Origin of the sequence: Arthrobacter sp. FW306-06-A (genome assembly GCF_021870055.1) — a bacterium.
Taxonomy (GTDB): Bacteria; Actinomycetota; Actinomycetes; order Actinomycetales; family Micrococcaceae; genus Arthrobacter.
This window is the reverse complement of record NZ_CP084552.1, coordinates 4,147,652-4,262,994: the sequence shown is the minus strand read 5'-3', so window position 1 is coordinate 4,262,994 and position 115,343 is coordinate 4,147,652. Positions and strand designations below refer to the sequence as shown.

The following is a 115,343-nucleotide window of genomic DNA, read 5'->3' as shown; positions in this document are numbered from 1 at the left end:
CGGCCTGGTGGCCACGCAGAACACCACCTACAACGATCCCGCGGACCTGGCGCACCGGCTCGCGTCGCTGGACCTGATCTCCGGCGGCCGCGCGGCGTGGAACATCGTGACCACGGACAACGCGTGGACCGGCGCGAACTTCCGCCGCGGCGGCTACCTGGACCACGCCGACCGGTACAAGCACGCCGAAGCGTTCGTGGAGACCGCCAAACGGATCTGGGACTCGTGGCAAACTCCGGAAGGGCCCGCCCGGCGTGTGCTGCACGAGGGCCAGCACTACACGGTGGATGTGACGCCGCGGCTGCCGCGCAGCGCCCAGTACCGGCCGGTGCTCTTCCAGGCCGGCGATTCGCCCGAGGGACGCAACTTCGCCGCCCGGCAGGCGGACGTGATCTTCTCGGCCCATCCCAAGTTCGACGCAGCCGTGGAGTTCCGGAAGGACCTCGTGGAGCGGTCCATCGCCGCAGGCCGTGGGGCGAACGCAGTGCAGATCATGCCCGCGAGTGAATTCATCCTCGCCGCCACTGCCGAGGAAGCGTTGGAGAAGAAGGACTGGGTGCGCAGCCTGCAGATCGGACCGCAGCAGGCGGTCGCCTACCTTGAGCAGTTCTGGGGACGCGAGCTGTCCGAATACGATCCGGACGGGCCGCTGCCGGAGATCGATCCCGTGGTGGAGGAAACCTCGGAGACCCGCGGCAGCGGCTTCCACGGAGCCAAGGCCCGGCAGCTGGCCGACCAGTGGCGGGCCGAAGCCAAGGACAAGGGGCTGTCCATCCGGCAGTTCGTCACCTCCAAGACGGCCCGCATCGACTCCACCTTTACCGGCTCCTACACGGCGGTGGCGGACCAGTTGGCCGAGTACGCGCGCGTTGGCGCGGTGGACGGGTTCAACATCTCCCCGTGGCTGATTCCCACCGGCCTGGACGACATCGTGAACCACCTGGTGCCGGAACTGCAGGAACGCGGCGTGTACCCCACCGAGTACCGCGGCAGCACGCTCCGCGAGCACCTGGGGCTGGAGACGCCGGAGCGCGCAGCGGCTGGGGCTGCCGAGGCGGTTCGAGCCTGATGCGCTGGGCCGGTCTTGCTGAAAGGGACGACGACGGTGGCGAGGTGGGCGCCGCCGTCGACCCTTCCGTGGGTGCGTCCTCCCACACCGTCAGGCTGCAGCTGACGGTGTGGGAGCAGTGGCTGTAGGGCTCTGGGTAGTCAGGGGTGTGGCCGGCTACAGGATGCCTGTGGGCACAAGGAGCGCCCATGCCATGGCCGGGGCAGCCAGGACAACCGCCCCGGCATAGAACATGAGCTGGCGGTAGACCCGCTGCCGGTCGTCCTCCCGGGCGTTGGCCACCACCAGGGCGCCATCGGTGGAGAAGGGCGAAACGTCCACAACCGTCGCCGCGACGGCCAGGGACGCGACGGTTCCGGAGGCGCTGAGGCTGCTGGCGGCCAGGAGCGGGCCCGCCATCGGGATGAACGCGGTGAGCAGAGCAGTGGACGACGCGAAAGCCGAGCCGACTCCGATGACGTAGCACAGGACAAGTGCGATGAGCAGGGGTGCGCCGAGTGCCAGCGCCTGCTGGGCCAGCGTGTCGATGACGCCGACGCGCTGGAGCAGCGAGACGTAGGTGATCATCCCTGCCACCAGCAGGACCGTGGACCAGGAAATGCCGCCAATAAACGTGCGGTGCTCCTTGATGTTGACCAGCGCCAGCAGGAGGCCGGCGGAGAGGGCCACGAACCCAATCGGCAGGTGAAAACCCAAGGTGCACACCAGCAGCCCCAATATCAGTACCAGGGTGAGGACCTGCTGGCCGTGGGGCCGGATGGCCGTGGCGGGGCCTTGCAGCGTGGCGGCGCCGCTGAGGGAATCATGCAGCCGCCGCATGAGGACGAACGCGATGATGGTCAGCACGGACAGGATGAGGTTGAGCGCGAAGCTGGCGGCGAACAGCGCCATCGGGGAAACGGGGAAGCCGTTTTTCACCGAAATGTTGTGGACCAGCACGCCGGCCACGGACAGCGGGGAAAAGCCGCCTGCGTGCGCGCCATTGATGATGAACGCCCCCATGAGCACGGGGTGGAGGCGCGACTCGTAGGCGAAGCCCATGGCCGCCGGGGCGAGGAGCGCGACGGCGGCGGGAGAGAACGTGCCAAGGGACGTCAACACGGCGGCCACGAGGAAGAAGACCCACGGCAGCAGCATCGTCCGCCCCCTGACCAGCCGCACGCATGCCTGGACAATGATGTCGATGGTGCCGTTCCGTTGGGCCATGCTGAAGAAGTAGGTGACGCCGATGATCGTCAGGACGATGGCGGCCGGAAACTCGGCAAGGATCTCAACGTCGGTCATGCCAAGCATGAAGTAGCCGACGCCGAACGAGGCCACCAGTCCCATCACGCCAATGTTCAGCGGCCACTTGGTGGCAACGATGAACATCACCACCAGGATGACGAGCGGGATGATTTGGGTGGCTGTCATGGCCTGCTCCGATGTCGTGGTGACCGCTGGTTTGGCGACGACGTTACCCCACAACGGCGGTTCGCCCGGGGCGTGGCGCCCCGGGCGAACCGCGGTGGTATTCATTTTGCACAGGCGGTCAGTGTGCCAGGGCAGGCTCGGCGAGCTGCACCTTTTCTGCTTCGGTGGGCACGAAGCCGGCCTGGAGTTCGGAACGGAGCTTGGCCATGTCCAGCTCGCCCTGCCATTTGGCGATTGCCACGCAGGAGACGATGTTGCAGACCGTGCTGGTGAGGGCTCGGGCCTCGCTCATGAAGCGGTCGATGCCAACGATGAGGGCGACGCCGGCCACGGGGAGGGTGGGCATGACGGTCAGGGTCGCCACCAGGGCCACGAATCCGCTGCCGGTGACACCGGCCGCACCCTTGGAGGTCAGCAGCATCATGCCGAGCATCAGCAGGATCTGGCCCCAGTTGAGGTGGATGTCGCAGGCCTGGGCGATGAACATGGAGGCGAGGGTGAGGTAGATGGCCGTTCCGGTGAGGTTGAAGGAGTAACCGGTGGGAACCACCAGTCCCACAACGCTGCGGTCGCAGCCGATCCGTTCGAGCTTGGAGAGCAGGCGCGGCAGGACGGGTTCGCTGGAGGACGTGGCAAGGACGATCAGGAACTCGTCCTTGAAGTAGCGCAGGATCTGCCACAGGCTGAAACCGGTCATCTTGGCCAGGACACCCAGGCCCACCACCACGAAGACGATGCAGGCGGCGTAGAAGGCAAGGATCAGCATGCCGAGGTTTCCAATGGAGTGCGCGCCGTACTTGCCAACCGTGAATGCCATGGCCCCGAAGGCTCCCAGCGGGGCTACCTTCATGATGTAGCCGAACATGATGAAGAGCAGCTTGTTGAAGCTGTTGACCACGTCCAGGGCCAGCTTCCCGGGTGCACCGAGCTTGCTGAAGGCAAAGCCGCACAGCAGCGCAATGACCAGCACGGGCAGGACCTCACCGTCGGCGAAGGCGCCAACGAAGGTGGTGGGGATGATGCTCAGGATGAAGTCCACCGGGTTGCTGCTGGGCAGCTGCGTGGTGTACTTCTGGGCCACCGAAGAGTCCAGGTGCGTGGGATCAATATGCATGCCGGCGCCGGGCTGGAACAGCGTCACCGCGGCCAGGCCCAGGGCCAGGGCGAGTGCCGTCAGTGCGTAGAAAAGGCCCAGCGAACGGATCAGGGTGGGGCCCACCTTTTTGGTGTCCCGCAGGGAGGTGATGCCTCCCACGATGGTGCAGAACACGATGGGGGCGATCATGAACTTCACGAGTTTCACGAAGCCGTCACCGATGGGCTTGAGCGATGCGCCGAGATCCGGCCACAGTGCGCCTACAACGACGCCGAGGGCGACTCCGATGAGTACCTGGACATACAGGTGTCCGAGGATGGATTTGATCTTCATTGAACAACTTCCTGGTTGTTGCGGCCCCATTAATAATGGGGCAAAGAGATAAGGGTTTTAGGCGGACAGCTCAGCGGGCTGGGCCACGTCGATGTCTGCAGTAGCGATGTGCCGGGCCGCCCGGTGGAGGGCCACTTCGGTGACGGCGCCTGTGTCATCGGAAATGATGTCGGCGGTGATTACGCCGGCAGGCGTCCCTATCCGCAGCACACGAAGACTTCCGGTGCTGGTGGAGGGTGATAGTCCCGCTGCATTGGCCACCACCGATGACTCCAGCGAGGCTGCAAGGGCAACTGCCACGGCTGAGGTCAGGCCGATGGCAGGGTGCGGCGCGAGCATGGACAGCATCCGCACCCGCACGTCGTGGCTGTCGGCAGGAATGGTTGTTCCGTCGGCTGCGATGTAGTCGCCGGCAGGCGCTACAACACCCACTTTCGGTACAGCGTTCTGCGGCGGGTCCTCCGGCTTCCGGAGACCCATAATGAGGCCAGCCGACGCGCGGGCTGCAATGAGCGTGGGCAGCTGCGCGCTGAGGTTGTCCGTCATCGAGGACAGATCGACGACGGCTTCCTCAGCGGGGAGGAACACAGCCGGGGCGCCTGCGTCCACCATGGTGGCACTGAGCGTCCTGCCATCTACCTGGAGCTGGTCCACCGTGTTGCCGGTAGGCAGCACAGACCCCGTGCTCTTGCCCCAGGGGCTGTGGAAGGAGAGATTGACGGGGACACCCGCTGCGCTGCTGCCGGGAACCCGCGCCAAACCTGACTTGGGGATGCGCCCTCCCGGGGTGGGTACGCTTCCGGTGAGCACCGCCCCGGAGGTGAGGTGGCGCATGCGGACCTTGGTCATGCCGTCCTGGGCGGCAACGATGCCCGACTGGACCGCGAACAGCGCAATGGCCGTGGCGCAGTTGCCGCAGTTGGAACCCAGCTCAACGGTAGGGTCACCGATCCCCACCTGGGCGAAAAGGTAGTCAAGGTCTGCCTCGGTGTCAGGAGTTGCCCAGATGACTGCAGCCTTTGACGTGGTGGACGTGCCGCCCCCGACGCCGTCCAGCTGCCGCGCATCCGCTGCGCCGAAAGCTGCTGAGAGCAGTGCGGGGATTTCCTCGCGGGTGGGGGCATGGAGGGCCACGTCCCTGGCATCGAAGAGCCAGCACTTGCTGGTGCCGCCCCGGTACCAATGTCCTTTGAGTCCCACTGTATTTCTCCCTTGTAACGTGCAGGGTGCTCTACTTCACAGCACCTCGTACTTCTACGATCCGGGATAAGAGGCTTCAGCACAATCACAAGAAAATCGACAACCATCTACTTTTGCTAAACTCAACCTATGGCAATCCTCGACCTTCACCGGCTTCATGTGCTTCGTGAAGTGGGCCGCTCCGGCTCGCTGACATCCGCTGCTGCGGCCCTTTCGTTCACGACCTCGGCGGTCTCGCAGCAGATAGCCAAACTTGAGCAGGAGATGGGCGTGGTCCTCATCGAACGCCACCCCCGGGGTGTAGTCCTGACCGAAGCGGGACACGCCCTCCTGCATTACGCGGATGAGATCGACAGGACCGTTGAAGCTGCCCGCGCCGAAATGGGGGAGTTCGCGGGCCTTCGACGGGGGCAATTGCGACTGGGGACTTTCCCCACCGTGGGAGCATCGCTGATGCCGGACGTTGTGCTGGCGTTCCGGGCCCGGCACCCTGAGGTGGCGGTAACGGTTGTCAGTGCCAGGCGGGACGGCCTGCTGGAACGGCTTCGGCGACGGGAAATCGAACTCACGCTGCTGTGGGACTATCCGTGGCAGCAGATCGACGATCCCGATTTGACCCTGGTCAGGCTGATGAATGATCCAACGGTGCTGCTGGTACCGCGTGACCACCCCATCGCGAAACTGGCCTCGGTCCGCATCGGCGCACTGAGCGACCAAGAATGGGTGGTGCGCGACGAGCACCCCGTTGCCGACGTCCTCAGCCGGGTGTGCCGCGACGCAGGGTTCGAGCCGCGGATCGCGTTCGCAGCCAACGATTACCAAGAGACGCAAGGCATGGTGGCTGCAGGCATCGGAATCGCCCTGGCGCCCAAGCTGGCGCTGACCGCCCTCCGCCCCGACGTCGTCGCGGTCCCCTTGGCTGGATCCCCAAAGCGCCGGATCCTCCTTGCCCACCTGGCAAACCGGCGGCTCAGCCCTGCCGCGCAGCAGGCAACCAAGGTGTTCAGATCCATCGCCAAAGGCGGGGTTTCCTAACAAAGGCGCGGACCGGCGTCGTGCGGCGTCCTTTCCGTTGCCACCTGACTGGCCAGGGGCCCGTCGACGAGTGCGCGGGCAAGGTCCATGAACTCTCCGTGGGTCACCGGAGCGGGAGCCGTCAAGGCGGCCGCCGGGCGGGTGTTGCGGGCGATGGCAAAGTTGTCGCTGACGAAGCGCCGATGCACGATGACGCTGTTGATTGCCGGTAGCACCAGCAGGAACTGCCCGTAGTTACCTGCTGCCAGGAAGGCCCCGTCCCACCGCGGGTTGCGTTCCCGGGGCAGCCACCAAAGGTAGCCGTAGTCGCAGTTGCCAAAACCGGTACCTGCCGCCATGTCTTCGCGCATCACGTGGGAGGCCACGCTTGCCTGGATCCACTCCTGCGGCACTCGTTGCCGGCCCTCCCACTGCCCACCGGCCGCCATGAGCAGCCCGATCTTTGCCAGATCCCGGGCGGAAAGAAAGAAATGGTAGGCCGGGAAGGCGGACTTGGATGCGTCCCCGAGCATGAGCTGGCGTGTGGGCTCATAGTCCTCGAATCCCAGCGGACCGGCCAGGTGTTTTTCGAACGCTTCGAAGACGGTCACACCGCTGACCTTCTCGAAGATGGCGCCGGCGGCGTTGAAATCCCAGTTGTTGTAGAGGAAATGCTGCCCCGGTGCTTTTGTGCCGCGCGGGGGGAACGCATGCTCGTCACTGCCCGGGCTGGAGGGCGGATGGTAGACCCCCGAACGCGAGGTCAGGAGGTCACGGAGCCGCGCCGTCCTCTCGAGGGGCAGCAGGCCGCCCACATCATCAACACCGAGCTCCTCGAGGGTCGCGTCGAGGCTGACCATGCCGGCCTCCACCTGGATGCCGAAAAGGATCGAGAGCAGGCTCTTGCGGACAGAGGCGACGTAGCTGGCCCGGGTGGTATCGCCGAGTTCCAGGACGGTTGCCCCGTTCCGGAGGACCAGCAGGGAGGAGGTGTTCCGGGGCACCGGAAGTGCGGGGTCGTGGGCGGCGGTCACGGGGCTCCTGGCGGTGGGTGAAACCAAAAAGCCTGGGGACCCGGCGAGGCCGGGTCCCCAGGCACGGTTCAGGGCTTACTTGGTGTAGCCGAACACCTGGTTCCACTTGGTCAGGTCGTCCTTGCCGTAGGTCACGGCGTCCGTGTTCTGCATCCGGTAAACCTTGCCGGAATCGACGGCCGGGAGGGTCACACCCATGATGGTGGGCGGTGCAACGTCGGTGCGGACCGGGTATTCGCCGATCTGCGCGAAGACCTGCTGGCCCTGCTTGGAAAGGTTGTAGTTCATGAACACCTTCGCGGCTTCCACGTTCGTGGCCGTGCCCGTCATTCCCAGGTAGTAGTCGTAGGAGACGAGCCCTTCCTCCGGGACGATGAACTTCACGGGAGCCTTATCCTGCACGGCCGAGATGTTGGTGCCGCTGATGGTGACCGTGCCCACGGCTACTTCGCCGCGGGCCAGGGCGGTGGCTTCGGCGCCGAGCGAATCGTAGATCTTGGGCTTCTGCGCAGCATACTTGGCGAAGTAGTCGCCGCCCATCTTGGTTTCCATGAACCTGTTCAGGGCGGCGGTGCTGCCGCCCGAGCCGCCCTGGACGATGCCCAGCTTGCCCTGCCACTTACCGCCCACAGCGTCAGCCCAGGACTTGGGGGCATCGGCTTCCTTCACCAGCTGCGTGTTGTAGCCCAAGGTGTACACCGAGTTGAACATGCGGGTGAACTGTCCCCCGTCCACGGAAACGTCCTTGAGCGCGGAGGCGCCGGGGACGTCATAGGCCTTCCAGACTTTCGCGTCCTCCATGGACTTGGCGATCCGGTAGTCGGAAGTGCGGATGACGTCGGCGCTGAGCTTGCCGGCACCCTGCTCGGACAACACACGCTCTGAGAGCTTGTTGGGGGTGAGCCGTACCACGTTGACCTTGATGCCGGTGTCCTTGGTGAAGGCATCCACCAGGGCGCTCTCAGAGGAATCGGTGTATCCGGAGTACAGCGAGAGGGTCTGTGTTTTCGCCTTCTCGTAGGTTGCCTTGTCAGCGATGGACTCGCCGTTGATGGCCAGCCCGTCGTCGGTCTTTACAGCCGCGCTGGCAGTGACGACGCCGGCGCTCTGGGCGGCGCTTCCACAGCCGGTCAGGCTGAGGGCCAGGAGCACTCCGGCTGCGGTGAAGGCGGGGAGCTTGGACGCTAACTTCATTGTGGGTGTCCCTTTCGAGGTGGGGGTGAGGTTCAGTTCTTGGTCTTGCGTTCGCCGCCGACTTTTTGGGCGATGACGGCGAGGATTCCGATGACGAGGCAGTACAGGACGCTGACGGCGGCAGCCGCCTGGCTTTGGCCGTTGTCGAAGTTGTCGAACACGAGGATGGAAAGGATCCGGGTGTTCGAGGTGAACAGGAAGATGGAGGCGCTGAGCTCCCGCATGGACAGCATGAGGAACAGCAGGAATGAGGACATGATGCCGACGCGCATCAGGGGCAGGGTGACGTCCAGGACGGACCTGGTGCGTCCCGCACCGAGCATGACGGCGCTGTCCTCGAGGTCCTGGTCCATCTGGAGCATCGAGGCGGATACGCCGCGGTAGCCCTGCGGCATGAACACAGCAACGCAGGCGACGGCGAGGATCGCCAGCGTCCCGTAAATGGGCAGCGGCAGCAGCAGCCAGGTCCAGAGCAGTCCGATGCCCATGACGATGGCGGGGACGGCCAGAGGGGTCATCGCCACCAGTTCGATCAGGCGTCCCACCTTGGACTTGGTGCGGTACCGGATGTAGGAGGCGATGAAGCTGAGGGTGGTGCCGGCGAACGCTGCGATCAGGGCCACCAGCACGCTGTTCTTGAGCGCGAGCTGGAAATCGTTGGAGCCGAGGACCTCGATCAGTTTGGCAAAGCTGAGGGAATTCGCCTCGAGCAGCTGGGACATCGAAGACACGAAGGGGGTGGCCTGCATCGAAGCGGCCAGCAGCGCGAGCATGGGCAGGACCACGGAAACCGCGAAGTAGGCCAGGGCGATGATCGTAAAAGGCCAGCGCATCTTGCGCAGCGGCACCTGGCGGGGACGGTTGCCCTTGCCGGTCATGGTGGTGAACTTGCGCTTGTTGATGATGCGCTGCTGGATGAGGGTCACGGCCATCAGCGCAACGGTCAGGATCACTGCAACGCTGGCCGCCTGGTTGCTCTTCGCCGGTGTTGCGCTCATGAGGCGGTAGATGTAGGTGGGCAGCGTGTCCACGCCGGCGGGGTTGCCGATGACCTGGGCCACCGGGAAGTTTTCCATGGTCAGCGCGAAGACCAGTACCGCGGATCCCAGGATGGCCGGCAGGGCCAGGGGCAGGGTGACGGTCCGCAGCATGGTGCGCAGCGGAGCCCCGTGAACCGTTGCCGCTTCTTCGAGGTCGGCGTTCATCATCGACAGCGAGCTGTGCAGCAGCAGGAAGGCGTACGGGGCGTAGAAGATTCCCAGCACGAACACCAGGCCCGGCAGGCTGTAGATGTTGATGGCGGCGTCAATGCCCAGGTCGCGGAGGAAGATGTTGATGTACCCGGCGCTGGGCGAGCACAGCAGTGACCAGGCCAGGGCGCCGACCAGGGCGGGAATGAACATCGGTGCCATGCCGATAAAGAAGATGAACTTCCGCCACGGTGCATCGGAACGGGCGCATACGAAGGCCAGGAATGCGCCAATCAGCAAAGCGATGATTGCCGAGCCCGCCCCCACCATGAGCGAGTTGACCAGGGCGCCAAGCGCTTCCGGAGTGGCCAGCAGCGCCAGGTTGGACAACGTCAGGCCGCCCAGGGAGATGCTGCCCGGCCGCGGAACACTGTCGGAGAATGCTGCGAGCAGGACCAGGGCAAGGGGCAGGACAATGAGGACGCCGAGGATGACCAGGACGATCAGGCCAGGAGTGTTCTTCCGGAGGCCCGCGATGGTCCGGGCAGAGCGGTAGTCCCGGGGTTCGGGCTTCAGTGCAGGGAGGGCCGCGGCACGGCGGGTCGCCTGGCTGGTCTTGAGGCTCATGCGAGGACCTCAGCCGGCAGGATCTGGACTTCGCGGGGGTTGACAGTCACCCAAACCCGGTCGCCCACCTTGTGCTGTTCGCCGCGCCTCAGCCCGCCGAGTGCGTCCAGTTCGGGCCCGGATTCCAGCTGGATCGCATACCGGATGTCGTTCCCCTGGAATCCCGCTACCCGGACCGTTCCGGGCCAGGAGTTGGGGTGTTCCGTTGGCAGGGCGGTGATCTGCAGGTCCTCCGCCCGGATGCAGACCTTGGGGGATGTGCCTGCATCGGTGGCCTGCTGCGCCGACTGGACGGTGAGCTCACTGTTGGTGATGCGTGCGGTGGTAGATCCCGCGGCCGTGCCTTCGGGGGTGCAGTCCATGATGTTGGAGACGCCCAGGAAGTGTGCGATCGAGGCGCTGGCGGGCGCCTCGTACATGTGCTGCGGGGCTCCCATCTGCACAATCCGTCCGCCCTGGAGCAGTGCGATCCGGTCTGCCAGCGCGAAGGCTTCGTGCTGGTCGTGGGTGACGTACACGCAGGTGAGTCCCAGCTGGAGCTGGATTTCACGCAGCTCCACCCGAAGCCGGTCACGCAGGCGGGCGTCAAGGTTGGAGAGCGGTTCGTCGAGCATGAGCACGCTGGGCCGCATCACCAGGCTGCGCGCCAGGGCGACACGCTGCATCTGGCCGCCGCTGAGCAGGCTGGCGCCGCGGTCTGCGTACGGCTCCAGCCCCACAAGCGTGAGCGCCTCCATGACGCGCTCATCGATTTCGTTCTTGGGAAGCTTCTTCTGCTTGAGGGAGTAGGCGACGTTCTGGGCCACTGTCATGTGGGGCCATACGGCGTAGGACTGGAAGACCATGCCGACGTTGCGCTTGTTCGGGGGCAGGTTGATGCCCTTCTCGGAGTCGAAGACCACAACGTCGTCGATGATGATCCGCCCCGAGGTGGGCTCCTCCAGGCCGGCAATGCAGCGCATGGTGCTGGTCTTGCCGCATCCCGACTGGCCCAGGAGGACCAGTGCTTCGCCGTCTTCAACGTCGAGGTTAAGGTTTTCGATGGCAGTGAAGCTTCCGTACTTCAGCTGCAGGTTTTGAATGCTGATCTTCATGGCTGATTCCTTGGGCTGGTTATTTCCGGTAGGGGTTTGTTCAGTCACTTGGCACCAGGATGGTGCTTTCGCTGATGACGCGGGCGGAGCGTTGGAAGGAGACTTCAACGGGATCGGCTGCGTCCAGTGCCAGGGCGGTCTTGCCTTTCAGCAAGTGGATAGAGAGTCCGGGCTCCGCCGCCGGAACCATGCTGCGATGCACCACGCTGCCTGCAGTGCCTGAGGCGGCAGCGACGGCGACTGCACTGGTGAGGCCGATGGCGGGATGCAGCGCGGTCATGGAGATCATCCGTGCCGAGACGCCGGTTGCTCCTTCCGGGGGCGGCCCCACGATGCCAACCTTTGGAATGGAGCTGAGGTTCTGCGGCAGGTTCATCTTGACCGCCGCCGCGGCGCGAAGCTGCGGGGCAATCCGGACCAGCGACTCCAACGCTTCCTCACTGCCTGTCGCATCCAGTCCCAGGTCTTGTGCATCGAAGAGCGCTGCCGGAGCACCCGCGTCGATCAGCGTCGCCCGGTACCGCCGTCCGTCCAGGTCGATGTCGTCGACCGCATTGCCCGTGGGGAACTGTGTGCCGTAGCTGGACCACGAGGCTTTCTGGAAGATGACGTCGATGGGGACTCCGGGGTAATGCTGGCCATCGAGGCGCCGGCCACCGTAGGCAGGTACTTGCGCCCCCGGCGTCGGGATCTCGCAGACGAGGCGCAGCCCTGTCACTGTGTTCAGGATGGGGACCCGGGTGACGTCCGCGGTGGGCGCGACGAGCCCGGCATGCAGCGCGTACAGGCCCAGGGCGGTTGCGCAGTTGCCGCAGTTGCTGGCCCACTCAACGGCGGGCTTGTCGATGGCCACCTGCGCGAACCGGTAGCGGACGGTTCCGTCCGGGTCCGTGCCGGCAACGGTGATCGCCTTGCTGGTGGTGGATGAGGCCCCGCCTACTCCGTCGATTTGGCGGAGGTCCGGCGAGCCAAAAGTGCGGATAAGGAGGCGTTCGGTCTCCAAAGGACCGGACGGAAGGTCCTCGTCCCGGAATATCCAGCACTTGCTGGTGCCGCCACGGACGAGCGTGGCCGGGACCGGGGTCACCGGGAGGGAGCCGCCCTGCGGTTCGTCCCTGAATAGAAGCGTCATTGGTTCTCCTGGAGTACCCGCGCCACCGTGTGCAGCCGCCGGGCAAATGTTCAAAGTCAGGCAATCCGGAGTTCGGTAGATGCCCGTTTGTATGGCGTTGGTCACAAACGGTATACCGTTGCTACTGCTTAAGCAACAGCAAGGGGAATGTGAATACAGCGAAGGAGATGGAGGAGTGTCTGCGGGGCGCTGAAAGCGCGTCAAACCGACGCACTGTTCACAGGGGGCTAGAACGGTATGCAGTGCGTTAGAATTGCGGCTAAAGGTATGGCGCCGCGCGCCCTGCCGCTTGTTCCGTGAAGACCGGAGGCCGCCCGTGGCGTCGCAACCAGAAACAAGCCCCTACCTGATGATCAGGAACGCCATCATCTCGCAGGAGCTGCCTCCCCGTGCCCAGCTTGTTGAAAGTGGCCTGGCCAAGAAGTACAACGTCTCCCGCACTCCCATCCGGGAAGCGCTCCGGCGCCTCGAAACCGAGGGGCTCGTGGAGCGCAGCGGCTCACGCATGCAGGTGCGGGAGTACCGCCCGGAGGAAATGCTGGACCTGTACGAAGTCCGGACCTTCCTGGAGGAGGCGGCCGCAAAAACCGCGGCCCTCCGGCACACGGACATGGACCTGATGCTCATAGACCGCGCGCACCAGGCCATGGTCACCTTGGACTTTGACGCTGCCACTCCGGCCGAACTGGCCGCCACCAACCGCACGTTCCATGAGCGCATCTGGGCTGCGAGCCACAGTGCGGCTCTCCTTGATCTGCTGGACCGGATCCTGGTGCACTTCATCCGGTACCCCGGAACCACGCTGTCCACCAGGGAACGCTGGGAGCGCGTGCTGAAGGAGCACGAGGAACTGCTGGTGGCCATCCGCGCGCGGAACGCCGAGGAGGCCGGCCGCATAGCCAGCGCCCACATGGATGAGGCCAAGAACATCCGCATCCAGATGTACATCGATGCTCAGGAGCTCAACCAACCGCGCCTGGGGTAACCGCCGTTCCTGCGCCCTGCCGCTCCTGCCTTCCGCACCACTGCCGGGATAAGAGCTATTGCAGACGACGGCATACATATGTATACAATCGTGTACAGCGATGGAGCTGAGGAGACTGATGATGAGCAAAAGCGACGTTTTGGTAGTTGGCGGCGGCAACGCCGGATTTGCGGCAGCACTTGCAGCGGCCGAGCGTGGACGCAAAGTGGTCCTGTTGGAAAAGGCCCAGGAAGCCGCATCGGGCGGCAACAGCTTTTACACCGCCGGTGCCACCCGCATCTCCCATGACGGGCTCCAGGAACTCATCGAATTTGTGGAACCCGACGACCGGCACGCCGCCAGCGAAGTCCCCGCCTACACCACAGCCGAATACCTTGCCGATCTGTCCAAGGTCTCCGAAGGGCGCAACGACCCCGAACTGTCCGCGGTCCTGGTCAGCGAAAGCAACCCGACCCTGCGCTGGCTGCAGGGCATGGGACTCAAATACCGCCTGATGTATGAGCGCCAGGCGTACCGGACCCAGGACGGAGGGTATCTGTTTTGGGGCGGACTGCACGTGGGCAACGTGGGCGGTGGCAAGGGACTCATGGCGGACCACCGGGCTGCCGCGGAGCGCATGGGCGTGGAAGTCATCTATGACTGCGCGGCCACCGGACTTATCCAGGAGGACGGCCGCGTCTGCGGCGTCCGCTACCGCACTTCGTCCCAAGAAGGGGAGTTCCGGGCTGAGTCGGTCATCCTTGCTTCCGGAGGTTTCGAAGCTTCACCGGAACTGCGCCGCCAGCACCTGGGCGAGGGCTGGCAGAACGCGAAAGTCCGCGGCACGCCGGGCAACACGGGGGAGATGATCCTCGCCGCATTGGACGCCGGCGCGGCCAGGGGCGGCGATTGGTCCACCTGCCACAGCGTGGCCTGGGACGCCTGGCACCCGGAAAACGAGAGCAACCTGGAGCTCACCAACCAGCTCACCCGCGGCGGGTACCCGCTGGGCATCGTGGTGAACATCGAGGGCCGGCGGTTCGTGGACGAAGGCGCCGACTACCGCAACTACACCTACGCGAAGTACGGCCGGGACATCCTGGCCCAGCCGGGATCGGCCGCTTTCCAGATCTTCGACTCGGCCTCCCGCCCCATGCTGCGGGCCGAGGAATACGACATGCCGGGCGTTTCGGTGGTTTCCGCGCCGACCCTGGCCGAGCTGGCCCAGAAAGCCGGCATCAGCCCCGAGGGCTTGGAGGAAACGGTGCAGGGCTTCAATGAATCGATCACTGAGAATGCGCCGTTCGACCCCAACGTCAAGGACGGACGCCGCGCAGACACACAGCCGCCCAAGAGCAACTGGGCCCGCAGCATCACCACCGGCCCGTTCTACGCCTTCCCGGTGACCTGCGGCATCACCTTCACATTCGGAGGCCTCAAGACGGACACCTGGGGACGCGTGCTGACCGAAGACGCTGAGCCGCTCGAAGGGCTCTATGCCTGCGGTGAAGCACTGGGTGGACTGTTCAGCGGGAACTACCCCGGCGGCTCCGGGCTTGCGGCAGGCGCCGTCTTCGGCCGCCGCGCCGGCTCCATCGCCTAGGCAACCCAGCAGTCCCCACAAGCAACGGAAAAGAGGAAAAGTGGCCAGTCCCATCCACCAGCGGCTCCGCGAGGATGTTCTCGCCAGTGTCTTCGCGCCTGACGAGCCGCTCACGGAGGCCAAGCTCACCGAGCGGTACGGGGCATCCCGGACGCCCGTGCGGGAAGCGCTCCAGCGGCTGGAACAGGATGGGCTCGTCGAACGTCGCGGCAAGGCAGTGGTGGTCCGCACGCATTCGGCTGAGGAGATCATCGATATCTACGAGTCGAGGATCATTCTGGAGCAGGCCGCCGCCGCCAAGGCCGCCGTCAAGGCAACAGCCCTGGACCGTCAACTGCTCACGGGGCTGCTGACGCAGATGCAGCAGCTGGATGCCGGCGACGGCCGGGCCCTCGCGGAAACCAACCGCGCCTTCCACGCCCAGCTGTGGCACGCCACCCACAGCCCGTCGCTCATCAGCCTGCTGGAGCGCTTGGACCAGCAGGTGCGCCGGTACACCCTCACTACACTGACCTATCCCGGAAGGTGGCCGGTGGTGCTGGCAGACTACGCCGACCTGCTGGCCGCCATCGGGGACGGCGACCCCGGACGCGCGGGGGAGATCGCGGCCCGCCACATGTCGGACGCTTTGGCCATCAGGTTGAAGATGTACGCCGAGGATCCCAGGACGCTCTAGGCCGCACCCGCGGCCTGGCAGTGTCCCCTACAAGACCCGCCGGCCGATGTTCCTGCATACTCCATCGCAACAGGAAACCCGAAAGTCGGGCGCAGGACGTCAGCCGGCGCAAGAGGTGGGGCAGGCTCCAATGAGCCTGCCCCACCTTGCTTTTCAGCTGCCTGCTGCACGTGGCCACCCTGCTGGAACGTACGACGGCGGCGGCCAGGCGAGTGCCGCCGTCGAACCCTCCAGGGGTGCTTCCCTTTGGAAGCGTCCGGCTGTGGGCTCTGGCGGGGCAAAGCCGGGCGGATTAAGCTCTCCCGCATCAACCCGCGCATTGTGAAGGGACCAATGATGAAACTGAGCCACATTCCCCTCCGCCTGGCCACCGGAGCGTTCATCTTCAACGCCGGCTACAGCAAGCGGAACCTGGACAAGGACAGCGCCGCCCGACTGCAGGGCATGGGCGCCAAGGTGTATCCGCAGCTGAACCGGATGGAGCCGGAAAACTTTGGGAAGCTGCTCAGCTATGCCGAGATGACCCTGGGCGCAACACTCCTGGCACCGTTCGTGCCGAGCCGGCTGGCGGGGCTGGGCCTTGGCCTCTTCTCCGGCTCCCTCCTCACCATGTACCGACGAATCCCGGAGATGACCCTGGAGGACGGGATCCGGCCAAGCCAGCAAGGCACTGCGCTGGCAAAGGATGTGTGGATGTTCGGAATTGCCCTGGCGCTGATCCTGGACCGGAAAGGTTCTCCGACGCGAGGTGGCAGCCGGCCCCTGGCTCGCATGGCCTCCTAGGCCAGCCGCGTGACCTGAAGGCTATTGATCGTGGCTGTACCGCCCACGGCGAAGACCGCGAGGTCGGTGCTGCCCTCGGCCGGGAAAATCAGCTCGGTCATGGTGACCTGGCCGCCTTGGGCGAAGACTTCAACGGAGCAGCGGTCAACGACGATGCTGAGGTCGTAGGAACCGGACGTTGTCCGTACGGGCGCGGTGTCGAGGGAGGGGAAGGATTCGTGGAAATCAGTCTGTCCGGACTCCCGCCGGTCGACGAACAGTTGGCCTTCGTCCGGGCGGATGCCCACGCGGGTCCCTTTGGCACCGTCGCCACGCAGGACAAGTCCGAATTCCTTCGCGCTTCCGGGAGCAAGGCTGACATCAATGCGCTGAACCGTGCCTGCCGCACCCTGCAGCATCCTCACGCCGTCGTCAATCGTGGTGTCCGCAAGTGAGAACGGCTCCAGGGCGGCCAACGCCGTCCAGTCGCCTGCTGGTTGCTGGACCAGTGCCAGATCTCCGTCGATGGATTGGAGGGAGACTTCGCGGGCGAGGCTCATGGGGCTGCGCCAGGGTGTGGTGGGGATGTGGTTGGCGTATTCCCAGTTGTTCATCCACCCGATCATGAGGCGGCGGTTGTCCGGGGCGTCGTTGAAGGAGACAGCTGCGTAGTAGTCCCGGCCCCAGTCCAGCCATTGGTAGTCGCCCCGTAGGTCACCCCCGTTGAGGCCTGAGGTCACCGTACTCGTGGAAATGAAGGAGGTTCCGTCGAAGTCGCCAACGAAGTATTGGCCGGCCGAGCCGCGGTTAGGGCCGCCAGGGTTGAGGTTGACGGTCAGCACCCATTTGAGGTTTTCCGGGTCGCCATCAACTGGCAGCGGGAAAAGATCCGGGCATTCCCAGATACCCCCGGTGGCGTTCGCGGGACCGAAGGTACTCAGGGGTTCCCAGTTTTTCAGGTCTTCGGACTTGTAGAAGACCACCTTGAAGTCTTGGGCTTCGACGGCGACCATCACCCAGTAACTGCCCTCGCCGCCGTCGTACCGTATGACTTTTGGGTCGCGAAAGTTGGCTGACCGGCGGTCCAGTACAGGGTTGTCGGCGTGCTTTGTCCAGGTGTAGCCCCCGTCGAGGCTGTAGGCCAAGGACTGGGCCTGGATTCCCTCGTGCTGGGAGCCTGGTTTGTAGGCGCTGGTGTAGATGGCTACGAGCGGGGCAACAGAACCGGCGCCGAAGCCGCTGGTGTTGTCCCGGTCATAGACCATGCTGCCGGAGAAGATCTCTTCGTTTTCGTCGCAGGGAATGGCGACAGGGTGTTCTGTCCAGGTCAACAGGTCTGTGGACGTGGCGTGTCCCCAGGACATGTTTCCCCAGACGTTGCCCAGCGGGTTGTTCTGGTAATAGAGGTGGTAGGCGCCCTCATGGAAAATCAGGCCGTTGGGGTCATTGAGCCAAGTATTTCGTGCTGCGTAATGCAGGGCAGGCCTGTAAACGTCGGCGGTGGCTGCTGCATTGTTCGTAGTGAGGGTTTCCATGGGTTCCTTTTGGAAGTCTGGGTTATTTGCTGGCGCCGGCCGTCAGGCCTTCTCGCAGGGTTCGTTGGCCGAAGATGAAGACGACCAGTGCCGGCAGCATGGACAGGATCACGCCGGCGAGGACCACGGAGATGCTGCCGGTTCCGAGGTTGCCTTGGAGCGTGACCAGGCCGAGGGGAAGGGTGAAGTTCTGTTCGCTGATGGTGAGGATCAGTGGCCGGAAGAACTCGTTCCAGTGGAAGTTGAAGGCAAGGATCCCGACGATGGCCATGCCGGGGACCGCCAGGGGAACGTAGACCGAACGGAAAATCCGCCACGGCCCGGCTCCATCCAGGGCGGCTGCTTCGGCGAAGTCGTTTGGCAGGCCAAGGAAGTACTGGCGCATCAGGAAGGTTCCGAATGCTGTGGGAATGGCAGGCAGGATCAGGGCCAGCAGGGTGTCGGACAGACCCATTCCCCGGATCAGCATGAACACCGGGACGATGGTGACCTGCACCGGGACCATCATGGTGGCCAGCACCAGTGAGAAGATGGCGTTTTTGCCGCGGAAGTCCAGGCGGGCGAAGGCATAGCCGGCCAGGGTCGCCGACGCCATCTGCCCAAGTGCAATCAACCCGGTCACCAGGGCGCTGTTCAGGACCAGGAGGCCGACATTGATCTGCTTGAACACTTCCTGGTAGGCGGTGAAGTCAGGGTTGATGGGAAGGAAGGACGGCGGCAGGTTGAAGGATTCCGACGGCGTCCGCAGCGAGGTGGACAAGGTCCACAGGACAGGGCCGAGGGTCAGCGCCGCTGCCACGGCCAACGCCGCGTATCTGCCGACGGTGCCCGCTGCGGGCAGGCGGCGGCTGCGGGAGGGCTTAGGGGTGATCGGCGTTTCGGTGATGGAACCGGAATGCTTGCCGGTCCCGGTCTGCAAAGTCTGGCTGGACATGGGGGACCTCACTGGTAGAAGACGAAGCGGCGGCTAAGGCGGAATTGCAGGGCTGTGACGGCAAGGATCAGCACGGTGAGTACCAGGCCGATGGCAGAGGCTTTGCCGAACTCCAGTTGCTGGAAGGCGGATTCAAAGATGACCATGACGGCGGTACGGGTGGAATCGCCGGGACCGCCGTTGGTCAGGACATACGGCTGGTCGAAGACCTGCAGGGCACTGATGATGGCCATGACAGAGGCCACGAGCACAGTGGGGCTGATCAATGGAAGAGTCACATTGCTGAACTGTTTCCAGCCCGTGGCGCCATCCAGGTTCGCTGCTTCGTGCAGTTCTTTCGGGATGTTGGTGAGGGCGCCGAGGAAGAGCAGGAAGGAGAACCCGAAGTTCTGCCACACATAGACCAGGACCACGACGGCGGCAGACGCCGCGGGACTTGTCAGCCACGGCACAGCGGGAATCCCGACGAGCGACAGGAGCCAGTTCACCACGCCGAACTGTTCGTTGAACATGTACCGCATGAAGATGGACACCGATGCGGCGGACAGGACCAGGGGGAAGAAGAAGGTGGAACGGAGGAACACCCTCAGCCAGGACGGCATCCTGGCCTGCAGCATGGAGGCCAGGCCAAGGGCGATGCCCAGTTGAAGGATTACCGCGACTATGACAAACCCGATGGTGTTCAGGAAGGACACGCGCACGGTGGGGTCCTGTGCCAGTGAGGCGAAGTTGGCGAAACCGACGAACTGTGGCGCGGAGATGATGTCCCAGCGGAAGAAGGCCAGGACCAGCGAAGCGATGATCGGCAGGAACGTGAAAAGGGCCATCCCGAGCACTGTGGGAGCAAGGAAGATCCTCGCCAGCCAACGCTCGACAAAGGAGCGGCGCGCGGCCGGTGGTTTCACGGTTTGCCGTGGGGCGGTGGAAGTGGTGGTCATGAGTTCCTCCTCAGAGCCAGTTCAAGGTCGCGCTGCAGGTTGCCCATCGCTGCCCGGACATCGGCGGAGCTGCCGCTGACCGCGGTGGAGACGTTCTTCATCAGGGCAGTCTCGACGGCCGCCTGCTGCGGCGGCGCGGGGATCGGGCCGGAGGTGGGGAACCTGTCCAGGGTGTCGTAGAAGACTTTCCAGTGACGGGGGCCAGTGGCAGCGTAGAAGGACTCGTTGACCATTGAGCGGCGGGTGGGCGTGGTGTTCGGTTTCGGAATCGCCAGCTGCATCGCTTCGCGGCTGGAGCAGAACTTCACCCATTCCCACGCCGCGTCCTTGTCTTTGGCTGTGCGCATGATTGCGTAGCCGGCAGCGCCGAACTGATGGCGCTGGGTCCGCCAGCGGGGGAAGAACTGTACGTCGAATTGACCGGCGGTCATCCCGGCCTCATGCAGGCCCTGCGCCCAGTAGCCACCGGCCGGCGTGGTGCCGATGCGGTTGTTGCCGAACAGGCCCACCAGGGCGTTGCCGCCCCCGGATTCGGGACGCACGCCGAGTCCCTCGGCGACGAGTTCGCGCAGGTAGTCGAAGGTCTCGACAACCCGCCCGTCCTCGGCGTTGGGAGCCAGCCACTGATACCCGCCGCCGCGGGTACCCCTGGCAGGGTCGTTGGGGTAAAAGCGGTCCCAAAGCCAGTCCCCGCCGGGAGCCTTCGTTTCGGACAGGAAGCTGGTGTCATTGGCGTAAAGCCATGGCACAACCCCGCCAAAAAGCCGGTTGGTCCAGTAGTACGGGGTGAAATCAACGGGGCGGGCCTTGCGCAGGGCCCGCAGGGTGGCGGTGAAGTCGTCCTTGGTCCAATCGTCCTTTGGCCGCTCAAGGCCGGCCTGGGCGAAGGTGGTGGTATTCAGGTACATGTTCGCCGCGTTCCAGTCCAATGGAAGCTGGTACAGGCTTCCCTGGTACATGAAGGCTTCCAAGAGGCTGGGATGAACGTCGTCGAAATAATCGCTCATCGCCGTGGCGTCCCGGCGGACATAACTGTCCAAAGGCTCGGCGAGCTTGTCGGCGAAAAGTTGGGCACCTTCGGTGGCGACATAGACGACATCCGGCGGTGTTCCCGCAGCAACCATGGTCAGGATCTTGGAAAAGAAGTCCTTCCAGTCCGCACCCTGGATGGCCTGCAGCTGCACTGGAATGTCCGGATGCGCGGCGGTAAAGGCCTGGATCAGGCCCTGGCGTCCCGCGGCATCCGCGGCCGTTCCAAGGATGGCGATGTTCAGGGCCTTGCTGCCCCGGCCCGGGATGTCTGCGCCGGTCAGCCGGGGCCACGCCCCCACGGTGGCTCCCGCCAGGGCGAGTCCGCTCAAGCCCAGCATGGAACGGCGGGTGAGTTGTGAAAGCTTGCTGCCGGACTGCAGCGAATGCGAAGGGGCTTGTTGCCCCGGTGTCTTTTCAGACGTCATTGTCGGCTCCTCCTAACACGTGTTAAGTAGGTTAGGAGTGGTACCTAACACGTGTCAAGAACTTTTTCGTCCGTTACTTTGTAAGGGTCGCGCGCGGGGATCCCCGGGGAACGGCTTTACCCGTAGGCAGGGGAAAACAAGCTCAATGCCGCCGGGGCGGCCGGATAGGGGAACCCGCCCAGAATTCTGAAGAGTGTCAGCTGAAGCGGGGGAGTGGGGGGTCCTGCCCTATCAGGAAGCAGGGGGAGCGCCAGTAGATGCCCGGGTGATGATCCGGCAAGGCACCAGGATCGTTTCGCCCTCATGAGTCTCTGCCGCGGGCGCTTTTCCTTCGACCTCATCCAAGAGCATCGACATGGCCGTTGCTCCGATTTCGGCGTGCGGAAGTGCCACGGTGGTGAGGGCGGGAACAAGGTTGGCGGCCACATGCTGCTGATCGTCGTATCCAACAACGGACAGATCCTGGGGAACACGCAGCCCTGCGGCTGCCGCATACAACAACACGCCGGTGGCTACCCTGTCGTTGGAGCAGATGATCGCCGTCGGCCGGTCTCCGCCGCCCAGCACAGCGGACGCAGCCCGGTAGCCGTCATCGATGTCCCAGCCGGTCAGGTGGACGCGTTGTTGTTCGCGGCCTAGTCCGGCTTCTTCCATCGCTTCGCGGTAACCCTGTTCGCGCTGCGGGGCGGCAGGTGAGCTGAGGGTCCCCGTTAGCAGGGTGATGCGGCGGTGGCCCAGGTCGATCAACAGCTGTGCGGCTGCACGTCCACCGTCGACCTCTGCAGGGATGACCGAGCGGAACGGGGAGGCGGCGTCAGTGCAGTTGGCAAGTATCGCCGGCAAGGTACGCATCGTTGCCGGGGTGGTCACTTCGCGCAGGCTGCCTGTCGCATACATGATGCCGTCCACCTGCCGGTGCGCGAGTTGCTGTGCCGCGGTGCTTTCGCGGGACACGTCGTGCTCCGAATCGATAACAAGGACCATGTATCCCCGGGCAAGGGCCGTGCGGGAGGCGCCACTGATCAACCGGCCTGCGAAGGGGCTGGTGACGATGTCATCCGTGATAACCCCGATAGTAGAAGTTTGTTGGTTGCGCAGACTTACGGCAACTGAATTGGGTGTGTAATCCAGTTCCGCCGCAGCGCGAAGGACGCGCTCTTGTCGTTCCGCCGTGACGTTGCCCTGGGCCCTGCCATTGAGCACAAGCGATACAGCGCTGCGGGACACTCCTGCCCGCTTTGCCACATCCAGTGCGGTCGCCTTACGTTTGGCCATGCTCATTCCCCTTGCCTCTCGGACCAGCTTAGCTAACTCGTGTGAGGGACTCTTGTCGGGATGCGGCGCTTCGGAACCAGAAGAGCGGCCAATCGACTCACAGCACGGGCACAGCAATAACCAGTGCGTGGCATATCTGCGCGGGGTCTCCTTGGATCATGAACAGTTCACGCACACCCCGCCAGTCCGACTCTGACCAGCCGCATCCCGATCACGACCGGGGCCTGGAGTTCGACTTGAACACCCTGGTGAGCCGCAGGTCCCTGGGACTGTTCCTGGGGGCAGGCGGTGCGGCCGCCGCGCTCGCCGCCTGTACCCCGGCCGGAAACACGAGTGCCACCTCGTCGGCCACCTCCACGGCTACCGCCGCTGCGTCGTCCTCCGCTGCTGGCTCTGCCACGGACGCCGCCACCGCCACGCCAACCCTGACGCGCGCCATCGCCGAGTGCGGCGTGGAAATCCCCCAGGAAACCGCAGGCCCCTACCCCGGAGACGGCTCCAACGGACCGAACGTCCTGGAAGCGTCCGGAGTGGTGCGCCGGGACATCACTTCGAGCTTCGGAACCGCGTCCGCCAAGGCCGAGGGCATACCCTTGACGTTCACGCTGACCCTCCTGGACAACGCCAACGGCTGCACCCCGATGGCCGGTGCCGCGGTGTACGCGTGGCACTGCGACCGGGACGGGAAATACTCGATGTATGACTCCAGCCTGAAAAGCGAAAACTACCTCCGCGGTGTGCAGGAAGCCGATGCCAACGGGCAGGTCACGTTCACGTCCATCTTCCCCGGCGCCTACTCCGGGCGCTGGCCGCACATCCACTTCGAGGTGTTCGAGGCGATGAACAATGCAACGGCTGCCGGGCAGGTACTGGCCGTCTCCCAAATTGCCCTGCCGCAGGCAGCCTGCGATGACGTGTATTCCACCCCCGGGTACGAGCGCAGCATCACGAACGTGACCCGCACAACGCTGAAGTCGGACAACGTGTTCAGCGACGACGGCGGCATCTACCAGTTGGCAACGATGACCGGTTCAGCCGCGACCGGTTATACAGCCGGGCTCAACGTGACCGTCTGATGCCGCGCTTTGCCTAGCCGAGGTGCACGGCGTTCCAATCCAGGAGCCGTGGCTCGGCCAGCCCTTCCGTCACGAAAGGGTCTCCGGCGACGAAACGTTCGGCTTCCTGACGCGACGTGAAAATTCCCATCGAGCTGGCAGCCGGATCCGGAGTTCCGAATGCGCCGAGAGCCACCAGGCCGCCGCCGTCGGCATGGAACGCCTCGTAGTAGGCCTTGTGGCGTGGGAAGGTCTCCATGATCCGGGAGCGGTCGATGCCCTCCCGCACTGTGTACAGCACCACACATTCCATGCGGCAGAACTTACCACCTGGGCTCATGCAAGAATGACCGCATGACCCATCCAACTGAGCCGTCCGCCGTGGAATCAGAAGCGCAGCCAACCTCCGACCCCGCCTTCGAAGCCGCTTACCAGGCTGCCCAAAAGAGCCTCAAAGAGGGCGGTATTCCGATCGGGGCCGCCCTTGCCCGAGACGGTGTGGTCATCGCGAGCGGGCACAACGAACGCGTCCAGAGCGGCGACCCCATAGCGCACGGGGAGATGTCCGCGCTGCGTGCCGCTGGCCGGCAGAAGAGCTACCGGGACACCACGCTCTACACCACCCTGGCCCCGTGTGCCATGTGCACGGGAACCATCATCCAGTTCAAGATCCCGCGCGTGGTGGTGGGGGAGGCGAGAACGTTCGACGGCGAGTTCGACCTTCTGCGCTCGCGCGGCGTTGAGGTGGTGGTCCTGGATGATCCGCGGTGCGTTGACATGATGCGTAGATTCCAGGAGGACAACCCGGACCTGTGGGCTGAGGACATTGCGGAGGAGCCCGCCGGGTAGGGCTGTTGCTTGCCGGCGCCGTCCCACCGGGCTCCAGGGCATCAGCGGTTCCACTCCAAGGAATCGAATTCATCCACTTGACTGGGCGTTAGAGTGTGCAGCAGGCAATCCGTTCCAACCGCGTAATGCCGGCAGTTCCCATCCCGTTGTCAGGAGAGGTAATCAAGAGATGTCCCACGATCCGTATGCCGCACTTCCCCAGCTTCCTGAATTCTCCTTGTCCAGCCCAGAGATCCAGGACGGGCAGGCGCTCCCTGCGGCCCAAGCGAGCGGGAAGATGGGAGTCGACGGCGGAGAAGACCGGTCTCCGGCACTTGCCTGGGAGGGGTTCCCGCCGGAGACCAAGAGCTTTGCCGTGACTGTCCTGGACCCGGACGCTCCCACCGGCAGCGGGTTCTGGCACTGGGCAGCCTTCAACCTGCCGGCGTCCACTACCTCCCTTCCGTCGGGTGCTGCCGAGGCCGGCCTGCCCGGGCCTGCGGTGCAACTGATGAACGACGCCGGCTTCCGGGGCTTCGTGGGCGCGGCTCCTCCCGAAGGACACGGTCCCCACCACTACCACTTCGTGGTTCACGCAGTGGATGTGGAACAACTCGACATCCCTGCCGATGCAAGCCCCGCCTACCTCGGCTTCCAGCTCTTCAGCCAGGCCATTGGACGGGCCCGGCTCACCGCCACGTTTGAAGTCCAATAACGGAACAGCCGGCCACATTCTGCAGGCGCAGCCGGAGAATGTGGCCGGCCCCGAAGGGCGTCCCGAACACCACGTACGGGTCAGAATCCGACGTTGTCCCTGCCCTTGAGGCCCAGCATCTGGCGGGCTTCATCAGGCGTTGCAATTTCAAAGTTGAGCGCTTCGAGAATGGTGCGGATGCGGGTGACCTGCTCGGCATTTGAGCGAGCCAGCTGGCCCGGGCCGATCCACAGCGAGTCCTCCAGCCCCACCCGGACGTGGGAGCCCATGGCTGCGCCGATCGTGGCAAGCGGCATCTGGTTCTTGCCGGCGCCAAGAATGGACCACTGGTAGTCGTCGCCCAGGAGCCGGTCTGCGGTGCGCCGCATGTGCATCAGGTCCTCGGGATGTGCGCCGATGCCGCCGAGCAGGCCGAAGACGGACTGGACGAACAGCGGTCCCTTGGCCAGGCCACGGGCATGGAAGTGGGCCAGGTTGTTCAAATGGGAGATGTCGTAGCATTCAAATTCGAAGCGGGTCCCGTTGGCATTGCCGATCTCCAGGATGGTCTCGATGTCCTGGAACGTGTTCTTGAAAACCAGGTCGCGGCTTTTGACCAGCCCTTCGCGTTCCCACTCGTGGGTGAAGTCCTTGAACCGGTCCAGCATCGGGTACAGCCCGAAGTTCATGGACCCCATGTTCAGCGAGGCAAGCTCGGGTTTGAACAAGGCCGCCGGCTGCATGCGTTCTTCGACGGTCATGTGCGGCGATCCGCCGGTGGTGATGTTGATGACCGCGTCCGTGTTCCGCTTCAGCTTGTCCAGGATCGGCTCGAAATGCTCGGGATTCTGCGAAGGGCGCCCGTCCCGCGGATCGCGGGCGTGCATGTGCACGATGGCCGCACCCGCTTCAGCGGCGCCAATGGCCGCATCGGCGATTTCCTGGGGCGTGACGGGCAGGTGTTCGGACATGGAGGGGGTGTGGATGGCGCCGGTAACGGCGCTGGTGATGATGACCTTGCGTGTTGCTGCCATGGGACGTTTCCTTTCGGGGTCTTAGTAGAGCTTTTCGGTGTTTCCGTCGACGGCCAGGGCCTGGCCGTTGACGTTGCGCGCCATGTCGCTGGCCGCGAAGAGGGCCATGTTGGCGATGTCTTCGGCTTCAATCAGCCGGCCCAGCGACGACTGGCTGCGGTACAGGGCGGAAACGGTGTCCACGGGCTCGCCCAGCATTCCCGCTTTGGCCGCGATCACCGCATCGATACGCGGACCGTTGACGGCGCCGGGGCAGATGGCGTTGACCCGGATTCCCTCTGCCCCGAGCTCGATGGCGAGGGTCTTGGTCAACCCGACCACTGCCCACTTGGATGCCGAGTAGGCGCTCCGCCCGGCCATGCCCAGGCGGCCGGCCGCCGAGGAAAGGTTGATGATTGATGCCCCCGGTGCCGAGCGCAGGAGCGGCAGGGCGTGCTTGATGCAGTAGAACTGTCCGTGGATGTTGACGTCGAACGTCGCCTTCCAGGCCGCGCTGTCGAGGGACTGGATGGGGCCGGTTGGTCCGGCGATGCCGGCGTTGTTCACCAGGACATCGAGGCCGCCGAATTCGCCCTGGATCGTCGCCATGAGGTCCTGGACCTGCGATTCATCCGATACGTCGCTGACAGCGGCCTGGAAGCCCTCGGCACGCGCTTTTTCGACGGCGTCGGGGTCAATGTCCGTCACGAAGACGTTCGCCCCGTGGGCCTTGAACTTGGTGGCAATTGCCAGGCCGATGCCGTTTGCGCCGGCGGTGACCAGAACGCGTTTTGAACTGAAATCCATGATGTTTCCTTTATTGAGTGGTCAGTGGGCTGCCGGGGCAGCCTGCGGCTTTTCCGTGCCGCGCTTCAGCATGAGGGAGAGCAGTGCCCCGATCGCGCACATGCCGACGATGAACCAAAGGCCGGAAAGCTTCGACCCGGTCAGGTCCTGCATGAGCCCCATGATGTAGGGGCCCAGGAAGCCGCCGCAGAGGCCAATGGTGTTGACGAAGGCGATGCCGCCGGCCAGGGCTGCGCCAGTCAGGCGCGTGGCGGGGTAGGTGAAGAGGATTGGCTGGAGGGCGAAGAAGTTGAAGGCCGCGAGGCAGAAACCGATCATGCCGAGGACTGGACCGCCAATGGCACCGAGGGCGAAGCCCGCCACGATGCCCGTCATGGTTCCAGTCACCAGCAAGCGTGAGCGGCGGCCGTCCGTGGCAAACCGCGGAACCAGCAGGGCCCCTGCGGCGGAGAAGATCCAAGGGATGGCCGTCAGCAGGCCGATTTGAAGCGGGTTGAGCTTGCCGTACGTGCCGATGATGGAGGGGAGGAAATAGGACAGGGCGTAGACGGCGATCTGGTGCGTGAAGTAGACGCCAACCACCAGGAGGATCTGCCTGTCCTTGAGGACGTCGCGCAGGCGGTGGTTGCCGGAGGCGGCAGCACCGGCCTTTTCCTCTGCGGCGATCCGGGCTTCGAGGTCTTCGGCCTCGGCGGGGCTAAGGAAGGTGGCCTTGGTGGGACGGTCGGGAAGCTTCTTCCAGACAACCCAGGCGAGGACGCATGCCGGCAGGCCCTCGATGATGAACATCCACTGCCAGCCGTGCAGCCCGGCGAAGCCGTCAAAGCTGGTCAGCAGCAGGCCGCCAAGCGGTGCGCCGACGATGTTGGCGATGGATACGCCCAGCAGGAACATGCCGTTGGCCTTGGCCCGGTCCTTGACCACGAACCACTGGGTCAGGAAGTACATCACGCCCGGGAAGAGGCCTGCCTCGGCGATACCGAGCAGCATGCGCATGATGTAGAACGACCATTCGCCCTGGACGAAGGCCATGGCCGCGGAGATCAGTCCCCAGGTGATCATGATCCGCATGATCCAAAAGCGGGCCCCCACCTTGTGCATGATCAGGTTCGAGGGGATCTCCGACATTGCGTAGGTGAGGAAGAACAGGCCCGCGCCGATGCCGTACGCCGTGGCGGAGATGCCGAGATCGATTTCCAGCCGGTCCTTGGCCATCCCGATGTTGGTGCGGTCCAGGAAGGCCATGATGTAGGCGGCGATGAGCAGCGGCATGATCCTGCGGAGGATGACGCCATTGATCTCCTTTGGCGTGCGCATCGTGGTCGATGTTGATAAGGCAGTCATGTGGTATTCGTCCTTGAATATCGGCCCTGTCCTTGATGGGCAGGGCACTGAGGGCGTGGGGGATCAAGGCACCAGCGATGAAGGCTGATGCCGGGGGCGAAGTCGGGTGGGGGCTAGGCGGGCGGTGCGTTACACCCGCACGTTCTCCCGATGTGGATGCGGTGCGGACAAATCAAAGAGCTGTAGGTGTTGGACGGGGACTCGATCCTGCGCAGCAGCATGGCGAATGCCTCCTGGGCCATCTCCTGCTGCGGCTGGACAACGCTCGTCAGGTTGATCAAACCGGAACGGCTGTGGGCCAGCCCGTCGCACCCCGCGACCGCCACATCCTCGGGGATGCGCAGGCCCTGGGCCAGCGCGTATTCCATGACGCCGATGGCGAGCTCGTCGCTGCCGCACACCACGGCGCGGGGCGCCCTGGCCTGGGAGAACAGCCGTTCCGCTGCCAGTCGGCCACCTTCGTTGTTGACGCGCGTGCTGATCTTCCACTCGCCGCTGATGGTGACGCCCGCAGCAGCCGCAGTGCGGACAAAGGCCTGCTCACGGGTGAGGGACGCCGTGGAGAAGCGCGGTCCCACCACGGTGGCGATGTCCTGGTAACCATGGCCCAGCATGTGTTCCATCAGCATGCTTGCCGCGGCATCGTCGTCAATGCCCACGAAGTCGCCCTGCAGAAAGTCGGCCCTTCGGGACAGGCAAACGTAGGGGACCCGGGCAGTCCGCAGAGTGCGTAAGGCGGTGGCGTCCTCGCGGAGAGCCGCGGCGAGGACGACGCCATCGACGTTGCGGTTCGCGAGCGTGGCGGTGACCTGTGCGAGCGTGGCCGCGTCGTCCTGCGTGGTGGCCACAAACACTTCGTATCCGGAGTCGGCGGCTGCAGAGATGATGCCCTGGGCCCACCGGGGATACATCGGGTTGATGATGTTGGGCAGGATCAGCCCAATTACGCGGGTCCGCAGCGGATCAGAAGATGAAGACGACTTACGGGGCCTGAAGCCCAGCTCGTTCGCGACGCCGATGATGTGGCGCCGGGTTTCCACCGACACGCCACCCTTGCCGTTCAATGCATAGGACACGGTGGCAGGGGAAACGCCCGCTGCGCGGGCAACGGCTGCGGCAGAAACCGGCGCGGGGCGGGGCACGGACGTTCTGTTGACTTGATGGCCGCTCACAACCGTCCCCTCTCCATTGACGTGCACCCACGGTTCTTGTGACGTCAATTACAGTAGGAGGGCGCTTCAGCGTTAAGCAACGTTAAGTAGTCCAGGGGTCCTTTTGCCGGAAGGTACGACGGCGGCGGCGGGGTGGGTGCCGGCGTCGTGCCTTCCGTGGGAGGTGCCTGGGGACCGTCAGGTGCCGGCTACCCGCTGGATGAATTCGACCGTCTCGCGTTCGGTTTCGGCGCGGGTGGTGGGTTCGTTGTGCACTTCGTGCCGGACGCCGGGGAACACGCGGGTGCGGACGTCCGCGTGGCCGGAATCTGCCAGGCGGTTTGCCACGTGGTAGGCCCCTTCGCCGTAGTTGGTGACGGGGTCCTGGTCGCCGGCAAGGATCAAGACGGGCAGTTCCGCGGGGAGCTGTTTGTACCAGTCGTCGGAGTTGACCTGGTCGTAGAGGTCCACGAAGCCCTGCAGGAACCGTGCGCTGAGCGGTGCCCCGAAGTTGTTGAAGGGGTCCCTCCCGTGGTCGGCAACGACGTCCGCGTCCAGTGCCACCCAGGCCGTGGGCCCGGCACCGTCTCCAAGGCGGCCCAGGAAGCCGTCGAACAACTGGGCCACCAGTTCCTGGGGCGCGGGCTCCGCCGCGCTCTCACCAGAGGCAAGCCGGGCCAGTGCCGGCCGGTCGATCATTTTCTCGATGCCGCGCATTTGGGCGGCGATCCCGCAAAGAATCAGGCCCGAAAGTTGCGCTCGCGGGTCGGTGGCCAGGCCGCGGGCAATCATGGATCCCCAGCTGTGGCCGAACACGATGTAGGGGAGGTGGGGGAGCGCTTCCCGGGCCTTGGCCTGGAGGGTGACCTCATCGGCGACCACCACGCTGGCGGCGTCGTCTCCGGCGTCGCCCCAGGTTCCCTGCTGCATCGCCGTGCGCCCGTGCCCGGAGTGGTCGCCTGCCACCACAATGAATCCCGCATCCACCAGGGTGGAAATGAGGTGGAGGTAGCGGCGGGAATGCTCGCCCAACCCATGGATCAGCTGCACGATCGCCTTGGGCTCCCCGATGGGCTCGTAGACCCACGCCTGGATGGTGTCGCGGCCGTTGGCGGACGTGAACTCGATTTCCTGCAGTGACATGTAGACAGTTCCTCCCGTGCCGGCACCGTCGCCTGCTCGAGCCGAGCTTAACCCGAGTGCGGACAGCACCGTCAAGGTCTTCGTCCCGTGCGTTTCGGTTAGGTCCTGGCCGGGAGAAATGTTGGTTCATCCGCGGGCCCTCCGCCTAGTCTGAAAATCAGCCACATCCCCGACTCTTGAAGGAAGCCGATGCCGCATCCCACAAGCCCCCTCCGCAAGCTTGGCTTCCTCACCATCGGCCTGTTCGATCCCGCCAGTCCGGCCGCGGGCCACGAGTCCACGTTGGGGATCATCGAACTGGGGGAGCGGCTGGGGTTTGACAGCGCCTGGCTGCGACACCGGCACCTGCAGTTCGGGATCTCTTCGCCCGTGGCGGTGATGGCCGCGGCGAGCCAGCGCACCTCCCGGATCGAGCTGGGTACTGCGGTGACGCCGCTGGGCTGGGAAAACCCGCTCCGCCTGGCCGAGGACCTGGCCACCGTGGACCTGCTCGCCGGCGGCCGGATCAACCCTGGGGTGAGCGTGGGCGAACCGATGCACTACGACACGGTGAAGCATGAGCTGTACCCGGACAGCGCGGACGTGGAGGACTTCAGCTACGCGCGTGTGGAGCGGTTTGCGCGGTTTGTTGCCGGGGAACCGGTGCGGGAATTTTCCGGCAAGCAGGGCGTGGTGGAGGAGTTCTCCAACCGGGTGGAACCTCATTCACCCGGTCTGCGGGACCGCCTCTGGTACGGGGCCGGCAGCACGAAATCAGCTGTCTGGGCCGGGTCCAATGGCTTCAACCTGCTCTCCAGCAGCGTGATCTTCCCGGATAAGGACCAGGAGCCCCACTTCGCGCTGGTCCAGCAATCGCAGATCCGGGCTTTCCGGGAAGCTGCTGCCGCGTCCGTGCGTGCTGGGGCGCGGGTTTCACAGGGCCTGGTGGTGATCCCGACCGACTCGGCGACGGCGGCGCAGCGGGAGAAGTACCAGCGGTACGTCGATGAACGCACTCCCCGCACCGCTGCTCCGCAAGGGCCGAGGGGCATGATGTTCGCGGCTGATCTAATCGGCACCAGTGATGAGATCGCTGAACAGCTCTACGCGCACGCAGGCTTCCAGGAAGTCGATGAGGTGGCCTTCGCCCTGCCTTTCAGCTTTGAACATGAGGACTATGTCCAGATCCTTACCGACATTGCGGGCAAGCTGGGGCCGGCCTTGGGCTGGACTCCGGGGAGCGACCACCTGGCATCGTAAGCGGCGGTCCTGCGCAGTCCATCACCACCTGAAACGGCGCAGGTGCACGCCCGGGAACCGGACATGCACCTGCGCCGCGCGGAACGGGGTTAGGGCTGCTCGAAAGTACCGACCAGCCGTGCGCGGCCAATGCCGTGCGAAAAGATGTTGAACCCCAGGTAGGCGGGGCTGGCTTCAGCGGGGATGTCGAGCTTCTCCACATCCAGCGCGTGTACTACCACGTGGTAGTGGTGCACGCCGTGGCCGGAGGGCGGCGCTGCGCCCACGAAGCCGGGGAAGCCTGCGTCGTTCGCCAACTGCACAGCACCTTCGGGGAGCCCGCTCTCCGCTGCACCGGAAGGCAGGGAGGTGGTGGACGCCGGCAGGTTGAAGACAGCCCAGTGCCAGAAGCCGCTCCCCGTGGGCGCATCGGGGTCCAGAACGGTGACCGCAAAGCTCTTGGTCTCCGCAGGAAAGCCTGACCACGACAGCTGCGGGGACTGGTCCTGGCCGCCTTCAATGCCCATCTTTCCGCTGCGCTGTGCCGGGGAAAGCGTCTGACCGTCCTCGATGTCGGCGCTGGTCACCTGAAATTCCGGAAGCTGGGGAAGTTCTTCGTAAGGGTCACGGGATGTCATTGCGTGTTGTTCTCCTCGTTACTAGGTTGACGGTCCAAGTATTCCCTAAAGGGTGGGTTGACGGGTTCCGATGGTCTCCGGGCGGTGGTCGCAGCACTCAGGCGGAGGCGCCGGTGTAGGCCTCGTCCAGCATGGCAGGACCGGCCGGAACGCCGCCGGAGGGGACAACGCGGCCGGCCTTGATGACGGTGCGGTTCCGGCTCCCGTCCCAGAGCACAGAGGGCTCCTCGAAGGGATCGCCGTCCAAAATCACCAAGTCCGCGCACGCCCCCTCCGCGATCCGGCCCAGGTCTTCGCGCCGGAGCAGTGCCGCGTTCGTTGAGGTCGCCGAGCGGAGCGCATCGTAGACACCCAGCACTTCGCACTGCAGGCGAAGCCCGGCCAGCTGTTCATCCTCAAGCTCCCCCATGAGGTCGGTGCCGAAACCAATCCGGACCCCGGCGTCGCGCGCCAGAGTGACGGCCTTCTTGCCGGCAGCCAGGACCTCCTGGTTCTTGGCGGCGCCCACCTCGGTAAGGCCGATTTCGGCTCCGCGGCGGCCCATGGCGTCATACGTCACCAACGTGGGCACGAGGTAGACGTCGTGCTCCGCCATGAGCCGGGCGGTTTCAACATCCAGGAGGTTGCCGTGTTCGATGCAGCGGACCCCGTTCAGCACAGAATGGCGGATGGCTTCCGGCGAGTAGGCGTGCGCCGTGGCGTAACTGCCACGCCGGGATGCCTCTTCCGTGACCACTTGGATCTCGGCCGCACTGTACTGCGGCACACGGATCGGATCCACCGGGGAGATCACCCCTCCGGAGGTCATCAGCTTGATGGCGGTGGCGCCGGTCCGGAACCGGTGGCGCACCGCCAGCAGCAAGTCCTCAACACCGTCCATCACCTCGCACATGTGGCCGCCATGGAAGCAGCTTCCGTCGTTCGCAGCGCGGTTGTCCCCGTGACCTCCGGTCTGGCTCAGCGCGGGACCGGTAAAGAAGTAGCGCGGACCGGGATACAGCCCTTCCTCGATAGCGGTTGCAAGGCCTATGTCACCCCCAGCCACGTCCCGGACTGAGGTGAAGCCCCTGACGAGTGCGGCCTCAAGTCTGCGGGCACCTGCCAGCGCGGAGTAGCTCAAGGGGCCGGTTTCGTTGACGGCAGAAGTCAGGCTGAGCGCATAGGCATGGAAGTGGGCATCGATGAGGCCGGGAATCACCACCCGGCCGCCCGCGTCGAGTACAGTCCCGACCGCGGGCCCGGCGCCGCTGCCTTCATTGGTGCTGCCTACGGCTGTGATCCTGCCATCGCGGATACTGATGGAGCCTTCAACGAGGTCGGGTGATTCGCCGTCGAAGATCCTGGCGTTCCGTATGGTCAGGTTTCCCTCAGAGTTGGGGATCATGTGCAGTGTTTCCTTCCTGTTCCAGGACGCAGGCTAGCTCGTGGCGGCCAAAGCGTCTTCGAGGAGGCGGACAGAGCGTGACGCCACCTCTACGGCGGCGTCTACGGAAGACTGGTCATAGCTGCCTTCAGGGGCCAGGAAGTTCATGGAGCCGATGGTGCGGCCGCCGCTCACCACCGGAACATTGACAATCGCGCCGCATCCCAGCGATTCGATGGTTCCGGAGTCGAAGAAGAAAGCCTTGACCGCTTCCCGGTCAGCGCCCAGGAACGGCTGCTGGCCGATCAGGACCTGCTCCAGCCAGACCGGATTGGTGTCTCCCGCGAGGGTCTTCTTTCCGCCAACCGGGTAGACCTCGGGGTGCGTGGTGTAGATGCGCGCCATGCTGGTGCCTTCGTCGGCGATGACGGAGGCGGTGAAGAGACGGACGCCTACAGTGTCCCGGGCGGAAGCGTAGACGTCGTCGAAGGATTCAAACTGGGAACTCATGGGAGTCCTTTCTGGTTTCGTGGGGATCTTTGAAAGTTTGTTTCTCGTGTGCCGCGGCCCGCAGTACGTTGAGGATCAGGTGGACGGACAGCAACTCGGACGGATTGTCCAAGGGGACGCCGAGCTCCCGGGCACGGCCCAGCCGGGCCTGGAGGGTGTTGCGGTGCACATCGAGCGCTGCCGCAGCGAGGCTGACCGAGCTGCGGTGGTCAAGGAACGCCCCTGCCGCAGCCACTATCGCGTCCCTGTCAGGACTGGCCATTAGCCGCGGCAGGGTCAGCTCGGCCACCAGTGCCACGGCGTCCTGATCCACGAATGCGGTTGCGGCCGCTACGCCCAGGCCGGCGAAGCCCAGGACTGTGCCCTGTCCAGCAGACTGGGCGGAGACAGCTGCCAGCCGCGCCTCCTGAATGACGGACGGAAGCGGCGGAGCCTCCTCCACCCAGCGGGACAGCCCGGCCACCAGGCCCAGCTCGGCCAGGGCAGGACGGAGCCGTGTCTTGAGCCGTAGTTCGAGCTGTGCAACAACTGACTCGTGGGCGGCCGGAACAAGCGCTAGCCAGCCGCCGTCGACCTTGGCCAAGGGGCTGCGTGCAGCTGCCTTTCGCCAGAGCAGCCTCAGCACAGCTGTCAGGTCGGGACCAGATATGTTGGAGTCACCCTGGCAGATCCATACGGCCACGTAGCGTTCGTGCCGGCGCCATCCCAGCTGTGAGAGGAGGTGCCGGTGGTCTTCCTCGAAGGTTGCGCCGGAAGAACCGCGGCTTTGGTTCAGCCCGGCCAGTGCCGCGGTGGGGACGGCACGGGCCGCGTCCCGGGAGTCGCCCAGCAACCACGCGGCCTTGACGGAAGGGGCAGCCACTTCCAGGATTGAACGGACCAGCCGCAGGTTATGGACACCGGAGGCGGGTACGCGCGCGGTGAGGGCGGAAGGGACGGCGGCGTCGGCAGCCCCCACGTCAACCGTGATGACCTCGGCCTGGTCCCGCGGGTCCATACCGGCTGAGGCGAGGACCACGCCGTCGTATTCCAGCGAGACGCCCACCCCGTCCAGTTCCCCGGAGATGGTACTGAGCACGTCTGTCAGCGTGCTGTCCTTGGCCACCGCCCGGGCGAACCGGGCGAGCTCGGCATCCACCACGGACAGGGCGGCGCCGATCTCGGCGGCCAAGGCCAACGCGACTCCGGCAGGGTTTCCTTCCGACGCCAGCAGGGTGATGCCCAGCCGTTCAGCCAGGCCGATCACGGCGCTGGAATAGGTGCTTCCGGCCACGACGACGGCGCTGGCCCGCCGTTCCCAGGCATGCCTGAGGGCGGCGGATACGAGCCATCCACCAGAACCCATTTCTGCAGACAGGACCACAACCGTATTCGGCCGCACCCGCTGGATCGCCTCAAGCTGGGAGACCAGAACGACGCTTTCGATCACTGCGCTGGCGGGGGTGAGGTACAGCGGGGTGGTGCCTCGCAGCGACCCGTGCGCCAGCAGCCCCGCAACGTCGAGCCGGGTGTCCTTCATCGGCCTAACCATGACGCCGCCTCGGATGCTTGAGCGGGATGCCGAACGCCGCCGGTTCGGCCAGGTCCAGCCCCGCCTCCGAATACCATTGCGGGGCGGCATTGAGTTTGAGCACATCCACCACGTTGCCCACCCGAAGGTCTTCCAGGCTGGCCACAGAGCCGTGCTCGGAGTTGAGCAGGGTCACCATGTCGGGGACAGCTGCCGCTACGGCACCGTCCACGAGCACCAGCAAAATCTCATTCTGGATCTCCAGCCGGATGATCTGCCCGGTGGTTTCATCCACCAGCGTCACGCTCGAGGGTTGGGCCGGAAGGCCCAGGTCGGTTGGGCGTGAAAGGCCTTCGATGTGGCTCACCCGCGCCCGTGCAATCCGGGTCACGCCCAGGAAGTCGGAAAGTGACAGGAATTTGCTCTCAGCCGACGTGTCGGCGTCGAGGATCTGACCTATGCGGATCATGCGGCTGACGGATCCGTGGACCCCGTGCTCTGCCAGCTGCCGTGCGGAGCATGGATACATCACGGTGGCGGCCCAACCACCCAGCTCGGTGACGAGTGCGCGGACCAGCGTCTCGGCGCGCTGCGGATCAGCTGCCTCCACCACGGCGCGCTCGCCGGTTACTCCCATAAGCGCTATGGGGCCGATAGCCACCCCGCCGATGTTCAAGGTGGTCTGGCTGATGAGCGGAAAGACGCGCCCCATGGGATCGGAGTCGATCACAGGAAGGGAGGACTGCAGCCCCACCATCAGCGGAATGATTCCGTTGATGTTGGCAGCGGCGAGTGAATAGATTGCGCCCACTTTGCGCCCGAGCCTGGTTTCGATCGCCTCGATACAGCCGGTGAATTCGTCACCTACGGGTGGCATATCAGCAATGAACAAGCCTTGGGTCACCATGCCGACAGCCACCACCAGGTCATCCGGGGCGAGCTCATCCACGGTGATGAGCTCCACGGACCTGTCCTGCATTGCCTCCTGGATCATGCCGGCGTAGACGTGGATGGCGGTGGGATCGATGGCGCAGGCCAGGAAATGGGCACCGGTTCTGAGGTGCCCCACGTCTTCGGGGCTGAGGATGGTGCTCATGCTGTGGCCCCCAAGGCCTGGCCGGCCAACGGGTTCTCCTCTGAGCTGGACGTTCCGCCGGCAGCCCGGACCCGGATCCGAACGATTCCGGGGTTCCCGTAAGGCATGGCGAAGACGTTCGATTCGATGATGCGGGTGTCTGTAGGGCTGGCACCCAACTGCACCACAGCCGAGCCGGCTTCCTCCTCAGCCCGGTGCTGAACCCGCTGCAGTTCGGCCTGTCCGCTGACCCTCTCGAGCCTGTCGATCCACGCTGTCAGCGGTGTAGCGGCGCAGCCTATGAGGCTCAGGTCCGGGACACCCGGAAGTGTTGGCAGCAGGCCGTGTTCAGGAGGCGTGTCCTGGCTGCTGCGGATGTCGACGACAACTGACGGGATGTCGGGCCGGACCGGATGGTTGGCCGTGTACGGTTCCACGATCGCGGCGTTGGTGGCGAGGCTCGCTTCATAGCCCTGCCGGATAAGGCTGTGCGCAACAGGCAGGCCGCTGCGGATGGTGCCCACACTGACACCCTCGTCGGTGCAGACAACCACTTCGCCGTCGCACAGCCCGCCCAGCGTTGCCGCGCCGAGGATCGCCATGGCAGGTTCCGGGCGGAGCGCATGCACGGGGGCTACCGCCAGCCGTGCCAGGGGCGCCCGGCCGCCGTCGTTCCTTGCATAGGACAGTGCGGCGGCGGGGAAGTGGCGCTTCCCGGTCTCTTCCAGCATTGCCGCCAGCTCTTCGCCCGATTCCATCAGGGCGCTGTTAAGGACGGCTGTGTAGTCACGGTCGCGGAACACGCTCGAGTAGAAATCACTGGAGATGCTGATCCGCATGTCGCTGTTGTTGGACAGGATGGCATCCGCGATGCGGGTTTCGTGCTCGGCGGAGGCAGTGGAGCCGACGGCGGTGATGGCTACGTTCCGCATGCCCCCGGACAGGATGGAGGGCAGTTCCAGCAGGAACTCGTTAAGGCCCAGCGGTGCCAGCGGCCGTCCCCGCAGGTCGTGGCCGCCGCGGACATGCACGGTCCTGGTGACTGCAGGCTCAATGCTCGCCGGCAACCTCGTGTTGTGGAACTGGTCAGCCGGAGGACGGGGAGAGATGTGGACAGCCATGACGTCTCCCGGCTGGGCCGCGGCGAGGACGCGTCCGACGTCGGCCGTTACGTCTGTGATCAGGCTTCCGAACTGCAGGCGCAAGGAGGACAGGACGCTGTCCAGTGCGTCAGCCAGGCTGCCGGCCTGCCGCTGTTCCGCCACCGAGACGACGGAGCGTCCCTCCAGGACGAGTGCCCGGCAACTGCTGCCCTGGAGCATCAGTCCTACCCGCATTGCCGGGCCTCCTGTTCAAGTTCCTGCCGGGCCCCAGCCCCGCGATACATCCATGTCATATCTCTAGGGTCCACCCTGGACGGTCATCTGGTGGATTTGCGGAAGAACAGTCCATCGGCTGCTACGGCCAGCAGGATGAGGACGCCCGTGACCACTTGCTGGTAGGTGGTATCCCAGTGCAGCAGGTTGAAGCCGTTGCTGATGACGGTGAGGATCATGACTCCCACGAAGGCCCTCCACATGGCGCCCTGCCCGCCCAGGATGCTGGTGCCGCCGATGACCACAGCGGCGATGGCGGTGAGTTCGATGCCGATGGCCATGGCCGGCTGCGCCGAGCCCGCACGCGAGGCCAGGATCATTCCGGCCATTGCCGAGCACAGGCCGCTGATGGCGAAGACCGCAACGTGGATGGAGCCGGTCCGGATGCCGCTGAGGCGGGCGGCTTCCTGGTTCCCGCCTACGGCGTAGATCCTGCGTCCGAATGTGGTGCGCCACAGAACGATGCCCAGCACGGTGGTCATCGCCAGCATCAAGACTGAACCGGCGGTGAGGCCGAAGAGGCTGGGCCAGGTCCAGGTCTGGAAGGAAGCGAGCTGCTCAGGCAGCGGTGCAACAATCGCGCCGCCGGTGATCACGATCGCCAGGCCCCGGTAAATGATGCTCACCGCCAGTGTCCCGATGAACGAATTGACCCTTGTGCTGACCACGATCAGCCCGGTGATCGTCCCCAGCAGGGCACCCACCAGCAACGCCCCGAAGAAACCGGCCGCAACGCCGAATTGCTGGGTGATCATCACGCCCGAGATGGCGGAGACCGCGAGGGTGGCGGTGGAGGAGAGGTCAAAGACCCCGCTGATGATGCACAGCGTGGCTGCCGCGGCGAGCAGGCCCACCACGGCGGCCTGGTCAAACAGGTTGATGAAGTTGCGGCCCGTAAGGAACGTTCCGGTGTTCAGGGCCAGGAACAGCATGATGGCGGCCAGGCCAAAAACGATCCCGAAGTCTTTGAAGTTCAGATTGAATTTTTTCTCTGCCGTCGAGGGCACGGCAACTGACGTTGTGGTCATGTGGATTCACCTATTTCAGAAAAGCGGAAGTCATGACTTCGTCGCGGGAGGCGTTTCGGTCGAACTCGGCAACGATGCGCCCGTGCCTCATGACATGGATACGGTGGGACAGGCCGAGCACTTCCTCGAGCTCGGAGCTGACCACGATGACTGCTGTGCCCTTCGCGGCCAGTTCGACGATGATGCTGTGGATCCGGGCCTTGGCGGCGATGTCCACTCCCCGGGTGGGTTCATCCACCAGGAGCACCGCCGGAGGGTTCAACAGCCATTTGGCGAAAAGTGCCTTCTGCTGGTTCCCGCCGGAAAGGTTGGCTACCGGCTGACCGGGGCGGGCGCCGCGCAGGTCAACGGACTTGCTGACGTCCTTGACGGCCGTCCTTTCCCGCTGGGCCTTGACGAAGCCGGCCCAGGAGCGTGCGGGCAGGGTGGAGAGGGCGATGTTCTCGGCCACCGGGCGGGACATGACCAGACCCTGTTCTTTCCGCGACTCGGGAATGAGGGCGATACCGGCTTTGATGGCGTCCCTGATGGAGCTGGGGCGGATGCGGCGGCCGTTGATTTCGACGTGGCCGCCGGTGGTCCGGTCTGCACCGAAAACTGCGAGGAGGGTTTCGCTGCGGCCGCTGCCCACCAGCCCGGCGATGCCCAGGATCTCCCCGCGGCGGACCTCAAAAGATATGTCCTTGACCTTGGCACTGGTCAATCCGGCTACCCGGACAACCGTCTCGGCTTCGGACGGAACCTGCGGAACGTCCGGGATGAGGAAGTCGACCTCCCGGCCCACCATGAGCCGCACCAGCGACTCCGGCGTATGGCCGGCGGCCTCTTCGGTGACGATGTGCTGTCCGTCGCGCAGAATGGTCACCCGGTCCACCAGTCCCAGGACTTCCTCCAGGTAATGGGAGACGATCAGGACGGTGGTTCCGGCGCGGGCCAGCCGTTTGACGACCTGCAGGAGTTTTTCCTTCTCCGCCTCGTTAAGGACTGCTGTGGGTTCGTCCATGCACAGCACCTTTGCCCCGCGGGCAAGGGCTTTCAGGATTTCCACCTGTTGCTGTTGTCCGATGGGCAGGTTCCCCACCGTCGCCCTCGGGTCCAGCTCAAAACCGGTCTCTTCCAGCAGCCGGGCAAAGTGCTCGCTGTCCCTGTTGGGGGAGAGGAGGCTTCCCTTGTTCGACCAGCGGCCCAGGAAGACATTCTCCAGCACTGACAGATTGGGGATCAGCGCCAGCTCCTGCGAGATAAGGGAAATCCCGTGTGAGATGGCGTCCCGGGGTGTCGTGATCCTGACCGGGTGTCCGTCCAATTCCATGGTGCCGGAGTCCGCTGTGATGGCACCGCCCAGGATTTTGAGCAGCGTGCTCTTTCCTGCGCCGTTTTCCCCCATGATGCCGTGGATCTCCCCGGGGGTTACCGACAGTGTGACGTCCTTCAGCACCTGCGTTGCACCATAGCGCTTGCCGATCCCGGAGACGGTGATTTCGGGGGCGGTCCTCCGGCTGGCATGCCCGGGTTTTTCCAACTGTTCTATAGCCATGTTGACCTCTGGAAATGGAAGGGAACTTAGGGCCAGGGTCCCCGGGGCCGAAGCGGTGAGGCTGCGGCCCCGGGGTGCCCCCGGAAAGGGGGCTGGGCTAGTCCGAGTACTTCGAGACGTAGTTCAGGGAATCCAGTGCTTCCTTGGTGCCCTTGCCGTTGTTGGGGGAGAGGCTTGCTTCGTCGATGGCGGTTTCCACCTGCTTGCCCCGCGCCTTGGCGAGCCCCAGTTCGGTGGCCTTGGCGCCGTTGGCCACGACGTCGCTGACATAGATGGAGAACCATTTACCGGACCGGACCGCTTCCACGTTGGATACGGACGCGCCGTTGCCGATGAACTTGATGTCACTCTTCCCGGCGGCCGCTGCGGCTCCTGTGATGGCCTGGGATGCGCCGATCACCACGTTGACGTCAGGGGTCGCCTGGGAGACGTTCTGGAACGCCTGCCGGCCGCTGTCCTGCGTGTAGCCGCCTTCCACGCTGGCCACGAGTTTGATCTTCGGATCGGTGGCCAGTTCCGCCTTCACGGCCTCGGTCCGGGCGTTGTCCAGGGGCAGGGACTTGAAGCCTTCAAGGTAGGCCACCTTGCAGGTGTCGCCCGGCACCTGGGCGCAGGCTTCCTTGCCCATTTCGCCGAGCATCTTGCCGTTGCGGGTGGGGAGGTCCACGATGCTGATGGCACCGGGAATCTGCGGCTGGATGGTGTCGAACTTGGGCCCGATGACCGAGAATTCGACCACCACCGTGATGCCCGCCTGCACGGCCTGGGTCAACGGTGCGATGAGGGCCTGGTTGTCATTGGCCTGGACCACGATCACCTCGAATTGCTTGGAGGTGACGGCGTCCTGGATCTGCTGGACCTGGGTCTGGGCGTTGAAGTTGGAGTCCACGAAGGTGGCGCTGGCGTTGTTGGCTTTGGCCGCCTGTTCCACGCCGAGGTACGTGCCCTGGGCAAAGCCGTTGGATTTGGCGAAACCGAAGAATCCAACGTTGAGCTTCTGGTCTGCCTTCGCAGCCACTGCTTCTGCGGTGCTGCTCTGGGCAGGTGGGGTGCAGGCGGAGGTCAGCAGGGCAAGGCTCATAAGGGCCATCGCTGCGGCTGGACGTTTGGTGATTTTCACGGTCAATCCTTTCAATTCGGCGTTTAGTAGCCGTAGTGGGTCTTGGCGAATTCCTCGGTGATAAAGCCGTTGATGATGTCGTACTCAATGTCCTCGCGGGAGCGCTTGGCGACATCGCCGAAACCGCCGCCGCCCCCGACAGCCAGGCGAACCACGTCGCCGGCCTTGATTTTCCGTGCGTTGGCCTTCAGCGTCCGGACCTCATCCTGGCGGCCGGGGTTGATCACCACTTCCGGGCCCTGGGCGTCGGAGCCGCCGAAGAGGCCCCAGGCCGGTGTCTTGGACCTTTCGAACCAGAGACCCACCACGCAGTCGGCCAGGAACTCGTATTCACGGACCACTCCGTTGCCGCCGCGCCACTGCCCGGGGCCGCCGGAGTTGGGGCGGATGGAGTACTCGTTGATCCGCAGCGGGTAACGGGTTTCCATCATTTCGATGGGCAGGTCCTTGAGGGAGCCGTTGACGTTGTTGATCATGGCGGATTCGCCGTCGGTACCCTGCCAGGCGCCCCAGCCGCCCAGGGTGGCTTCCATGCTCACGAAGTTCCGGCCGAAGCGGGGATCGAAGCCGGCGGCGGTGATGATCATCGAGTCGCCGTGGCTCGCGCTGGCCACGCGGTCGGGCATGGCGGGTGCCATGGCCTTGGAGACCAGGTCGATCAGCAGCCCCAGGTGGGAGAAGTACCACTGGCAGGGTGCCGGTGCCACGGCGCCAAGCACGGAGCCGGAGCGGACCTGGGTGGTCAGCGGGCGGAAGGATCCACCGTTGGAGTTGGAGTCCGGGCTGACCAGGAGCTTGTAGCCGACGCGCAGGGCCGAGACGGCCTGGGCTGCGCCGCAGTTGACCGGGCCCATGGTCTGGTCGGCGGAGCCGGTGACGTCGAAGTCCACGGTGTCACCTGCAACGGTGATTTTCAGCCTGATGGGGATGGGGGTGTCCAGGTTGATGCCATCGTTGTCCAGCACGCCTTCGGCTTCGTAGACGCCGTCCGGGATGTTGCGGACGGTTTCGCGCTCGATCTCCTCGGTCTGCCGGAAGATTTCGTCGCGGGCGGCATCGAGTTGGTCCATGCCGTACCGGCCCACCAGTTCCTTCATCCGGGTGGTTCCCATCCGGAGTGCGGCGATCATCGCGTGCATATCCCCGATGGTCTGGTAGGGGAAGCGCACGTTGGTGCGGATCAGGTCCACCACGGAGGTTTCGATGCCGGCCTCCATGAGCTTGACCGGCCCCATGCGGAAGCCTTCCTGGAAGATGTCCGTGGCATCCATGGAGCCGCCCACGTCCTTGGATCCCATGTCCATCCAGTGCGCGCGGGTGGCGGCGAAGCCCACCACCGAGCCGTCGTTGAAGATGGGCGCGAAGATGGTGACGTCGTTCAGGTGGGTTCCGCCGAGGTAGGAGTCGTTGAGGATCCAGACGTCCCCTTCCTGCCAGACTTCGCGGCCGTAGAGTTCCTCCACGGCGATGGAGCAGGTTTCCAAGTTGCCGAGGAACAGGGGGAGGCCGGCGGACTGTCCGAGCACACGGTGTTCGGTGTCCAGCAGGGCCACCACGCAGTCCCCGCCCTCGTAGAGGATCGGTGAGTAGGCGGAGCGGATCAGGGTGGCGTTCATGTCATCCGCGGCGCTGGTGAGCGCGTTGCGGATGATTTCAACGGTTACGGGATCCAGGGTTTTGACTGCGGCGATTGTCATTGGTGGTACCTCAATTTCCTTCTGCGTCTTCGGTGCGGATGACCAGCGAGCCGAACTCGTCCACGGTGACGTTGAACCCTGGCGGCACCACGGTGGTGGCGGTCTGCTCCACGATGATGGCGGGACCCTCAAAGGCGTGCCCGGCGGCCAGGTCGTCGCGGCGCACCACGGTGGTGTCGTGTTCTTCGTGGTCAAAGACCACCCGGCGCACTTCGTGCTTGAACTCCGGGCTCTGTGCCTTTGCGAAGAGCGGTGCCTCCAACCGGCCCAGGTCGCCCACGGCCTGTGTCCGGAGTGCCACGATTTCGATGGGGGCGCCAGGGTTGGAGTGCCCGTAGCGGTCGTGGTACATGGCGGAGAAGCGGGCGGCCAGGTTGGCGACGAAGCCTTCCGATTCGGGTTCGTCGGCGGAGGTCAGGGGAACGTTCAGCGAGAATTCCTGCGACTGGTAGCGCACGTCCACGGAGGCGCTGGTCCCGCGGCTTTCCTCGGGGACACCCTCGGAGACCAGAGACTTCAGGCCCTCCGCTTCCATCCGGCGCAGGACACCGGCCATGTCGGCGACGTCGATGTCTTCATCGAGGAAGAAGTACGGCTCGGAGAAGTCCTTGCGGATGTTGGTCTGCAGCATGCCCCACGCCGAGAACGCGCCGGGGAAGCGGGGAACCACGGTTTCGGGGATCCCGAGCTCCTTGGCGAGGAAGACTGCGTGCATCGGTCCTGCGCCGCCGAAGGCGACGAGGGCAAAGTCGCGCGGTTCGATGCCGCGGGAGATGGTGATGGTCCTGATGGCCTGGGCCATCTGGGAGTTGGCGACGTCGCAGATGCCTTCGGCCATGGCGATCGGGTCCAGGCCCAGCTGGTCGCCCACGGTTTTGAGGGCCGTGATGGCCGCTTCCCGGTCCAGGGCGACCTGGCCGCCGGCGAACCAATCGGGGTCCACACGGCCGAGCACCAGGTTGGCGTCGGTAACGGTTGGTTCGGTGCCGCCGCGGCCGTAGCAGGCCGGGCCCGGGTTGGCGCCGGCGGACCGCGGGCCCACCCGGAGGCCGCCGGCTTCGAGCCATGCCACCGAGCCGCCACCGGCTCCCACGGTGTGGATGTTGACGACGCTCATAAGCATCGGAAGGCCTTCGAGGTGGGCTTCGGTGGACACGTCGGGTTTGCCGTCGACCACCAGGGAGACGTCGAAGGAGGTGCCGCCCATGTCGACGCCGATCAGGTTGCGGTTGCCGGACACGCCGGCCAGTTCGACGTCGCCCATGGCGCCACCCACCGGACCGGACAGCAGCGTCTGCAGGGGACGCTTGCGGGCGGACTCGGCCGTGAGCACGCCGCCGGAGGACTGCATGATGTGCAGCGGGGCCTCCACGCCGCGGTCGGCAAGTTTCTCTTCCAGGTCCAGGAGGTAGTTGCGGACCACGGGGCCCGTGTAGGCCTCGACGACGGCGGAGGACGTGCGCTCGTATTCGCGCCATTCCTTGGCTGCTTCATGCGAAAGGGAGATGGTGAAGTCTTCGCCCAGTTCTTCGAGCAGGATTTCGCGGGCACGAAGTTCGTGGGCCGGGTTCTTGTAGCTGAACAGGAAGGCAACGGCCACGGCGCCGTATCCTTCGTCCAGTGCCCGGCGGGCCGCCTGGCGGACGGCAACTTCGTCGAGCGGCCGGATCTCGTGGCCTTGACCGTCGAGGCGGCCGCCGACGCCGATGACGTCCTTCCGCTCGAGGAGGGGAGCGGGCTTGCGGTACTGGGCGTTGTAGAGCTCCAGTCGGGGGCCGCGGGCGATGTGGTAGGAGTCCTCGACGCCGGCGGTGGCCAGCAGCAGCACGGGAACGCCGCGGCGCTCCAGGAAGGCGTTCAGGCCCTGGGTGGTGCCGTGCACCAGGAATTCGATGTCGGAAAGGTCGGTGACAATCGATTCGAGGCCGGCGATGACGCCCGCGCTCAGGTTGCCCGGTGTGGTGGATGCTTTGGTCGCCTCATAGGTCCCTGCGGCCTGGTCGTACGCCACGATGTCCGTAAACGTTCCGCCGATATCCATCGACACCCTGTAGTTCGGCATGTGTATCTCCTCATGGTTCTGGGGTGGAACTTGGTGTGTGGGAAATCACGTTAGAGAGCAGGGGTTTCGGGTATGGGTGCGTCGTGCACAATCCAGGAGTAAGAAAAAGGGCTTGCTGCCCAAGAGGCCGTCCGGAAGGCCGGTTTTCCAAGGGTTTCAACTGGCCGGGAAAATGGGGGATGGAATTTGCGCGTGATGCTTGACGCGCTCGGTGAGCCACTCTTCGTCCTTCACGGCGGACCGAATTGGGGCGGTGCTGGGCGGGCAGCCGGGCGCCGCGGCGTCCAGGCCCACCAGCAGCGTTATGCCTCCCAGGCGGCGCGGGGAGCCGGACATGGTCGACGCCGGATTCGCCTACCCGGTCAACTGGGCCGGGAGCTCTGGTGGCCATTCCGCTGACGCTGGGGAATACTGCGCTGATTGCCAAGCGTCTCGCGGCAGTTCACGCAGCCGCTGGCGCAGTTGGGGTCCATGGCGAACCTGCTGCAGTCCGGGGTTGCGTCTGCGGAGCGGGTGTTTGAGCTGCTGGATGAGGACGAGGAGTCCGTTGAGCCGGGGCCGTCTGCCGGGCCGCTGTTTGGGCGGAGCGGCTGCTGTTCGAGGACGTGTCGTTCTCGTACTCGCCGGGGAAAACCACGCTGGTGAACCTGATGATGCGGTTCCACGAGCTGGACGCGGCGCGGATAACGTTCGACGACGTGGACGTCACCTCGGTGCCGCGGCGCGAGCTGCGCTCGCGGATCGGGATGGTGCTGCAGGATGGGTGGTTGTTCGGCGGGACCATCCGGGACAACATTGCGCTCGGGCGGCCAGGGGCTACTTCGGAGGAGGTTCTGGAGGCGGCGCGGGCGACGTATGTGGACCGGTTCGTGAAGTCCCTGCCCGAGGGGTACGACCCGGTGCTGGAGGACGAGGGTGGGAACGTGTCCGCGGGGGAGAAGCAGCTGCTGACGATTGCGCGTGCCTTCCTTGCGCGGACGTCGGTGCTGATCCTGGATGAGGCGACCTTTTCGGTGGACACCCGGACCGAAGTGCTGGTGCCGAAGGCAATGAGCGCGCTGCGGTCCGACCGGACTTCCTTTGTGATCGCGCACCGCCTGTCCACGATCCGCGACGCCGACCTCATCCTGGTGATGGAGGCAGGCCAGATCGTGGAGCAGGGGACGCACGCTCACTGCCGGCTGCGGGCGGCGCTTACGCGCGAATGTATGAGGCCCAGTGTGCGGCTCCTGCGGCGGAGGTCTGACGCATACGGAGCTTCGTCTGCCGAAATGCGCTGTCTGTCAGGTTTGAGTCTGAGACGGTTCACCGAGGCAGTGTAGGAATCGGCTTCCGACTCTAACCTGACGCTTTCATCCTTGCTGCCTGACGTCAGGTTTGGGTGTAGTTCAAGTCAACGTAGCGCAGCGTGTGGGCTACATCAGCACGTCCCGTGAGTTATCCCACGCTTCGAATCGTTTGCTCAGAAAATCAAAAGTGATGTACGGGGACTGCATCTCCGCGTCGCTGGAGAAAAACTTTTGCAGTCCCTTGTCCTTCTCAGGATTCCTACAGCCAGGGTGAGCCACCCGGCTTTGCTTCGTGATCCTGAACGTGAGTCCCTGGACTACGCCGAACTTCGTTATTAGATGGACCTCATTATGGGCAGTGAGGCGGTCGACGATGGCTTGGTGTACTGCGTTGATCTTCTGGTCCGTGTCGAAGAGCGCATGCTGTCCATCCACTTCAAGCCACGCCATTCAGGTTTCCGTCTCGATTTGCACAGTTGGCGCAGGAAAGCCCACAGCTTTCGGGGGCGCCTTGCAGGAGGTGACTGACTGCCCGTTGATAGTGCACCGCTGGCGCAACACGTCCAGCGCGGCCAGCGGCGATTACCCGGACCTGGGGCTTCCGTTCTGCTGTAGAAGTTTCCTCAGAGCCAAGCACCGCATTTTCTTAACGGGCAACCCCTCATGGTCCCCCCTGCTCCTCACGTTTGATCAATGCATCCTCATTGTGAACCACGGCTTCAGACCGAATAAGGAACCAACCAGGGTGAACGCCTCGCTCTGATCACCACTCGAACGGTGTGAACCAGGTTCAAGGGGTTACGCATCGTGGCTGGTCAGTGACACGAAGGGATACTTTGCCCCCGGATCGTGTTCAGCCGGTACGGGGATTTGAGTAAGGAGGGCGCGGCGTCAACGCCGTGGTTTCTTTATTACGTTGCGGCTTCCGGAGCCGGTGAACCTGCCTGAAGGCGGCTCAGACTGAGGGCAGTTTCCCTCAGCCGGCTTGGGCGGAAGGGTTTGGTGAGGTAGGCGGCGGCTCCGGCCGCCAGCCCTGAAAGGATGTCGTCTTCCCCTGCTCTGGCTGTGAGGAACAGTAGTGGTGCCGAACTCAGGGCCCGCAACGCTTGCGCGACGTCGTGTCCGTCGTTGTCCGGTAAGCCCAAGTCGAGGGTGATCAGCGACAACGCGGGGCCCGCGGCAGCGCACGCGGCTATGCCCTCAGCCCCGCTCCCGGCAGTCAGCACTGCGAAGCCGGCGCCGGCCAGCACGGCTGTGATCAGTCCACGGATGTCGGGGTCATCCTCGATGACCAAGCAGACGCGCTCTTCTTCCACAAAGCCCCCTGGCTCCCTTTAGTTGTGGCAAGCTTACGGCCGGCAGGACAGCCGCCGCGGAAACAGTCGCCACATCTTCCATGAGTTCCCGGTCATGTGCGGCCTTGGAAGGAAGCTCCCCGCTTGGCATGGGAGGTGGAGAAAGCCCACCGATTGGGGGAACGGCGGGCTTTCAGTTGCTGACGCTACACGCCTCAAATTTAGTCAGCGACTGGATCATTCCGGCCAGGAAAGGGCTAGGTAGTGAGAGTGGACCATGCTGTCTTTGAGTGCACTTGTTGGGATCGTCGCATGGCTTGTCTGGATCTCTCCGCGAGCTGGTGCTCGCCGGAGACCCGGTAAAGATCTGACGCCCACTGAAATTCGGCCACAGCGTCCCGGTAGCGGGCTTCGTCAAAGAGCCGCCGCCCGATGTGGTGTCGTACGTTGGCTTCTTCCACCCTGGTGGAGGCCAGCTGCAGTGCTTCCTCCTGCAGCTGTGCGGCTTCGTACCAGCGGTACTGCCGCTGGAAGACCTGGGCGAGGACCAGCACCAAATCGCTCCGGTCCGGGAAACCAGGCAGCAGCCGGAAGCCTTCTCGGAGAGCCTCGCTCTCGCGGTTGAGCAGCGCCAGGAACCGGACACGATCCAAGGGCGGGCAGCCGTTTGCGAGGGCGTTCTCGAGCGCCGTGCGGTCAACTGCCACGTCGCGGAGCGTGGCAGGGTCAGTACGCCAGAACCCTGAACTATCGTTCACCGTTGCGTGCCCTCCGTAGAACTCGTCACGGAACCAGCAATTAACAGTACGACCTCGACGGTCGACCGTAATTCCTCATGCTCTCATGACGCCCCGGAGGAGGATCAGTGTCAGGGGAGGGTGCTGAATTTTTCGGCGTCGGTTTTGCTGCCTTGGACGATGATTTGGTCATCGTTGTAGAGGACGGTTTGGGCTGTGGTGTGGCCCCAGGTCCCGCCGAGGCGTTTGAACGCGACGATGGTGATGCCGTACTTGTCCCGAAGCCCGAGGATTCCCAGGGGCCTGTCCTGCGCCTCGGCCGGGGGAGTGGTGCGGACCATGACGAAGTCGTCTTCGAACTCGACGTAGTCAAGGATCCCGCCGCGGACCAGGTGCGCGACGCGTTTGCCCATGTCGTGTTCGGGCCTGATGACATGGTCCACGCCGAGCTGGCCGAGGATTTCGGCATGTGGTTCGGAGATGGCTTTGGCCCAGATCTGTGGGCCTTGGAATTTCAGGAGCCGGGAGGTGGTGAGGATGCTGGCCTCGATGTCGGTGCCGATGCCCACCACGGCGCGGTCGAACTCGTGGACGGAGAGTTGCCGGAGGACTTCTTCCTGGGTGGAATCGGCCCTCACGACGTGGGTGAGGCGGCCGTTGAAGGACTGGACGATGCTCTCGTCCGCGTCGATTCCCAACACCTCGGTTCCTTGGGCTTCCAGCTCCAGTGCCAGGGACCCGCCGAAGCGGCCCAGCCCGATCACGGCGACCGAATCTGCTTTGGCGAGCCGTTCGGGGGCGCGGGAGAAGATGATTTTTCTAGCCAATGAGGGGCCTTTCCTTGGGGTATTCGTAAAGAACCGGGCGGGTACGGACCGCGAGGGCCACGCCGAGGGTGACGGGGCCGAGCCGGCCGATGAACATCAGCAGGATCAGCACGATCTGTCCCGCTGGGGGCATGCCCGCGGTGATGCCGGTGGACAGGCCGACGGTCGCGAAAGCGGAGATGACTTCGAACAGGATCTTTTCCTGTCCGAAGTCGGTGATCAGCATCAGGAACATCGTGGAGCTCACGATCAGGGCCAGGGCGAGCAGGACGACCGTGATGGCCTGGCGGTGGACGGCGCGGGAGAGGCGTTTGCCGAAAATGTTTACGGCGGTGTCGCCGCGCAGTTCAGTAGTGAGTATGAAGAGCAGAACAGCGAACGTGGTGATTTTCAGGCCACCAGCGGTGCCTGCGGGCCCGCCGCCGATGAGCATGAGGATGTCCATCCCCAGCCAGGACACGGGGTGCATCTGGCCAATGTCGATACTGTTGAACCCGGCCGTGCGGGTAATGACCGATTGGAAGAACCCCGCCAGAACGCGCTCGGCCGGGTGAAGGGCTCCCAAGGTAGCGGGGTTGGCCCATTCAACGGCTGTCAGGAACACTGTTCCGCTGGTCAAGAGGAAGGCAGTGCCGGCCAGGACGAGTTTGGTGTTCATGCTCCAGTGCACAGGGGTACGGTAACGGCGGCGCAGCTCGAACAGCACGGGAAAGCCCAAGCCGCCGATGATGACCGCGAACGCGATCGGCAGGCAGATCCAGGGGTCCCCGGCGAAGCCGATGAGATTGTCCGAATACAGGGCGAAACCTGCGTTATTGAACGAGGACACGGAGTGGAAGAACCCATGCCAGAGAGCTTTCCCCAAGGGGTAGTCGTAGCCGGCCATGAAGCGGACGGTGAGGATCGCGGTGAGCAGGAGTTCCACTATTGCTGTAATCGTCAGGACGCCGAGCAGAACTCTTGTGATGTCGCCGAAACCGGTGCTTTTGGTTTCGGTCGCTGTCGTCATACGGGAGCGCAGCCCCAACCGGCGGGCCATCAGGACACCCAATAGCGTGCCGAAGGACATCACACCGAACCCACCTATCTGAATCAATGCCAGGATCACGACGTGCCCAAACCCGGACCAGAACACAAGTGTGTCAACGGTGATCAGCCCCGTCACGCACACCGACGAGGTCGCAGTGAACAATGCCTCCAGAATCCCCGCACCACCGGGGCCCTCTTTCGCCACCGGGAGCATCAGCAGACCAGTCCCGGCAGCCACTGCAGCCGCGAAGCCCAACACGATGACCTGCGCCGGATGCTTGGGGGAGAGGCCCTGCGCTGCATCGTTCGCTACCGACGACAAAGTTCGCAGTGTTACTGAAACGATCCCGGACAGAGCGGAAATTCTTCGCCTCACAGCGGGCACGAAACGCATAGCGGTCACGCTACCACCGGCCACAGGTCAGTTCAGGACAGGCATCCTTGAAAGCCGTACTCGGGGCTGCGCAGCATCGCCCCGATGCGGGCCCGGCTCATGCTGCCGAAGGGTTTGCCCAAATAGTCGTCAGCACCGGCAGCGAGGCCCACGAGAACGTCCTCCACAGACGCAAGTTTGGTGATTACCATCAGGTACGCATCGCTGAAAGTACACGGATCCGTCGTGCAGCTTCAATGCCATCGAAGCCGGGCAGATCGAGGTCGAAAAGGCGCCTTCTGTTCTCACCACGGCTGTGCGGGAATGGGGAAAGTGAAGGAGTTACCTGGACTGTCGTTGCCCACACTGCACGCCGGTACGTAACGGCTTGCTGAATAAAGGTAAGGACAAGCAGACACACAGCTGGCGGTACTGCAGGTTAGTGGGCCGCTTCATACTGGGCCAGAAGATCTGCTCCTACCCGGCCGCGGTTGTTGACGTTAATCCCTTGTTCCTGCGCCCACGCCCGGACCTGGGCTGTGGTGGGGCCGCTGGTCCGGGCTGGTGTTCGCTTGGCCGTGCCGCTGTTGCGCTGCTTCCTGCCGGCCATGATGTAGGGCTCCAGGATGGACCTTAGCTCAGCTGCGTGGATGGCGTTGAGGTCGATCTCGTACGTGGTGTCGTCGAGCTGGAAGCTCACGGTCTCCACAGCCTCTGTGCCGTCAAGGTCGTCTTCAAGGACTGTGATCAGTTTTGTAGCCATCCGAAGGAGACTACCAGCGCTAGAGCGGAGAGCAGGAAGAGGAGCTCCCACGTCGGGAATCGCCCGTGACAGAGTGCAGTTTTACTGGCGGCCAAGAGTGCCCTACAGCCACTTACGGTGCTTGAAGGACAGGTAAAGGACAATGCCCATCACCAGCATGAGTGCCAGTGCAAAGGGGTCGCCAAGGACCCAGTCTAATTCGGGCATGTAATTGAAGTTCATGCCGTAAACGGTGCCGACGAGGGTGGGGGCGAACAGGATCGCGGCCCAAGAGGAGATCTTTTTGACTTCCTCGTTCTGGGCGAGGCTGGACTCTGTGAGGTGGCGCATCTCTTCGTTTTGCCGCTGGCCCACCAGCGCTGCATTAACGGTCAGGGCATTCTGCAGTAGGGCCCGGAACCCGTCGACTCGTTCCACCAGTCGCAGGACGTGGTCGTGAACGTCCCGGAGTCGTCGCTGCAGCTCTAAGTCCAGGGCGTACTTGTCGATCCGCGGAGCAGGGCTTCGAGCATTCCGCGCAGCGGGTGGGTGGCCCGCTGGAATTCTATGACTTCACGGGACAGTTCATAGATGCGGCGGGTGACGTCGGGGTTTGAGCCGAACAGCTCGTCCTCAATCTCGTCTATGTCGTTCTCCAGGCCGGCCACGACGGGTTCGTACTGGTCCACGACTTCGTCCAGGATCGCGTACAACACTGCCTGAGGTCCCAGGGTCAGGAGCTCCGGATCAGTCTCGAGCCGCTGACGGACGCGCTTCAGGTCCGGAGACTCGGCATGGCGGATGGTCACGGCAAAGTCAGGGCCAATGAAGACGTGCAGTTCACCGAATTCGACCTTTTCAACCTCATCGAGGTACCTCGCTGGCCGCAGGACAGTGAAAAGGGTTTCACCATAGCGTTCCAGCTTGGACCGCTGGTGCCCGTGCAGGGCGTCCTCGACAGCAAGCTCATGAAGGCTGAACTCTGCGGCGACTGACTGAATTTCCGCTGGCTCCGGCCGGTACAAACCGATCCACGCCATACCGCGCCGTTCACGCATCACCTCATACGTCTCGTCCAGGTTCCGCGGGTTATCAGTCCTGTGTCCGTTGACGTAAACGGCGTTATCCACCATCGTCATGATTGAAGCCTTCCTCGGGGGAATCTGCGGGTGGTCCATTGCCGAACCGCTGGCAGCAGCCGACCACCGGTGAAAATACCCGTAACGCACAAAGTTGCCCGTTCACTGTACCGGGCGGGGGATGGCGCTGCCCCGATGATGAGCCGTTCCTCAGGCAGACGGTAGAGGCCGAGCCCGGCTGAGAGGGTGAGGGCTGAGGGCTGAGGCGACTGTGTGGGTGCCGATGCGGCCGCTGAACATAAGCAGCAGCAGCATGATGCCGGAAACGACTGCGGCAATGCCCAGCAGTGCAACTGTCCTCATCCTGCCATCGCGGCCCTGCTGCCCGGCGAGGTCAGAAGCTTCGAGTCACTTGTCTCCTCGCCGGATCAGCGTGCAGACGGGAAGGGTCAGAATCCAGACAATCCCGGCCAACGTCAGAAGGATGGTGAAGGCGGCGAGCTGCCCAATAAACATCAAAGCAGCCACTGCCAACGTTCCCGCGTATGTCAGCGCGAAGGAAAGCGTTGCAGGATCAAACATCAAAAGCCGTCTCCGGAAATAGTTGGGGAGGTAAGGAGGTGCCGGGAGGGGGAAACACATTCCCGGTCCCGGCAATTATCTCCTGGGACAAGCGGAGGCAGTCGCCGGTGGACTCGCGTAACGGCCGTACCGGCGCAGCTGCCTCCGTACCTCCGGCTAATGACGGTCCTTCAGGAGGTCCTGATCTTATGCGGTTGAACGTGCTCAGCCGCCGGGGCCAAGGGGTGGCTGCCCGGCCTAATAACAACTGCAAGCTAAGACGCTTCAGGCCCGTCCAGCGGCGAGCATCCCCTTTATCCTGATCGACGACAGGTTTGCGTCAGCCGTAAGGCTCAGCACGTGGCGCTCTCGACCCCTCGATCCGTCGGCGTGTATCTTTCCTCAGTCCGGCTGGTTGTGGTTGCACTGTTACCGACCGGCGGCGGGACGGCGTTAGGACTGGGACCCGCCTGTACCGGCTGGACCAGCAGCGGCACCGGTGCCAGTTCCGGCTGCTGCGTCTCCTCTGCTGACCAGTATTTTCCGGGACGCCGTCCCTGCGTTTTCCGGCAGCGGGATGCGGACCTCGAGGATCCCGTCATCGTAGGTCGCACGGATGTCACTCTCGTTGACGGGTCCTGGCAGGCCTACGGTGCGGGAGAAGGTGCCGTACCTGAACTCAGAGCGGTATCCGTCCTTGTCCTTGTGTTCGGACTTCTCCTCATTGCGTACGTTGATCCGCAGGTCGTTGCCGACAAGCTCAATGTCGACGTCGTTCTGAGGATCGATTCCCGGGACCTCGGCCCTGACCACCATGGACCCGGCGTCACGGTATTCCTCAACCCGAAGCCAGGAAGCCATGTCCCCTTCCAGGAACCGGCGAAAGGGTTCAGTGATGTCAGCGCCACCCCAGCGCATTATGTTGGCCATCGCGGCCACCTCCTTCTCTTCTGCCCGGTCCCACGGCAACCGTACAACCGGCGCCGGGACCCCATTTGACACCAGTATGCCCATGAAGCCCCTGATGATCAGGGCTTCCTGCGGACCTGCTAGAGTTCCGCGGCAGGTCCGTCCAAGCCGCGCGGACCCTCACGGAACATGTGCTCGAAAGCCATTTCATCGGCCGTCAGGACCAGCAGATCCAGGAGCTCGGCCTCACACAGCCCTGAGGCCTCGCTGACTTCCGCCAGGGACGAGGTCCCGCTGGCGAGCAAAGCCGAGGCCGATCCCCGCAACGCCGCATACGCGGCGTCCAGGGTAGCCTCCGCGGTCCCGATCACTGTTGCCAGAGACCGCAGCAGGTCAAGTTCTGCGCTCATTGCTGCTCCTCCCGCGCGTTCAGGAATTGCTGCCCGTCCTGGATCTACTCCCTGGCTCGGCCGGCGAGAGCGTAGGAACGACTTTCCTCGTCCTTGCCCGTGCGCAGGACCTTCAGCGCACCGGCCCACGCGATGACCTGGTCAAGCAGGGTCTGCAGGTTCTTCTCGGCACCCTCTGACGGCGTGAAGGTCCGGTAGTTTTCAAACTCAGTGGCCAGGGGCAGGGCGACCTGGGCGCGGACGTCCGCCAGGTGCAGCTCCCCGGCAATGGCCCGCAGGTGCTCTGCCGCGCGGGTACCGCCGGCGCTGCCGTAGCTGACGAAGCCGGCGGACTTGTTGTTCCATTCCCTGTATAGGTAGTCAAGGGCGTTCTTCAACGCCCCGGGAATCGAATGGTTGTACTCACCGGTGACAAAGATGTAGCCATCGAAAGCGGCGACCGCGTCGGACCAGGCCTTGGTGTGCCCATGGCTGTTCATCCCGGTGGAGGGCGGCAGCGGCTCATCCAGCAGCGGCAGATTGAAGTCGGCCACGTCCAGGACCTCGAACGCCGCGTCCCCGCGCTCCTGCGCCCGTGCCTGCACCCAATCGGCCACAGCCCTTCCCAGCCGCCCCGGTCGCGTGCTCCCCAGCACGATGGCTATACGAATCATGACGGAACTCCTTTCCGATGCCTCCTTGGTCCGCCAAATAAACAATCCCGACCCCGAAAATCTTCCAGCCTTCCATCACGATTTTCCAGGTATAACAGGGCAATCGCAGGGTATAAGGCGCGGCGTTGCCAGGTCTCGTTGACTTTATGGAAGTTCAGGATGGTGTCGAGTCGAACACGGACCACTGCTTAAGGGAAGGATGCCTGAGCCCTGATCCCGCCTGCACGCCGTTAGGCGCAGTGGCGCTTTTGATTGAACCCAACCGCCCACGAGGCAAGGCTACAGCTAAGGCATCCTTCCCGGCTGTTAGGCACTAATTTGCTGCTGTGCGCCTGCTCCGGACGTGACTTCAATCTTCCGCGGCTGGGCCTTCTCCGCCACCGGAATGCGGACCGTGAGGACGCCACTATCGTAAGCTGCCTTCACCTTGCCTGTATCGAGCGCTTCGCCCAGAATCAGCTGTCGGCTAAAGACACCGCGCGGGCGCTCAGCAGCGAGCAATTCGGCACCTTCACCAAGATTGTCCTTTCGCTCGGCCCGGATGGTCAGAACGTTTTGCTCAACCTTCACATCCAGCGATCCCGTATCGACGCCGGGCAAATCCACCGCGACCACGAACTCCTTGCCGTCGCGCCAGGCATCCAATGCCATCGCCGCTGGGCGCGCCGCAGTGCCGAGCACCTGCTGCGTCAACCGGTCGAACTGGCGGAACGGATCACTCATCATCAACATGACATACCTCCTTTGATCAATAAATGACCGGACATATCTATGTCGGCTGATATAGATTTTCTATCACTGAGGTTTGAGACTTGCAAGACCGGTTCGTCAGTAAAAGCACCACATGCAAGCCGCCTCCTGAAATGTGGCGTTAGTTCCGGAATCCTTCCGTCCCATCGTCGACCGCGAGCCGGACGTGCTGGGCCGAAAGACCCAATGGGGTAAAGGCGGCCTCATCACGCTCTGCCATGTCACTGGAATACGACCCGTTCCCCTGGATGTTTCCTCATGTATAAGACCGGGGCGCCTTCACCGGCCGGCAGCCTTCGTTCGGCGCGGCAGCCTGAGGACAAAGCGCGGCCTGCGCCGGACAGCGGGAGGCAAGGTACCCACTTCGTTGTCGCTGATGCTGCATTGGACCTGGGTTGTTGTCATCCTCACAATGGAATCCCTGGCCACAAATCGGCGCCCCTCCTTAGTTGTCACAACGATGCCGTGCAGAATACTCCCCGTTGCGTCGTCCAAAACCTTGTCCACTGCTCCGAAACGCAGCCCGGAGGCGGAGAGGACCGGCGTTCCTTTTCTCAATGCCGTATAGGCAATCGGTGTTCCTTCCCCACTCACCATGCACTCCCTTACCTGACGGAGCCACCCACGGCGGCGCCCTTACTGCGAACTTGCACCAATAGGAGGTTCGCCACGACAAGGCATAGCCCTGCCCATGACTTGCCCGACGGACGACCTAGAAAAGACCGGGCGGTCACCGGAAGGAAGTTTTCCTGCCAGCAGCTGTAGAACAGGCGCCTTACTGCCTTTGGAAGCGGAAGCGGCAACTCAACGCACTTTTGGCCGCCCAAACCCATGCCCAGCGCTCCGTCTGCCCAGTGGGCCGGGCTTACCCGGCAGATCCTGGTCATCAGGGCATAGGCCCTGCATGTGCCGCCCCGCGCCCGAGTTTTAGAACGGTTCCTCGCGTGCGTCCGGGTAATCCTCTTCGTCATAGAAGGGAGGCGCCGCGGCCTGTTCGATCAGATCTGCTTCCGAGGCCTCAAGTCCTGCATCCTCTGCAGTCACCCTGCGGCCCGTCCCGTAGGGCAGCACGTCTGTACGCTGCTCGATGACATCCGCTTCCGGGGCCTCGGCGGGCAGCGAGCCCACGTCGATTTCTTCGGTGCCTTCAGGCAGAACAGGTATCTGCTGCTCGAACGCGTCAGCTTCCGGCGCTTCTGGCCGTGATCCACGGTTCATTTCTTCCTCCTGTCACCTCCAGTGCTGATTCCCCGGTCCAAGGACGTGCACCGGGAGATCCGGACTTCGCACCTCCTTGCATTAGTTTGGCACCGGCACCCAAAAAAATCAGCGGCCACCTGGGAACACTTTTGCTGGTGGCACCCAAGGCACCGGCGGCACCGGAAACAACGTCCCAACCTGGTGAACGGGAAGGTGCCCAGCGACACCGCCCCGGGGGCGCCGTAGTCTGCCACCGCCCAAGATTCCGTTCAGGACTGACAAGCCCGGGACGTTCCGGTTTCAGAAGCCGAACGGAGAGGCCCAAAATGCGGCAAAGCCCTCGTCCCATCTGGTTATCTTCGTGATGATGGGTGCCACCTATGACGGCAGTAAAGTGGGGCAGCCTGAATTTCAGGTCCATCCAATGTTTCCCTGGCCAGCAGGCTCCCCAACCGAAATGAACATACTAAAGACGGGCCGGCCGCGGCCTGATGGTAGATGGCGTCCGCCGTGGCCCTTGGTGTGGTTGGATGGGAGCACTTTCGATAGGGAGGTGAACGTGGAGGTCTGGACGGGTAGTTCTTATCCGCTGGGTGCCACCTATGACGGCAGCGGGACAAACTTTGCTCTTTTCAGCGAGGTGGCAGCAGAGGTGTATCTGTGCTTGTTTGATGACTCCGGGCTGGAGCAGCGGATCCGGCTCGAGGCTGTGGATGGGTTCGTGTGGCACTGCTACCTTCCGCACGTCCTGCCCGGGCAGCTCTACGGTTACCGGGTGGACGGCCCCTACGACCCGGCCCTGGGCCTGCGCTGTAACGTGAACAAGCTCCTGATGGACCCCTACGCCAAAGCCATGAGCGGAACCATCAACTGGGGCCAGACAATGTTCTCCTACAACTTCGGAGATCCTCATTCCTTCAACGCCCAGGATTCGGCACCTGACGCGATGCGGTCAGTGGTGATCAGCCCCTTTTTCGACTGGCAGCATGACCGGCCGCCGAAGGTCCCCTACAACGACACGGTGATTTATGAGGCCCACGTGAAGGGTCTGACCATGACCCATCCCGAGGTCCCGGAGAAGGAACGGGGAACCTACGCCGGCATCGCGCACCCCGCCGTGATCGAGCACCTGCAGAAGCTGGGCGTCACGGCCATTGAGCTGATGCCTGTACACCAATTTGTCCAGGACAGCGTGCTCCAGGAAAAGGGGTTAAGCAATTACTGGGGATACAGCACCATCGGGTTTTTCGCCCCGCACGAAAGCTACAGCTCCAGCACCCGCCCGGGGCAGCAGGTGCAGGAGTTCAAGGCGATGGTCCGTTCCCTGCATAGTGCCGGCATCGAAGTGATCCTCGACGTCGTCTACAACCACACAGCCGAGGGCAACCACCTTGGCCCCACACTGTCCTTCAAGGGCATCGACAACAGGGCCTACTACCGGCTCATGGACCAGGACCAGCAGCACTACCTCGACTACACAGGGACCGGAAACACCCTGAACGTCCGACACCCCCACGCCCTGCAATTACTGATGGATTCGCTGCGGTACTGGGTGCTGGAAATGCACGTGGACGGTTTCCGTTTCGACCTCGCCGCCGCCCTCGCCCGCGAATTCTACGAAGTAGACCGGCTCTCCAGCTTCTTCGACCTCGTGCAGCAAGATCCCGTGGTCTCCCAGGTCAAGCTCATCGCCGAACCATGGGATGTCGGACCCGGTGGCTACCAGGTAGGCAACTTTCCTCCGCTGTGGACGGAGTGGAACGGGAAGTACAGAGATGCCGTCCGCGACTTCTGGCGCGGGGCGCCGGCCACCCTTGGGGAATTCGCATCCCGGCTGGCCGGTTCCGCCGACCTCTACGAAAGCTCCGGCCGCCTGCCCGTGGCCTCCATCAACTTCATCACCGCCCACGACGGATTCACCCTTCGCGACCTCGTCACCTACAACGAAAAACACAACGAGGCCAACGGGGAAAACAACAATGACGGCGAATCCCACAACAGGTCCTGGAACTGCGGGGTGGAGGGCTCCACAACAAACCCCGAGATCCTCGCCCTGCGGGCCAAACAGCAGCGTAATTTCCTTGCCACGCTATTCCTCTCCCAGGGCGTTCCCATGGTCGTGCACGGCGACGAGCTGGGAAGAAGCCAGCAGGGCAACAACAATGCCTACTGCCACGACTCACCCCTGTCATGGATCGACTGGGAAACACCGGATCAACCACTCATCGAGTTTCTCGCAGCCGCCAGCGCCCTCCGCCGCGAACATCCCACGTTCCGCCGCAACCGCTTTTTCAACGGACGTCCCACCCGGCGAACCCTGAACCAGCCCCTGCCGGACATCGTCTGGCTCAACACCGACGCCTCCGAAATGGTCCCCGAAGACTGGGACAACCCCCTCGCACGTGCACTAGGGGTGTTCTACAACGGCGACGCCGTAGGCCGCGACCACCGCAACCGACCGATCCGTGACCACCACTTCCTGCTCTACTGCAACTCCGGGGACAGTCCCGTGGTCTTCAAACTGCCTGGCCCCGACTATTCAAAAGCATGGGAACCACTGATCGACACCGCCGGAGAACGAGCCGGCCAAGGCTTTATAGGGGCCAACGGAACCGTGGAACTGGAGGGAAAATCACTCCTGGTCCTCCGCGCCTACACACAACCAGCAAAGAACCCCGACAACTCGGTGGCAGCATCGGTGGCGTCGCTGACAAACCCCACAAAGGACAGCACCAAAAATCTAAAAACGCCGCTACAACCCGAGCGCAGCTAGGGCCGATCACCCAACTCAGGCCGTGAATAGGGCGAGCCGACACGAACCTCCGCACACTCGTCGACAGCCTTCCGCAAGACGCCGATAGCGCCTGCCGGATGGACGGTTACGTGATCGAAAACGGTTAAGTGGCAACTGGGTGAGGGATCCCTACCAGCACGCGAACCGGTCGGACGCACTGGTTCTCTGCAGGGCAGATTTCCCAGTCGTCCGCGCCGCCTGTGCAGTGCCCACTAAGGCTGTGCTCATAGAATTCGGACGGGTGCCAGGAGGCCCCCGTCCTGAGAGCCTTCAGCTTGTCCCTGCAGGGCAAAACCAGAGCACTGGGCCGCGGCCGCAAAGAACGTCAGGTGCCCGAAAAGGGGACCCTGACTGCTGCCGGAGGTACTTTACTAGCGCCGGTTCCGCGGCGTTCCTGAATCGTGCGGGAGGATCTGCGTGAAGAACTGTCACCTTTCGGAGACCGTCGGCCCACACTGCTTGTCGCCAGTGCCGATCCCGGATACTCATTGCTCACCTTCCGGAGATAGTTGAGGAAAAGCCACCTCGGGCGTAGGAATTTAAACTCGCCGGGCGAGGTATTTTAAGATGCTTCGCCGATGGGATGAACACCTTTTGTGGATACCGACCGACCATCCCCGTAGAACCACTGAACGGAGATAGTTGAAAAAATGACCAATACTGCAAAGGACGAGACCGAAGAGAGAGTCAAGGAAGCTGCTGTGACCGGGAACGCCCTCGGCCTGAGTGCCAGCCAGGTCATTGCCGGCGGCGCCGCCGCCGCAGTGGCTTCCATCATTGGCGGGCACCTCGGTCTGACAGGAACCGTCGTCGGTGCCTTCATTTTCAGCGTTATATCGGCCGTTGCGCTGCCGCTGTTCCGCGCCTCTCTGGAAAAGAGCCACGCCCAGCTCAAACGCGTCATGCCCAGACGCGGGACCGGGGCAGTCCGGACAACGCCACCGCAAAGTGTCCCCAGGACCGTGCGGGCAACATCTGGCAAGGTCTCCGCTGCGCAGCTGCTGCCGGATCGGGCCTTGGGAACTCTTGCCGGTGTGCAGCATGCGCCCGGCAAGTCACCCAGAGTCCCAAAGGCCCGGAGTGCTGTCGGTGGAACAGCCCTCATCTTCCTTGTTGGTCTGGGGTCAATTCTTGGCTTCCAGTCAGCCACGGGCCTGGCCCTCTCGGAGGGGACCGGTGCCCTCCAGTCGGGTGTTTCCATGGTCGTCTCAGACGCTACTGAGAACAAAGTCGCTCCACCCTCGGACCCGACACCAAACGCGCCGACAGAAGAATCGGGCACTGTGCCACTGGATTCAGCCACCGAGCCCGCTGAACAGCCAACACCGACACCCACCCGCACAAGCCACCCCGATCCAAGCGCGAAGCCCACGGCACCGGTAAGCACGAACGCCCCGGCACCTCCGAGTCTGCCCCGCCCGCTGGTGACGTCCAGTACCGTGCCTACCAGATAGATTTCCTTGGCTGCAGGCTGGAGTGCCGCCTGTTGCTACCGGGAATCTTCCACGACTCCTCTACGGGCAGAGAAGCGCGGGCCCAAGGAGTTGTACGGGCTTCTCCTCTGGCCGTGCGGGGTCGCAGTGCAATTTTGTGGGTTCGTCAGCCAGGGCAGGAGGGCATGGAATATGGCGCCGCCTGGCCGGGTTTAGCAGTGGTCCCTTGATTGATTGGAAGTGAAGGAGAATCCGAATGTCCGTTGACTACGACGCGCCCCGGGTAACGGCCGAAGACGAGGCCACCGAATCCCTCCAGGAGCTTAAGACAGAGGCTGCCACCCCTAAAGGGGCTGTCATCGACGTCGATGAGGCCGATCTTGCCGAGGCTTTCGAGCTGCCTGGCGCCGATCTTTCCGGTGAGGAACTCCTGGTTCAGGTCATCCCGGTCCAGGCGGATGAATTCACCTGCATGTCCTGTTTCCTTGTCCACCACCGCAGCCAACTCGCCAAGGAAAGGGACGGAAACAAGTACTGCTGCGAATGCGAGGACTGAAGCCTTGACGGCGGGCAGGGACGGTAGCTAGAAACGTGAACACCGAAAGTTGTGGATATCGGAGGTGAATCGTGAACGAACCGGCGGGCCATCAAAACAGGCTGGGCCAGAACGCGCATGGGTCCCGCTCTGGTTCCTGGCCCAGGGTGCCGTGGCGGACCGAGGGCCTGCCCGCGGCCCGGCACGATCGTGGCAAACGAGGCCAGTGGTGGCGGACTCTGCTGATTGTTCTGCTGTACGTGGCTGTGTTCGCTGTCCTGACGGTCCAGGACCAGCAAAACCAGCCTCAATCCGTTTCCTACACCGAATTTAAGGCGCAGGTGCGGGCGAACAACATTGCGGAGATCTTCGCGAAGGGCCAGAGCATTGAGGGTACCCTGCGCAGCGGAAGGCCCCTGCCCGGCAGCGACGGCAGGAACTACAGCCAGTTCACGACCGAGCGCCCTCTCTTCGCCGATGACAACCTTCTCAGTGCACTCGAACAAAACAACGTCACGGTCCGCGCCACCCCGCTCGTTGAGGAACGCGGTGTTCTGACAAACCTGCTGATTTCGGTGGCTCCCATCGCGCTTCTGGTCCTCTTCTACCTGTGGCTGTTCAAAAAGCAGTCAGGCATGCTCGGAACAGGCGGATTAGGTGCGGGGAAAAAGTTTCGACCCGTGGACCCCGACAAGGTCCGGGTGACGTTCAAGGACGTAGCCGGTATCGATGAGGTCGAAGCGGAAATTTCTGAAGTCGTTGATTTCCTCAAAGACCCCAAAAGATACCAGGCCATCGGCGCCAAACCGCCCAAAGGCGTCCTGCTCAGCGGGCCGCCGGGGACCGGAAAGACCTTGCTGGCACGGGCCACCGCCGGTGAGGCCGGGGTACCGTTCTTCCACGCAAGTTCCTCCGAATTCATCGAAATGGTCGTCGGCGTCGGAGCCAGCCGGGTGCGGGAGCTTTTCCAGGCCGCCCGCAATGCTGCCCCTTCCATCATTTTCATCGATGAAATCGACGCGATCGGGCGCAAGCGAAGCGGCTCCCTGACCGTAAGCGGACATGATGAACGCGAACAAACGCTGAACCAGATCCTCACCGAAATGGACGGATTCTCCTCGTCCGAAGGAATCGTTGTCCTGGCAGCAACAAACAGGCCCGACGTCCTGGACCCCGCCCTGCTGCGCCCGGGCCGGTTCGACCGCTCCATCACCGTCCACGCACCAGATCAGCCCGGCCGTGCCCAGATCCTGCGCGTCCACGCCGGAAACGTCAAGCTAGCCGCGGATGTGGACCTTGACGCGATCAGCCGCATCACCCCGGGATGACCGGGGCCGAACTGGCCAACCTCGTCAACGAGGCAGCACTGCTGGCCGTCAAACGCTCCCGCCCCGCGGTCACCCAGCGCGACCTGCTTGACGCGCTGGAAAAGGTCCAGCTCGGCACCGTCAGGAACGTGGTCATGCCCGCCGAGGAACGCAGGCGCACCGCCTACCACGAGTCCGGGCACGCTCTGCTGGGAATGCTCGAGCCCGGCGCCGACCCTGTCCGGAAGATCTCGATCATCCCGCGCGGCCGTGCACTCGGTGTCACCCTTTCCACGCCCGACACAGACCGGTACGGGTACGACGAAAACTACCTCAAGGGCAGAATCGTCGGCGCACTGGGCGGCATGGCGGCAGAAGAGCTCGTCTTCGGGGTCGTCACCACCGGAGCCGAAAGCGACCTGCAGACCAGCACCCACCTGGCCCGGATGATGGTCGGACGGTGGGGCATGTCTAAACGCATCGGGCCCGTCCAGGTCCTCCCCGAGGAAGGGGACCCCCGCGCCGCCGGCGTCTCCGAAGGCATGCTGGACCTCGTCGCCGAAGAAGTCCGTGCCCTGGTCGAGCAATGCCATCAGCGCGCACTGGCCCTCCTGCAGGAAAACCGCTGGCGCCTGGACAAACTCGCCGAACGACTCCTGGAACAAGAAACCCTCGAAGAACAGGAAATATACGAAATCGCAGGCCTTCACCGCATCCCGGCAACCGCCTCCACCACACCCCAGATAACAACCGCGCTATGAGGGAACGCCGATAGCCCGCTGGTCATAGTTCTTCGGGGTGGCTGCTATTAAAGTCGATCTAGTGGGAATCTGCCGTCGAGGGCAAACTTCACCGGCGGGTACAGGCCGTCGGCGCAGGTTCAGCTATCCAGTGACCCGGCCCGCCAGCACCACGCTGCTGCCGGACCCGTTGTGGAGGGCGGTACTGATGTGCTCCGCGCACCCGGCCCTGAAGGGCCAATCTGTGCACTCAAGCCAGCGTCGAAATCAGTACTGCGGCTTGCTGCCGATACGCTAGAAGCCCAATTCTTCAACCGCGGATGTTTCCGCCAGACAAAAGGCAGGTGTGCGACAGAATGTTTTTCACAGGCGATAAATGGATCGCCGTCGTTCTCCAGATCGGGATCACCATAGGTCTGGGGGCCGTGGCTTGGGGTGTGGCCCGCTGGGTTATTTCCCGCATCGTGCGGCGGGTCAGCAACGGTTACGCGATGCTGAGGAAGCCCCACTTTCGCTGGGCGCAGCCCGTACTGCGGACACTGGATCACGAACGCAGGGTCCAGCGGGCAGAAACCATTGGATCACTACTGACTAGCACTGTTGCGGTCCTTATCGTGGTGACTGTGATCATTTACACACTCGGCGCTCTGGATGTAAACATCGCACCGCTACTCACGAGCGTCGGGATCTTAGGCGTCGCGATCGGCTTCGGCGCTCAGCAGCTTATCCGTGACTTCCTGGCAGGGATCTTCATTACCCTGGAAGACCAGTACGCCATCGGTGACGTAATCGAGACCAGCGAAGTTGTCGGAACCGTGGAGTCGGTGGGTCTCCGTATTACCCGTGTCCGGACCGAGGACGGAGCCGTCTGGTACTTGCGGAACGGAGAGATACTGCGGGTCGGAAACCACTCACAAGGCACCTACACGCCCTCCACGGACGGCATGTCACCAGAAAAGGTTTCGGCCCAGGCGGGAAGCTAAGGCCACAGAAAAATGGGACACCTGTCAGGTTGGGGTGTGCACCAACTGGGCGAACTCGCGTCCAACGGCGCTCCAAGGGTGCAGGACGCTGCCCGCACATGGGGCGCATGAGCGCTGGCGGCCCGGGCAGGAAGGTAGCCGGTGGGCTGCGTCAGACCGTTCCCGGTACGGATTCTTGCCGGTTCGTGGGTTGCCGGTTTGGCTGGGACGTCAGGCGGTGACCATGGCGAAGGCCAGGATCAGTTCGGTGATGTCTCCGGCGTAGTACATCAGTTCTCCCGCCTGGCGCAGTTCGGCGGCAGTGGCGGTGACCGTGACGTACAGGCCGGCGTAGAGCAGCTGGGAGATGATGGCGTGCGCGGCGATCGCCACGCCCAGGATGACGAGTCTGGCCGGGACTGTGTCCGTGGACAGCGCTGCCAAGGGCAGCGGCTCGGCCTTCACCGGTTCCGTCTTTCCTGCTAGCGGCAAGGAGAACTTGAGCTTTTACGGCTTCAATTCCTCCGTCACACGGTTGAGGATCGACACGAACCCTTCCTGCGTGGGGACCGTGCTGACCTCTGTTAACGGTGAACCCTCCATTATCATCCTTGATTCGGACGCGCGTACGGACGGGAAGGTGCCCGTCCTCACGGTGGCAACAGCATTCGCCGTGGATGACGGTAAAAAAGTTTGGGTCCTACAGAAGTGCCAGGTCCCTCCACCGGCGGCCTGATCTCGCCAACACTTTCAAAGGACTCACCGCCGAGAAAGCGCCCGGCACAGTGCTCGTTGCCGATACCGGTGCAGTGCGCCCGGCCGGGAACAACGCTGTACGAGCATCACGGCACCGTTCTGCTCGGCAACGGTCCGGCCCTGTCCGCCGTCGACGCGGCTCCGGCCAGGTGTTGTGGAGCTCCAGCGACCTCCACCGGCCGCCTGGGGCGGACCGTGGGGAGAGGATTGAGCAACCAACAGATCAACCAGGAGATGGTGCTGGCAGAACCATCACAGAAACCAACTCAGCGCGGCCGCGATGGGACAACTTGCGGGGGCCGAACCTCTCCCACAGTTGCCGGTTGGGCTTTGGCCCGGTGAGGTAACCGACGGAATAAGCCCTTGACGATTGGCCCCGACACTCTCCAGACTCACTTCTAAGGGGTTGATCGGATTGACCTTCTTTTCAGTCCCTTTTTATCGGGGCCTTCTGGGGCTATTGCCGCCAGAGGGACCACTATCGCCGGTTGCAATCCGTTTTGAGGGGTTGCGAACGGGGTAGGAACCAGGCTGCTCCTACCCCTCTCGGTTGCCCTCGCCATCGCGCATCTAATTCTGTCCTTCGCAGGCTGGCCGCACCGGCCCCCTCCACCCCCACCGCTGACCGTTTCGGGGCTGCCTGCAGAACCATCAACAGGGCCTTGTGGGGCTTTTGGTAAGTGTGCTTAGCTTATTTCACCGCCGGTTCCTCCGTAACCCCTGATATGGGCCCGGCTGGTTGGTTGCACATAGGACGTGCCTAAGCAGACGGACGTCTCGTCAAGGGAACTCCCTGGCGCCCCGTCGAGGGAATCCCGCACCTTTCCCCAAAACAAAGAACGATACTTTTCAGGAGCACACCCGAATGCTGATCCGTACAGACCCTTTCCGTGAACTGGACCGGCTCGCACAGCAGGTCATCGGAACTCATGCCCGCCCTGCCGCCATGCCCATGGACGCGTGGCGTGACGGCAACGAGTTCGTTGTCGAGTTTGACTTGCCCGGCGTGGACCCGGGGTCCATCAATGTGGACGTTGAACGGAACGTCCTGACCGTGCACGCCGAACGCAAATCCAGGTCAGGGGAGAACACCGAGATGATTGCCTCCGAACGCCCCTGGGCACGTTCAGCAGGCAGGTGATCCTAGGCGACAGCCTCGATGCCGACAACGTCAAAGCAAGTTATGACGCCGGTGTGCTAACTATGCGCATCCCGGTGGCCGAGAAGGCCAAGCCCCGCAAGATCGAAATCAGCCAAGGCTCCCAGGCACCGCAGATCGCCGCCTAAAGGGACTGGAGGTTTCTCGGCAGCGCTTTTGGAGCTGCCGAGAAACCCCGCTCCGGTCCAGTACTTCTTCAGGACATAAAAGACGAGTGTGAGGGAATGAGAAAAGTTACCACGGGATCCGAAAGTTCCCTGGCCGGTTCCTCGACCGGCCGTAGTACCAAGTCAGTGCTTCGCGAGTTCAGCAATTATGCCGAGGCCCAGCAATTGGTGGACCGGCTCTCCGATGCCGGTTTTCCCGTCGAACACGTACAGATCGTAGGAACCGGGATCCGCAGCGTCGAGCAAGTCACCGGCCGCCTGACCAAGGGCAAGGCCGCTCTCTATGGCGCCGGCAGCGGGGCCTGGTTGGGCCTGCTGATCGGGCTGATCTTCGGGCTGCTCACCGTGGGGCCGGTATGGATTATGATCCTGCTAATCAGTCTGGTCCTGGGCGCCTTTTGGGGAGCTGCCTTTGGATTCATCGCACACGGGGCAACCAGAGGACAGCGTGATTTCAGCAGCATCCATGCCCTCGAAGCAGAGCGGTATGCAGTACTGGTCAGCGACCAGCACTTGAACGAAGCGTCCCGGCTGGCTACAGCCTGACAAAAGCCAGACAGGAAACCAGGCACACTGCGAGGGACTCATGGGAAACGTACAGGGCCCTTGTTCCTCATCGGCGATGCATGACCGAAACCTTGAATCCCGTTCAAAAACCCTGACTGTCATTGATGGGGTCGCACGGATCTACCTGATCCGCTCTCCATTAGCCATTGGCGCCTCCACCGTCAACCCTTTGGCCCCGGCAGGACGGCGGTCGTACTGCCGCCCAAGTCTGTCACAGCCGGTCCTGCTCGCTGACAATGGAAAAGAACAGGGCATCCGGAAGTGGCCTTAGGAGCCAATTGTGTGTCAGGAGCTGGATCGGGTGTAGGCGGCGGCGCGGACGACGTCCTCGTCTTCGAGTCCGGCTCCCAGTGCTCCGCCGATGGTGGCCAGGCTCGCAGTGAGCCAGCTGAGCTTCGCGTAGTCCAGGACATCTACCGGGCGCCCTGCGACACCGGTCAGCACCCCCTCGTCAACGAGCAGGAACGCCCCGACCAAGGACAGAATGAACAGGGCCAGATAGAACACCAAGACGCCGATGACCACGGTCGCGGCGGTAGCCAGATTGAACAGGGTTACCTGCTCGCGCTGGGCCCGCCGCCGGGGACGCTCCCACAACCCGCCCCCCAGGATCAGGGTTGCACTCACCGTTACGATTGCCATGACCGCCAGCAATGCCAGACGGACTGGTCCGTAGGCCAGGGCAAGGAGCCACAAGTCGGAGGCCACGAGCGTCAAAACCCCGGTGGCCGCTGCCACGACCAGCGCCCGTGACAGCCTCGCGATGAAGGCCCAGGGGCGGTTGGCGCGGATCATGCCCAGCAGCAACCGCACGTTGCCGCTCAGCACCCTGGCCGTGAACTGCACGACATTGTCTTCCGGGCGCTCTTCCAGGTCAGTGGATAACTGGTGTGCTCTGCGGGCGAGGTTCTGCTGGGCATCGACGTCGGCGACGTTGTAGTCCAACAGTTGCCCAACGACCTTCACGGTGGTGTCCTGCGCTTTTTGCCGCAGGTGCCTGGCTCCCAGGGCGGGGACGGCAACCAGTCCTACCCCATGCACGGGGCTCAGCTGGGTGAGCACCGGGCGCCGGCCATCCTTCAGCGGTATCTCGGTGAGCACCACGGCCAGATCCCAGCCTTCCTCCAGCACCCGGTCCCGGGCTGCCTCGAGCAGGTTCAGGGTCGCGGTCGGTGGACTTACCAGCCTGTCCTCGCCGACCGTTACCTCCCAGCGCACCCCGGGATGATGCTGTGTCAGGGCCTCGTGTACCGCGGTGCTGATGTCCGGGCCGAGCACCTCCGTCAAAGGTGGCGAGACCAACAGGCCGATGAGCAGTTCAGAGTCTTGCTGCAGATCGGCAGGTTCGGAGGAGGATTGGAAAGGCTTGCTATTCACCCATCTATGGTGACGCAACAACTGCCCGACCGCCATCAGCGGCGGTCGATACCCGATGGTAGAGGAGCAGCAACCGTGTCATGCTCCAGGTGGTGGCGTTCATGCTCCCTGCGATGATGCTATTGCTGCACGGTAGGATCTGTGGAAAGCCCGAGGGCCCCCAGGCGGCGGGTTTTCTTACACACCGCTGGGGGCGCTGAAGGGTTCGTTGCGCTGCGTTTGTTCAGAACCATGCGCAGGTATTCAGCACCAGAGCGGCGATGCTCTGGTGGCCCGGCGGGGACCGATGGATCCGGTCAGGGTCCCGAATCCTGGGGCCGGCAAACTGCTGAAAACGATAGCAAAAGCATACGACCCTTGCCTCCCAGGCCACGGCCGAAAAACCGCCGTCTGCCACGCCATGCACGGTCGTTGGACCCCTCCGGAACCGGGAAACAGCGGAGCCCGGTGCCGTACTGCAAACTGGCCAGCGGACTATAGCCGCTGCCGCAGCCTGATTGCGCCCCGTCTTAGGAGGCGGGGCGCGCGACCAGCTGGATTTTTACCTCCTGCGTTTCAGCTCCCCTGCGGAATTCAACGGCTACGGTTTGCCCGGGACTCCTGGTCCTCAGTGCGGCGAGGAAGTCCTCAGGCGTGGCGAGATCATCCCCGTCGAGTTTGGTGAGCACGTCCCCGGGCCGGATGCCGGCCTGGTATGCCGGCCCGGCCTCCGGCACCGAGAGTGCAAGCACCCCGCGTGTGTCGGACAGGCCCAGCTGGTCGGCGATCTGCTGCGTGATTTCCGCCAGCCCCAGGCCGATGAAGGCGTGATCGGCAGTGCCGTCCTCCCTGAGCTGGTCGGCCACTTTCACTGCGGTGGCGGCGGGGATGGCAAACCCAAGGGCCACAGCACCTGACTGCGGCGGAATATAGGCCTCGCTGATGCCGATCACTTCACCCCTGCTGTTCACCAGGGCGCCGCCGGAGTTGCCGGGACTGATCGCGGCATCGGTCTGGATTAGGTCGACAAGTGACTGGCTGCTCGATGCCGATCCCGGGATCTGGCGGTTGAGGCCCGAGATGATGCCCGCCGTCGCTGTATTTTCGAATCCCAGCGGCGAGCCAATAACGATCGCAAGTTCGCCGATCCGGGGCAGGACGGTTTGGAATTTAGCGGCGGGCAGACCTGTCCGTTGGGCTTCCACCAATGCAAGATCAGAGACGGCGTCGGTGGCCCGCACGGTGCCGGCCACCCGCTGGCCGTCGGCAAAGCCGACCTCAACCTGGCCGTTGCCGCGCACCACGTGCTCATTGGTCAGAATCAGGCCATCCTCCGAATACACGACGCCGCTTCCCAGGCCGCCGTTGGTGAAGATCGTCACCACGGATGGCTGAAGGTTGCTGATGATGGCAGGAATGTCCGCAACACCTTGCGGAAAACTCTGCCCGCTCCCGCCCCCCGGACCGGTTTGTCCGGCGGGCGCGCCGCCGGTTGTGCTCCCGGGGGACTGCGAGGTCACCGACGCCTCCGGACTCTGCCCTGGGCCGGTGCAGCCGGACATCAAGGTTGCGAGGACGGCTGCCGCTGCGAGGAGTCCGGGGAGACGGGACGTGCGTTTTGCTGTCGCTGGCCGATGGTTCATTGAACGTCCTCTCGTGACCGGGCTGTCCGGATGCTGCTTAAAAGCTAGTCCCGCGAAGGCCGGCGGCCATAGCCGATTCCTTGCAGGGCTACGAGCCAGGAGCACTGGCTCGTGTGGCTGCCTTCCTTACGGTCAGGCCCAGGGTGTTGCCTCCAGGGCTAGCCCAAACAGGACGTCACGTTCCGCGCCGGCATGCACCTTTGCGGCGTCGACGTCCATGACCTGTGGTTCCGGATGACCGGCCCTGGGGCAGCGGACTATATCCTGACCAGCTGTCCTTTCTTGCTGATTTATGCCGTTCCGGCCCCTTCAAGCTCCTTGGTGCTGTAGTCAACCATGAGCTCACCCCCTTCGGCTGTCACTGTCACCGCTCCCCCCTCCGCGATGCTGCCGCGCAGCAGGGCGCGGCCGACCTGCGTTTCCACGACACGGGAAATATAGCGGCGCAGGGGTCGGGCTCCGTAGACCGGATCAAAACCCTGCTCGGCTATTAGCAGGCGCGCCTCCTCGGTCAGGTGCAGCTCAATTTGCTGCTCGGCCAGCCGTTGCCGCAGCTGTTGGAACTGCAGATCCACGATACGTTCGATCTGGGGCAGGCCAAGGGGTGCGAACAGCACGGTGTCGTCCACCCGGTTCAGAAACTCGGGACGGAAATGTGCCCGGAGTTCGCCCATCACCAGCCCACGCGCCTCCTCGGTGATCGCCCCACCCTCGGTGGAGCCCTCCAGGAGATATTGGGAACCGATATTGGAGGTCATGATGATGACGGTGTTGCGGAAATCAATGGTGCGGCCCTGCGAATCCGTGATCCGTCCGTCATCAAGGACCTGCAGGAGTGTGTTGAAAATATCAGGGTGGGCCTTTTCCACCTCATCGAAAAGCACTACCGAGTAGGGTTTCCGGCGTACGGCTTCGGTGAGCTGGCCGCCTTCGTCATACCCGATGTAGCCCGGAGGCGCCCCCAGGAGCCGGCTGACGGTGTGGCGTTCCTGGTACTCGCTCATGTCCAGCCGGATCATCGCGTTCTCACTGTCGAACAGGGCAGCCGCCAGCGCCTTGGCGAGTTCGGTTTTCCCGACGCCGGTCGGTCCCAGGAAGATGAACGATCCGATGGGCCGGCGGGGGTCGCGGATGCCGGAGCGGGCGCGGATGATCGCGTCGGTGACGGCCGCGATGGCGTCTTCCTGGCCTATGACGCGTTCGTGCAGGATGTCGTCGAGGTGGAGGACTTTTTCACGTTCGCCCTGCTTCAGGCGTGCGACGGGGATACCTGTCCAGGCCGCTACGATCTCGGCGATCTCGTCTTCCGTCACGACCTCGCGGAGCAGCCGTTGTTCACCCTGTTTTGCGGCCAGTCGTTCCTCCTCAGCGGGCAACCGCCGTTCGAGGTCGGCAATTCGGCCGTAGCGTAGCTCCGCCGCCCGGTTGAGGTCGTAGTTCCGCTCGGCTTCTTCCGCCTCCTGCCGCAGCTGCTCCAGTTCGCTGCGAATTTCCTGCAGTTTGTGGATCGCCTGGCGCTCGGCCTCCCATTGGGCCCGCTTCGCGTCGGCTTCGGCACGCAGGTCGGCCAGTTCACGCCTCAGTTCCTCCAGCCGGGTCTTGCTGGCGGGGTCGGTTTCCTTGGACAATGCCGCGTCTTCGATCTCGAGCCGCGTGACCTTACGCGTCAGCTCATCGAGTTCCGCAGGCATCGAATCAATTTCCGTCCGCAGCCGGGCACAGGCCTCATCCACCAGGTCAATGGCCTTGTCAGGAAGGAACCGGTCCGTAATGTACCGGTGGGACAGGGTGGCGGCGGCCACCAGGGCGCTGTCCTGGATCCTGACGCCGTGGAAGACCTCCAGCCGTTCGCGGAGCCCACGGAGAATGGAAATGGCGTCCTCGACGTCGGGCTCCTCAACCAGGACCGGCTGAAAGCGGCGTTCCAGGGCCGCGTCCGATTCGATGTGTTTACGGTATTCGTCAAGGGTGGTCGCCCCGATCATATGGAGCTCCCCGCGGGCCAGCATGGGCTTGAGCATGTTCCCGGCGTCCATGGACCCTTCGCTCGCTCCTGCCCCTACGACAGTGTGCAGCTCGTCGATGAAGAGCAGGATCCTGCCCTCCGCAGCCAGCACCTCGGCAAGCACCGCCTTCAGCCGCTCCTCAAACTCGCCGCGGTATTTCGCGCCGGCCACGAGCGAACTCATGTCGAGCGAGAAGATGGTCTTGTTCTTCAGCCCTTCCGGCACGTCCTGCCGGACGATGCGTTGTGCCAGGCCCTCCACGATGGCGGTTTTCCCGACCCCCGGCTCGCCGATCAGCACCGGGTTGTTCTTGGTCTTGCGGGAAAGAATCTGAACGACCCTCCGGATCTCCGCGTCGCGGCCAATGACCGGATCCAGCTTTCCGCTGCGCGCGTCCGCCACCAGATCGCGGCCGTACTTCTCCAGCGCCTCGTAGGTCTGTTCCGGCGTCGCGGAGGTGACACGCTGGTTTCCCCGGACCTGGGTCAGGACAGACAGGAACGCCTCGCGGGTGATCCCGTGATCAGCAAGCACTCTCCCGGCCGCCGTGGACCGTCCTTCCTCCGCCAGCGCAACCAGCAGGTGTTCCACCGAGACATACTCATCCTTCAGCCGCTTGGCTTCACGGTCAGCCGTATCAAGGAGTGCGCCAAGCCGGCGGCTGACGTATACCTGTCCCGGCGCCGCCCCGGGACCCGTGACCTTCGGCTTGCGCCGCAGTTCAACCTCGACTGCCGACTTCAGCTCGTCGACGTCGATCTGCATGCCCGCGAGCAGTCGCGGAACCAGGCCCCCCTCCTGCTGCAGCAGGGCCGCGAGCAGGTGTTCACCGTCGGTCTCCGTATGCCCGGAGCGCTGCGCTATGCGTTGAGCCTCCGCCAAGGCCTCCTGCGACTTCTGTGTCAAACTCTCCATATTCATCGCGAAGCAGTTCCTTCCACCTGGGAGATTTCTACCAAACGTCGTTCAAGCGAGTCGACGCGCACCAACAGATCCAGTACCAACGGAATGGCCGCGTAATTCAGCGCCAGCTCCGAATGCAGTCTCATGACGCGCGCTATCAGTTCCGGGGTACGGGGGCTGAACCAGGGCCCGCCCGGGGCGTCGCCCAGCGGCCGGATCAGATCCAGGTCCACAAACCGCAGAACGACGTCGGGGTGGACACCGCTGCTGCGCGCCACCGCCTCAAGATTCAGGCGCCATGGATAGGCCAGCGGATAGGCCTGGCTCATAGCCCCTCCCTCGGGTTGAAGTCGGATGCCGTGGCGAGTTTCTCGTACAGCTCACGCTCCTGCCTGTTGGGATGACGGGGCACCATGATGCGGATCTCCGCGAAGAGGTTCCCCGGCTGGCCCTTCGAATCGGGCATCCCCTGGCCGCGCAGCCGCAGCCTGCGCCCGCTGGAGGAGCCTTCAGGCACGGTGATCGTGACCGGGCCCGCGGGTGCGTTGACCTTGATCCTGGCCCCGAGGGCGGCTTCGGCCGGCGTGACGGGAAGGTCGAAGTGAATGTCCCGGCCCTCAAGCCGGTACCTGGTGTCGTGCTTGATCCGCACGGTCAGGAACAGATCACCTGGCGGACCCCCTTCCCGGCCCAGGGCACCCTGACCGGCGAGACGGATACGTTGCCCGTCCAGCACGCCGGGGGGCACGGTGACGTCATAGTCCCGGGTTTCACCGCCGGGCTGGGCCAGCCTGACGGTGCGCCGTCCCCCACGGATCGCCTCTTCGAGGGTCAGCCGGAGCTCGGCCTCGTGGTCCGCCCCCGGGGCCGGGCCCGCTGTCTGCTGCCGGAACCAGCCGCCCAGCAGATCCTCCCAATCGACGTCCCCCACGTTCACGTCCACGTTGCCGTACCCTCCGCGTCCTGGCCGCGGGCCGGGCCGCGGGCCTCCGGAACCCCGTCGCCGTCCGGCCCCCGCCGGACCGGTGCCGCTGCCGGCGTATTGCCGGAAGTCAGAGCCGAACCGGTCGTACTGCGCCCTGGTTTCAGGATCCGAGAGGGTGCTGTAGGCCTCGCCGATTTCCTTGAACCGGTCAGCCGCGTCCGGCTCGCGGTTGACGTCCGGATGGTACTTTCTTGCGAGTTTGCGGTAGGCGCGCTGGATCTCCTCGGCGTCCGCTGTCCGCGGGACGCCAAGAACCGAATAGGGATCCTTAGCCACGGTCGGCCTTCACCGCCCGGCTCACCACAACAGCGGCTGGGCGGAGCGTGCTCTCGATGCTTCCGTACCCTGGGCGCAACACGCTGAGTACGGTCCCGGGCGGAACCTCGTCGGTTTCCACTACGCTGACGACCTCGTGCACCCGCGGATCGAAGGGGACGTTCTCGGCGTCGATGCGGGGGTAGCCCAGGCGGGCCAGGGTGTCGATGGCCTGGGTCCGGATGGAGGCTATGCCTTCAACGAGCGGGTCCTCCGTACGGTCGGCATGGGTCAAGGCAAGCTCCAGGTTGTCGAGGATGGGCAGCCACGCCAAGGCAACCAAGGCGCGCTCCTGCGCCCGTTGCTGTGCGCTGTCCCGAACTGCCCGCTTCCGCGCGTTATCGGCCTCGGCCAGCGCACGGCGCCACTGATCTTCCATCTTCGCCAAGGCTTCATCCTGCGCCGCGGCCGGCATTTTCCTTTCATTGGGTTCGGTGGCCTCCGCTTGGTCACTTCCTTGGTGGGGCTGTCCAGCCTCTGCCGGCTCGCTCATTGCTGCCCTTAACCGCGGTCAAATTCTGCGTCGACGATGTCGTCATCATCTGCGCCAGCGGTCACTCCGGGCTCCCGGGCGGATCCCGGTCCCGTCGCGGACCCTGCCCCGGCGGAGGCCGCGGAAGCGGCCGAGGCGCTAAGCGCCGCCTGCAGCTGCTGGAGCTCGGAGATCAGCTCCCTCGCCGTGGCGATGTCCGCCTGGTTGCTGACGGCGTCGCGTGCTTGCCCAATCAGCAGTTCCGCCCTGGCCTTGTCGTGGGCAGGAGCAGTGTCGCCCAAGTCGTTGACGGACCGCTCAACCCTGTACGCCACCGCATCGAGCTCGTTGAGGGTATCGATACGCTCCCGGTTCTGCAGATCCTCACTCCTGTGGGACTGAGCCTCGGCAATCATCCGCTCGACTTCCTTGGAGTCAAGGTTGGAACCTTCGCTGATGGTGATTCCCTGTTCCTTGCCCGTGTCCTTGTCACGCGCCGTGACGTTCACGATGCCGTTGGCGTCGACGTCGAATGTGACCTCGACCTGAGGTTCCCCGCGGGGCGCGGGACGGATATCGGTCAGCTGGAAGCGCCCCAGCACGCGGTTGTCCGCGGCCAGTTCCCGCTCCCCCTGCAGGACCACCACGTCCACGGCCGGCTGGTTGTCCTCCGCGGTGGAGAACACTTCACTGCGCCTTGCCGGGATGGTTGTGTTGCGTTCGATGATCTTGGTCATGACACCGCCACGGGTTTCAACACCCAGGGAAAGCGGGACGACGTCCAGCAGCAGGACATCCGAGACCTCGCCTTTGAGCACGCCGGCCTGGATCGCGGCACCGATTGCGACGACTTCGTCGGGATTGACGCTCATATTCGGATCTTTGCCGCCGGTCAGGCGCCGCACGACGTTCTGTACGGCGGGAATACGGGTGGAGCCGCCGACCAGAATCACTTCGTCGATGTCATTGGCAGTGACTTTCGCGTCGGTCATCGCCTGCTTTACCGGCCCCATGGTGCGCTCCACCAGGTCATGGGTGATCTCATCAAAGACGGAGCGGCGCACGGTCGCCGCCAGGTGCTTGGGACCGGTGGCATCAGCCGTGATAAAGGGAAGGTTGACCTGGGTCTGGGTGACGGAACTGAGCTCAACTTTGGCTTTCTCGGCCGCTTCAAACAGGCGTTGCAACGCTTGGGCGTCCGAGCGGAGGTCAATTCCCGCCTCCTTCTGGAAATCATCAGCCAGATAATCGACCAGACGGCGGTCAAAATCGTCTCCGCCGAGGTGCGCGTCCCCCGCCGTGGACCTGACCTCCACGACTCCGTCCCCCACGTCCAGCAGACTCACATCGAAAGTTCCGCCGCCAAGGTCAAAAACCAGTACCGTCTCATGCTGTCGTTTGTCAATGCCGTAGGCCAGGGCAGCCGCGGTCGGTTCGTTAATGATGCGCAGGACTTCCAGCCCGGCAATCCTACCCGCGTCCTTGGTCGCGGTGCGCTGTGCGTCATTAAAGTACGCGGGGACCGTAATGACAGCCTCCGTCACCTTCTCGCCCAGCTGCTTGGCGGCGTCGTCCACGAGCTTGCGGAGAACGAGCGCGCTAACCTCTTCGGGTGCAACTTTCTTGCCCTGAACCTCGAACCGGGCCAAGCCGTTCTCGTCTCCTACGACGTCGAAACTCACCGCCTTTGCCTCATCCGTGATCTCGTCATAGCGGCGCCCGATAAAACGTTTCGCCGACGTGATGGTTCCCTTAGGGTTGAGAATGGACTGCCTGCGGGCCAACTGGCCCACAAGCCGTTCGCCATTGTCGGTGTAGGCCACCACCGAGGGGGTGGTCCTGGCTCCTTCCGCATTGGGGATGACGCGGGCTTCCCCGCCTTCCCATACCGCGATCACCGAGTTGGTCGTTCCCAGATCAATTCCTACTGCCTTGGACATGATGATCCACTCCGGTAAGAGAGGTGCAACCGGTCCTCTGTACGGTGTCCGCCCTAATAACACCGCATGACAGATCCGCAGAATCAGACCTGCCATTTTGGAACCGAAGGCTTGCCACGGGCGTCCTACATCCGAGTCTGCTCTCTGACCGGATCGGCTGCATGGCCCCCCCATGCCTAAATCAGCCGACTCTTTTGGACCTAGCAGGTCCATAAGCCACAGAGGTATTCTCGATGCACAGAGAGCAGCCGGAGGTCTACGCGCGGACTTCACGCCTACGATGAGGCCCAAGTTATGGACGGAGACGAGGGATCCAAGATGTTCGATCGGCTTAGCGCCGAGGAAATCCTCAGCACGGCAGCACAGAGGGCTTCAGCGCTGCCGTTCTGTGTAGTGGAGGACCTTTACCTTGGGGTGAACGGCCAATTGCGACCCACCCCCGACCGCACAGCAAAAGCCCAGGATCAGGATGTCCTTCGCCTCCATGGCAGGGATGCGGTGCTCCCGGAGTCCGGACGAGGATGGCGATACGCGCTGTTCATCTTTGGGGACAGCGGCGAGCTGAACGGGTGTCTGGTGCTATCCGCCCCCAGCGCCCCGGGGCCGCCTCAGCTGATGCAGCTCCGGAACCTGGGTGGACCCACGCCGGCGGCGTCCCCCGGAGACCCAACCGCAGGACACCCACCGGAGGCAACCGGCCAGCTGCGCTACCCTGACGGCAGTGAGGACACTGAGGAGCGTCTCCTGTCCCTGTCGGCAACGGTCCTGAAGCTTGAGGCGCGTGCCAGGGTCCAAAATGCCCTGGACCGCACAATGATTGCCGACCTCGGGCAAAGGGAATCCAGGGAAGCCTTCGTGGCGGAGGTTCTTTCAGAACTGACGGGCCGTCCGATTTGTATCGAGGACGCATTTGGCAACATCCGCGCTGCAGCCGGCATTGGTCCAGACCGTCCCTACGCCCAGCCAGGGCCTGGCGCGCGGGCACGGATCGCCCAACTCTGGCTTGCCTCTGGATCCCCGGTGCGGGAACCTCGAAGGCTGGTGGCTTTGGTGCTGCCGGACAGGGATGTCCTGGGGGCAATCTGCATGCTGGAAACGGACAAGCCGTTTACTGACGAAGACGTCTTCGCTTTGGAGTATGCCAGGCGGATCCTGCACGTCGAGTTGGCGCATCGGCGCAGCCTTGCCCAGGTGGAACTGCGGCTGGGCCGTGATCTCGTGGATGAGCTCGTTGCCGGGATGGATCAGAGGGCCGCAGTTTCGCGTGCGCAAGCACTCGGGTATGACCTCGGAGCCCCCCAGCATGTCATTGTGGCACAGTGGCAGCCGAGGACGGGGGGCCATTCTGCGGTGGTCGCCCTGCGGAAAGCCCTCGGGGAACTCCGCACGGCCTCGCTCGTTTCGCAGGGCTCCGACATGACCATTGCCGTGGCCACCGGCGCCCCGACCGGCGCCGAGCTCTTTAAAGTCATGTCAAGGCTGCTGCACGGCGCCTCCGGGGCGGTAGGCGTCGGCGGCCCCTGCCAGGAGGTCACGCAGATTCCGCGTTCATTCGCGGAAGCCCAGCGTGCGCTGCACATTCGGACCCATTCAATCGAGCCCTCCGGCCTCACCCGCTTTGATCAGCTGGGCATCTACCGCATCCTCGACACAGCAGGCGGCCAACCGGATCTGGCTGGCTATATCGATGAGTGGCTGGGCGCCCTCCAACACACCGATGACAGCCGCGGTTCTGATCTGGTGCATACCCTGGCCCAATACCTGGACCACGGTGGCAATTATGACAGTACCGCCCAGAGCCTGACCATCCATCGCAGCACCCTGCGGTACCGGCTGAAGTCCATCCGGCAAATCACGGGCTTCGACCTGGCAGACCCGGAGATAAGGCTCAACCTCCACGTCGCCACCCGGGCCTGGCGTCTTCGCCCGCAAACTTCGGCCGGGACGCGGCCCAGGGCCGGTATGAGTTCGACGGACAGAAGATCTCCAGCGTGACGGATCTCCTGGCCGCTAGCCGGAAGAAAGAGCCAGGGCAACAATCCGACGTCACGCTCCAGCGCGGACAAAACACCAACACCAACACGGTGAAAGTTACCTTGTGACGCACGGCTGCCGAATAGGCCCGCCTGGCACAACAATTCCTCAAGGGATCCGGGACGGCGTTACTCGGCCGGGGCATTGCGGCCGTTCCTTTCGGCATTGGCAGGAAGTAGTACCGGGCAGAAACCGCTTCACTGTGGCGCCGTCCGCCCAGGCAGCAGGATCCGTTCCGGCGGCTGGCTGTTTGTCGGGTTCAGGATCCATGAGTTGTCCGGGATCGGCCGCGGCTTTGTTCGGCGCAGCTTGCGTATCAAGATGGCGAACGGCAGTAACAGCAGCTGCAGGATGCCGGCCGCTATTAGCAGTGTCACCAAGAGGACGAGGTACGGCAGGTAGAGGAGGAAGATGCCGACAAGGGCGGTAAGGTATCCGGTGCTGAATCCGAGGATCGTTCCGGGATCCACGTTTGCTCCCCAAGGGTTATCTGGAGTGGTGGGTGGAGCCCCTGCCTCGTGCTCGTCGGAGGCTTACCCTTCTCGGGCGTATAGCGGCGTGGTTTCGGTGAAGGCGGGCTCGCCATGGCCTCAGGCGGTGGCGGTTCGTTCCTGGGGAGGCCGAGGCGACCAACGTTGACCCGTTCCGCCTGCGGCGAAGATGAAAGACGACGGTGGTGGTCAGGCCGGTCCAGGCGAATGCTGCGCCGATGACAAGGAGCACTGCTGGAAGCGTGTCCACTGCGGCACTTCTCCTAAATACTGAAGGAGTCTGCGGGCGATCCCTGGTAGGTGCTGATCATTAACGTGGTGTTGGCTTTAACCCAGGCTGAGCCGCTTGGGCCGCAGGCGCATATTGATTTTCCGTCAACCTGCCTCGGCCGGACAACCTGTGCCTGCTGACCACGCAGCCCGAAATGGTGCCGACTTTGATCCGTCCATCGCTGGGGTCAATTCGGGTTATCCACGGCTGAAATTGGGAGCGAGCGGGGGTAGCTCCCTGGCAGCAGTAGCGGTGGATAACCTAAGAGAATTTTCCCGGTTGCGGGCGGTACGGCGGGGGCTTCCACACTGAAGCCTGCAACCTATCCCTATTGTTAGCGGTTGTGAGTACCATACCTCCCGTCGGCAGTTTGGGGCGTGCCCCAAAGCCTTGGTCTATATGCCAGGTCTCACTCGCCGATATTGGAGATTCCTTCAACCTGATTAGGCTCTGACGAACTGGCAGTGGTGACTCTATTCCGTCCACGGTAAAGTGTGGCCGTTTGGCCGCTTCATTGGCGGATCAGAGCAATTAGCAGACTGACCACCACCGAAACGACGATCATCGAGACCCAAGGGAAGTAGACCCGAACGTTCCCGCTGTCGATGCGGACATCCCCAGGCAAATGCCCGAACCACGACAACCAACCGTTCCAAGCCAGTACCCCAACCAGGACTACCAGCACCCCAACAACTACGAGCAGGGGACCAAAGTCACGGTTCATTAGCTGACCTCCTTGCCATGCAGTTGTGTTCGCAGAACCTGGTTTCCGGTCCTTTTCCTGAAGAGGTGTCGGGTTGGGTGTAAATTTCGGCGGCTCATGGGCGCTTATTGCTCCGCTACGCCGTCAACCTGATCCTTCAGGAGTTCCCAGAAGTCCCAGGCCCCGAACATTGTCATCATCTCCTGTCACGTCCGCCCATACCCATCAGCCCCCGCAGGAAACAAAAGGCAGGTTTGTGCCGGTTCCAGCGACCTTCTTTGTGATGCCGTGTTCACTGGTCCGGTATGGAACGGGAGAAAGGCTCCATCAGGTTTCCCCCAGTTCCAAGGGAACCGGGATCCGGCTTCTGCGCCCTCGTACAACGGCGAGAAGTGCTCTTTGTTCGTGCTTCACGAGCCGGTTGCCAGAAAGGATTGATTTACCCTTTGGTACTCATCTCTGCCGGTGCGGCGGGGGAGCGGTGAAGTCCTGCGGCTTCGTAAATTTCCTGCTCGTCGAGGGTTTCTTTTTCCAGGACGCGCTGGGCAAGGGAGTCCAGGCGCCAGCGGTTTTCCTGCAGAAGCGTGAGGGCGCGTTGGTGACATTGTTCCACCAGGGTGCGTACTTCTTCGGCCACGGTGTCGAGCATGCCTTCGGAGACGCCCGCGGCGCGGGGGTCTCCTTCTTCGGGGAGGATCTGGACGGGGCCGATGCGTTTGGACATGCCCCATCGTCCTACCATCATCCTGGCCAGGTGGGTGCTGGTCTGCAGGTCGCTTTCGGCGCCTGTGGTGACGACGCCGAAGACGAGGTCTTCGGCGGCCATGCCGCCCAGTGCCCCGACGATCCTGCCTCGGAGGTAGTTTTCGTCGTACCCGTACCGGTCGGTGTCGGGGGTGGAGAGGGTGACGCCGAGGGCGCGTCCGCGGGGGATGATGGAGATTTTCCGGACCGGATCGGCGCCGGGTTCGAGCATGCCCAGGAGGGCGTGGCCGGACTCATGGTAGGCGGTGCGCCTGCGTTCATCCTCGGGCATAACAACGTTCCGCGCGGTACCGAGCTGGATTTTCTCGAGAGCGTCGAGCAGGTCGCGTTGGGTGACTGCGGGGTGGGATCGTTTCACCGCCAGCAGTGCGGCCTCGTTGACGAGATTGGCCAGCTCCGCTCCTGTCATGCCGGGGGTGATACGGCTGACAGCGTCCAATTCAGCGTCGGGGGCGAGCCGCACGTTTTCTGCGTGGACGCGCAGGATCTGCAGCCGGCCCGCCTGGTCTGGGGCGTGCACGGTGATGGAGCGGTCAAACCTGCCGGGCCGCAGCAGGGCCGGGTCCAGGACATCGGGCCGGTTTGTTGCTGCCAGGACCACGATCCCTTCGGATGAGGAGAACCCGTCCATCTCGGTCAGGATCTGGTTCAGTGTTTGTTCCCGCTCATCGTGCCCGCCCACTGTCAGGGAACCGCTTCTCTTGCGGCCGATCGCGTCGATTTCATCGATGAAGATGATGGAGGGTGCGGCATTGCGGGCGGCCTGGAAGAGTTCCCGGACCCGGCTGGCGCCGACGCCGACCACCATTTCAACGAATTCGGAGGAACTGGCGTGGAAGAACGGGACCCCGGCTTCACCGGCAGTGGCGCGGGCGAGCAGGGTTTTGCCGGTCCCGGGCGGGCCGCTGAGCAGGACGCCTTTGGGTGGTTTGGCTCCGATCGCCTGGTACTTTTGGGGGTCTTTGAGGTAATCAACCACTTCGGAGATTTCCGCTTCAACCTCATCGATGCCGGCGACATCCTTGAAGGTCACCCGGACCTTGTCGGGGTCCACGGGCTGGAACTTTTTCCCTGCCCCGAAGCCGCCCATGCCGAGCATGCCTGACTGCTTTTTGAACAGCCACAGGTAAAACAGGACCAGGAGCACGATGGGGGCGACGGAGATCAGCAGGTTGGCCAGGACACCGCGTTCGCTCACAAGCGGGGTAGCGCGGACGGTGGCGTTGTTTTGTTCCAGTTCGCTCAGCAGGCTGTCGTCAGCGAAAAGGGGACGTTCGGTCGTGAACCGGATATAACTGTTCCCATTGCTGCCGGGCAGGGGCTTTTCGGTCCGGAGGGTCCCGTCGATGGTCTGGCCCTTGGCGAAGACTTCCGCGATGTTGTTCTCCCGGACCTGCGCCTTGAACTCGGTGTAGGACACGGACACGGGTTTGCCCAACTGGTCCTGCACGGACAAGGCAGAGAACACTGCCAGATACAGCACCACGATCAGCAGGGTGCGCCACCACCGGCCTTTTTTCTTCCCCTGCCCGGGTTCGTCGGGCAGGCCTTCGGTCCGCCACGGTACTTTAGGCCAGGACCCCAGCGGTGTTCCTGCCCCGTCACGAGGGCTGTCCTGGCGGGTGGCTGAATCGCTCACTATCCACCTCCCGAATGTCTGAGCTGTGTTCATGGTATAGCCACTGGTTCCGCTTACGTCAACCAATCCGTCTCAATCAGGGAAGCGTCACAGGCTGCTCAGCTTTCGCATTCGATGCAGTACTTGTTTCCGTCCGTTTCCCTGGCGAGTTGGCTGCGGTGATGGACCAGGAAGCAGGACCTGCACGTGAACTCGTCCGGCTGGATCGGCACGATATGGACCAGTAATTCTTCACTGGAAAGGTCAGCGCCGGGAAGTTCGAAACTGTCGGCCAGGTCGCCTTCATCCACGTCAAGGATCGCCGCTGCGGGTGAGGCTTTGTCAGTCTTGAGCTCATCCAGTGGCTGCGCCGCCTCATCTTCGGCCTTTGTACGGGGCTCGTCATAGTCAATGGCCACTGGTCCTCCTCCATGTGGTAACCAGGAGACATCCCGGGAGCAACATCAGCGGTAAGGGCCCGTCCAGCGTGCGTGCGGACTGGACTTTCCGGTGCCAGCAGCGGGACGGACCCTCAGCCACTGGGTACCTCGGAGCGGTATCCGCGCTTGTCCTTGTGCTCGGTCTTTTCCTCGTGCCGGACGTTGATGCGTAGATCGTCCCCGCTCAGGGTGATGTCTAACCTTGCCGGGATCGATGCCAGGCACCTCCGCTTTGACGACCATGGAATCGCCGTCACGGTATTCCTCTACCCTCAGCCAGGATCCTGTTTCCCCTTCGAGGAACCGCCGGATGGGATCTGCGATGTCGACGCCGGACCACCGCATGAGATTGCTCATCGTGTGCCTCCTGTCTGCTGCCCAGCCCGCACAGCCGACACGGCCCCAGGCCAGGATCGGATCGAACAGCTTTAAGATACGCGCGCTGCCGTTGGTTGTTAAGCCCCAGCCAGGAGGGCGTTACGGCCGAAGTTTGAGCCATTTACTGTTTTTGAAGGACGGGTAGAGGACGATGCCAACGAGAGGAATCAGTGCCAGAAGCCGGGGTCTTCCGCTTACCAAAGACTCTTTCCAATCTCAGGTGTCAGTGTTAAAAATCTATGTCAGCGGATATAGATCTATCCTGTCGGTTGCTGATCAGAGGAGGCATGTCATGTTGATGATGAGCGATCCGTTCCGGCAGCTCGACAGGTTGACGCAGCAGGCGCTGGGCACGGCTGCCCGCCCCACCGCGATGGCCATGGACGCCTGGCGTGACGGCAAGGAGTTCGTGGTCGCGCTTGATTTACCCGGTGTTGAACCTGAGTCGATCGATGTGAATGTCGAGCAGAACGTTCTGACCATCCGTGCCGAGCGTAAGGACACCGTTGGAGAGGGCATCGAACTGATTGCTTCCGAGCGCCCGCGCGGTGTCTTCAGCCGACAACTGCTTTTGGGTGAAGCACTGGATACAGAGAAGGTGAAGGCAAGCTACGACGGCGGTGTCCTCACGGTCCGGATTCCGGTGGCGGAGAAGGCCCGGCCCCGGAAGATCGAAGGTTCGTCCGGAGCCGGCGAGCAGCAGCAAATCAGCGCTTAACTGACCGGGAAGGAGGCTGCAGCCCACGGCTGCCTCTCCGGCGGTATCTCCTGCAGGAGCACCACTGCGCCTCTTGGCGCACAGGCAGGATCAGGGCAGAGGCATCCTTCCTCCGAAGCGGTGGTGGGCTTGGTGCCACCCGGCGTCCGCAAGGCATCGCTTCCCATGACACAGGTTGTCCTGAGGCCAGGCGGCCTGAAGGTGACGACAATGACTATCCAATATATGAACGACGGTTTTGCCCCGCATGTGGACCGGGGATTCCAGACGGCAAAGACACGCCTTGAACCGAGCAGGCTCGATTGGGACCAGGACGGGGAGTCTGCAAAGCACTCCCGGGCCCTGGTGGAACATATCCTCGCCCTTGAACCTGAACGTGTCCCTGCCGTCACAGCCGAACTTTTTGCTGAGGCGATTGCCGTGGCGAACGCCGTGCGGCAAGCCCAGGGAAGAGGGCCCGTTACGTCGTTCCGCGCCCGGGACTTTTGGGAGATCCTCAAGGATCTGATCGACAGCGTCCTCGAACAATAGCCGCTCACCCTTAATTGCCGGAACGACAGGGAAGGATCAGCATGGATGCAGAACTTGAACAGCTGCGGACTCTCGCTCACGTGATCCTGACCGCCGAGACCGCGCTCGATACCGCCTACGCGGCGTTGCAGGCCTCCGCGTCGGCACTGCTCGCAAGCGGGTCCTGGTCCCTTACCGATGTCAGTGAAGCATCAGGACTAAGTGAAGGCGAACTGCTGGACCTGCTCACCTTGGGGGCCAACAACAGGGCCCTCGAACAGATGTTTCCCGAGGAATCGCCCGATCACGAGGGACCGGGTCCCCGTGGCGCTGTCGAATGAAGAAAGCAGGCCGGCTTCACGCTGATCGTCGCAGGAATCCAAAACCACTGTCATTGGCGCCATCGGCTTCCTGCTGATGGGCGCAGGCAATGGACAAAAAATCCCGGGTGCAGCAGTGTGGGGGTTGGTCATCCTGACCGATTTCCACTGCTAAGGAGATGCAAAATGAGTCTGCCACACGGAATAACTTCAGGGGTCTGGGTTCTTGACATGTCGCACAGTGAGATTGCATTCACGGTCCGGCACGCAGGCATCAGCAAGGTACGGGGCCGCTTCCTCGAGGCTTCCGCCGAGGCCAGGATCGGAGAGTCCCTGGCCGACGCGTCACTGCATGCCACGATCAAAACTTCCAGTTTCGATTCCGGTGACGCCAACCGGGACGCCCACGTGAAAGGACCGGAATTCTTCGATGTGGAAAAATATCCGGAGATGACATTCCGAGCCACATCCATAGAAGGCGACGGCGAGGACTATACGCTGACCGGCGATCTCACCATCAAGGGAGTCACCAGACCGGTGGAACTGGAAGTGGAGTTCAGCGGTGTGGCCGTGGACCCTTTCGGTGCCACGCGCGCAGGCGCCTCGGCCGAAGCCGAGATTAGCCGTAAGGACTTCGGCCTGACGTGGAACGCGGTACTGGAAGCCGGCGGCGTGCTGGTCAGCGACAAGGTAAGGATCAATATCGAAGCGGCGCTGGTCAAGCAGTCCTGACGCCCGCTCTGCAAAGTTTGCCCCTTTTCGCCTTTTTGTGGGTACTCCCCCGCCTAATTTGAAACGCCGATAATAACGATTCTGTAAAGCTAGAGACGCGCTACTCGGGTTGCAGGGCCGGTCTGAGCAGTGGAACTTCCCGTCCGGCCACCCTTGCCGACCGGCACATCGTCGAGACTCCCACGTCATGAACAATATTCTCTTGACGTCCACGTCATCTCGTTAATTTTTGCGAGATCCCCAATTGTCATGGATGTCCATGATGGCGTCTTAGTGCAAATAAGGCGTCGCGTTATGTCGCCTGCAACGATCGGCTTTACCGCCTTGTTTTTTCCATCGAACACAACTCCCCGGTCTTCGCTGGCTATCAATACATACCCCATTATTGACGGGCCACTTTTGAGTTGCACAATCTCGAGCGGACCAAGCTGAACGGGCGTCGTCAACAACATTATTCCGTAGCCGGATATGAGCAGGGCCCCGGACCGGTAGATCGCATTTCTAAAATCCGGTTTCCCGGCGTCCCAAATTGCTTGCCGACGCTCACGGACAGCCCGTCGTAGCTCGAGAAGTTTACCGTCCTCTGTGCCTTCAGCTTGGGCATTTTCGGTGTGGATCAGAGTGCGAGCCTTCGTCCAATATTCGAATAATGCCGCATCCTTGGGGGCGGTGTCATCTCGTACCCACTCTGTGAAACCTTGGGCCCGGGTGGATGCTGCTGCATGTCGGATTCTCCACATGATGTACGTAAGTAAGAGTGATCCTGCTGCGAAAAGAGCGGAAAAGGCGAGGGCATAAATATAAAGACAAACGAAGGTGGCGACACTAAACACCTTACGCACAAAAGGCTGTTGGCGCTCATCAAGTGCAATAGCGGGCGCGGCAATTGTCATGCTTAAGAGTATTAGATTTGCAGCATTGATGAGTATCACCATTGCAAGCGAGCCTAGCGGCAGGTTTGTGACGATTGCAAGCGCCGTATTCTTGTTTCCTTGGACTTGCACCATTATGTTTATAGTGACGTAAATGACCGCCGCGGCAGGTATCGTCGGAAGAAGCGCAGAGACTGTCCGTTGTTCATGCTCCGTTACCTCCCGCATTTGCCTAACCAGGTCGGGGCGCTCGGAAGACTTCGATATTTTAGGCACGAAAAGACGAAAGAAGCGGACCCAGCCAGATGGCTTCTCAGTGTCTTTTGCCGGATTTGAGTTACTCATGTTGGAAGAATTATAAATCCCACCAGAGAGCGATATGGCGGTGCCACACGGCTTACGGTCATCCCGGCCCAATTTACATCAGGAGTGTCGGTAGGCCGCCCGACTGCGCGGCGTGCGGTGGGTCTTCGCGTAACCTGGCCTTAACTCCAAACAAACCTCCACATCACCCTCGAAGACATCACCAGGATTAACAGGCCCCTCCGATATCATCTACAGCATTGACGAAGAACCGGTCGCATTCCCGCCACCAGCCGATAGAACCCTCGTCGGCAGCCCATTTCGATCTCTCCCGCCCCTGCTGAAGCGCCGATAACGGAGGTTCTGTAGAACTAGGGTTGACGGGGTCTTGGGCGACGCGTCAGACCGGACTCCTGCGCCGACACGGATGAGGGTTTCACTACTCATCGTCTGGCGTTCGGCTGGTTGGCTTAGGGTGTCAACGTGGTTCGGCGGTACATCGGATTCCCGATGCCCAACCTCCCTATTAGCGACGATGATTAAGGACCAAGATTCAACAACGATGATTAAGGACCAAGATGGGCTTGCGGGAAAAGTGGGCAGAGCAGGAACAAGAACGTCAGGCCGCTAATCAGGAGCGCGCTCGAGTACGTGAAGCAGAACGGGCCAGGGAAGCGCACAGAAACAGTCCCTTGGGCATGGCGGAGAGTGCATACAAAAATGGAGACGAGTTCTTCCAGGTCGAGATGGAAGTAAGCTCCCTGGCCGGATCACACTCGTCATTCGGCTCCTCCGAGAACGTACTAGTCCAAGCACCTTCCACTGCTGTTACCCTGGGGCAGATCGAAGCGGTTGGCTGGCATCTCGAGCACGCTGGTTACGTCTTCGTAGAAACGGGGTCCACGTCCACTAACCGTGTGCTGGCAACCGGGCAGGGTGTAGTCACCAAAGGACATGTCGCCGGGATTTACTTATTCAGACGTAGGGGACAGTAGAAGCTCTGACTTACTGCCACTGAGCGTGGTTAGGATGCCAACGACGGCCGACGGCCGTGGAATTGGCGAAACTCCGGCCAAATAGCGGTTGGCCGAAGTTCCACCGACAACTCTGCCGGGCGAACCTTGACCTTGGCTGTGAACACTGCCCCGGTTCCGGATGTCCCGCCGCGGTACGGGCCGGGGGAGTGGTTATTCGAGCCGGGCATGGCGGAGGTACTGGTACACCGTTTCTCTGCTGATTCCGTAGTCACGGGCGAGGACGACTTTCGGGATGCCGCTGCCGGCGCGCTGGACCAGCTCGGCCGCGCGTTCCGGTGTCAGGGTCTTCTTCCGCCCCTTGTAAACTCCGCGCTGCTGGGCCAGGCGATGCCTTCGCGTTGACGCTCTCGAATGAGGGAGCGTTCGAATTCGGCGAAGGCGCCCATGACGGAGAGCATGAGGTTGGCCATGGGGGAGTCCTCACCGGTGAAGACGAGCTGTTCTTTGAGGAACTCCACACGGACTCCGCGCCGGGTGAGGCCTTGGACCAGGGCACGCAGGTCATCGAGGTTGCGGGCGAGGCGGTCCATGCTGTGCAAGAAAACGGCGTCACCGTCGCGAACAAACCGCAGGAGCTCGGTTAGCTGCGGCCGCGTGGTGTCCTTGCTGGATGCCTTGTCCGTGAAAACCCGGTCCAGGACCTGGCCTTCGAGCTGGCGCAGCTCGTTCTGATCGATCGTGCTGACCCGTACGTACCCGATGCGCTGACCATTCACGGCGGCCTCCCGTTCGTCGGTATGTGAGAACGAGTGTTGGCTCGCGCTTGGGGCACGTCAAGACCCGGCGCGCGCGGGGCCTGGCCCTAACCCAAAGTGACGTCCGCCGTATCCCTGCGCCGGGAGAAACCTCAGGGTGGTATAGGTTGCTCACTGGTCAGAAAACAAGCGACAGATGGAAGAAACGACGACCACCAACAGTGGCTGCCGATTATGACGAAGTCCGTTCCGACGTCAAGGAGTCCCAGGAACGCTCCCTGGAGGCCCTGAAGTCCGCCAGCGCCCCGGATACCCGCAGGGTCGTCACCGAACTCGACGAAGCGGACGCCCTCGACGAAGGGCTGACGCCGGGCGGGGAAATCGTCTCCGAGGAACTCATCGTCCAGGTCGTCCCGCAGGCCGCGGATGAGTTCACCTGTTCATCCTGTTTCCTGGTCCGTCACCGGTCGCAGCTGGTACGCGAACGCAACGGCCAGTCCTATTGCACCGAGTGCGAAGGCTGACAGCCCCGGCGCCGGCCACGACGCGGTCACCGGCAAGCCTGCAGGAAGGCTGCAAATGATGCATCTAAGGCAATACGCAGAGTACAGGTTTACATAACATACGTTATCGGCGTGCCGGCCAAGACCGCGCTCGGGAGAAGATCTTTGAGTACCGGGCAACCCTGGTGTGCCCCGCCGTAGTATCCGGACACACAGCGCAACGTTCCGGCCCCCGCCCGTAACCTGTTTAAATGCCTCGTTTCGCACTGGACATCGAGTCCGTCCCCCGTCCCGCCCGGTCCCGGGAACTGCTGGACGCCGTGAACCACCGGGTGGTCATTGCCGACGGCGCCATGGGCACCATGCTGCAGGGCCGTGACCTGCAGCTGGACACGGACTTCCAGAACCTCGAGGGCTGTAACGAGATCCTCAACGACACGCGCCCGGACGTCATCGCGGACATCCACGACGCCTACTTCGCCACCGGCATCGACGCCGTCGAAACCAACACCTTCGGAGCCAACTGGTCCAACCTCTCCGACTACGGCATCGATGACCGCATCGAGGAACTGGCAAGAAAGGGCGCACAAATCGCCCGCGAACGCGCCGAAGCGGCAGAAGAAACAGACGGCCGCTTGCGCTGGGTCCTCGGCTCCATGGGCCCCGGCACCAAGCTCCCCAGCCTCGGGCACACCAGCTACGACTACCTCAAGCAGACCTTCGCCCTGCAGGCCGAGGGACTCATCGACGGCGGCGCGGACGCCTTCCTCATCGAAACCAGCCAGGACCTCCTGCAGACCAAAGCCGCGGTCAACGGCTGCAAGCAGGCCATCGTCTCCCGCGGCATCCGCCTCCCCATCTTCGTCGAGGTGACGGTCGAAACCACCGGAACCATGCTCATGGGCTCCGAAATCGGCGCCGCACTCACCGCCCTGGAGCCACTCGGCGTCGACGCCATCGGCCTGAACTGCGCCACCGGCCCGGACGAGATGAGCGAGCACCTCCGCCACCTCGCCAAGCAGTCCTCCGTCGCCATCGCCTGCATGCCCAATGCCGGCCTGCCCATCCTCGGCGCCAACGGCGCGCACTACCCGCTCACGCCTACCGAACTCGCCACCGCGCACGAGCAGTTCGTGCGTGAATTCGGCCTGGGCCTGGTGGGCGGCTGCTGCGGTACGACGCCGAAACACATGGCCGCCGTCGTCGAACGTCTCGCGCCCTTCCGCGACAAAGCGGTGGCCACCAAGAGCGAAGGCCCAGCACGGATTCCCGAAGAGCGCGAGGCCGGCGTCGCCTCCCTGTACCAGCACGTGAACTTCGACCAGGAGTCCGCCTACCTGGCCATCGGTGAGCGCACCAACGCCAACGGCTCCAAGGCGTTCCGCCAGGCCATGCTCGAAGAGCGCTGGGACGACTGCGTGGACATCGCCCGCGAGCAGATCCGCGTGGGCGCGCACCTGCTGGACGTCTGCGTTGACTACGTGGGCCGCGACGGCGTCGCGGACGTCAAGGAAATCGTCTCCCGCTTCGCGTCCGCCTCCACCCTCCCGCTGGTCATCGACTCCACCGAACCACCGGTCCTGAAGGCCGGACTGGAACTCATCGGCGGCCGCCCGGTGGTCAACTCCGTCAACTACGAGGACGGCGACGGCCCCAACAGCCGTTTCGCGCGCATCATGCCGCTGGTGAAGGAACACGGCACCGCCGTGATCGCCCTGACCATCAACGAAGAGGGCCAGGCCCGCACCACCGAGGGCAAGGTGGCCATCGCCTCGCGCCTGGTGGACGCCCTGGTGGGCGAGTGGGGAATGCGCGTTGAGGACATCATCGTCGACTGCCTCACCTTCCCGGTGGCCACCGGCCAGGAGGAAACCCGACGCGACGGCATCGAAACCATCGAGGCCATCCGCCAGATCACCGCCAAGTACCCGGGCATCAACACCACCCTGGGCGTCTCCAACGTCTCCTTCGGCCTGAACCCGGCCGCGCGCATCGTCCTGAACTCCGTGTTCCTGCACGAAGCGGTCCAGGCCGGCCTGACCAGCGGCATCATCGACGCCGCCAAGATCGTGCCGCTCGCATCGCTGCCCGAGGAGCAGCGCAAGGTGGCCCTGGACCTCGTCTGGGACCGCCGCGAATACGACGCCGACGGCAACACCACCTACGACCCCCTGGCCCGCATGCTCGACATGTTCGCCGGCGTCGACACCGCAGCACTCAAGGACCAGCGCGCCGCCGAACTGGCCGCGCTGCCCACCGGCGCTCGCCTGGAACGGCGCATCATCGACGGCGAAGGCAAGGGCCTCGAGGAAGACCTGGACCTGGCCCGCAGCGAGGGCATGACACCGCTGGGCATCATCAACGACCACCTGCTCGAAGGCATGAAGGTGGTGGGCGAACGCTTCGGCGCCGGCGAAATGCAGCTGCCGTTCGTGCTCCAGTCCGCCGAGGTTATGAAGAACGCCGTGGCACTGCTGGAACCGCACATGGAAAAGTCCGATTCCTCCGGCAAGGGCACCATGGTGATCGCCACCGTCCGCGGCGACGTGCACGACATCGGCAAGAACCTGGTGGACATCATCCTCACCAACAACGGCTACAAAGTGGTCAATATCGGCATCAAGCAGGGCATCGCCGAGATCATCGCCGCCGCCGAGGAGCACAACGCCGACGTGATCGGCATGTCCGGCCTGCTGGTGAAGTCCACCGTGGTGATGAAGGAGAACCTCGCCGAGCTGCAGTCACGCGGCCTGGCCAAGAAGTGGCCGGTGATCCTGGGCGGCGCAGCCCTCACCCGCGCCTACGTGGAGCAGGACCTGGCCGAGCAGTTCGACGGCGTGGTCCGCTACGCCAAGGACGCCTTCGAGGGCCTGTCCCTGATGGAGCCGCTGGTCCGCGTGGCCCGCGGTGAGTCACCGGACGACGTCGGCCTGCCGCCGCTGAAGAAGCGCATCCACAAGGGCGGCGCCAAGTTCACGGTCACCGAGCCGGAGGCCATGCCCGGCCGCTCCGACGTCGCCAGCGACAACCCGGTGCCCGTGCCGCCGTTCTGGGGCACCCGCATCGTCCGCGGCGTCTCGCTCCACGACTACTCCGCGTTCCTCGACGAGCGCGCCACCTTCATGGGGCAGTGGGGCCTCAAGCCCGGCCGCGGCGAGGACGGCGCCTCGTACGAGGAACTGGTGGAGCGCGAGGGCCGGCCGCGGCTGCGCTACTGGCTGGACCGCATCCTGGCCGAGGGCATGCTGGACGCCTCCGTGGCCTACGGCTACTTCCCGGTGGTCTCCGAGGGGGAGCAGGTGGTGGTGCTGCACCACGGCGAGGATCCCGACGGCGTCCTCGGCACCGCGGGACTGCTCGCCCCCGACGGTGGAACAGGTGGCCCGATCGGCACCGACCGGCTGCGCTTCGACTTCCCGCGCCAGCGCCGCGACCGGCACCTGTGCCTAGCCGACTTCGTGAAGTCCCGCGAATCGGGCCAGATCGACGTCCTGCCGGTCCAGCTGGTCACCGCCGGCTCCAAGATCGAGGAGTTCACCTCCAAGATGTTCGCTGCCAACCAGTACCGCGACTACTACGAACTCAACGGCCTGGTCATGCAGCTCACCGAAGCGCTGGCCGAGTTCTGGCATGCCCGCATCCGCAAGGAGCTGGGTTTCGGTGCCGAGGAGCCGAAGGATACGGCAGGGTATTTCAAGCTCGATTACCGCGGTGCGCGGTTCTCGCTCGGCTACCCCGCGTGCCCGGACATGGAGGACCGCCGCAAGGTGACGGAGCTGCTGAAGCCCGAGCGCATGGGCGTCATCCTGAGCGACGAGCTGATGCTGCACCCCGAGCAGTCCACCGACGCGTTCGTGTTCCACCACCCGGAGGCGAAGTACTTCAAGGTGTGAGCTGGCGGCTGCCGGCCGCGCGCCGCCAGCCCCGGTCGGGCACTCAAACGCGCCCGGCTAAAGTGCAATGAGCTTGCGGACATTCTCGACGACGGCCTGGCGCCGGCGCGCGACGGCGGGCAGCTGGGCCCGGGCCATGTCCGGGGTGAGGATGTGCCACGCCATGGCCAGGGCGCGGACCGCCGTCAGGATTTCGATGGCGGTCCGGTCACCGGGGAGCAAACCCTCCTTCTGGGCTGCCTCGATGCGGCTGAGTTTGTCCCGGTAGGAGGCTGTAAGGGTGGACAGTTGGCCCTCCTCGCCGCGTTCCAGGATGTACCAGTTGGTCAGCCGGAGCGTATTGGGGTACTTCTGGTAGACGTCGAATGACCGCCCCGCGTAGCCGGGGAGGTCTGCAGCGTCGAACTCCACCTCGTCCACGAAGGCGAGTACCCGCTGGCTGAAGACCTCGTCAAAGAGGCGGTCCTTGCTTTCGAAATAGCGGTAGATCATTGCCTTGTTCGCCTGCGCGATGTCGGCGATCCGGTCCACGCGGGCGCCGGCGATCCCGTACTTTGCGAACTCCTCCTCGGCTGCATCGAGGATCCGTTTCCTGGTTGCTTCAGCATCTCGGGCCACTCCTGCACTCTAGCAAGTAACCAGTTAGTTGACAAAGAACGGCGGCAGGCGCACCATCAAGTAACCAACCAGTTACTTATCAAGGAGTGTTGACGTGAGCAGGTTACAAACGGAAGCCCGGGTGGCCCCCTCGCCAGGAGGATGGTCGCGGTTCGTGGTGCTGGCCGTGATCATGGGCTGCCAGTTGATGATGGTGCTGGACACCTCCATCGTCACCACTGCACTTCCGCACCTGGAGCGGGAACTGGGCTTTACGGGTCCAACTCTTTCCTGGGTCCAGAACAGCTATGCACTCGCCTTCGGCGGGCTCCTCCTTCTAGGTGCCCGGGCCGGTGACCTGCTGGGGCGACGCCGGGTGTTCATGGCGGGCGTCGCCGTCTTCACCATCGCCTCGCTGTTTGCGGGGCTTGCGCCGAACTCTGCAGTGATGATCCTGGCGCGCGTGCTGCAGGGAATTGCCTCGGCGTTCGCCATTCCGGCAACCTTGGCCCTGCTGGTCCAGTCCTTCCCGGAACCCGGGGAGCGGTCGCGGGCCATCGGGATCTACAGTGCCGTCATTGGTGCCGGCGGAAGTGTCGGCATCATCGTCGGTGGGGTTTTCACCGACCTGCTCTCCTGGCGCTGGGGCCTGCTGATCAACGTGCCGATCGGTGCGGCGGTCCTGCTGCTTGTTCCCCGATTCCTGCCGGAAACGGCCAAAAGCAAGGGCAGTTTCGACGCACCGGGCGCACTGACCGTCACGCTCGGCATGACCGCCCTGGTCTTCGGCCTGGTCCATGCCGGCGAAGCAGGCTGGGCAGCTCCGGCAACGTGGCTGCCGCTGCTTCTCGCAGGCCTGCTGATCGCCGTGTTTATCCTGACTGAGCGCCGCAGCCCCCAGGCCATCACGCCCCTGCGCCTGTTCAGGGACACCACCCGCTCCGGCGCCTACCTCATCCGGATCCTGATTGTGGGCGCGATGTTCTCAACGTTCTACTTCCTCAGCCAATACCTGCAGAACGTTCTCGGGTTCAGCGCCTTCACCGCCGGCATCTCATACATCCCGCTCACCCTCCTGTTCTTCGCGATGGTCTACGCCGTCCGGCCCCTCAGCGCCCTCATCGGCAAGCCCATGCTGCTGGTGGCCTCGCTGGTCGTTGCGGCGCTGGGAATGTGGTGGCTGAGCACCATCGGCCCCGTCTCGGCGTACTTCCCGGACGTCTTCCTGCCCCTCATCGTCCTGGGCGTTGGCCAGGGAATCGCCATCATCGTGCTCACCGAGTTTGGGATGTCCGGCGTGGCTCCGGAGGACAACGGTGCAGGATCCGGCCTCGTGAACACCGCCCACCAGCTGGGCGGATCGATCGGCTTGGCTCTGCTCACGGTCGTCTTCAGCACAACCGCCGGAACGGACGCGCCCCACACCCCCACGGAGGCACAGGCTTATGCAGCCGTTTTCACGGCTGCCACGTGGTTTTACGTCCTTGCCGTCATCGGCGGAATCGTCATCTTCGCAGTGAACCGCCGGACCGCGTCAAAGTAGGAGGCGGCGCTTCCGGACCGTCCCCGCTGCGGCCGCCAACCCTTCCACCGCCGGCGGACACTGGCTTCACCCGCCGCAGCGAGGCAAGCACTGCCCGGCCCACCACGGCGATGCCGATCACCGTGGTGACGGCACGCAGGGTGTCCCAGCCCGCCGTCGAGGTCAGGAGCGAGTACAGCAGGAAGCTGCTGAGGTTGGTGGCCAGCGGCGCGCCCGGCACGTACGAAATCCCGGTGCCGGCACCCACCGCGAAGGGCCAGAACCACAGATTCAGCAGCAGCCCGAACAGGTAGGACGCCACGACGCCGTAGCCGGCCAGCATCCAAAGTTCGGCCCTGCCGCGCACCCGCTTGGGGAGCAGCCCGGCCCCGGCGCCCACCCACGCACAGGCAAAAATCTGGAACGGCGTCCACGGCCCCATCCCGCCCCACAGCGCGCTGGACACGGCAATGGTCGCCGCACCGAGCAGCAGCCCGAACCGGGCACCGAAGGCCCTGCCGGCCAGGATCAGCAGGATAAACACCGCTTCCACGCCCCCGACGCCGGTGCTCGCCACCCGGACGGCGGAACCGACGGCGGCCAGCACGCCGAGCAGTGCCACCGTGTGTGCTGAGCGGACGGACCCGTCCAGGGAAAGTACGACGGCGACCGCGGCCACGGGTGCGATGGCCAGGGCAATGTAGGGGGTTGCGGCGGCGGCGTCCTGGGGGAGTGCCGCGGCGAGCAGCGGCCAGCAGAACGCCGCGAGGGCGAGCAGGTTGGCGGCCGCGAGGATGGCGAGTTCGGCGCCTCGCGGCAGCCGGAGGCGGTGGGGCTTCTTCGCAGCCGCAGTGACGCCCTGCTCCTGAAAAGCGGCTGGTGTTGGACAGGCAAGGGCCGGCGCGGGTGCCGGGACGAACGTTTCCCTGGCGGGTTCCAGCTCTGCTGACGGGGCCACGCCATCACGCATGGGGAGGATCCGGGCACCCAGGCCGTGGGCAAAGCCAAGGTCGTGCGTGGCGATCAGGACTGCCGTACCGTCCTCCGCGGCAGCCCGCAGCGCCGCCGAAACCGCTGCGCGTGCGGCGGGATCGAGCCCGCGGGTGGGCTCGTCGATCAGCAGGACCTCCGGGTTGTCCATTGTCTGCAGGGCGATGGCCAGGATCCTGCGTTCGCCGGCGGACAGGTCCCGCGGATGCTCGTGGCCGATGGGCATTCCGTCCGCTCCGCGCAGCCGGGCAAGGCGCGCAGCTGCGAACCCGGGCTGAGGCTGTACGCCGTTCTTTCCACGGGCCAGCCGCCGTTCCGCCGCACGCAGCTCGCCCGCCACCGTGTCCCTGGTGAAAAGGTCGTCCGAGGCGTCCGGCACCAGGGCGACCCGGCCGCCGTCGACCGTTCCTGCACGGGCGGTTCCCGGCGTCCCCTCGCCCAGGGCCAGCGCCACGAGCAGGGACGACTTCCCGGCCCCGTTCGGCCCCACCAGCGCCACGATCCCCCCGCGGTGCAGGTCCAGCGAGGCGTCACGCACCAGCGGCGTGCCCTTGTGGTGCACCGAGAGGTGGGCCGCCGTCAGTACGGAGGGCTGCTCCGGAACGGGAATAGGCGCTGGACGTGCACCAGTCGGGGTTGAAGGGGACGGCGCAGTATCGGGCACCAGCGCCGCATCCTGGATGGTCCACCATGCGTCGGCAACCGGTACCAGAGCCTCCGCCCGGTGCTCGGCCACGATGACGCAGACGCCGTCTTCGCGGGCCAGTGTACGGAGGATAGTGGTGACGCGCGCGCGGGCCGTGGCGTCGAGATCGGCCAGGGGCTCGTCGACCAGGAGAAGCCTGGGGCGGTCCACGACGGCGGCCGCGATGGCAACGAGCGTAGCTTCACCGGCCGACAGGGTGCTGACGTCCCGGTCCAGCAGTGCGGTGACCCCCACCCGTTCCGCCACCTCCAGCACTCGCGCCTTCCCGGCGAGGGACGGCGCGCCGCGGAGCTCCAGCGCCAGGGCAATCTCGTCCCGGACCCGGGTGGTGGCGAACGCGGCGCGGGGATTCTGCAGAACCACGCCCACCATGCGGGCCGTATCGCGCGGGGGAGCGGAGGCGCGGTCCAGTCCGCCAACAATCACGGTGCCGGAAATCTCCCCGCCGTCGACATGGGAGAGCAGCCCGGCGATGCCGCGGAGGATGGTGGACTTGCCGGAGCCCGTAGGCCCGGTCATCACCGACAGCGTCCCCGGCCGCGGTTCGAAACTGCCAACCTGGAGCTGGGCCTCACCAATCCGGAACTGCGCGTCGCGCACCTGAAGTGGGCTGCCGCCGTCGTGATCCGTGTGGGAGGTGCCCCGGCTCCCGAAGCCGCGCAGCTCCAGGGCCGCGGCCACCCTGCCGGCGTGTTCCAGCGTGCGCTCCAGGATCGGCACCAGGGCCCGGGGCCCGAACCGTTCGCCCCGGAGCCGGAAGGCCAGGCGGACGGAGGCCACGGCGTCGGACAGGGCGGGGAGCGCCGCCCACGCCACCACCAGCATCCGCGCAATGCCCTGCAGGGGGCCGCCGCGGGCCAGGCGGACGAAACCGCGGGATACATCCACCCAGGCGTTGAGCAGCCCGAAAGCCAGGATGGTCAGGGCGATCGGCAGCGCGGACAGCACCGCCGCCCACAGCCCCGGGGCGGTGACCGGGCCCAGGAACACCACATGGGCGTACGGGGCGGGCAGCCGCAGCGGCGGGAGATTGAGCAGGACCGGACTGCCGGTACCTGCCCCGTTGAACAGGACGCGGTAGACGACCCGCGCCGCGATGAACACAGCGGCGAGAACTGCCGCTGCGCGCAACGGCGCGGGCCGGAAGGTCATGACGCGGGTGCTGCCGGTTCGTTGTCCACGGTGTAGAGCAGTTCAAGGCTCTCACCGGGGCTGAGCTTGAGGCTGTCCAGGCCTTCCTGCGCGTAAGCCCACGTGCCGGCGGCGGGCTTCACCCACAGGGCCCAATAAGAGACCGTGTTTTTGTCATCGCACGCTTCGCGGGTAGTGCCACCCTTGTGCTTGATGTCGAAGTCCGCAGCGGGCACGCCGTTGACGCGGCACGCGAAGCTCGTGGGGTACTTGGCGGTGCCTTCGATCTTCACGTCGGCTTTGCTCAGCACGTCCGATGCCACGGTGGGTCCTTCCACGGACACGCAGGTGGAGGTGTCGGCGGCGGCTTGCTTCAGGGCGCCGGAATCGACGACGACCTTCACGCCGGCGCAGGGGCCGGCGGAGGTTGCAGCGGCGCTGGCATTCGACGAAGCCGCTGCGGAAGAGGCAGGGGCCGAGGAGCTTGGCTGGGTGGAGGCCGGGGTGGAGCAGGCGGCGAGGGTAAGCAGGAGGCCGGCGGCGGCGATGGAGCTCGCGGCGGCGGTGCGGATCTTAGTCAATGTCACCTGTCAAGGGTAGGGCGTTGCCGGTCCGGAGCCGATGGCGGTTCCGTTGTGTGACGCCGGGTCTCAACATGGCCAGGCGGGCACCACCCACAAAGGCCGACGGCGGCACTCAAGCGAGTGCCGCCGTCGACCTTTATTGATGTGGTGTTGTTAGCCTTCGGTTGCCAGGACCGCGTTGGCGGGCACCGCTTCCTCCGGTGCGTCATACCTGGGGTCATTGGACGACGGGTGGGCAGCCACCGCTGCGGCATGCTCGGCCAGCACGCCGGTCTGGTGCCGGATCTTCAGGCGGTAGAGCAGGGCCCCGCCAACGACCACCGCAGCCACGAACATCACCCCGCCCCACTGCAGGTACCACTCGAACGGCGGCACCGAGTTGTAGATCTCCGGTCGCGGCCAGACCAGGTTGATGGTCATGGCGGCACCCCACAGGACGGCCAGGATGTTCACCGGCAGCCCCCACTTGCCCATGCAGAACCCGGGCTCGGAACCGTCATCCAGGATGGGCCACTTCCTGGCGAACCGCTTGCGCAGCAGGGGCACCGTGACCAGGAGGTAGGACAGGTAGATCAGCACGATGCTGATGCTGGACAGGATGGTGAAGATGGCCGGCTGCATGACGTTGACCAGCAGCGGGATGACCGCCATGATGCCGATGACGATCGCGGCGACCGTGGGGGTCCTGCGGACCGGGTCCACCTTGCTCAGCTGCCGGCTGAAGGGCAGGTTGTTGTCGCGCGCCATGGCGAACATCATGCGGATGGCGGCGGCGTGCACGGCCAGGGTGCAGACCACCACGGCCACCACGATGCAGGCCAGGAAGGCCTTGCCGAAGGGTCCACCCAGGACGGAGAGCACGATGTGCTGCAGCCCGCCGTCGGGAGATCCCACTTGGGGGTCCGCGAGGTCCGGGGCGGCCAGGATGCCGAACAGCAGGATCAGCCCGCCGAGCACGAAGGACGCCGTGACAGCCCGCAGGATGGCCTTGGGTGCGGTCTTCTTGGGGTCCTTGGTTTCCTCACCGAGGGAGCTGGCAGTGTCGAAGCCGTACATCACGTAGCCGGAGGCCATGGCGCCGATCAGGAAGACGCCGAAGAAGCCAAGGTCGTTGCCTTCACCGAAGCCGTTGGTCTGGAAAAAGACCTCGGGTCCGCGCACCACGTGCCAGCCGAGGGCGAGGACCAGCAGCACGGCGGCGATGAGCTCCACGAAGACGCCGATGCTGTTGATCCGGGTCATCAGCTTCACGCCGAACGCGTTGATCAGTGTGGAGATGGTGATCATGATGGTGGCCAGCACCACGCCGTTCATGGCGAAGTCGTAGGGGCCGGTGCCGTCACCGACGAACTGGAAGCCCTCCCAGAGCTGGGGGAGGGTGATCTGCAGGGCCAGGGCCACGGAGCCCAGGGCCATGATGGAGGACAACAGCAGCAGCCAGCCGGCCAGCCAGGAGGAGGTTCCGGAGGCGAGCCGCTTGGCCCAGTTGTAGACAGAGCCGGCCACCGGGTAACGGCCCGCCAGCTCGGCGAAACACAGGGCCACCATCAGCTGGCCGACGAACACAATGGGCCAGGACCAGGCGTACGCCGGGCCGGCCATGGAAAAGCCGAAGTAGAACAGTTGGAAAACGCCGGTGAGGATGGAGATGTAGCTGACACCCGCGGCGAAGCTGGCAAACTTGCCGATGCTTCGGTCCAAGGTCTGGGTGTAGCCGAATTCGTCCATGCCGCTTGAATCAATACTCTTGCTGGGTTCCAATATGGACTCCTAGATCAGAAAAGCACGATGGGCCGGCCGCCCTGGGGTGCGGCGGAATATTGCTTGGTGGAGGGGCCCGCATTGTTGGGATGTGCGGCCCCGTTCAGGCCTGCCGCTCAGGCCAGGGACGTGGTGAGCTCCTTCTCTTCCAGGGCGTCGGCGCCGGCGTAATCAGCCTTGATCAGGTCGGCACAGCGCTCGCCGATCATCATGACGGTGATGTTGGGGTTGACCGTGACGTGTTCCGGCATGACGGACGCGTCGGCGACCCGGAGGCCGGTGACGCCCTTGACCCGCAGCTCGGGATCCAAAGGCGACATGTCGTCGTCGGCCGGTCCCATGCGGACGGTGCCCACCGGGTGGTACACGGTGTTGTGGGTCTTGCGGATGTAGTCCCGCAGTTCGTCGTCAGTCTGCGCCTCGACGCCGGGGGAGAGTTCGCGGCCGGTCCATTCCGCCATGGCGGGCTGGGCGGCGATTTCGCGGGCCTTGCGGATGCCTGCCACCATGACGCGCATGTCGTGGCCCCCGGGGTCGGTGAAGTAGCGCGGGTCCACCATGGGCTTGTCGCGGAAGTCGCGGCTGCGTAGCCGGACCGTCCCGCGGGAGCGGGCGTGCGTGACGTTGGGGGTGAGGCTGAAGCCGTTCTCCGTGGTGGGGTAGCCGTGCCGCAGGGTGTTCATGTCGAACGGGACGGACCCGTAGTGCATCATCAGGTCGGGGCGGTCCAGGCCGTCCTCCGTGGGAGTGAAGATGCCGATCTCCCACCACTGGGTGGAGGTCTGAACCATGGGCTGTTTGGCCTCGAACTGCACCACGCCTTCCGGGTGGTCCTGCAGGTGCTCGCCTACGCCGGGGGAGTCCACCAGGACCTCGATGCCGTGCTGGGCGAGGTGCGCGGCCGGGCCGATGCCGGAGAGCATGAGCAGTTTGGGGGAGTCGATGGCGCCGGTGGACAGGACCACCTCGCGGTGCGCGGTGAGGCGGTGGGTGCGGCCGAAGGCGGAATCCACCACGTCCACACCGGTGCAGCGCTTGTCCGCGTCGAACACCAGCTGGCGGGCGCGCAGGCCGGTCAGCAGGGTGAAGTTGGGGCGGTCGATGATGGGATGGATGTAGGAGACGGAGCTGGAGGCGCGGGTGCCGTCAGCACGGCGGTTGATCTGGAAGAAGTTGGCGCCGTTGACCACGGTGGTTCCGGTGTTGAATTTGGCGCGGGGGATGCCCGACTGCTCGCACGCATCGAGAAGCGCGACGCCGGCAGGATCCGCCGGGGGCACGTTCATCAGGTGCACGGGGCCTGAGTCCCCATGGTGGGGTGCGTCCGGTCCGGCGTCCTCGTTGGTTTCCAGCCGCTGGTACAGGGGCCAGGCGGCGTCGGCGTTCCAGCCGGTGGCGCCGTACTTGGCTTCCCACTCGTCCAGGTCCTCGCGCGGGGCCCAGAAGGCGATGCAGGAGTTGTGGCTGGAGCAGCCGCCCATCACCTTGGCGCGGGCGTGGCGCATGAAGGAGTTGCCGTTCTCCTGCGGTTCGATCGGGTAGTCCCAGTCGTACCCGGATCCCAGCAGCTCCATCCAGCGGTCCAGCTGCAGGATCTCGGGGATGTTGCGGTCATCCGGTCCCGCCTCCACGAGGGCCACGGTCACGTCCGGGTCCTCGCTCAGCCGTGCGGCCACGGCGGCGCCGGCGGACCCGCCGCCGATGACGACGTAGTCGAACCCACGTTGGGTGGCGTCGTCGATGTTGTCGAAGTGCATCTAGTTCTCCTTGCCGTGGTCAGCAAACCAGCCGGTGACCTGCGGGCTGGTGTTCTGGTAGATGTGCTTGGCTTCCTGGTATTCGGCCAGGCCCGTGGGGCCCAGCTCGCGGCCGACGCCGGACTGGCCGAAGCCGCCCCACTCGGCCTGGGGGAGGTAGGGGTGGTAGTCGTTGATCCAGATGGTGCCGTGCCGCAGCCGGGATGCCACGCGCTGCGCCTTGCCGGCGTCCTGCGTCCAGACCGCGCCGGCCAGGCCATAGATGGTGTCGTTGGCAGTGGCGACGGCCTCGTCCTCGGTGCGGAATGTTTCCACGGTGACCACCGGGCCGAATGCCTCGTCGGTGACCACGGACATCCCGCGTTGCACCTGGTCCAGGACGGTCGGCTGGTAGTAGAACCCGGCGTCGTACTTCTCTCCCTGCGGCGCGGCGCCGCCGGTGCGCAGCCGTGCACCCTCCTGGATGCCGCGCTGGACGTAGGCGTGCACCTTGTCCCGGTGCGCGGCGGAAATAAGGGGGCCGGTTTCGGCGGCGTCATCGAAGGGGCCGCCCAGCTTGATGTCCTGGGCGCGGCGGACCAGCTCGTCCACGAAGCGTTCGGCGATGGATTCCTCCACCAGCAGCCGGGCCCCGGCGGAGCAGACCTGGCCGGAGTGGACGAACGCGCCGTTGAGGGCGTTGTCCACGGCGGCGTCGAAGTCGGCGTCGGCGAAGACCACGTTGGGGTTCTTGCCGCCAAGCTCCAGGGCCACCTTCTTGACGGTGCCGGCGGCGGCAGCGGCGATGCGCTTGCCGGTTTCCAGGCCGCCGGTGAAGGAGACGAGGTCGACGGCGGGGTGTTCCGAAAGCGGTGCGCCCGCCTCCGGGCCGGTGCCGGTGACGAGGTTCGCCACGCCGTCCGGCAGGCCGAGGTCCTGCAGCAGCTGCATGGCCAGGATGCTGGTGGACGGGGTGAGCTCGGAGGGCTTGAGGACGAAGGTGCAGCCTGCGGCGAGGGCCGGGGCGATCTTCCACGCGGCCTGGAGGAGGGGGTAGTTCCAGGGCGTGATGAGGCCGCAGACACCCACGGGTTCGTAGACGATCCTGCTCACGACGGCGGGGTCCCCGGCGTCCACCACGCGGCCCGCCTGCTGCCCGGCGAGCCTGCCGAAGTATTCGAAGCAGGCGGCGATGTCGTCCATGTCGATGCGGCTTTCCACCATGCGCTTGCCGGTGTCCAGCGACTCGGCACGGGCGAACTCTTCCCGGCGTTCGCGGAGCCCGGCGGCAACCTTCAGGAGGAAGGCGCCGCGCTCCGGTGCCGGGACGCCCGACCAGACGCCGGAGTCGAAGGCGGAGCGGGCGGCAGCGATGGCGCGTTCAGCGTCCGCCCGGCCGGCCTCGGAGACTATGGCCGCCAGCTCGCCGTCGGCCGGATTCCGGATTTCGCGCACAGCGCCGGAGGATGCCGGTTCCCACTTGCCGTTGATGAACAGGGTGGACGCTGTGTCGGTTTCGACGCCTGGAACAAGGTCCTGCGTTGATGTGGCGTAAGTCATACGGAGGACAGTAATGCACTTTGAACAAGTGTTCAATAGATTTCTTGAACACTTGTTCAATGCTGCTCATGCAGCTACGGTTGCCTTGCGGCCGGCGCTTTAGGCGTGGTCCGGCCCCGCGTTTTAGTCTCTTTCGCTCAGGTCAGGATCGGGGATCGGCGCGAACGCGATCTCTTCCGTCCGCGCGATGCTTCGTTGAATGGAGGCCTTGTCCACCCCGAGCAGCGCCGTCAGCCACATGCCGTTTTGGATGACGACGATGTCCGAAGCCCGCTCCCTGCACGCCAGCCAGGGCAGGTCGGGCTTGGCGCTGGACACCAGCGCGGCGAGCCCGTCGATGTACCGGTCAAAGGCGGCGGCGTTGATCTGCGCGTAATCCTCATCCGCTTGGGCCAGGGCCCAAAGATGCAGGCGCAGGGACAGGTACCGGGTGGTGAGCAGGTCGGCGGCCGCCACCCGCCGGAGCGCCTTCCGAAGCTGCTCATCGGGGGACACCGACGGGTCCGGGGCAACGAGCAAAAGATCGTGTTCATCCACCCTGCCCAGGGCTGCCCGGATCAGGGTGGTCTTGTCATCAAAGTAGTAGTTGACCAGGCCCAGCGCCACGCCGGCTTCGCGCGCCACTGCCCGCATACTAACGCCCGAAATACCGTGCCGGGACAGCAGGTCCATTGCTGCGTCAAGGATGCGCGATTGCCTGTCAGTCTGTTCGCCCGAGTTCACGGCACTGGTCCCCATCTGGCCAGACTATTGCCTAACACTGCACCTGCCTAACCATGGAGCGGCGTACTTGCCGGCCTGCCGATTGATGTTTGAAGCCTTCTTCTGCCGGGCAGGGTACTGGTACACCCGGGATTTACCAGTACAGCTTGGAGAAAGATGGAAAGCGCAAGCCTCGTTGCCCTCTTGTTTGCGGGCGCTATCCGCGACGGCGGGAGCGCACTGCCGCACGCCCCACAGGTCATCGCGAAGCCCGGGTGGAAGCGGCGGGCGTGGTTGGCGTTCCGGAGCAGGACTGCAACTTTCCTGCACCGGCTGGCCTGGGCGGTTGAACCGGACCCGCGCTGACACGGAAGAATCCCCGCCGGGTTCTGTGGCACGCGCCCGTTCCCGCCTCACGGCTGGGCGTGGTCCGCGCGCTCCAGCAGGCGGGACACCCCGTAGCCGATGACCAGGCCCCAGAAGGCTGCATGGATGTTGAAGAGGTTCATGCCGGAGATGGTCACCACGAACGTCACCAGCGAGCCCAGGGTGAAGCTGGTGGCGAAGGCCGTGACGAAGGCCTGCTGGAGGGCCCGCAGCATCGCGATGCCGCCCAACGCCAGGACAAACTCCTTGGGCGCGGCGAGCATCAGCCGGGTCAGAGTGGGAGCAAAAGCAGCGAACACCAGGGCCAGCAGGCCATACGCCACGGCGGCCGTGTATTGGCGCTCCCGCTTCCCGGACGAGGTCAACAGGGCGTTGGTGGGGCCTGTGACGCAGGCCGAAACGGCGCCGAAGCCGGCGTTCAGCACCGAAAAAGCGCCGGAGGCAATGGCGAAGGCATTCACGGGCGGCTGATGGCCGGCGGCACGGAGGACTGCGATGCCCTGGCCATTTTGAACGAACAGGACGGTGAGGGCCAGCGGAACCACCAGCTCGAGCTGGGCAGCCCACGTAAAGTCAGGGGCAGTGAAAACCGGGGTGGCCACGAGCGGTCCGCCGGGCGGAAGGTTGAACTGGCCGCTGGCCGCTACGGCGATGCAGCCCGCCACCAGTGTGCCCAGGACCGGCGGCAGAAACCTGCCAAGCATGGGAACTGCGGTAAGGACCAGGAACGCGGCCACCATCGGAGCAGCCACGGCCGGGTTGTCCTGGGTTGCGGCGACGATGTCTGTGCCGAACTTCAGGAACACCGCAGCCACCATGGCCATTACGAGCGGCATGGGCACCAGCGCCATGGCTTTGCGCACCACCCCGGTGGCGCCCAGGGCTAGGATCAGCACGCCGGAGGTGAAAAAGGCCCCGACGACTTCGGGGAAGGCCAGGTGCTGAAGGGACGGCCCCAGGAGCACCGTGCCAGGGATGGACCACGCGAAGCCCAGGGGCTGCCGGTAAATGAGCGACATCAGCAGGGTCGCCGCGCCGCCCGAGAAAAGGATGCCAAAAACCCAGGACGACAGTTGGCCCTGGGTCAGGCCGCCGGCCGTCCCGACGGCCAGGGTGACGGCGATGGGTCCGGACGCCGCGAAGATGAGCCCGATTGCCCCGTTGGAGACGTACGACAGGCCCAGGTCGCGAAGAACCCGGCGCGGACCCGCGGGCCTGACCCCCGGGCGCTCCAACAGGGGTTCCGGCGCCGGCGGGGCTGACCCGGCGGATGTGGCGGCCGGGTCGGGGCGGGTATGGCTCATCGGAACTCCTGGCTGGCGCGGAAAAACCGGAGGCGCTCCGAAGCATCAGCTCCGGAGCGCCTCCGTGCGGGGGTATCTCCCAGTTTGCGTGCTACTTCTTCTGGCCCTGCTTTGCCAGGACGTAGTCATAAACTACTTCCTCGCCCTTTCCGTCGGAACGGGGGCGGGGGTCCAGCATCAGTTCAGGCTTCACCGCCGAGGCGATGTCGTCCGCGTTGTGGGGGTCGCCGGGGAAGTACAGCTGCTGCGTGACCGGCTCGTAGCCCGGCGCGGACACCTTGATGTGGATGTGCGCCGGACGCCAGGCGTGCCAGCCCGCGGCGTTGATCAGCTGTCCGCAGGCGCCGTCCGTGGGGATCTGGTAGGGCGCCGGACGCATGGTGTTGATCTCGAACCGGCCGTCGTCCGAGGCCTTGACGGTGGCCCGGAAGAGCCACTCGGGCATGCCCGGGGCGTACTGGGAGTAGAAACCGGCGGCGTCCGCGTGCCAGATCTCCACCTGGGCGCCCTGGATGGGGTTGCCGTCGGTGTCGGTGAACTGGCCGGTGAACCGCAGCGGGGTGCCCTCTTCGTCGTCGCGCATTTCCACGGTGGCAGGCGTCTGGAGTTCCGGGGAGTTGGGGACGTAGTAGGGGCCCTCGATGGTGCCCACGGTGCCGGGTCGGTCCTGGGAGTTCACGTCCTCAACGGTGTGTTCAAGCCAGACGTCGAGGAACAGCGGCCATTCACCGTCCGTGCCCACCTTGATCAGCCATGCTTTAAGGGCGTTGTATTCCTCATAGGTGACCTGGTGCTCCACGACGATGTCGTTGGCGGCCTTGATCAGTGCGCCGGCCAGCAGGCTCACCCGTTCCTTGGATACATCCACCCGGGAGAGCTTGCCTGACGCGGCGAAGCGTTCGGTTGCCTTGGAGCCTGCTTCGACGGCGGTGCCTTCGTTTTCCGTGCGGCTGTCCGTTGGGGTCTGGGTCATGACGATGTCCACCTTCTTCATTGAATGGGACAGGAAGGGCTCCTGCTCCCCACGCGGCCTGCTGGGCGGAACGTTCCACCTGCCCTGCACGGCACCGCGTGATCTCGGTCTCAATCGTAGGGCCGCAGATAAGGACGCTACAAATATCAACTAGGCGTCTTTTGAGTCATTATCAGTACATAAAGGCACCCTTGGTGGAACCTAGGTATTTGCCTGATGTGAGGCCAATCACGAGCGGTAAGAATTGCTGGATAACGTCCGCCGCCGAAGCCTCTTCCCGAGTGGACCTCCGCCCGTCCGTCCAGCAATCTCCAATGAAGGAGCACGCCATGACCGAGAACCTGATCCATGCCCGCGAGGTCCTTGCCGACGCCTTGATCGACGACCGCGAGAACGGCGTCATCCGGGCCAAGCGCGAGATCTTCACCGACCAGGAGATCTTCGAACTCGAGATGAAGCACATATTCGAAGGCAACTGGGTGTACCTCGCCCACGAGTCGCAGATCCCCAACGTGGGCGACTACTTCACCACCTACATCGGCCGTACCCCCGTGATGATCACCCGGGACAAGGACGGGAAGCTCAACTGCCTGGTCAACGCCTGTTCGCACCGCGGCGCCATGCTGTGCCGCCGCAAGACGGACAACCGCACCACCTTCACCTGCCCGTTCCACGGCTGGACCTTCAAGAACTCCGGCGAGCTGCTCAAGGTCAAGGACTCCCGGAACGCCGGCTACCCCGAGACCTTCAACAAGGAAGGCTCGCACGACCTCACCAAGGTGGCCCGCTTTGAGTCCTACCGCGGCTTCCTGTTCGGCTCCCTGAAGGCCGACGTGCTCCCGCTCGAGGAGCACCTGGGCGATGCCACCAAGGTCATCGACTCGATCGTTGACCAGTCGCCCGAAGGCCTGGAAGTGCTGCGCGGTTCCTCCACCTACACCTACGACGGCAACTGGAAGGTCCAGGCCGAGAACGGCGCGGACGGCTACCACGTCACCGCAGTGCACTGGAACTACGCAGCCACCACGGCCCGCCGCAGCGCCGGTGACTCCGCCAACAAGACCAAGGCCATGGACGCCGGCAAGTGGGGCAAAGTCAAGGGCGGGTTCTACTCCTACGACCACGGGCACCTGCTGCTGTGGCAGGAATGGACCAACCCCCAGGACCGCCCGTTGTGGGACCGCCGCGACGAGCTTGTGGCCAAGTACGGCGAGGAGATGGCGAACTTCATGATCAACATCTCGCGCAACCTCTGCCTGTACCCGAACGTCTACATCATGGACCAGTTCTCCTCCCAGATCCGCCACTTCCGGCCAATCTCCGCGGACCAGACAGAGGTGACCATCTATTGCATCGCCCCCAAAGGTGAGTCGCAGGAGAACCGCTCCAAGCGCATCCGCCAATACGAGGACTTCTTCAACGCCACGGGAATGGCAACCCCGGACGACCTGGAGGAATTCCGCTCCTGTAACAAGACCTACTGGGCCACCAGCGCCCCGTGGAATGACATGACCCGCGGCTCCACCCACGAGATCACCGGCCCGGACGAGCAGGCGCAGGCGCTGGGCATGACAAGGGTGATCGCCTCCGGCGTGCGCACCGAAGACGAGGGGCTCTACCCCATCCAGCACGGGTACTGGAAGGAAGTCATGGACCGGGCCCTGGCCGAGGAAGAGGAGCGTTCCGCCCTGGAATCCGTTCCCGTCACCGCCTGAGAGAGCCCACAGGAACCACAGAGAGCGCAGAACCCATGACCAACCTGACCCACACCACCCCGGTCCTCAAGACCGCGGAGGAGATCGCAACCCTCGAAACCGTCCGGGCGTTCCTCTACCGGGAAGCCCGCCTCCTGGATGACCGCCAGTTCGATGAATGGCTGGAGTGCTACCACCCGGACTCCGAATTCTGGATGCCGGCCTGGGACGTGGACGACCAGCTGACGCAGGATCCCCAGAACGAGATTTCCCTGATCTACTACGACAACCGCGGCGGCATCGAGGACCGGGTGTTCCGGATCAAGACCGACAGGTCATCAGCCACTTCCCTCCCGGAGCCGCGCGCGGGCCACAACATCACCGACGTCGAAGTGTTGGCGAACGACGGCGGCAAGGTGGAGGTGCGCTTCAACTGGTTCACCCTCTACTTCCGCTACAACACGACGGACACCTACTTCGGCACCAGCTACTACACGCTGGACCTGTCCGGCCTGCAGCCGGTGATCCTGAAGAAGAAAGTGGTCCTGAAGAACGACTACATCCACCACGTGGTGGATGTCTACATGATCTGACCTGCCCGCAGCCGGCGCCGGGACATACGGGCGCTGCGCGGCAGCTTCCATCCCTGTGCCCGCCGGGCACGCCACAACTTTTTTACCCGGGACGCGACGACGCGCCCGGCCAGTCAGGAGGACCCCATGGGCCACAAAGTAGCCCTCAGCTTCGAAGACGGCGTCACCAAAGTCATCAAGGTCGGCGATTATGAGACCGTCATGGATGCCGCCTACAAGGCGCGCATCAACATTCCGTCAGACTGCCGGGACGGCGCCTGCGGTACGTGCAAGGCGTTCTGCGATTCCGGCTCGTTCGACCCGGGCGACTTCATCGACGACGCCATGACGGAGGAGGAACTCGAAAAGGGCTACCTGCTGACCTGCCAGGCTGTCCCGGAGTCCGACCTGGCCATCCAGATCCCCGCCACGTCCGAATCGGCCAAGACGGCGGCTGCCACCTTCAGCTCCACCGTCAAGGAGCTCAACCGGCACACGGACACCACGGTGTCCTTCACCCTTGAGGTGGACGACCGCGAGGCGCTGGCCTTCCTCCCCGGGCAGTACGTCAACCTCAAGGTTCCCGGCACCGATGCCGAGCGCTCCTACTCCTTCAGCAGCGGCCCCGAGGTCCAGGATGCGTCCTTCATGGTCCGTGTGACTCCACAGGGCGCGATGTCCGAGTACCTGCGCGACCGCGCCGCCGTAGGCGATGCCATCGAGTTCACCGGCCCGTACGGATCCTTCTTCCTGCGCGAACCTAAGCGGCCCCTCCTGCTCCTGGCCGGTGGCACCGGACTGGCCCCGTTGCTGTCCATCCTGGAAAAGCTTGCCGAAAACCCGCCCTCCAGCCCGGTCCACCTGATTTACGGACTCACCCGTGAGGCGGACATCGTGGGCCTGGACTGGCTCCGCGCCTACGAGGCGAAACTGCCCGGCTTCACCTGGGACTACATCGCCTCCGAGCCCGGCACCTCCGCCCCGCACACCGGCTACGTCACGCAGATCATCGAACCGAAGCACCTCAACGACGGCGACGTGGACATCTACCTCTGCGGCCCGCCGCCCATGGTCAACGCTGTCTCCAAGTGGCTGGATACCGAAGGCATCAAGCCTGCCAACTTCTACTTCGAACGTTTCGCACCGAAGGAAACCACCGGAGGCGACGCTGAAACGGGCGCGCCGGCTCCGGTTGAGAAAGTCCAGGCCGACGGCGACACCATGACCCGCGGCGAGGCCGTGTCCTCGCTGGAAACCGGGCGGTTGGATTTCCGCAAGGAGGACAGCTTCGCCCAGCTTGATGCCCGGATGGGCCTGGAGCTTGCGGTCAGCGAACTGCTGCTGGGAAGGCTCAGTGAACACCAACTTCGCCAGTTCCGCCGGCTCGCGGAAGCCACCACCGGCTCGGTGCAGGGCGGGAGCATCACAGATCCCGAGGAGTTCGCGCGCACCAACGAGGAATTCCACGAGTACCTCTTCATGGTCTGCGACAACCCGATGCTCCTGGAGTCCTACCGGCGCCTGGACGTCCACGCCCAAATGGCCGCGGCGTTCGAAGCCGGAACGCCGATCTTCGAACGCGTCACGCAGGACCACCTTGAGATCGTGAGCGCTTTCGAACGAGGCGACAAGGACCACCTGCGCGCCGTCATCACCGCCCATGCCCAGGACGCGAAGGACACCATGGCCGGGGCCATCGACGCCAAGGCCGCCCTCTGATGGCTGCGCCGTACGCCGGGCAATACATGACGCCGGGCAGGTTCGGCGGCAAGGTCGCCGTCGTCACCGGTGCCGCCCAGGGGATCGGCCAGAAGGTGGCCGAGCGCATCGGCGCCGAAGGCGGCGCAGTGGTCCTGGTGGACCGCGCGGACCTCGTCCACGACGTTGCCCGCGGCATCGACGAGGCCGCCAAGGCGTCGGGTTCGGGCGGGGCGGCCACGTCCGTCACCGCGGACCTGGAGACCTTCGCCGGCGCCACCCAGGCCATCAAGGCAGCGCTCGCAGCCCACGGCCGGGTGGACGTGCTGGTCAACAACGTGGGCGGCACCATCTGGGCCCGTCCCTACCAGGAGTACGACGAGGACAAGATCGAGAAGGAAATCCGCCGTTCGCTCTTTCCCACGCTCTGGACTTGCCGGGCAGTCCTGCCGGCCATGATGGAGCAGGGCTCGGGCACGATCGTGAACGTCTCCTCGGTAGCCACCCGGGGAATGCACCGGGTGCCGTATGCCGCGGCGAAAGGTGGCGTGAACGCCCTGACCCAGTCGCTGGCCATGGAGGTGGCCGGGCAGGGCATCCGCGTGGTGGCCACCGCCCCGGGCGGCACGGAAGCCCCGCCGCGGAAGGTCAAGCGGGGGCCGGACGCCGAATCCGCCACCGAGAAAGACTGGTACCAGACCATCGTTGACCAGACGGTGGAGTCCTCGTTCATGAAGCGCTACGGCACCCTGGACGAGCAGGCGGCGCCCATCGTGTTCCTTGCCTCGGACGAGGCGTCCTACCTGACCGGCAGCATCCTCCCCGTGGCCGGCGGCGACCTGGGCTAGTGCATCCAATCGATGCACGCCATGGGGGGCGCCCAGGCCCCTCCGGTAGGATTGCGGCCATGACAGCGGGCTCCACCCAGGGCGAGATGGCGGAGGACTTCCCGCTGGCGGGCCGGGCCGCGGTGTTCGAGCAGCTGCTGGAAATCCTCCGCACCGTCCGCAAAGGCAAGGTGGGAACCGTTGTCCTCTCCGGCCCGTCCGGATCGGGCAAAACCGCACTCCTGGAACTCTTCCTTGACCACTGCCGCACGGCCGCCCGAGGCGTCCGCGTGCTGTCCGCCATGGGGGACGACTGGGAGGCGCAGTTCGCCTTGGCAGGCTACTCCCAGCTCATGCGGACCCTGCCGCTCCGTACGGCAAAGGATTACGACGACGGCCCGGCCCTGGCGCCGGGGCCCGTCGCCGCCCTGACCCCCGACCAGGTGGTCAACTACGCCTCCACCCTCAGCACCCATCTCGAAGGCCTGCAGACGCACGGCAGCGTGGTGGTCGCCGTCGACGACGTCCACAAGCTCGACGAGGAGAGCCTGCGCATCCTCACCTTCGTCATGCGCAGGCTGCACGACAAGCGGGTCCTCTTCCTGCTGACCCTCAACCCTCTAGACGCACCCCGTGTCCCCGCCGGCGTGCTCGACTTCCTCACCGGCCACCAGGTGGTCCGCATTCCGCTGGAACCCCTCTCGCCGCAGCAGGTCCAGGACGTGGCCCGGAGCCTGTTCGGCCTTGACCTCAGCGCGACGGCGGCCCACGGCCTGGTGACGCACACCGGCGGGATTGCCCAGTCCATCGTGGAGCTGCTCCGCGAGTTGCCGCCGGAAACGTGGCAGTCGTGGTTCCCGTCCCTGCCGCCCACCTCCCGGGTGCGCGCCAGGGTCCGCAGCGTCCTGGCCGCCGCGTCCCCCGCCCTGGTCGCCGCCGCGGAGGCCGCAGCTGTGCTCGGCCCCGGCGCCGGCCTGGCTGAGGTGGCCAGGGTGGGCGGCCTGGAATCCGTCTTGCCGGCACTCGATGAGGGACACCGTGCGGGGCTCCTGGGACTGTCCGTGGACCAGTCCCGCTCCGCCGTCGCCTTCCTGGAACCCGGCACCGCGGAAGCCGTCTACGAACAGATCGTCCCCAGCCGGCGCATTGCCCTGCACCGGAAGGCCGCCGTGGCCGTCCAGTCCGAGGGCGAACAGTTGGGCCACCGGGTTGCCGCCACCCCGGCCGCAGACGAAACCCTGGCCGCGGAACTGGAAGACTTCGCGCGGCGGCAGGCCACGGTCGGGGCGTGGCAGGATGCCTCCACCGCGCTGTTCTCCGCCTCGCGGCTGTCCCCCAATATCCGCGCCCGCAACCTGCGGCTCCTGAAAGCCGTCGACGCCCTGGTCGGCTCCGGCAATGTGGCCCAGGCGCAGGCCTGGGCCGGGGCAGTGGATGCCCTGCCGCCGTCGCCCCTGCGCTCCTCGGTGCTTGGGTACCTGTCCACGGTGTCCGGCCAGAACGACAGCGCCCAAAGCCAACTGGAGATGGCCTGGCGGACCAGCAATCCGCAGCATGAACCCGCCGCCGCAGCACAGGTGGCCCAGCGTTTCGTCCTCCACGGGGTGGCCTCCTGGGACGGCCCGATGATCACCGGTTGGGCCGAACGAGCCATGGCTCTGACCGAGCCCGGAACACCGGCGCACATCGAGTCGGAAGCCATCTACGGCCTGGGCCTGTATGCCCAGGGCCGGATATCGGACGCCGAGGCCTCCTACCAGCGGGCCTCAGCCCAGGCGGCCGAGAATGCCCAGAAGCAACGGGTGCAGATGGGTGCCGGCTGGCTGGCCCTGCGCTTGGACAACGCCGAATCCGCGCTGGTGAATTTTGAGTCGGCCGCCCCCACGGAGTACCGCGGGGGATCGCTGCGGATCTCCCTGTGGGCCGAGGCCTGGCTGGCCCGCACCCACCTTGTGCTGGGCAACTGGGATGCGGCCGCCGCCACCATCTCCCGGGCCAGCGTCCGGCTGGAGACCTCGCGGATGCCGCTGATCCGGCCGCTGCTGTATTGGACGGCCGCCGAGCTGTGGTCCATGCGGGGCGACTGGGACCGCGCACGCTACTACGTCTCGCAGGCCGCGGTGCAGCCGGGAACCTACCGCGCCATGCAGGTCCCGGCCAGCCTGGCGCGCGCCCGCTTCCACGAGGCACGGGCGGACTACGAAAGTGCCCTGGCTGCCATGCAGCCGCTGGCGGAGCTGGACCCCTGGACTGATCAACGGGTGTCCTTTTGGCCCTGGCAGGACACGTATGTCAACGCCCTGGTCATGACGGACAAGCTCGATGCCGCTGAGACGTTCCTGACCGCGTTCGAGCGAGTTCACCGCGAACGGGAAGTCCCCTCGGACCTGGCCCGCGTGGCGTGGGCGCGGGGGCGGCTGCTGGCCGCGCAGGGCGACCCGGACACGGCAAGGGAGTACTTCGAGGCGGCGCTGGGGCACCTTCGCGGGCTCAACCGCCCTTATCTGCGTGCGCGGATAAGTTTCGCGTTCGGGCAAAGCATGCGCCGGGCCGGAAAGCGGCGCTTGGCCTCATCGGTGCTGCGGGCGGCGCGGGATCTGTACGACACCCTTGGCGCGGCCACGTACGTGGAACGGTGCGACCGCGAGCTGAAGGCAACCGGCCTCGACGTGGGGAACCTGCCGGACCCGGCGGATCCCGTGCTCTCCTCGGT

At 64.3% G+C, this 115,343-nt stretch carries 97 protein-coding genes and 4 pseudogenes (2 of these 101 running past the window's edge); 33 read left to right on the top strand and 68 right to left on the bottom strand.

The genetic code is table 11. The features are described 5' to 3' along the window. Both LFT49_RS19935 and LFT49_RS22640 read left to right on the top strand, forming a co-directional pair. On the top strand, nucleotides 1-1,069 hold the 3' portion of the coding sequence (locus LFT49_RS19935; RefSeq protein ID WP_237429194.1) for an NtaA/DmoA family FMN-dependent monooxygenase. Its footprint begins 305 nt before the window's first position; the window shows 1,069 of its 1,374 coding nt (coding positions 306-1,374); its start codon lies beyond the left edge, outside the window; its stop codon occupies nucleotides 1,067-1,069. Then, entirely contained in the window at nucleotides 1,069-1,197 is a 129-nt protein-coding gene (locus LFT49_RS22640) for a hypothetical protein (protein ID WP_272912530.1), read from the top strand. Before LFT49_RS19935 ends, LFT49_RS22640 begins: the two co-directional genes overlap by 1 nt. Before the next feature lie 28 nt (nucleotides 1,198-1,225). Here LFT49_RS22640 and LFT49_RS19930 read toward each other — a convergent pair whose 3' ends face one another. The 3 genes from LFT49_RS19930 to LFT49_RS19920 all read right to left on the bottom strand — a co-directional run bounded on the left by LFT49_RS19930 (nucleotide 1,226) and on the right by LFT49_RS19920 (nucleotide 5,111). Further along, the gene (locus tag LFT49_RS19930) at nucleotides 1,226-2,482 is read right to left on the bottom strand and encodes an SLC13 family permease (RefSeq protein ID WP_237429193.1); all 1,257 of its coding nucleotides are present in this window, start codon (nucleotides 2,480-2,482) and stop codon (nucleotides 1,226-1,228) included. Nucleotides 2,483-2,600: 118 nt separating this feature from the next. Continuing rightward, nucleotides 2,601-3,911: a C4-dicarboxylate transporter DctA gene (dctA, locus tag LFT49_RS19925; RefSeq protein WP_237429192.1), complete on the bottom strand. Its 1,311-nt coding sequence runs from the start codon at nucleotides 3,909-3,911 to the stop codon at nucleotides 2,601-2,603. 57 nt (nucleotides 3,912-3,968) lie between these two features. Next, nucleotides 3,969-5,111, bottom strand: coding sequence for a PrpF domain-containing protein (locus LFT49_RS19920; RefSeq protein ID WP_237429191.1), 1,143 nt, complete (start codon nucleotides 5,109-5,111; stop codon nucleotides 3,969-3,971). Between the two features lie 129 nt (nucleotides 5,112-5,240). Between LFT49_RS19920 and LFT49_RS19915 the strand changes: the two genes are divergently transcribed. Then, a complete protein-coding gene (locus LFT49_RS19915; protein ID WP_237429190.1) occupies nucleotides 5,241-6,146 on the top strand; it encodes a LysR family transcriptional regulator in 906 nt (301 codons plus the stop codon). Here the strand turns inward: LFT49_RS19915 and LFT49_RS19910 are convergent. From LFT49_RS19910 to LFT49_RS19890, 5 genes are all read right to left on the bottom strand, one after another. Beyond that, nucleotides 6,143-7,159, bottom strand: a complete 1,017-nt coding sequence (locus LFT49_RS19910; RefSeq protein WP_237429189.1) for a serine hydrolase domain-containing protein — start codon at nucleotides 7,157-7,159, stop codon at nucleotides 6,143-6,145. The genes LFT49_RS19915 and LFT49_RS19910 overlap by 4 nt on opposite strands. 75 nt (nucleotides 7,160-7,234) lie before the next feature. After that, nucleotides 7,235-8,353: an ABC transporter substrate-binding protein gene (locus LFT49_RS19905; RefSeq protein ID WP_237429188.1), complete on the bottom strand. Its 1,119-nt coding sequence runs from the start codon at nucleotides 8,351-8,353 to the stop codon at nucleotides 7,235-7,237. 32 nt (nucleotides 8,354-8,385) lie between these two features. Continuing rightward, nucleotides 8,386-10,170, bottom strand: coding sequence for an ABC transporter permease (locus LFT49_RS19900; protein ID WP_237429187.1), 1,785 nt, complete (start codon nucleotides 10,168-10,170; stop codon nucleotides 8,386-8,388). Next, entirely contained in the window at nucleotides 10,167-11,264 is a 1,098-nt protein-coding gene (locus LFT49_RS19895) for an ABC transporter ATP-binding protein (RefSeq protein ID WP_237429186.1), read from the bottom strand. The genes LFT49_RS19900 and LFT49_RS19895 overlap by 4 nt, the downstream gene beginning before the upstream one ends. A 40-nt stretch (nucleotides 11,265-11,304) precedes the next feature. Further along, nucleotides 11,305-12,396 (bottom strand): PrpF domain-containing protein, encoded by a 1,092-nt coding sequence (locus LFT49_RS19890; protein WP_237429185.1) that lies wholly within the window; start codon nucleotides 12,394-12,396, stop codon nucleotides 11,305-11,307. A gap of 316 nt (nucleotides 12,397-12,712) precedes the next feature. Here LFT49_RS19890 and LFT49_RS19885 point away from each other — a divergent pair, with 316 nt between their 5' ends. From LFT49_RS19885 to LFT49_RS19870, 4 genes are all read left to right on the top strand, one after another. Further along, on the top strand, nucleotides 12,713-13,381 hold the full coding sequence (locus LFT49_RS19885) for a GntR family transcriptional regulator (RefSeq protein ID WP_237429184.1): 669 nt from the start codon (nucleotides 12,713-12,715) through the stop codon (nucleotides 13,379-13,381). Between the two features lie 118 nt (nucleotides 13,382-13,499). Further along, nucleotides 13,500-14,963 carry an FAD-dependent tricarballylate dehydrogenase TcuA gene (gene tcuA / locus LFT49_RS19880; protein WP_237429183.1) on the top strand — a complete coding sequence of 488 codons (1,464 nt, stop codon included), beginning with the start codon at nucleotides 13,500-13,502 and terminating at the stop codon, nucleotides 14,961-14,963. Between the two features lie 40 nt (nucleotides 14,964-15,003). Beyond that, nucleotides 15,004-15,639 (top strand): GntR family transcriptional regulator, encoded by a 636-nt coding sequence (locus tag LFT49_RS19875; RefSeq protein ID WP_237429182.1) that lies wholly within the window; start codon nucleotides 15,004-15,006, stop codon nucleotides 15,637-15,639. Between the two features lie 333 nt (nucleotides 15,640-15,972). Then, nucleotides 15,973-16,422, top strand: a complete 450-nt coding sequence (locus tag LFT49_RS19870) for a hypothetical protein (RefSeq protein ID WP_336886856.1) — start codon at nucleotides 15,973-15,975, stop codon at nucleotides 16,420-16,422. On the opposite strand, the gene LFT49_RS19865 is transcribed toward LFT49_RS19870, so the two are convergent. The 5 genes from LFT49_RS19865 to LFT49_RS19845 all read right to left on the bottom strand — a co-directional run bounded on the left by LFT49_RS19865 (nucleotide 16,419) and on the right by LFT49_RS19845 (nucleotide 22,540). Continuing rightward, nucleotides 16,419-17,936, bottom strand: a complete 1,518-nt coding sequence (locus tag LFT49_RS19865) for a glycoside hydrolase family 32 protein (RefSeq protein ID WP_237429181.1) — start codon at nucleotides 17,934-17,936, stop codon at nucleotides 16,419-16,421. The genes LFT49_RS19870 and LFT49_RS19865 overlap by 4 nt on opposite strands. A gap of 22 nt (nucleotides 17,937-17,958) precedes the next feature. Continuing rightward, nucleotides 17,959-18,870, bottom strand: coding sequence for a carbohydrate ABC transporter permease (locus tag LFT49_RS19860; RefSeq protein ID WP_237429180.1), 912 nt, complete (start codon nucleotides 18,868-18,870; stop codon nucleotides 17,959-17,961). A gap of 8 nt (nucleotides 18,871-18,878) precedes the next feature. Further along, entirely contained in the window at nucleotides 18,879-19,808 is a 930-nt protein-coding gene (locus LFT49_RS19855; protein ID WP_237429179.1) for a carbohydrate ABC transporter permease, read from the bottom strand. Further along, nucleotides 19,805-21,265, bottom strand: a complete 1,461-nt coding sequence (locus LFT49_RS19850) for an ABC transporter substrate-binding protein (protein WP_237429178.1) — start codon at nucleotides 21,263-21,265, stop codon at nucleotides 19,805-19,807. The genes LFT49_RS19855 and LFT49_RS19850 overlap by 4 nt, the downstream gene beginning before the upstream one ends. Nucleotides 21,266-21,496: 231 nt before the next feature. Then, the gene (locus LFT49_RS19845; protein ID WP_237429177.1) at nucleotides 21,497-22,540 is read right to left on the bottom strand and encodes a LacI family DNA-binding transcriptional regulator; all 1,044 of its coding nucleotides are present in this window, start codon (nucleotides 22,538-22,540) and stop codon (nucleotides 21,497-21,499) included. 158 nt (nucleotides 22,541-22,698) lie between these two features. Here LFT49_RS19845 and LFT49_RS19840 point away from each other — a divergent pair, with 158 nt between their 5' ends. Continuing rightward, nucleotides 22,699-23,616, top strand: a complete 918-nt coding sequence (locus tag LFT49_RS19840; RefSeq protein ID WP_237429176.1) for an intradiol ring-cleavage dioxygenase — start codon at nucleotides 22,699-22,701, stop codon at nucleotides 23,614-23,616. A 13-nt stretch (nucleotides 23,617-23,629) separates the two neighbouring features. On the opposite strand, the gene LFT49_RS19835 is transcribed toward LFT49_RS19840, so the two are convergent. Then, entirely contained in the window at nucleotides 23,630-23,896 is a 267-nt protein-coding gene (locus LFT49_RS19835) for a YciI family protein (RefSeq protein ID WP_237429175.1), read from the bottom strand. A 53-nt stretch (nucleotides 23,897-23,949) separates the two neighbouring features. Here LFT49_RS19835 and LFT49_RS19830 point away from each other — a divergent pair, with 53 nt between their 5' ends. Together LFT49_RS19830 and LFT49_RS19825 are read left to right on the top strand one after the other, a co-directional pair. Next, nucleotides 23,950-24,444 (top strand): nucleoside deaminase, encoded by a 495-nt coding sequence (locus tag LFT49_RS19830; RefSeq protein ID WP_237429174.1) that lies wholly within the window; start codon nucleotides 23,950-23,952, stop codon nucleotides 24,442-24,444. Nucleotides 24,445-24,613: 169 nt separating this feature from the next. Next, entirely contained in the window at nucleotides 24,614-25,138 is a 525-nt protein-coding gene (locus LFT49_RS19825; protein WP_237429173.1) for a YbhB/YbcL family Raf kinase inhibitor-like protein, read from the top strand. An 80-nt stretch (nucleotides 25,139-25,218) separates the two neighbouring features. Here LFT49_RS19825 and LFT49_RS19820 read toward each other — a convergent pair whose 3' ends face one another. From LFT49_RS19820 to LFT49_RS19800, 5 genes are all read right to left on the bottom strand, one after another. Beyond that, on the bottom strand, nucleotides 25,219-26,151 hold the full coding sequence (locus LFT49_RS19820; RefSeq protein ID WP_142132304.1) for a 3-keto-5-aminohexanoate cleavage protein: 933 nt from the start codon (nucleotides 26,149-26,151) through the stop codon (nucleotides 25,219-25,221). A gap of 21 nt (nucleotides 26,152-26,172) precedes the next feature. Beyond that, nucleotides 26,173-26,937, bottom strand: a complete 765-nt coding sequence (locus tag LFT49_RS19815) for an SDR family oxidoreductase (RefSeq protein WP_237429172.1) — start codon at nucleotides 26,935-26,937, stop codon at nucleotides 26,173-26,175. Nucleotides 26,938-26,958: 21 nt separating this feature from the next. Beyond that, nucleotides 26,959-28,281, bottom strand: coding sequence for an MFS transporter (locus tag LFT49_RS19810; protein WP_237429171.1), 1,323 nt, complete (start codon nucleotides 28,279-28,281; stop codon nucleotides 26,959-26,961). A gap of 113 nt (nucleotides 28,282-28,394) precedes the next feature. Beyond that, on the bottom strand, nucleotides 28,395-29,453 hold the full coding sequence (locus LFT49_RS19805) for a LacI family DNA-binding transcriptional regulator (protein ID WP_237429170.1): 1,059 nt from the start codon (nucleotides 29,451-29,453) through the stop codon (nucleotides 28,395-28,397). 177 nt (nucleotides 29,454-29,630) lie between these two features. After that, nucleotides 29,631-30,575 (bottom strand): alpha/beta fold hydrolase, encoded by a 945-nt coding sequence (locus LFT49_RS19800; RefSeq protein WP_237429169.1) that lies wholly within the window; start codon nucleotides 30,573-30,575, stop codon nucleotides 29,631-29,633. A gap of 189 nt (nucleotides 30,576-30,764) precedes the next feature. Here LFT49_RS19800 and LFT49_RS19795 point away from each other — a divergent pair, with 189 nt between their 5' ends. Beyond that, nucleotides 30,765-31,814 (top strand): LLM class flavin-dependent oxidoreductase, encoded by a 1,050-nt coding sequence (locus LFT49_RS19795; protein ID WP_237429168.1) that lies wholly within the window; start codon nucleotides 30,765-30,767, stop codon nucleotides 31,812-31,814. An 89-nt stretch (nucleotides 31,815-31,903) separates the two neighbouring features. Here the strand turns inward: LFT49_RS19795 and LFT49_RS19790 are convergent, their stop codons facing one another. The 11 genes from LFT49_RS19790 to LFT49_RS19740 form a co-directional block, all read right to left on the bottom strand. Beyond that, nucleotides 31,904-32,431 (bottom strand): YbhB/YbcL family Raf kinase inhibitor-like protein, encoded by a 528-nt coding sequence (locus LFT49_RS19790; RefSeq protein WP_237429167.1) that lies wholly within the window; start codon nucleotides 32,429-32,431, stop codon nucleotides 31,904-31,906. 97 nt (nucleotides 32,432-32,528) lie between these two features. Next, nucleotides 32,529-33,815, bottom strand: coding sequence for a metal-dependent hydrolase family protein (locus LFT49_RS19785; RefSeq protein WP_237429166.1), 1,287 nt, complete (start codon nucleotides 33,813-33,815; stop codon nucleotides 32,529-32,531). Between the two features lie 33 nt (nucleotides 33,816-33,848). Continuing rightward, a complete protein-coding gene (locus tag LFT49_RS19780; protein ID WP_175316924.1) occupies nucleotides 33,849-34,304 on the bottom strand; it encodes a GAF domain-containing protein in 456 nt (151 codons plus the stop codon). Next, complete coding sequence (locus tag LFT49_RS19775) at nucleotides 34,288-35,835, bottom strand: helix-turn-helix domain-containing protein (protein WP_237429165.1); 1,548 nt, start codon at nucleotides 35,833-35,835, stop codon at nucleotides 34,288-34,290. The genes LFT49_RS19780 and LFT49_RS19775 overlap by 17 nt, the downstream gene beginning before the upstream one ends. Beyond that, a complete protein-coding gene (locus tag LFT49_RS19770) occupies nucleotides 35,828-36,910 on the bottom strand; it encodes a DUF917 domain-containing protein (protein WP_237429164.1) in 1,083 nt (360 codons plus the stop codon). Before LFT49_RS19770 ends, LFT49_RS19775 begins: the two co-directional genes overlap by 8 nt. After that, nucleotides 36,907-38,226: a methylhydantoinase gene (locus LFT49_RS19765; protein ID WP_237429163.1), complete on the bottom strand. Its 1,320-nt coding sequence runs from the start codon at nucleotides 38,224-38,226 to the stop codon at nucleotides 36,907-36,909. Before LFT49_RS19765 ends, LFT49_RS19770 begins: the two co-directional genes overlap by 4 nt. An 83-nt stretch (nucleotides 38,227-38,309) precedes the next feature. After that, complete coding sequence (locus LFT49_RS19760; protein ID WP_236820743.1) at nucleotides 38,310-39,293, bottom strand: ABC transporter permease; 984 nt, start codon at nucleotides 39,291-39,293, stop codon at nucleotides 38,310-38,312. 10 nt (nucleotides 39,294-39,303) lie between these two features. After that, nucleotides 39,304-40,830: a sugar ABC transporter ATP-binding protein gene (locus tag LFT49_RS19755; RefSeq protein ID WP_237429162.1), complete on the bottom strand. Its 1,527-nt coding sequence runs from the start codon at nucleotides 40,828-40,830 to the stop codon at nucleotides 39,304-39,306. Between the two features lie 97 nt (nucleotides 40,831-40,927). After that, a complete protein-coding gene (locus tag LFT49_RS19750; protein WP_175316919.1) occupies nucleotides 40,928-41,950 on the bottom strand; it encodes a sugar ABC transporter substrate-binding protein in 1,023 nt (340 codons plus the stop codon). Between the two features lie 23 nt (nucleotides 41,951-41,973). Continuing rightward, nucleotides 41,974-43,647, bottom strand: coding sequence for a hydantoinase B/oxoprolinase family protein (locus LFT49_RS19745; RefSeq protein ID WP_175316918.1), 1,674 nt, complete (start codon nucleotides 43,645-43,647; stop codon nucleotides 41,974-41,976). 10 nt (nucleotides 43,648-43,657) lie between these two features. After that, nucleotides 43,658-45,709 (bottom strand): hydantoinase/oxoprolinase family protein, encoded by a 2,052-nt coding sequence (locus LFT49_RS19740; RefSeq protein WP_237429161.1) that lies wholly within the window; start codon nucleotides 45,707-45,709, stop codon nucleotides 43,658-43,660. A gap of 432 nt (nucleotides 45,710-46,141) precedes the next feature. Between LFT49_RS19740 and LFT49_RS19735 the strand changes: the two are divergent. Further along, nucleotides 46,142-46,955 (top strand): annotated as a pseudogene (locus LFT49_RS19735) (ABC transporter ATP-binding protein); the annotation flags it as partial. Between the two features lie 169 nt (nucleotides 46,956-47,124). Here the strand turns inward: LFT49_RS19735 and LFT49_RS19730 are convergent. From LFT49_RS19730 to LFT49_RS19665, 14 genes and pseudogenes are all read right to left on the bottom strand, one after another. Continuing rightward, the gene (locus tag LFT49_RS19730) at nucleotides 47,125-47,448 is read right to left on the bottom strand and encodes a hypothetical protein (protein ID WP_237429160.1); all 324 of its coding nucleotides are present in this window, start codon (nucleotides 47,446-47,448) and stop codon (nucleotides 47,125-47,127) included. Nucleotides 47,449-47,909: 461 nt separating this feature from the next. Then, nucleotides 47,910-48,314 carry a response regulator transcription factor gene (locus LFT49_RS19725; protein WP_237429159.1) on the bottom strand — a complete coding sequence of 135 codons (405 nt, stop codon included), beginning with the start codon at nucleotides 48,312-48,314 and terminating at the stop codon, nucleotides 47,910-47,912. Between the two features lie 236 nt (nucleotides 48,315-48,550). After that, a complete protein-coding gene (locus tag LFT49_RS19720) occupies nucleotides 48,551-49,051 on the bottom strand; it encodes a tetratricopeptide repeat protein (RefSeq protein WP_236803087.1) in 501 nt (166 codons plus the stop codon). Nucleotides 49,052-49,161: 110 nt separating this feature from the next. Beyond that, the gene (locus tag LFT49_RS19715; protein ID WP_236803088.1) at nucleotides 49,162-49,857 is read right to left on the bottom strand and encodes a potassium channel family protein; all 696 of its coding nucleotides are present in this window, start codon (nucleotides 49,855-49,857) and stop codon (nucleotides 49,162-49,164) included. Then, nucleotides 49,850-51,280 (bottom strand): TrkH family potassium uptake protein, encoded by a 1,431-nt coding sequence (locus LFT49_RS19710; RefSeq protein ID WP_236803089.1) that lies wholly within the window; start codon nucleotides 51,278-51,280, stop codon nucleotides 49,850-49,852. The genes LFT49_RS19715 and LFT49_RS19710 overlap by 8 nt, the downstream gene beginning before the upstream one ends. 32 nt (nucleotides 51,281-51,312) lie before the next feature. After that, on the bottom strand, nucleotides 51,313-51,471 hold the full coding sequence (locus LFT49_RS19705) for a hypothetical protein (protein ID WP_236803090.1): 159 nt from the start codon (nucleotides 51,469-51,471) through the stop codon (nucleotides 51,313-51,315). 227 nt (nucleotides 51,472-51,698) lie between these two features. Continuing rightward, nucleotides 51,699-52,022, bottom strand: coding sequence for a histone-like nucleoid-structuring protein Lsr2 (locus LFT49_RS19700; protein ID WP_236803091.1), 324 nt, complete (start codon nucleotides 52,020-52,022; stop codon nucleotides 51,699-51,701). A gap of 102 nt (nucleotides 52,023-52,124) precedes the next feature. Then, a pseudogene (locus tag LFT49_RS19695) lies at nucleotides 52,125-53,140 on the bottom strand (magnesium and cobalt transport protein CorA). A 348-nt stretch (nucleotides 53,141-53,488) separates the two neighbouring features. Continuing rightward, nucleotides 53,489-53,662 (bottom strand): hypothetical protein, encoded by a 174-nt coding sequence (locus tag LFT49_RS19690; RefSeq protein ID WP_236803092.1) that lies wholly within the window; start codon nucleotides 53,660-53,662, stop codon nucleotides 53,489-53,491. Nucleotides 53,663-54,094: 432 nt separating this feature from the next. Then, nucleotides 54,095-54,571, bottom strand: a complete 477-nt coding sequence (locus tag LFT49_RS19685; RefSeq protein WP_236803093.1) for an Hsp20/alpha crystallin family protein — start codon at nucleotides 54,569-54,571, stop codon at nucleotides 54,095-54,097. Nucleotides 54,572-54,690: 119 nt separating this feature from the next. Next, nucleotides 54,691-54,960 (bottom strand): hypothetical protein, encoded by a 270-nt coding sequence (locus LFT49_RS19680; RefSeq protein ID WP_236803094.1) that lies wholly within the window; start codon nucleotides 54,958-54,960, stop codon nucleotides 54,691-54,693. A gap of 44 nt (nucleotides 54,961-55,004) precedes the next feature. Continuing rightward, entirely contained in the window at nucleotides 55,005-55,613 is a 609-nt protein-coding gene (locus LFT49_RS19675) for an NADPH-dependent FMN reductase (protein ID WP_236803095.1), read from the bottom strand. A 306-nt stretch (nucleotides 55,614-55,919) separates the two neighbouring features. After that, nucleotides 55,920-56,345: an Hsp20/alpha crystallin family protein gene (locus LFT49_RS19670; RefSeq protein ID WP_236803096.1), complete on the bottom strand. Its 426-nt coding sequence runs from the start codon at nucleotides 56,343-56,345 to the stop codon at nucleotides 55,920-55,922. Nucleotides 56,346-57,290: 945 nt separating this feature from the next. Beyond that, entirely contained in the window at nucleotides 57,291-57,581 is a 291-nt protein-coding gene (locus LFT49_RS19665) for a hypothetical protein (RefSeq protein ID WP_236803097.1), read from the bottom strand. Between the two features lie 541 nt (nucleotides 57,582-58,122). On the opposite strand from LFT49_RS19665, the gene glgX reads away from it, so the two are divergent. The 6 genes from glgX (at nucleotide 58,123) to LFT49_RS19635 (ending at nucleotide 65,355) form a co-directional block, all read left to right on the top strand. After that, a complete protein-coding gene (gene glgX / locus LFT49_RS19660; RefSeq protein WP_236803098.1) occupies nucleotides 58,123-60,336 on the top strand; it encodes a glycogen debranching protein GlgX in 2,214 nt (737 codons plus the stop codon). Between the two features lie 671 nt (nucleotides 60,337-61,007). Continuing rightward, nucleotides 61,008-61,811: a hypothetical protein gene (locus tag LFT49_RS19655; protein ID WP_236803099.1), complete on the top strand. Its 804-nt coding sequence runs from the start codon at nucleotides 61,008-61,010 to the stop codon at nucleotides 61,809-61,811. Nucleotides 61,812-62,046: 235 nt separating this feature from the next. After that, a complete protein-coding gene (locus tag LFT49_RS19650; RefSeq protein ID WP_236803100.1) occupies nucleotides 62,047-62,346 on the top strand; it encodes a DUF4193 domain-containing protein in 300 nt (99 codons plus the stop codon). Nucleotides 62,347-62,417: 71 nt separating this feature from the next. Next, nucleotides 62,418-63,653, top strand: a complete 1,236-nt coding sequence (locus LFT49_RS19645) for an ATP-dependent metallopeptidase FtsH/Yme1/Tma family protein (protein ID WP_237429157.1) — start codon at nucleotides 62,418-62,420, stop codon at nucleotides 63,651-63,653. Further along, nucleotides 63,650-64,393 (top strand): hypothetical protein, encoded by a 744-nt coding sequence (locus LFT49_RS19640; protein ID WP_237429156.1) that lies wholly within the window; start codon nucleotides 63,650-63,652, stop codon nucleotides 64,391-64,393. The genes LFT49_RS19645 and LFT49_RS19640 overlap by 4 nt, the downstream gene beginning before the upstream one ends. Nucleotides 64,394-64,728: 335 nt before the next feature. Next, nucleotides 64,729-65,355: a mechanosensitive ion channel family protein gene (locus tag LFT49_RS19635; protein ID WP_236803102.1), complete on the top strand. Its 627-nt coding sequence runs from the start codon at nucleotides 64,729-64,731 to the stop codon at nucleotides 65,353-65,355. A gap of 210 nt (nucleotides 65,356-65,565) precedes the next feature. Here LFT49_RS19635 and LFT49_RS19630 read toward each other — a convergent pair whose 3' ends face one another. Then, nucleotides 65,566-65,799, bottom strand: coding sequence for a hypothetical protein (locus tag LFT49_RS19630; RefSeq protein WP_236803103.1), 234 nt, complete (start codon nucleotides 65,797-65,799; stop codon nucleotides 65,566-65,568). Between the two features lie 1,156 nt (nucleotides 65,800-66,955). Here LFT49_RS19630 and LFT49_RS19625 point away from each other — a divergent pair. Both LFT49_RS19625 and LFT49_RS19620 read left to right on the top strand, forming a co-directional pair. Then, a pseudogene (locus LFT49_RS19625) lies at nucleotides 66,956-67,377 on the top strand (Hsp20/alpha crystallin family protein). A gap of 96 nt (nucleotides 67,378-67,473) precedes the next feature. Beyond that, nucleotides 67,474-67,962: a general stress protein gene (locus LFT49_RS19620; RefSeq protein ID WP_237429155.1), complete on the top strand. Its 489-nt coding sequence runs from the start codon at nucleotides 67,474-67,476 to the stop codon at nucleotides 67,960-67,962. Nucleotides 67,963-68,268: 306 nt separating this feature from the next. Here the strand turns inward: LFT49_RS19620 and LFT49_RS19615 are convergent, their stop codons facing one another. From LFT49_RS19615 to dnaK, 7 genes are all read right to left on the bottom strand, one after another. Further along, on the bottom strand, nucleotides 68,269-69,360 hold the full coding sequence (locus LFT49_RS19615; protein WP_236803105.1) for a hypothetical protein: 1,092 nt from the start codon (nucleotides 69,358-69,360) through the stop codon (nucleotides 68,269-68,271). Between the two features lie 509 nt (nucleotides 69,361-69,869). Continuing rightward, on the bottom strand, nucleotides 69,870-70,721 hold the full coding sequence (locus LFT49_RS19610; RefSeq protein ID WP_237429154.1) for a S1C family serine protease: 852 nt from the start codon (nucleotides 70,719-70,721) through the stop codon (nucleotides 69,870-69,872). A 551-nt stretch (nucleotides 70,722-71,272) separates the two neighbouring features. Beyond that, nucleotides 71,273-73,909, bottom strand: coding sequence for an ATP-dependent chaperone ClpB (gene clpB / locus LFT49_RS19605; RefSeq protein WP_236803107.1), 2,637 nt, complete (start codon nucleotides 73,907-73,909; stop codon nucleotides 71,273-71,275). Then, the gene (locus LFT49_RS19600; protein ID WP_237429153.1) at nucleotides 73,906-74,220 is read right to left on the bottom strand and encodes a chaperone modulator CbpM; all 315 of its coding nucleotides are present in this window, start codon (nucleotides 74,218-74,220) and stop codon (nucleotides 73,906-73,908) included. Before LFT49_RS19600 ends, clpB begins: the two co-directional genes overlap by 4 nt. Continuing rightward, entirely contained in the window at nucleotides 74,217-75,152 is a 936-nt protein-coding gene (locus LFT49_RS19595; RefSeq protein WP_237429152.1) for a DnaJ C-terminal domain-containing protein, read from the bottom strand. The genes LFT49_RS19600 and LFT49_RS19595 overlap by 4 nt, the downstream gene beginning before the upstream one ends. Beyond that, entirely contained in the window at nucleotides 75,145-75,579 is a 435-nt protein-coding gene (locus LFT49_RS19590) for a nucleotide exchange factor GrpE (protein ID WP_237429151.1), read from the bottom strand. Before LFT49_RS19590 ends, LFT49_RS19595 begins: the two co-directional genes overlap by 8 nt. Before the next feature lie 113 nt (nucleotides 75,580-75,692). Further along, complete coding sequence (gene dnaK, locus LFT49_RS19585; protein WP_237429150.1) at nucleotides 75,693-77,603, bottom strand: molecular chaperone DnaK; 1,911 nt, start codon at nucleotides 77,601-77,603, stop codon at nucleotides 75,693-75,695. A gap of 318 nt (nucleotides 77,604-77,921) precedes the next feature. Here dnaK and LFT49_RS19580 point away from each other — a divergent pair, with 318 nt between their 5' ends. Beyond that, nucleotides 77,922-79,598, top strand: a complete 1,677-nt coding sequence (locus LFT49_RS19580; protein ID WP_237429149.1) for a PucR family transcriptional regulator — start codon at nucleotides 77,922-77,924, stop codon at nucleotides 79,596-79,598. A 236-nt stretch (nucleotides 79,599-79,834) separates the two neighbouring features. Here the strand turns inward: LFT49_RS19580 and LFT49_RS19575 are convergent, their stop codons facing one another. The 5 genes from LFT49_RS19575 to LFT49_RS19555 form a co-directional block, all read right to left on the bottom strand. Next, on the bottom strand, nucleotides 79,835-80,107 hold the full coding sequence (locus tag LFT49_RS19575; protein ID WP_066431724.1) for a hypothetical protein: 273 nt from the start codon (nucleotides 80,105-80,107) through the stop codon (nucleotides 79,835-79,837). 803 nt (nucleotides 80,108-80,910) lie between these two features. Then, nucleotides 80,911-81,123, bottom strand: coding sequence for a DUF2905 family protein (locus LFT49_RS19570; protein ID WP_066431721.1), 213 nt, complete (start codon nucleotides 81,121-81,123; stop codon nucleotides 80,911-80,913). Nucleotides 81,124-81,541: 418 nt separating this feature from the next. After that, the gene (gene ftsH / locus LFT49_RS19565) at nucleotides 81,542-83,506 is read right to left on the bottom strand and encodes an ATP-dependent zinc metalloprotease FtsH (RefSeq protein WP_237429148.1); all 1,965 of its coding nucleotides are present in this window, start codon (nucleotides 83,504-83,506) and stop codon (nucleotides 81,542-81,544) included. Nucleotides 83,507-83,604: 98 nt separating this feature from the next. Beyond that, on the bottom strand, nucleotides 83,605-83,904 hold the full coding sequence (locus LFT49_RS19560; RefSeq protein WP_066431719.1) for a DUF4193 domain-containing protein: 300 nt from the start codon (nucleotides 83,902-83,904) through the stop codon (nucleotides 83,605-83,607). 113 nt (nucleotides 83,905-84,017) lie between these two features. Beyond that, the gene (locus LFT49_RS19555; protein WP_237429147.1) at nucleotides 84,018-84,182 is read right to left on the bottom strand and encodes a hypothetical protein; all 165 of its coding nucleotides are present in this window, start codon (nucleotides 84,180-84,182) and stop codon (nucleotides 84,018-84,020) included. 413 nt (nucleotides 84,183-84,595) lie between these two features. On the opposite strand from LFT49_RS19555, the gene LFT49_RS19550 reads away from it, so the two are divergent. The 4 genes from LFT49_RS19550 to LFT49_RS19535 all read left to right on the top strand — a co-directional run bounded on the left by LFT49_RS19550 (nucleotide 84,596) and on the right by LFT49_RS19535 (nucleotide 86,583). Continuing rightward, complete coding sequence (locus LFT49_RS19550; RefSeq protein WP_236803115.1) at nucleotides 84,596-85,021, top strand: Hsp20/alpha crystallin family protein; 426 nt, start codon at nucleotides 84,596-84,598, stop codon at nucleotides 85,019-85,021. Nucleotides 85,022-85,231: 210 nt separating this feature from the next. Next, nucleotides 85,232-85,552 (top strand): hypothetical protein, encoded by a 321-nt coding sequence (locus LFT49_RS19545; RefSeq protein WP_157360897.1) that lies wholly within the window; start codon nucleotides 85,232-85,234, stop codon nucleotides 85,550-85,552. Between the two features lie 41 nt (nucleotides 85,553-85,593). Beyond that, nucleotides 85,594-85,872 carry a hypothetical protein gene (locus tag LFT49_RS19540; RefSeq protein ID WP_066431710.1) on the top strand — a complete coding sequence of 93 codons (279 nt, stop codon included), beginning with the start codon at nucleotides 85,594-85,596 and terminating at the stop codon, nucleotides 85,870-85,872. Between the two features lie 165 nt (nucleotides 85,873-86,037). Next, nucleotides 86,038-86,583 (top strand): YceI family protein, encoded by a 546-nt coding sequence (locus LFT49_RS19535; protein WP_237429146.1) that lies wholly within the window; start codon nucleotides 86,038-86,040, stop codon nucleotides 86,581-86,583. A gap of 185 nt (nucleotides 86,584-86,768) precedes the next feature. On the opposite strand, the gene LFT49_RS19530 is transcribed toward LFT49_RS19535, so the two are convergent. Both LFT49_RS19530 and LFT49_RS19525 read right to left on the bottom strand, forming a co-directional pair. After that, nucleotides 86,769-87,800 carry a hypothetical protein gene (locus tag LFT49_RS19530; RefSeq protein WP_237429145.1) on the bottom strand — a complete coding sequence of 344 codons (1,032 nt, stop codon included), beginning with the start codon at nucleotides 87,798-87,800 and terminating at the stop codon, nucleotides 86,769-86,771. A 1,145-nt stretch (nucleotides 87,801-88,945) separates the two neighbouring features. Then, a pseudogene (locus LFT49_RS19525) lies at nucleotides 88,946-89,511 on the bottom strand (recombinase family protein). 200 nt (nucleotides 89,512-89,711) lie between these two features. Here LFT49_RS19525 and LFT49_RS19520 point away from each other — a divergent pair. Continuing rightward, nucleotides 89,712-90,014, top strand: a complete 303-nt coding sequence (locus tag LFT49_RS19520; protein ID WP_237429144.1) for a DUF4193 domain-containing protein — start codon at nucleotides 89,712-89,714, stop codon at nucleotides 90,012-90,014. A 230-nt stretch (nucleotides 90,015-90,244) separates the two neighbouring features. Beyond that, entirely contained in the window at nucleotides 90,245-93,886 is a 3,642-nt protein-coding gene (gene metH, locus LFT49_RS19515; protein ID WP_237429143.1) for a methionine synthase, read from the top strand. Between the two features lie 57 nt (nucleotides 93,887-93,943). Here metH and LFT49_RS19510 read toward each other — a convergent pair whose 3' ends face one another. Beyond that, entirely contained in the window at nucleotides 93,944-94,504 is a 561-nt protein-coding gene (locus LFT49_RS19510; protein WP_237429142.1) for a TetR family transcriptional regulator, read from the bottom strand. Between the two features lie 94 nt (nucleotides 94,505-94,598). Between LFT49_RS19510 and LFT49_RS19505 the strand changes: the two genes are divergently transcribed. Continuing rightward, nucleotides 94,599-96,026 carry a DHA2 family efflux MFS transporter permease subunit gene (locus tag LFT49_RS19505; protein WP_237429141.1) on the top strand — a complete coding sequence of 476 codons (1,428 nt, stop codon included), beginning with the start codon at nucleotides 94,599-94,601 and terminating at the stop codon, nucleotides 96,024-96,026. On the opposite strand, the gene LFT49_RS19500 is transcribed toward LFT49_RS19505, so the two are convergent. The 8 genes from LFT49_RS19500 to catA all read right to left on the bottom strand — a co-directional run bounded on the left by LFT49_RS19500 (nucleotide 95,989) and on the right by catA (nucleotide 107,839). Then, nucleotides 95,989-98,853, bottom strand: coding sequence for an ATP-binding cassette domain-containing protein (locus LFT49_RS19500; RefSeq protein WP_237429140.1), 2,865 nt, complete (start codon nucleotides 98,851-98,853; stop codon nucleotides 95,989-95,991). The two genes, LFT49_RS19505 and LFT49_RS19500, sit on opposite strands and share 38 nt — an antisense overlap. Next, nucleotides 98,850-99,419, bottom strand: coding sequence for a hypothetical protein (locus tag LFT49_RS19495; protein ID WP_237429139.1), 570 nt, complete (start codon nucleotides 99,417-99,419; stop codon nucleotides 98,850-98,852). Before LFT49_RS19495 ends, LFT49_RS19500 begins: the two co-directional genes overlap by 4 nt. 150 nt (nucleotides 99,420-99,569) lie before the next feature. After that, a complete protein-coding gene (locus LFT49_RS19490; RefSeq protein WP_237430560.1) occupies nucleotides 99,570-101,144 on the bottom strand; it encodes an APC family permease in 1,575 nt (524 codons plus the stop codon). Between the two features lie 149 nt (nucleotides 101,145-101,293). Further along, a complete protein-coding gene (locus LFT49_RS19485) occupies nucleotides 101,294-102,934 on the bottom strand; it encodes a GMC family oxidoreductase (protein WP_237429138.1) in 1,641 nt (546 codons plus the stop codon). Then, nucleotides 102,935-104,473, bottom strand: a complete 1,539-nt coding sequence (locus LFT49_RS19480) for an aldehyde dehydrogenase family protein (protein WP_237429137.1) — start codon at nucleotides 104,471-104,473, stop codon at nucleotides 102,935-102,937. Nucleotides 104,474-104,596: 123 nt separating this feature from the next. Beyond that, entirely contained in the window at nucleotides 104,597-105,211 is a 615-nt protein-coding gene (locus LFT49_RS19475) for a TetR/AcrR family transcriptional regulator (protein WP_237429136.1), read from the bottom strand. A gap of 377 nt (nucleotides 105,212-105,588) precedes the next feature. Beyond that, the gene (locus LFT49_RS19470) at nucleotides 105,589-106,866 is read right to left on the bottom strand and encodes a benzoate/H(+) symporter BenE family transporter (RefSeq protein ID WP_237429135.1); all 1,278 of its coding nucleotides are present in this window, start codon (nucleotides 106,864-106,866) and stop codon (nucleotides 105,589-105,591) included. A gap of 91 nt (nucleotides 106,867-106,957) precedes the next feature. Continuing rightward, on the bottom strand, nucleotides 106,958-107,839 hold the full coding sequence (gene catA / locus LFT49_RS19465) for a catechol 1,2-dioxygenase (RefSeq protein ID WP_236820703.1): 882 nt from the start codon (nucleotides 107,837-107,839) through the stop codon (nucleotides 106,958-106,960). A gap of 329 nt (nucleotides 107,840-108,168) precedes the next feature. On the opposite strand from catA, the gene benA reads away from it, so the two are divergent. The 5 genes from benA to LFT49_RS19440 form a co-directional block, all read left to right on the top strand. After that, nucleotides 108,169-109,554 (top strand): benzoate 1,2-dioxygenase large subunit, encoded by a 1,386-nt coding sequence (gene benA / locus LFT49_RS19460; RefSeq protein WP_237429134.1) that lies wholly within the window; start codon nucleotides 108,169-108,171, stop codon nucleotides 109,552-109,554. A gap of 35 nt (nucleotides 109,555-109,589) precedes the next feature. Beyond that, complete coding sequence (gene benB, locus LFT49_RS19455; RefSeq protein ID WP_237429133.1) at nucleotides 109,590-110,126, top strand: benzoate 1,2-dioxygenase small subunit; 537 nt, start codon at nucleotides 109,590-109,592, stop codon at nucleotides 110,124-110,126. A 126-nt stretch (nucleotides 110,127-110,252) separates the two neighbouring features. Continuing rightward, nucleotides 110,253-111,824, top strand: coding sequence for a benzoate 1,2-dioxygenase electron transfer component BenC (gene benC, locus LFT49_RS19450; protein ID WP_237429132.1), 1,572 nt, complete (start codon nucleotides 110,253-110,255; stop codon nucleotides 111,822-111,824). Further along, nucleotides 111,824-112,651, top strand: coding sequence for a 1,6-dihydroxycyclohexa-2,4-diene-1-carboxylate dehydrogenase (locus LFT49_RS19445; protein ID WP_237429131.1), 828 nt, complete (start codon nucleotides 111,824-111,826; stop codon nucleotides 112,649-112,651). The genes benC and LFT49_RS19445 overlap by 1 nt, the downstream gene beginning before the upstream one ends. Nucleotides 112,652-112,710: 59 nt before the next feature. Continuing rightward, nucleotides 112,711-115,343, top strand: the 5' portion of a protein-coding gene (locus LFT49_RS19440) for an AAA family ATPase (protein ID WP_237429130.1). It continues 199 nt past the right edge of the window; 2,633 of the gene's 2,832 nt are visible here — the first part of the coding sequence; it begins with the start codon at nucleotides 112,711-112,713; its stop codon lies off the right edge, out of view.

What these genes read in the sequence shown, in the direction of transcription:
- LFT49_RS22640 (WP_272912530.1), top strand. Translation starts at nt 1,069, where the DNA reads ATGCGCTGGGCCGGTCTTGCTGAAAGGGACGACGACGGTGGCGAGGTG.
- LFT49_RS19930 (WP_237429193.1), bottom strand. Translation starts at nt 2,482, where the DNA reads ATGACAGCCACCCAAATCATCCCGCTCGTCATCCTGGTGGTGATGTTC.
- dctA (WP_237429192.1), bottom strand. Translation starts at nt 3,911, where the DNA reads ATGAAGATCAAATCCATCCTCGGACACCTGTATGTCCAGGTACTCATC.
- LFT49_RS19915 (WP_237429190.1), top strand. Translation starts at nt 5,241, where the DNA reads ATGGCAATCCTCGACCTTCACCGGCTTCATGTGCTTCGTGAAGTGGGC.
- LFT49_RS19905 (WP_237429188.1), bottom strand. Translation starts at nt 8,353, where the DNA reads ATGAAGTTAGCGTCCAAGCTCCCCGCCTTCACCGCAGCCGGAGTGCTC.
- LFT49_RS19900 (WP_237429187.1), bottom strand. Translation starts at nt 10,170, where the DNA reads ATGAGCCTCAAGACCAGCCAGGCGACCCGCCGTGCCGCGGCCCTCCCT.
- LFT49_RS19895 (WP_237429186.1), bottom strand. Translation starts at nt 11,264, where the DNA reads ATGAAGATCAGCATTCAAAACCTGCAGCTGAAGTACGGAAGCTTCACT.
- LFT49_RS19890 (WP_237429185.1), bottom strand. Translation starts at nt 12,396, where the DNA reads ATGACGCTTCTATTCAGGGACGAACCGCAGGGCGGCTCCCTCCCGGTG.
- tcuA (WP_237429183.1), top strand. Translation starts at nt 13,500, where the DNA reads ATGATGAGCAAAAGCGACGTTTTGGTAGTTGGCGGCGGCAACGCCGGA.
- LFT49_RS19870 (WP_336886856.1), top strand. Translation starts at nt 15,973, where the DNA reads ATGATGAAACTGAGCCACATTCCCCTCCGCCTGGCCACCGGAGCGTTC.
- LFT49_RS19865 (WP_237429181.1), bottom strand. Translation starts at nt 17,936, where the DNA reads ATGGAAACCCTCACTACGAACAATGCAGCAGCCACCGCCGACGTTTAC.
- LFT49_RS19860 (WP_237429180.1), bottom strand. Translation starts at nt 18,870, where the DNA reads ATGTCCAGCCAGACTTTGCAGACCGGGACCGGCAAGCATTCCGGTTCC.
- LFT49_RS19855 (WP_237429179.1), bottom strand. Translation starts at nt 19,808, where the DNA reads ATGACCACCACTTCCACCGCCCCACGGCAAACCGTGAAACCACCGGCC.
- LFT49_RS19850 (WP_237429178.1), bottom strand. Translation starts at nt 21,265, where the DNA reads ATGACGTCTGAAAAGACACCGGGGCAACAAGCCCCTTCGCATTCGCTG.
- LFT49_RS19845 (WP_237429177.1), bottom strand. Translation starts at nt 22,540, where the DNA reads ATGGCCAAACGTAAGGCGACCGCACTGGATGTGGCAAAGCGGGCAGGA.
- LFT49_RS19840 (WP_237429176.1), top strand. Translation starts at nt 22,699, where the DNA reads ATGAACAGTTCACGCACACCCCGCCAGTCCGACTCTGACCAGCCGCAT.
- LFT49_RS19830 (WP_237429174.1), top strand. Translation starts at nt 23,950, where the DNA reads ATGACCCATCCAACTGAGCCGTCCGCCGTGGAATCAGAAGCGCAGCCA.
- LFT49_RS19825 (WP_237429173.1), top strand. Translation starts at nt 24,614, where the DNA reads ATGTCCCACGATCCGTATGCCGCACTTCCCCAGCTTCCTGAATTCTCC.
- LFT49_RS19820 (WP_142132304.1), bottom strand. Translation starts at nt 26,151, where the DNA reads ATGGCAGCAACACGCAAGGTCATCATCACCAGCGCCGTTACCGGCGCC.
- LFT49_RS19815 (WP_237429172.1), bottom strand. Translation starts at nt 26,937, where the DNA reads ATGGATTTCAGTTCAAAACGCGTTCTGGTCACCGCCGGCGCAAACGGC.
- LFT49_RS19810 (WP_237429171.1), bottom strand. Translation starts at nt 28,281, where the DNA reads ATGACTGCCTTATCAACATCGACCACGATGCGCACGCCAAAGGAGATC.
- LFT49_RS19800 (WP_237429169.1), bottom strand. Translation starts at nt 30,575, where the DNA reads ATGTCACTGCAGGAAATCGAGTTCACGTCCGCCAACGGCCGCGACACC.
- LFT49_RS19795 (WP_237429168.1), top strand. Translation starts at nt 30,765, where the DNA reads ATGCCGCATCCCACAAGCCCCCTCCGCAAGCTTGGCTTCCTCACCATC.
- LFT49_RS19790 (WP_237429167.1), bottom strand. Translation starts at nt 32,431, where the DNA reads ATGACATCCCGTGACCCTTACGAAGAACTTCCCCAGCTTCCGGAATTT.
- LFT49_RS19785 (WP_237429166.1), bottom strand. Translation starts at nt 33,815, where the DNA reads ATGATCCCCAACTCTGAGGGAAACCTGACCATACGGAACGCCAGGATC.
- LFT49_RS19780 (WP_175316924.1), bottom strand. Translation starts at nt 34,304, where the DNA reads ATGAGTTCCCAGTTTGAATCCTTCGACGACGTCTACGCTTCCGCCCGG.
- LFT49_RS19775 (WP_237429165.1), bottom strand. Translation starts at nt 35,835, where the DNA reads ATGGTTAGGCCGATGAAGGACACCCGGCTCGACGTTGCGGGGCTGCTG.
- LFT49_RS19770 (WP_237429164.1), bottom strand. Translation starts at nt 36,910, where the DNA reads ATGAGCACCATCCTCAGCCCCGAAGACGTGGGGCACCTCAGAACCGGT.
- LFT49_RS19765 (WP_237429163.1), bottom strand. Translation starts at nt 38,226, where the DNA reads ATGCGGGTAGGACTGATGCTCCAGGGCAGCAGTTGCCGGGCACTCGTC.
- LFT49_RS19760 (WP_236820743.1), bottom strand. Translation starts at nt 39,293, where the DNA reads ATGACCACAACGTCAGTTGCCGTGCCCTCGACGGCAGAGAAAAAATTC.
- LFT49_RS19755 (WP_237429162.1), bottom strand. Translation starts at nt 40,830, where the DNA reads ATGGCTATAGAACAGTTGGAAAAACCCGGGCATGCCAGCCGGAGGACC.
- LFT49_RS19745 (WP_175316918.1), bottom strand. Translation starts at nt 43,647, where the DNA reads ATGACAATCGCCGCAGTCAAAACCCTGGATCCCGTAACCGTTGAAATC.
- LFT49_RS19740 (WP_237429161.1), bottom strand. Translation starts at nt 45,709, where the DNA reads ATGCCGAACTACAGGGTGTCGATGGATATCGGCGGAACGTTTACGGAC.
- LFT49_RS19730 (WP_237429160.1), bottom strand. Translation starts at nt 47,448, where the DNA reads ATGGCGTGGCTTGAAGTGGATGGACAGCATGCGCTCTTCGACACGGAC.
- LFT49_RS19710 (WP_236803089.1), bottom strand. Translation starts at nt 51,280, where the DNA reads ATGCGTTTCGTGCCCGCTGTGAGGCGAAGAATTTCCGCTCTGTCCGGG.
- LFT49_RS19705 (WP_236803090.1), bottom strand. Translation starts at nt 51,471, where the DNA reads ATGGTAATCACCAAACTTGCGTCTGTGGAGGACGTTCTCGTGGGCCTC.
- LFT49_RS19700 (WP_236803091.1), bottom strand. Translation starts at nt 52,022, where the DNA reads ATGGCTACAAAACTGATCACAGTCCTTGAAGACGACCTTGACGGCACA.
- LFT49_RS19690 (WP_236803092.1), bottom strand. Translation starts at nt 53,662, where the DNA reads ATGTTTGATCCTGCAACGCTTTCCTTCGCGCTGACATACGCGGGAACG.
- LFT49_RS19685 (WP_236803093.1), bottom strand. Translation starts at nt 54,571, where the DNA reads ATGGCCAACATAATGCGCTGGGGTGGCGCTGACATCACTGAACCCTTT.
- LFT49_RS19680 (WP_236803094.1), bottom strand. Translation starts at nt 54,960, where the DNA reads ATGAGCGCAGAACTTGACCTGCTGCGGTCTCTGGCAACAGTGATCGGG.
- LFT49_RS19675 (WP_236803095.1), bottom strand. Translation starts at nt 55,613, where the DNA reads ATGATTCGTATAGCCATCGTGCTGGGGAGCACGCGACCGGGGCGGCTG.
- LFT49_RS19670 (WP_236803096.1), bottom strand. Translation starts at nt 56,345, where the DNA reads ATGTTGATGATGAGTGATCCGTTCCGCCAGTTCGACCGGTTGACGCAG.
- LFT49_RS19665 (WP_236803097.1), bottom strand. Translation starts at nt 57,581, where the DNA reads ATGAACCGTGGATCACGGCCAGAAGCGCCGGAAGCTGACGCGTTCGAG.
- LFT49_RS19655 (WP_236803099.1), top strand. Translation starts at nt 61,008, where the DNA reads ATGACCAATACTGCAAAGGACGAGACCGAAGAGAGAGTCAAGGAAGCT.
- LFT49_RS19650 (WP_236803100.1), top strand. Translation starts at nt 62,047, where the DNA reads ATGTCCGTTGACTACGACGCGCCCCGGGTAACGGCCGAAGACGAGGCC.
- LFT49_RS19640 (WP_237429156.1), top strand. Translation starts at nt 63,650, where the DNA reads ATGACCGGGGCCGAACTGGCCAACCTCGTCAACGAGGCAGCACTGCTG.
- LFT49_RS19635 (WP_236803102.1), top strand. Translation starts at nt 64,729, where the DNA reads ATGTTTTTCACAGGCGATAAATGGATCGCCGTCGTTCTCCAGATCGGG.
- LFT49_RS19620 (WP_237429155.1), top strand. Translation starts at nt 67,474, where the DNA reads ATGAGAAAAGTTACCACGGGATCCGAAAGTTCCCTGGCCGGTTCCTCG.
- clpB (WP_236803107.1), bottom strand. Translation starts at nt 73,909, where the DNA reads ATGAATATGGAGAGTTTGACACAGAAGTCGCAGGAGGCCTTGGCGGAG.
- LFT49_RS19600 (WP_237429153.1), bottom strand. Translation starts at nt 74,220, where the DNA reads ATGAGCCAGGCCTATCCGCTGGCCTATCCATGGCGCCTGAATCTTGAG.
- dnaK (WP_237429150.1), bottom strand. Translation starts at nt 77,603, where the DNA reads ATGTCCAAGGCAGTAGGAATTGATCTGGGAACGACCAACTCGGTGATC.
- LFT49_RS19580 (WP_237429149.1), top strand. Translation starts at nt 77,922, where the DNA reads ATGTTCGATCGGCTTAGCGCCGAGGAAATCCTCAGCACGGCAGCACAG.
- LFT49_RS19570 (WP_066431721.1), bottom strand. Translation starts at nt 81,123, where the DNA reads ATGAACCGTGACTTTGGTCCCCTGCTCGTAGTTGTTGGGGTGCTGGTA.
- LFT49_RS19550 (WP_236803115.1), top strand. Translation starts at nt 84,596, where the DNA reads ATGTTGATGATGAGCGATCCGTTCCGGCAGCTCGACAGGTTGACGCAG.
- LFT49_RS19545 (WP_157360897.1), top strand. Translation starts at nt 85,232, where the DNA reads ATGACTATCCAATATATGAACGACGGTTTTGCCCCGCATGTGGACCGG.
- LFT49_RS19540 (WP_066431710.1), top strand. Translation starts at nt 85,594, where the DNA reads ATGGATGCAGAACTTGAACAGCTGCGGACTCTCGCTCACGTGATCCTG.
- LFT49_RS19535 (WP_237429146.1), top strand. Translation starts at nt 86,038, where the DNA reads ATGAGTCTGCCACACGGAATAACTTCAGGGGTCTGGGTTCTTGACATG.
- LFT49_RS19530 (WP_237429145.1), bottom strand. Translation starts at nt 87,800, where the DNA reads ATGAGTAACTCAAATCCGGCAAAAGACACTGAGAAGCCATCTGGCTGG.
- metH (WP_237429143.1), top strand. Translation starts at nt 90,245, where the DNA reads ATGCCTCGTTTCGCACTGGACATCGAGTCCGTCCCCCGTCCCGCCCGG.
- LFT49_RS19500 (WP_237429140.1), bottom strand. Translation starts at nt 98,853, where the DNA reads ATGACCTTCCGGCCCGCGCCGTTGCGCGCAGCGGCAGTTCTCGCCGCT.
- LFT49_RS19490 (WP_237430560.1), bottom strand. Translation starts at nt 101,144, where the DNA reads ATGGACGAATTCGGCTACACCCAGACCTTGGACCGAAGCATCGGCAAG.
- LFT49_RS19485 (WP_237429138.1), bottom strand. Translation starts at nt 102,934, where the DNA reads ATGCACTTCGACAACATCGACGACGCCACCCAACGTGGGTTCGACTAC.
- LFT49_RS19480 (WP_237429137.1), bottom strand. Translation starts at nt 104,473, where the DNA reads ATGACTTACGCCACATCAACGCAGGACCTTGTTCCAGGCGTCGAAACC.
- LFT49_RS19475 (WP_237429136.1), bottom strand. Translation starts at nt 105,211, where the DNA reads ATGGGGACCAGTGCCGTGAACTCGGGCGAACAGACTGACAGGCAATCG.
- LFT49_RS19470 (WP_237429135.1), bottom strand. Translation starts at nt 106,866, where the DNA reads ATGAGCCATACCCGCCCCGACCCGGCCGCCACATCCGCCGGGTCAGCC.
- catA (WP_236820703.1), bottom strand. Translation starts at nt 107,839, where the DNA reads ATGACCCAGACCCCAACGGACAGCCGCACGGAAAACGAAGGCACCGCC.
- benA (WP_237429134.1), top strand. Translation starts at nt 108,169, where the DNA reads ATGACCGAGAACCTGATCCATGCCCGCGAGGTCCTTGCCGACGCCTTG.
- benB (WP_237429133.1), top strand. Translation starts at nt 109,590, where the DNA reads ATGACCAACCTGACCCACACCACCCCGGTCCTCAAGACCGCGGAGGAG.
- benC (WP_237429132.1), top strand. Translation starts at nt 110,253, where the DNA reads ATGGGCCACAAAGTAGCCCTCAGCTTCGAAGACGGCGTCACCAAAGTC.
- LFT49_RS19445 (WP_237429131.1), top strand. Translation starts at nt 111,824, where the DNA reads ATGGCTGCGCCGTACGCCGGGCAATACATGACGCCGGGCAGGTTCGGC.